We start from the raw sequence: 112,562 nt of genomic DNA on the forward strand, positions 1-112,562 counted from the left end.
GGGGCGGGCGGTCGCTCTGGGTGCCGGGGATGACGGCGGCCTCCATCGCCTTGTCGGTGGCGCGGGGGGCGATCTCACCGAGGGCGGCGATGCCCCGGCCCCCCCCGCCGACGAAGAGGTCGCGGGTGGGCGTCACCGCCGCGTGCAGGATCGCGCGGGCCACCGTCTCGGGCGCGTAGACCGGCGGGACGTGCTTGGGCTCGACCTCCAGATAGTTGCGCGCGTGCAGGGGAAAGGGCGTGTCGATGGGGCCCGGCTTGATCAGGGTGACGGAGACGGGCGCCTCCTCGTCCTCCAGCTCCATGCGCAGGGCGTCGGTGAAGCCCTTGACGGCGTGCTTGGAGGAGGCGTAGAGGCCCTGGAGCGGGAGGGAACGGTCGGAGACGACGCTGCCCACGTTGATGAGCGCCCCGCCGCGCGTCTTGAGGGTTTTCAGCGCCTCGCGCGAGCCGTACACCAGGCCCCAGAAGTTCACGTCGAAGAGGCGGCGCATGTCCTCCACGCTGAGCTGTTCGAGCCTCCCGTACATGCCGACGCCCGCGTTGTTCACCCAGGTGTCGAAGCCGCCGAAACGTTCGCGCGCGACCTCGGCGATGCGCGCCACGTCCTCCTCGCGGCTCACGTCCGCCACCACGTGGATGGCCTGCCCGCCGTCGTCGGTGATCTGCCAGACGAGCTGTCGCAACGCCTCCTCGCTGCGGGCCGCGAGGACGAGGCGGGCGCCTTCCTTCGCCGCCATCCGCGCCGTCGAGAGCCCGATGCCGCTCGACGCGCCCGTGATCACGATGACCTGCTCGTTAAGGGGCTTGAGGTTGATTTTCATGGGCAACTCCTTGGGGTGGGGCGAGAGGGTGCAGGCTCACTCCTCCCTGAGGAAGGGCGGGGGCCTGACGGGTCCGTCACCGCAGCAAAGCAGACCCGCCATGAGGGCACGGGCGGCCCGCCTAAAGACCGCCATCATGATCCGAGGGTAAAGGCGCTGGGGAGGCTCTCCGGGCGCGTGAACGGTCCTTTATGAGATGGGGGCGGGGGCTGAGGGCTCTCTAAAGCGGCTTCAGCGGCCGTTGAGCGAACCTCCAGAGGGTGAGGTGAGGGGGGTTTGCCAGGGAGCAAACCCAGCCAAATGCGTCCATGAGCGAAGAGAAGCAGAAGACGCTACCCGCCCAGCAGCAGAGCGACCGTCCCGGCCACGAGAGCGAGATGGACCCGCAACCCGTGTACATCAAGCCCGACTACAAGGCCGCCGGGAAGCTCCAGGGCAAGGCCGCCATCATCACGGGCGGGGACAGCGGCATCGGCCGGGCGGTCGCCGTCCACTTCGCAAGGGAGGGCGCCGACGTCGCTATCGTCTATCTCGACGAGTCGGAGGACGCGCAGAAGACGAAGCGGCTCGTCGAGGAGGCTGGGCAGAAGTGCCTGACCATCGCGGGCGACGTGGGCGACCCGCAGTTCTGCCAGCAGGCCGTGGGGCAGGCGGTGGACGCCTTCGGACGGCTCGACATCCTGGTGAACAACGCCGCCGAGCAGCACCCGCAGGAGAGCCTGACCGACATCAGCCCCGAGCAACTGGAGAAGACCTTCCGCACGAACATCTTCGGGTACTTCTACATGGCGCAGGCGGCGCTGGAGCACCTGAAGGAAGGCTCGACGATCATCAACACCTCCTCGGTCACCGACTACAAGGGCAGCCCGCAGCTCATCGACTACGCCTCGACGAAGGGCGCCATCGTGGCCTTCACGCGCTCCCTCTCGATGCAGCTCGTTGAGAAGGGCATCCGGGTGAACGGCGTGGCGCCGGGCCCGATCTGGACGCCGCTGATCCCCTCCACCTTCCCGCCCGAGAAGGTCGAGACCTTCGGTGCCGACGTGCCGATGGCGCGGCCCGGCCAGCCCGCCGAGGTGGCGACCTGCTTCGTCTTCCTGGCGTCCGACGATTCGAGCTACATCAGCGGCCAGATGCTCCACCCCAACGGCGGCGAGGTCGTCAACGGCTGAGGACGGGACTCGACCCCACGGGAGGGCGACGGGCAGAGGCCTGTCGCCCTCCTGCCCGTCGCCCGCGCCCCGACCGTTACTGATAGCTCGCGGTCCGGAGGCCGTTTGCCACGGTCATCTTCACGTACATCCCGTTTTGCGCGTGACGGCCCACCCGGCATAGAATCAGATACGTCCCGGGCCGGTTGGCGGTGAACTTCGCGCCCTCCGCCGCTCCGGTGGGCAGGACCACCTTCGTCGCGGCGTCGGGAAAGGCGAGCCGGGCCTGGCCGGTGTTGGCGGGCACCGCCGCGCCCGCGACCACCGCGAAGTCGTGCGGCATCCGTCCGGCGTTGCTCAGCCGGACCTCAATCGTCCACCCGAGCGGCACCGTCAGCGTCTTCTCGCCCTTGGCGTCTCCGTTGTAATTCAGCCCGTTGTTGTGGCCGCCCTCCCCCGCCACGAAGTTGACCTGCACCGTCTTCGTGTCGGCGTTCGTGGTCACGACGGGTCCCATCGTCGGCTGGGCGGTCGTGGTGCCCGAGGTCTGCGCGAGAGCGGCGGTGGCGAGGAGTGAGGCGGCGAGCGCGAGTCGTTTCATGGTCTTCTCCTGGGAGGGTGGGGGACGGGCAGGGCGACTGGCGAGGCGGGAAACGTCACCGCCGGGAGGGAGGGGGCCGGGTTCTCGGCACAACACGTCGGGGAATGGTGGCTCCAACCTACCCGCCGGGTCCTGCGGTGGGAATGGGAGAACCGGACGGCGGCATGTCTTTTTTTCCGGCGGGCGGGGGTAGGCCCGGCGGTCACCCACGCCCGGGCCGAGCCTCAGCGCGGGGGGGCGGGCCGGGCGCGCTCCCCCTCCCGCAGGTGCCGGGCCAGCCACTCGGCCGCGTCCTCGACCACCGCCTGCGGAACGCTGTGCCCGCCGTCCCACCAGCGCAACTCCTTGGGCTGACCCGCCGCGTTGAAGAGCCGCTCGGCCTGCTCGGGGCGGATCACCGGGTCGTGCCGCCCGTTCACCATCAGGAGGGGGCAACCCGCGAGCGAGCGCGCGGCGCGCGGGGGGTCCACGATGGCGCGGGCGACGGCGGTGAGCGGCGTTCCCAGCGGCAGGTCGCCCCCCGCCGCGAGGACGAGCGCCCGGACCTCACCCGACCGCGCGGCGAGGGTCACGCCCAGGAAGGAGCCCAGCGAGTAGCCCACCACCGCCACCCCGTCCGGGCGCACGGCGGGGTGCGCGCGCAGATACTCCACCCCGGCCTCTCCCTCGCGCAGGGCCAGCCGCCACAGCCGGGCGACCTCCAGGGGGTTGCGGAGGGACTGCAACTCCAGCGGATTGCCGCGCGTGCCGTGCAGCGGCAGGTCGGGGGCGAGCGAGGCCACCCCGCGCCGCAGCAGCGCCGTGCCCACCGAATCGGCCATCACGTCCCCGCGCGAGGAGTAACCGTGGAGCAGGAGAGCGGCGGGCACCCTCACCCCCGGTGACACGCTGGGCAGGTGCAAGACGGCGGGCACGGACACCCCGCCCACCTGCAAGTCGAGGCGCAGGCGCGTGCCGCCGGGAACCCGGGTTTCGTCGCGGAGGGTGGAGGTGGGCGGCATGGGGCAGAGGGTAGGGCGGGCGGGCACCGCCTTCCGTGACGGGGTTGCCGAAGGCGGGCGGGGGATACAGTTCGCCCATGGGGGCATGGGCGCGGCGCCCTGCTCCCTCTCCCCTCGTGGGAGAGGGTTGGGGTGAGGTGGCGTGTGACCCGCTCGCCCACTCAAAAGGTCCAAGGGCTTTTCGAGTGGCTCTCGACGCCGTGCCCGCTCACTCCCACCCAATCTCCCCCCTCAGAGGAGGAGTTTTGAGCGCTCAGTGGAGCGAGCTTTCGTCCATTGGGCATGGATCACAGCCTGTCCATGCCACCCTGAGACGAGATGCTCCAACCCGACGACAAGGCAGGACACCCCCCGGAAACCTGGCACGTCTACACCGACGGCAGCAGCAGGCACGAGCGGCGGCAGACCTTCAGCGGGTGGGCGGCGCGGGCGGTGCAGCCGCAGACGCGGCAGGTGCGCCAGGTCAGCGGGGCGGGTCCCGGCGGCGATTCCCTGGGAGCGGAGACGACGGCGATTCTGGAGGGGCTGCGGCTCGTTCCGGCGGGCGCATCGGTTCTGCTGCACAGCGACCTCGACCCGGCGCTCCTCCTGACCGTGCTGGAGAGCGGCCCCGGGGAGGCGGCCCGCGCCCACCTGCGGGGCGTGGACGTTCACCCCATCCTGCGGCACACGGCGGCCCACCACCGCGACATGCACGACGCCGCCCGAGCGGCGGAAAGGGAGGCCAGGGAGGGCGCCTCACTGGGGTCCGCTTCCCTCCCGAACGCTGTGCAGGACGCGCAGTTGCAGGCCCGCGCGGGCCGGACGGACGCGGTGGAGACGAGGGGACCTGTGCGGCGTCTGCCCGGCCTGACGGGGCCGCTGCGGCTGTGGGTCCGGGGCGTCACGTCCGGTCGCGCGGCGGGGAGCGGACGCACGCTCGTCACCCTGACACTGGACCTTCCAGACGTTCAGGGCACCGGGCCGACCGAGACGGCGGCGCTCGGGGACGCGCTGGAGGGGATGCTCCTTGCCCTCACGCGCGGCACCCTGATCCACCTTCAGGTGCCGGAGCGGTGGCGGGAGGCGGTGGCGGCGGCCATGGCAGGGCACGGGGCGGTGCGGGTCGTGCCGGAACCGGAAGAACCCACCCCTCCCGCAGAGGACGGCTGAGGCTGAGAATTCAGAAGGGCGAGTTGGGGAAGTAGAACCGGGCCGCGTTCTCCTTCGTCACGAGCACCGAGGGGATGATCGTGCTCGCCTTCATGGGCGTGCCCTTCATGCGGCTCTCGACGGTCAGGCGCATCGCGTCGGCGATCATGCTGGGCGGGTAGGTGACGTTGGCGGTGATGAGCTTGTCTCCCCCGTCCATCACCCGCTTGACCATCTCCTTCATGCCCGCGCCGCCGAGGACGAGGCGGATGTCGGTGCGCTTCGCCTGCCCGATGGCGCGCAGCACGCCGACCGCCATGTCGTCGTCGGAGGCCCACACCGCGTCAATCCTGGGGAAGCGGGTGAGGTAGTCCTGCATGACCTTGAAGGCGTCGTCGCGGTTCCAGTTGCCGTAGCGGGCGTCGAGAATCTTGACCTTGGGGTTCTTCGCCACGGCGGCGCGGAAGGCGTCGTTGCGCTGGTTGTCGATCACGGTAGGAATGCCGCGCAGGACGACCACGTTGCCCCCGTTCGGCCCGAGCTGCCGCGCGACGTACTCGCCTGCCACCCGCCCGAAGCCCGTGTTGTCTCCCGCTACATAGGCGTCCTGCGCCTTGGGATCGGTCAGGCCGCGGTCCACCACCGTCACGAACACGCCCCGGTTTTTCAGGTTGGCGACCGGGCGGGTCAGCGGCGCACTCTCCTGCGGCAGGATCACGAGCGCGTTGATCTTGTTGACCGTGTAGAGGTCCTGAATCTGATTCGCCTGTTCGTTGGCGTCCTTGGCCGTCTTCACGATGATCTGGGCACCCGGATACTGCTTTTCCAGTTGCGCCTTCGCCTGGTTGGCGTGGTACACGACGCCCGCCGTCCAGCCGTGGTCGGCGGCGGGGATGGACACGCCGATCACCTGCTTCGTCTGCGCGAGGGCCGAGGAGGCGACGAGGGCGGCGGAGAGGAGGGCCAGGCGGGTGAGGTGGGTCATGCGTGAACTCCTGTCGGGGCGAGAGGCGGAGGGCCGAGGAACGAGCGGGAATCGGACGGGGGGGCGCGTCATCTCCGCTCCCCGCGCTGGAAGAACGCGACGAGGATGATCACGACGCCCTGCACCGCCGCGTTGAGGTACACGCTGATGATGTTGGTGAGGTTGAGGGTGTTCTCGATGGTCACGAGGAGGATCGCGCCCACCACCGTTCCCCAGATACGCCCGTGCCCGCCCTTGAGGGCCGTTCCCCCGATGATCACGGCGGCGATGGCCTCCAGCTCCCACAGGAGCCCGGTGGACGGCGAGGCGCTGCCCAGGCGCGGCACGTAAAGGATCGTGGCGATGGCGACACAGACGCCCAGGAGCATGTAGGTGGCGACCTTCACCCCGGTCACGTTGATCGCGGCGTAGCGGGCCACCTGCTCGTTGCTGCCGATGGCCTGCACGTAGCGCCCGTAACGGGTACGGTTGAGGATCAGCCCGCCCAGCAGCGCGACGAGCGCGAAGACGAGAATGGGGATGGGGATGCCCAGCAGCGAGCCGTAGAAGACCGGGCTGTACCGCTCGCTCACGCCGAGGTCGAGCGAGATGGCGCCCCCCTGCGAGAGGTAGGTCAGGACGGCGCGGTAGATGCCCAGCGTCCCCAGCGTGACGATGAAGGGTTCGATCCTTCCTTTGGTGATCGTGACCCCGTGGAAGAGCCCGGCGAGCGCTCCCAGCGCAAGGGCGGTGAGCATCCCGACCCCGATGGTCGCCCACCCGGCGCCGAGCGAGGGCACGAGGTCGTTCATCACGAGGATCATCGAACCCGCAATCAGCGCGGCGAGCGAGCCGACGGAGAGGTCGATCCCGCCCGAGATGATCACGAAGGTCATCCCCACCGCGATGATGCCCGTGAAGGCCGCGCGCGTCAGGATGTTGGTGAGGTTGCTGACGCCCAGGAAGTCCGGGTTGAGGAGCGTGGCGACGAGCATCAGGGCGAGGAGGCCCAGGAGCGGCCCCAGCCGTCCCAGGCGACCGAGGAAGGACGGCCCCTCGGTGGGGCGCAGGGCCGGGCTAGGCGTGGACATGGGCGCTCCTGACCGGGCCCGTCTTGAGGCCTGTCGCGTACTGGATGACTTCGTGTTCGGTCATGTCCTCTCCCGTCAGCTCGCCGACGAGCCTTCCCGCGTGCATCACCAGCAGGCGGTGACACAGGCCGAGGAGTTCGGGCAGCTCGCTGCTGATCACGACCACGCCCTTGCCCGCCGCCGCGAGCGTGTGGACGAGGTGGTAGATCTCGCGCTTGGCGCCCACGTCCACCCCGCGCGTCGGCTCGTCGAGGACGATCGCGTCGGGGCTGGCCTCCAGAATCTTCGCCAGGGCGAGCTTCTGCTGGTTGCCGCCCGAGAGCGCGGAGGCGGTCACGTCGAGCCGTCCGGCCCGGATGTGGTACTCGCGGACCGCCTCCCCCATCCGCCGCCGCTCGGCCCCCACGTCGAGGAGGGGACGGGCGTAGTGCTCCAGCGTCATCAACGTCAGGTTGGGCGTGAGGGCGAAGTCCACCAGCAGGCCCTTCCCCTTGCGGTCCTCGCTGAGGTAGACGAGGCCAGCCCGGGCGGCGTCCCGAGCATTTCTCAGGCGAATGGGACGACCACGCAGGCGCACTTGAGAGACATTTCTAGGCCGCAGACCGAACAGCCCCTCGAAGCTCTCCGTGCGGCCCGAGCCCACCAGCCCCGCGAGGCCCAGGACCTCTCCCCTCCGCAGGGTAAACCCCACGTCCCGCGACCAGCCGGGCACGGTCAGGCCCTCCACGTGGAGCAATTCCTCGGAGCCCGGCGGCTGCCGCTCGGGGAACATGTCCTCCAACTCGCGCCCGACCATCAGGTTCGCCATCTGCGCCTGGGTCAGCTCGCGCGTCTCGTTGCTGGTCACGTACGCCCCGTCGCGCAGGACGGTCACCCGGTCGGCTACCCGCTCCACCTCGTCGAGCTTGTGGCTGATGTAGAGGATGGTGACGCCGGAGTCGCGCAGGCGGCGGATCAGAGTGAGCAGCGTGTCCGTCTCCCGCAGGGTGAGGGCGGCGGTGGGCTCGTCCATGATCAGGACGCGGGCGTCACGCGCGAGGGCCTTGGCAATCTCCACGAGCTGCTTCTGGGGCACGCTGAGGTCGCGCACCCGGCGGCGCGGATCGAGGGTGACGTTCAGGCGCTCCAGAGCCGCCCGCGCCCCCGCCTCCATCGCCCGGTCGTCGATCAGGACGCTCCCCGGCTCGTGTCCCAGGTAGATGTTCTGCGCGACGGTCAGGTCCTCGGCGAGGTTGAATTCCTGGTGGATCAGGACGATACCCCGTGCCTCGGCGTCGCGGCTGGAGGTGAAGTGAACGGGCTGGCCCTCCAGCAGCACGCTTCCTGCGCTGGGCGCGTGGTAGCCGCCCAGAATCTTGACGAGGGTGCTCTTCCCCGCCCCGTTCTCGCCGAGGAGGGCGTGAACCTCGCCCCGCCGCACGCCGAAGGAAACGTCGCGCAATACCTCGACCGGGCCGAAGCGTTTGGAGATGCCGTCGAACACGATGAAATCGGCATTCGTCACGGCGCGGTCCGGAAGGGCGGGGCCGGAAGGCTGGGAGCGGCGGACGGGTGGGCGGAACCGGGCAGGACAGCCATGACACCTCGGGGGAGTTGGCGCTCTGAACTTGAACGTTGAGGGAATCATAGGAGCCGCGCTGGGGCGAGTCAAACGCTGCCCTAGCTCCGGGCAGGCGTTGCAACCGGGTCCCCGAAGGGGTCCAATGTGAACATGGCCCACAACTCATCCCGAACGGTGAAGCCTCACGACAACGCCCCGCACGCCCGGTGGGCCGCATGACCCGCCGCCTGCGCATGGGCATGGTCGGCGGCGGCAAGGACGCCTTTATCGGGGCCGTCCACCGCCACGCCGCCGCCCTCGACGGGCAGATCGACTTCGTGGCGGGGGCGCTGTCGAGCACGCCGGAGAAGGCCCGCGCGTCGGGGCTCGCCCTGGGGCTGGCGGACGACCGCAACTACGGTTCGTGGGAGGAGATGCTCGAGCGGGAGTTGGGGCGCGAGGACCGGATCGACTTCGTTTCCGTCGTCACGCCCAACCACATGCACTACCCGGTGGCGAAGGCGTTCGCCCAGGCCGGGATCAACGTCGTCAGCGACAAGCCGATGGTCGTCAGCAGCGAGCAGGCCCAGGACCTGATCCGCGTGGTCGAGGCGTCGGGGGTCGTCTTCGCCGTCACCTACAACTACACCGGCTACCCGATGGTGCGACAGGCCCGCCAGATGGTGCGCTCGGGGCAACTGGGCGAGATCCGCAAGGTCATCGTGGAGTACCACCAGGGCTGGCTGGCCCAGGAGCAGGACGAGGAGGCGAACAAGCAGGCGGGCTGGCGCACCGACCCCGCCCGCAGCGGCATGGGCGGCGCCATCGGCGACATCGGCTCGCATGCGGAAAACCTCGTCTCCACCGTGACGGGGCTGGAGCTGGAGGCGATCTGCGCCGACCTCACCGCCTTCGTGCCGGGGCGACGGCTGGACGACGACGCGAACGTGCTGCTGCGTTTCCGGGGCGGGGCGAAGGGCCTCCTGACCGTCTCCCAGGTCGAGATCGGCCGCGAGAACGACCTGCGGCTGAGCGTCTTCGGCACGAAGGGCAGCCTGCACTGGCGACAGGAGGAGCCCAACCACCTGCTCTACGACACCCTCGACGGTCCGAGGCAGGTTCTCACGCGCGGGAGCCCGTATATCAGCGACGCGGCCAAACGGGCGACCCGCCTCCCCCCCGGGCACCCCGAGGCGTTCCTGGAAGCCTTCGCCAACATCTACCTCGGCGCCGCCGCCCATATCCGCGCCAGGATGGAGGGCCGGGAGCACGTGCCCGACTACCCCACGGTGGAGGACGGGGCACGCGGAGTCCACTTCATCGAGAAGACGGTGGAGAGTGCTCACGGTGAGGCGAAGTGGACGGACACGGCGTGGCGGGCAGCGCGGGCGAGCCGTTGAATCCAGGCGGCAGACCGAAAAAAGTTTGAAATCTATAACAAATCGGCCAATCTGACCGCCACTGCCGTTGTTATGCTCAGGGATAAATGAGCGTATCCGGAGGAGTTATGAACCGCAGACTGACCCTGACCGCCCTGATTCTGGCCGCGCCCGCCCTGGCCTCGACGGCGGAGGCCGCGCCCGGCTCCTGGCGGGGCACGATCTACATGAGCGCCGCGGATTACGCGCCCAACTTCCCGGGCGTGAAGAAAGAAAGCCAGCTCAAGGTCTTCCAGCAGATCGCCGACGAGTACGAGAAACTCTATCCCGGCATCAAGATCCGGTTCCACAACCAGCCCATCCCCGACACGAACACCATGATCCGGGTGAAGGCGGCGGCGGGCGAACTCTTCGACGTGTACTGGGCCCAGGCCTACAGCCTGAATTCCACCCTGCCCAAGGGGGTGGCGGTGGACCTCGCGCCCGCTTTCAAGCAGCCCAACGCCTATATCCCCGGCAACAAGGCGTGGCAGGATGTGATGGACAAGGCCCAGCTCGCCGAGGGCCGCAACCCCAGCGGCGCCGTGTACACCCTGAGCGGCGACAAGGTGGCGTACACGATCTTTTACAACAAAGACCTCCTCAAGAAGGTCGGGATCACCAAGGCGCCCGCGACCTGGCCCGAACTCATCGCCGCGTCGAAGAAGCTCCAGGCCGCCGGGATCTTTCCCATGCACGCCGTGCCCGCCTACCCGTGGTGGAGCCGCCACTTCCTGACCGACTTCTACAGCAAGGACTACGCCAAACTCACGGGCTACGACGGCCTGCCCGGCCAGTCGCCGCTCGACGAGGCGGTGGCGATTCATAAGGGCATCCTGACGCCCAAGGACGACCGCTTCATGTCGTGGTGGCCGGTGATGAAGCAGTTCACCGACACCTGGCCGAAGGACTACCTCACCGCCGACCCGGCCAAGAACTACGACGCCTTCCAGGACTTCGTGGGCCAGAAAGAGGCGATGCTCTACGAGGGCAGTTACAAGGTGCGCGAGATGCTCGACGCGGGCGTGAAGTTCCCGGTGGGGGCCTTCAACTTCCCGAAGCTCTCCAAAAACGAGAGCAAGTACACGACCGGCGTGAACACGGCGAACGCCTACTCGGGCACGGGCGGCTTCCAGTTCGCGATGAGCACGCCGCTCGCCAACAAGACCATGCGTGAGAAGGGCAAGCCCGAGGCGGTGCTCGACTGGATGCGCTTTTTCGGAACGCCGAAGAACCTCCAGCGCCTGACCACCGAGCAGGGCACCTACGCGCCCACCTGGCCCGGCACGAGCGTCAAGCTGGCGCTGAGCAACTTCGACTCCGGGGCGATCACGTCGCAGATCAAACTGCCCGAGCGGTCCATCGGGGCGCAGACCGCCTCGGCGAACCTGGGCTGGGTGGACATGCAGCGCATCTTCGGGCTGTACCTCAGCGGGAACATCACGCTCGACCAGGCCAAGGCGCAGGCGCAGACGGTGCTCGACCGAGCGGCGCAGGACTACGCCCGCAAGAACAAGGTCGACCTCTCCAAGTACTGAGGAGGCAGGCTCCCGCATGAGTGACCGTCCGTATCTGCTCACGACCCTGAGCCACACCTGGCCGATAAGCCGGGCCGCCTGACGGCAGGCCGGGAGGGACGCCCACGCGCGCCTCTCCCGGCCTGCCCCTTTTGCCCGAGAAGGAGACACCATGACCGCCGTGCCCGGTTTTCGCCCCGGCTCCTCCCCCCGGCGGGACACCCTCGCCCGGTTGCGCCGGGGCTGGCCCGCCTACCTCTTCCTGCTGCCGACCCTGCTGCTGGTCGGGTACTTCTCGTACTACCCCGCCTACATCGCGGTCACGCGGGCCTTCACCGACTGGGACGGCCTGAACGTCCCGAACTTCACCGGAGTAGAAAACTTCCAGCGGGCGGTCAGCGACCCCGTGATGGGGCAGGCCACCCTGAACATGGCGATCTGGGTGGTGCTGGGGCTGATCCTCGCCCTCTTGCCGCCGCTCCTGATCTCGGAGCTGATCTTCCACCTGCGCGGGCGGCGTCGGCAGTACGCCTACCGGACCCTCTTCGTCATCCCCATCGTGATCCCGTCGCTGGTGCTGCTGCTCGTGTGGGGCAGCTTCTACCGCAGCGACGGGTTGCTCAACACCCTGCTGGGCTCGGTCGGGCTGGGCGGGCTGCGGCACGACTGGCTCAGCGACCCCGGCACGGCGCTCTACAGCCTGATCTTCCTGGGCTTTCCGTACGTCGACGCCTTCAACTTTCTGCTGCTGTACGCGGGGCTCCAGGGCATCCCGCAGGACGTGTTCGACGCCGCGAAGATCGACGGTGCGACGGGGTGGCGGCGCGTCTTGAGGGTCGACCTGCCGCTGCTGCGCCCGCAACTGGGGCTGATCGCCGTGCTCGCCATCATCGGGAACGTCCAGTACTTCATCAGCCCGCTGGTGCTGACCTCGGGCGGGCCGGGCTTTGCGACGACCGTGCCCGCCCTGCTGATGTACTTCACGGCCACGCGGGACGGCGAGTACGGCTACGCGATGGCGATTGCCGTGCTGCTGATGATCCTCGTCGTCGCGCTGACGGGCCTCTCACGCTGGATCAGCCGGGGGTCGAGATGACGGCCGGGCCGCGCCGCGTGGGCCTCACGCCGGGCGAGATCGTCCGCCAGGCGGTGCTCATCCTCTTCGGGCTGCTCGCCCTCTTCCCGCTGTACTTCAGCCTCGTCAACTCCTTCAAGGACCGGGTGCAGTACGCGGAGAACCTGCTCAACGTCCCCTCCACGCTCCACCCGGAGAATTACGGGGTGGCCTGGACGCAGATTCAGGGTCCGCTGCTGAACTCGGTGATCGTCACGGTGACGAGCGTGCTGGCGACGCTGGTGCTCGCTTCCCTGAGCGCCTACGCCTTCGCGCTGATGGACTTCCCGGGGCGGCACCTGCTGTTCGGCGTCACCTTCGCCCTCCTGCTCGTGCCGGAGTTCCTGACGCTGATTCCGCTGTACGTGCAGATTCGCAACCTGACGCTGCCGAGCAACTACCTGGCGATCATCCTGCCCACCATCGCCGCCGGGCAACCGTTTGCCATCCTGGTGCTGCGGGCGGCCTTCGAGGCGATCCCGAAGGACATGCTGGAGGCCGCGCGGCTCGACGGGGCCGGGCACCTGCAACTGCTGCGCCGCATCGTGCTGCCGATCAGCCTGCCCATCCTCATCAGCGTGGCGATCATCCGGCTGATCCCGGTGTGGAACGAGTACCTGCTCCCATCGCTCGTCCTCGACGAGGCGCACCGCACCCTGCCCGTCGCCCTGGTGAGCTTCCAGGGGGGAGGGGCCGCCACCGCCGTCACCCCGAACTACGGGGCGCTGATGGCCTCGTACGTGCTCTCGGCGGTGCCGCTGCTCGTGCTCTTCGCCTTCCTGATGCGCTACTACATCCAGGGGGTGACGAGCGGCGGGGTGAAGGGGTAACACCGAGCACCACAGGAAAAGGGCCCGGCATTCCACCGGGCCCTTCCCGCTTCCTGTTTTGCCTGGACTCAGCTTCCGGGCAGCGCCTTGGCCTCTTCGAGGTGGCGGGCCACGGCGGGCTGGATCTTCGCCGCGTAGGCCAGAGCCTGCTGATCCTTGCCGACGCTGCGGTAGGTCTCGATCAGGTCGAGGGTCATCTGGTGGCCGCCCACCTGCACGTTCTTGTACGCCGCGTCGAAGGCCGCGCCCGAGAGCGTGGTCAGGCGGTTGTACTGGAGGCGCTGGTCGGCGCCCGGCTTGTCGGCGATCCGCACGCCCTTGGCGTTGGCGAGGGCCCGCAGCTCAGCCTGTGCGCGGGTGTGCTCGGTGATCATCTGCTGGGCGTAGGCGCGCACGTTCTGGTTCGTGCTCTTTTGCAGGGCGAGCTGCGAGGTCGTGATCTCGGTGAGGTTGCTCATGCTCGCCACTTCCATGAAGAGCACGTCGGTGTCGTTCGAGACCTGCGCGGTGGTCACCGGCCCGACGGGTTGCTGACCTTCGGCGCCCCCGGCGAGAGCGGCGGGAATCACGAGACTCAGGGCGGTGGCGGCCGTCAGAAAACGTTTTTGCATGGTGGTCCCTCCGTTGTTGAACTTCCTCCAGTTTGGCAGAAGGTAAGTCCCTGTAAACTCGTCCCCCTTCATACAGCCGTGAGCCCCTCCAAAGAGAATCTTGAATTCATCAGTGGACGTAGGAAAAGCTACGGTGGTAACCAGACCTTTGTTATGACACCACCCTTACGGAAGAGCTTTCCCCGGTTGATCACCGAAACTTTGTAAGAAGTCGTAGTTTTGCTACTGCCGTCTGAAGATGTCTTGGGCGAAAGGCCACACGAGGTCGGGCACGCTTGCCCATGCTAGGCGCATGAAACCCATTTCTCCGCGTCTGCACGGCATCATCGATTACGTGGCCTGCGGCACGATGGTCGCCGCGCCCTCGCTGCTGGGGCTCAACGGCGCCGCCCGCACTGCGTCGTACGCCTTCGCGGGCACGTACTTCGTGATCAGCGCGCTGACCGACTATCCCCCCGCCCTGAGCCGGATGATTCCCTTCCCGCTCCACGGCAAGATCGAGCTGCTGAGCGCACCCGCGCTGGCCGCCCTGCCCTTTGTGGTGGAATCGTTCAAGGGTTCCAAGGAACGCGCGTACTTCCTGGGGCTGGCGGGTGTCGTGCTCGGCGCCTACAGCCTGACCGACTGGGAGGCGGACCCGGACGCCTGACGGGAAGAGAATGAAGAAGCAGGAGGCCGCCTTCGCCGCAGCCTCCTGCTCGTATCGACTCCTCCCCGTCAGTCCTTGAGGCGATACACCCGCACGTAGTCGAAGCGGGTGGTGAAGCCCGCCCCGCCCATCGAGACGAGGCCAATCTTGGCCTGTCCGAGGGTGTGGGTCCAGGTGCCGCCGCGCGTCCAGTTCACGCCGTCGCGGCTGGAATAACCCGTGTAGGTCTCCTCGTTGCCGCTGGCCCGGCGCACGACTCGCAGCCAGGTGTCGCGGCCCGGCGAGGCGAGGACGGTGTTACCGTAGCGGGGATAGCCGGTCGGAACGACGTCGACCTCCTTGGCGAACTCGATCTGGCGGGTGTTGAAATTGGAGAAGACGGCGACCTTGAGGAAGCGGTTGTCGTCCCCGTACAGGATGAGGCCACCCTGCGAGTAGTTGAAACAGCACCCCTCGTCGGGCAGGTTGATGCTGAGCTTGACCTCGACGGCGTAGTTCCCCGCCGGGGCGTCCTGGGTCAGCACGGAGGCGGTGTTGCTGTCCACATACAGGTCGGCGGACTGGGTGTCGAAGCGGAAGGTGCCGTCCTCCAGTCCGGCGACGCCCGCAGCGGGCGGGCGCACCCACGTCCAGCGTGGGGCGAGGGTCGCCCCGGTGAACTCGTCGCTGTAGGCATCGAGCTTCTCGCCCACGGCGTCGTCCGCGAGCACGGGCGAGGCGGGAGCGGTCTTCTCGCCGGGCTGGGCGGCGGGGGCAGGCATCGGCTTGTCGGATGCCCAGGCGCCGCCCCGCACGGTGGGCCAGCCGTCCACCCAGTCCACGGGGTCGAGGAGCATCGGGCGCTTGTTGATGTTCCGGGTCACGTCGAGGTAGGGGTCGGAGCGGTCGATGGCGTGGTAGGCCGTCCAGTCGCGCCCGGCGGCGTCCTGGAAGACGACGTTGTGGCCGGGGCCGACCCAGCGGTTGCCGTTCATGCTGATCACGGGGGTGCCGCCCACCCGGGGGTCCAGCAGCGACACGCCGTCCCGGTCCACGAAGGGCCCCGTCGGGCTGGCCGAGCGGCCCACGAAGACGCTGTAGCCCGTCAGCGGCCCGCCGCAGCAGTTCGTGGCGGAGGCCATCAGGTAGTAGTAGCCCTCGTGCCGCACGACCTGGGCGCCTTCGTAACGGTTGTCGAGGGCGACCTCGCGTTGGGTGGCCGGGTCGGTCCGGAGCCCGTCCTCGCTGAGCTGCCGCACCGAGATGCCGCCGAAGTAGCTCCCGTAATACATCCAGCGGGTGCCGGAGGCGTCGGTCAGGACTTCGGGGTCGAACACCCAGCGCCGCCCGTTGGGGTCCGCGCCGGGTTGGGGGGCGGGCTGCGGCTCCACGACGGGCGCGCCGCTGTCTGTCCAGGGGCCGGTCGGCGTGGGCCCGGTCGCCACCCCGATGGCGCTGCCGCCCGCCTTGGTGTCGGAGGCCGTGTAGTAGAGCAGGTACCTGTCCCCCTGCCGCACCACCTCGGGGGCCCACAGGCCCGCGTCGTCCTTCACCCAGCTCGGCTTCGTCGTGAAGGCGTCGCCCACGTACGTCCAGTTCACGAGGTCGGTGGACTTCGCCATGCTGATGAGGTGGAAGACGAGGTTGCCCTGCGCGTCGCGGTCCTGCGCGTTGTGCGGGTCGGTGGTGCAGTAGAGGTACCAGTTCGAATCCGCCCCGCGCAGGATGTCGGGGTCGGCGCAGGACTCGACGCGGGTGCCGTCGGCCTTGGTGATGGCGGGCGGGTTGGAGTAGGTGCGCCCGGTCTGAGGAGGCTGGAAGCGGTCACAGCCCGAGAGGAGCAGGGCGCCGAGGACGGAGGGGGCGAGCAGGGCGGAGCGCAATCGGGCGGGACGCGTCATTCGGACCTCCGGGGGAATGGGAAGGCTCAGCTCAGGGGTGGACCGGCTCGGGCAGCGCGGACGGCACTCCGCCTTGCCACCGCAGCGGCGCGGCGTGAAGTTGCCGCTTCGTGCGTTCCTCGTTCCAGGCGTGGAAGATCAGGATGTCCTCGCCCCCGCCCTGGGTGACGCTCGCGTGGCCGGGGCCGCGCAGGTGTCCGGCGGTCCGCAGCACGTTCGCGCCGGGACTGGGCTCCGTCCACGGGCCGAGCGGGTGCTCCGCGACCGCGTGCCCCACCCCGTAGCTCTCGTTCGTCCACGCGCCGCCCGAATACAGCAGGTGATAGCCGCCGCCCCGGTAGAGCACGAAGGGGCCCTCGAGCGTGTGCCAGTCGTACACGGCGCCGTACATCGTGCGCGCCCGCTGGTAGATCTGCCAGTCCCCGGTCGCGCGCAGGATCGTCCGCGCCCCCTCCAGCCGCGTCATGTCTTGCAGCTCGGCGGCGGCGAGCACGGTGCCGGGGCGGTCGGTCGTCAGGTCGTCACGCGCGTAGAACAGCCACCACGAGCCGTCGGGCGCCCGAAAGGGGTGCGGGTCGATGGCGAAGGGTTCGTCCGGCGTCATGTTCACGCCGAGGTCGGTGAAGGGCCCGAGTGGATCTTGCGAGGTCGCCACCCGCAGGTGGTGTCCCTTGTCCCCCTGCCCCACCGAGTAGTACAGGTAAAAGGTATCGCCTTGCCGCGCGACTTCCGGCGCCCAGTAGTCCTGCTCCTCCGGGGTCAGCGGCTCCAGCGCCCCCCCGTGCGAGGTCCAGTGGACGAGATCGGTCGAGGACAGCACCTCGAAGGCCCGTTGCCCCTCCCGCCCGTTGAGGCCGGTGCCGTAGGCGTAGTACGTGCCGTCCACGAACAGCACGAAGGGGTCGGCGAAGTTGCCGGGGTAGAGGGGTTCTTGTGGGAGGGGCTCACGCATGGAGGGGCCTTTCGCGGGGGGAGACGGGGATGGTGCACACGGAAGAAGGCCGGGGTTGGATTGGAGACGGAGGGCGGTTGGAGGGCGCCTGCGGTGCCCCCCTCCCAGTCTCCCCCACGAGGGGGGACTCGTAGAGCTGCGCAGCAGAGGAGCAAGAACGCTGGAGCCTGGGCGCTTTTTCTCCCTCCCCGTGGGGGACTCGGAGAGCTTCTCGCAGGGGGCCGGGGAGGGAGCACGCCCAATGCATCCCAACCGAACAGGATGACAACCCGCTCCACCTCAAGGCGTCGGCCTCACCTGAGGCGTCACGGTCGGGCCACTCACCCGCACCTTGCCCCCGCCGAAGGTCACCCGGTCGAGATACAGGCTGCGGTAGCCCACCTCGTCCCCGATGCGCCCCGCCGTCCAGGCGTGGTAGGCGAGCCAGGTGCGCCCCGCCCCGTCGGTGACCACCGTCTGGTGCCCCGGCCCGGCGACCGTTCCCTTGCTCACGAGGATGGGGTTCTCGGGCGCCTTGCGGTAGGGCCCGGTGACCTTCGAGGCGGTCGCGTAGCCCACGGCGTACAGGTCGCTGTCGAACGGCCCCGCCGAGTAGAGCAGGTAATACACGCCGCCCTCGCGGTGGAGGGTGGGCGCCTCGATCACGTTGCCCTCCCAGAGCTGGAAGTTCTGGATGAGGGCCGTCTCCCTGCCGGTGAGCCGCAGCCCGGTCGCGTCGAGGGGCTGGAGGTAGATGTTCGTGGCCTGATTGCAGCAGTTGCCGTCGTTCTTCCACAGGAGGTAGAGCTTCCCGTCCGCGTCGCGGAAGGGGCTGGCGTCGATGCTGCCGCCCTCGCCGAGCTGACAGACGAGGGGACCGCCCGGCGCGGGCTGGAAGGGCCCGGCGGGGGCCGCCGAGGTCGCCGCGCCGATGCACTGGCGCCCGCTCTCCTCGTGCCAGGCAGTGAAGTACAGAACGTACCTGTTCCCCACCCGCGCCACCTCGGGCGCCCAGGTGCGGCCCAGCTTCGCCCAGCCCGGCAGCGTGGGCATGGCGTCGCCCCCCACCTCCCAGCGCACGAGGTCGCGGCTGACCGCGTGGGGCACGTTGGCGCTGGCGCTGTTCGTCGCGTAGGCGTGGTAGGTGTTCCCCACCTTCAGGATGGCGGGGTCGGGGAAATTCTGGTCGAGGACGGGGTTCTTGAAGATGCCCGTGGCGGTCGTGGCGGGCCGGGTCGCCGTGCCCCCACTCCCCCCCGCCAGGGAGGAGGCCGGGGCGAGGACGGCGCCGAGCGTCAGGGCGAGGGCGAGCCGGGCCGTCCTCACTCCTTCATCCCGGTGGTGGAGAGGCCCGCGATGAGGTAGCGCTGGGCGAGCAGGTAGGCGATCAGCACGGGGACGCTGGCGATGGCGGTCGAGGCCATCAGCTTGCCGTACTCGGTGACGTAGCGCTGCGAGAAGGTGTTCACGCCGACGGGCAGGGTGAGCTTGTCGAGGTCGGTGATCACGAAGGTGGGCCAGATGAAGTTGTTCCACGAGCCCATGAAGGCGAAGACCGCCAGCGTCACCAGGGAGGGGATGCTCAGCGGCAGGATCACGTGCCACAACACCTGAAGGGAGTTGGCTCCGTCGAGCCGCGCGGCCTCCTCCAGCTCCCTGGGCAGCCCCATGAAAAACTGCCGCAGCAGGAAGACGCCGAAGGCCCCCGCCAGCCCCGGCCAGATCAGCGAGTGGAAGGAATTGATCCAGTCGAAGCGGATCATCATCAGGTACGACGGGATCAGGGTGATCACGCCCGGAATCATCAGCGAGCCCAGGATGAACCAGAAGATCGCGTCGCGGCCCGGGAACCGCATCCGCGCGAGGGGATAGGCCGTCAGGGCGCACAGGGCGACGTGGAGCACCGTGTAGACGGTCGCCACGAAAAAGGAGTTCCACATCCACCGCAGGATGTTGCCGTCCGGCGAGGTCAGCACCTCGCGGTAGTTCTCCAGGGTGGGGCGGGCCGGGAACCACTGGGTCGGCGTGGAGATCACATCCGTCTCGGGCTTGATCGACGTGGTGATCATCCAGTACATCGGCGCGAGAAAGACCAGGGCGAGCAGGCACAGCAGCAGGAAGCGCGGCACGTCGCGCGGGCCCCGGCGGGGCGGGGCGCCCCGCGTGGTGGCGACCGCCGGAAGGTCACGGGCGGGGGCGGCCATCTCAGGTCCCCTCTCTGGCGTCGCGCGCCATGATGCGGAATTGCAAGACCGTGAAGATCAGCATGGCGAGCCCGAACATAAAGGACATCGCGGAGGCGCTGGCGAACTGGTTGTTGGTGAAGGCCTCCTCGGTGATGTACTGGATCGCGCTCTGGGTCGTGCGGTTGGGCCCGCCGTTGGTGATCACCAGCGTCTGCCCGAAAAGCTGGAAGCTCGCCAGCACCGTCGTCACGAACACGAAGAGGGTCACCGGCCCGAGCAGCGGCCAGGTGATGAAGCGGAACTTGGGCCACGCGGTCGCCCCGTCGATCTCGGCGGCCTCGTACAGGCTCTGGGAGATGTTGCCCAGCGCGGCGAGGTAGAGCGTCATGTTGAAGCCGATGGTCCACCACAGCGTCCCGACGACAATCGGAACCCAGGCGAGCCCCTCGGTGGAGAGGAAGGGCAGCGGCTGCATCCCCAGCAGATCGGTGCGCACCGCGTTCACGAGCCCGATCTGGTTGTCGAACATCCAGCGCCACAAGATGCCCATCACCGAGACGGTCAGGATGCCCGGCAGGAAAAACACCGCCCGGAAAAAGCTGCGCCCGAAGATGGGCCGGTAGAGCAGCAGCGCGAGCCCCAGCGACACGGCCACCAGCAGCGGCACGCTGACGACCGTGAAAAAGCCCGTGTTCAACATCGAGTTCCAGAAAAACTGCGCCTGCGGGGTGCTGAAGTCAAACAGGTTGCGGTAGTACTCCAGCCCCACGAAGGGCCGCGTCTCGGCCAGGAGGTCCCAGCGGTGCAGGCTGACGAAAAAGCCGTACCCGACCGGATACACCACGAACACCAGAAAGAGCAGCATGAAGGGCAGCAGGTACAGGTACGGCGTCAGCCCGCTGTTCTCGAAGCTGCGCCGCCGCCGGGGCGGAACGTTCTCACGCGGCAGGCTGAGGCTCATGCGCGCCCCCGCTGGGGGCCGGAGGCGAAGGGCGGCCGCGAATGCCGGGGAAGGGGACATTCGCGGCGGGGGGCGCGGCGCGGGGTCGGGGACGTCATCTCGGGCACCTTCTCTTTCTGCGGGGAGGGCGGCGGGCCTCGGGGCGGGGCGGCTCCTGGGGAGGTGAGGAGGTGAAGGGGCGCCGGTCACGGGCGCGTCCACTTCGGACGTGTGGGGCTCGTCCTCCGTTTGCATCCGTGACCGGCGCGGGTGGGTCTGTTCAGTCGGCCTGCCGCTCCGCCCTTACTGGAAGGACTTGCGGGCCTGCGTGATCTGCTTGTTGGCCTCGCTGACCCCGGCGTCCAGGGCGGCCTTCACGCCCTGCTTGCCGCTGTAGGCGTTCGCCCAGGCGTTGTCGAAGGGCGCGAGCACCTGCCCGCCCCAGGGAAAGCCGCTCGTGGCGTAGATGCTGCCGAGCTTTTCGAAGACGCCCGCGATGGGTCGGCCCTCGAACTTCTTGTCGCGCGCCACCACGGGCGACACGGGCAGGCTGCCCGCCTCGGTCCAGGTCAGGTTCTGGGCGGGGGCCGTCATCCAGTTCATGAATTCCAGCGAGGCGCGGCGCTTGTTGGCGTCGTACCCGGCGCGCTGGCGGGGCAGGGTGAGGTGGCTCGATCCCCCCCACGCGGCGTCTTTCTGGCTGCCGATGCGCGGCACAAAGGCCACGCCGAAGTTCATCTTCTGCTGCTCGAAGCGGTCGGTGTACCACTGCCCGCTGGGGAAAAAGCAGACCTTGCCCTGGCTGAAGGCGGCGAGTTCGGCCTCCTCCGTGCTGTTGGCGCGGGCCACGCCGTGCTTTTGTACGAGGTCCACGAGAAACTGCACCGCCTCGACCGCCTGCGGGGTGTTGAAGCTGGCGTTGAGGCTCTTGTCGACCAGCGAGCCGCCGTTTTGCAAGATGGCGGCGTAGGCGAGGCGCGAGCCCACCCAGTTGTTGTACAGGCTCATGCCCCAGGTGCTGAGGTTCGCCTTGTTGAAGCCCGCCTGACCGGCCTTCTTGCCGCTCGTGTCGGTCGTGCACTGCTGGGCGGCGCGCAGGAGTTCGGCGCGCGTGGTGGGCACCTTGGTCACGCCCGACTTCTGCATCAGGTCTTTGTTGTAGAACATCACGTACGCGACCGACGAAATCGGCACCCCGTAGGACTTGCCCTCGTAGTTGGCCGTCTGGAACAGCGGCCCGTAGTAGCGCGACTTGTCGATGCCCGCCGCGCGCATCTCCGCGTCGGTCAGCGGCGAGACGGCCCCGCGCGCGATGAAGTTGGTGATCTGGTCCTCGTTGATCACCACCACGTCGGGCGCCCGGCCCGAGGCGACGAGCGACGGGAGCTGCTGCCAGGTCGTGCCCCACGGCTGCGCCTGCCCGCGCACCTGGATGTTGGGGTGGGCGGCGTTGAACTGCTGGATCAGCCGCTCCATCACGGGCCGGTCGGCGCCGGTGAAGCCGTGCAGGAAGGTGAGCTGGACCTTGGGTCCGGTGTAGGCCGACGGGGTGGAGGACTGGGCCCCGGCCGAACCGAGGGCGAGCAGGGTCAGCAGGGCGAGGCGGCCTGAGGCTGGAATGCGTTTCATGAGACCTCCAGGGTCAGAGAAGCCGCCCCCGAGAGGGGCAGCACGGTGGCGCGGGCTAGACATCGGGCAGGCACGTGGACGCCTGAACGTTTATAGGGGTTTCCTTGCTGGCAGGGTACACCGCCCCCCGAAGGCCGTCAAATGTGCTCTCCCACGCGTTGACACCTGTTCAGGCCGTCTGAGACCGCGTTGCCGGAAGGGGTGGCCGGTCCCCGGCGCCGGGTCCCCCTACCCCGGCCGGGGCGCGCCATGACCTCCATTCCGGGAGAGCGTCCAGGCGCGGTTTTTCCGGGGCGGGTGGTCGGCGGGCGCAGCGGCCCGCGCCGCCTCGGTTCTCACGGCCGTGCCGGTGAGGCACCGGGGTCCATGAACAGTTGTTCAACCCCCTGCGGGCCCGGCCGGGACGAGCAGCCACTCAGGCGCCGGGTTGACTCCGCGTTCCCGGCGCCCTTACTCTCCCGGCTCAGGAAGGGGGAGACGTTATGGGCATGCTGGAGGGCAAGGTCGCCTTCATCACCGGGGGCGCGAGCGGGATCGGGGCGGGGACGGCGCGGCGGTTCGCGCAGGAGGGGGCGCGGGTGATGATCGCCGACGTGCAGGCGGAGGAGGGCGCGCGGGTGTGCGACGAGATCGCCCGCGCGGGTGGGGAGGCCGGGTACGTGGACTGCAACGTGAGCGACCCGGAGGCGGTGCGCGCGGCCGTCGCGGCGACCGTCTCGCGGTTCGGCGGGCTCGACATCGTGTTCGCCAACGCGGGCATCAACGGGGTGTGGGCGCCCATCGACGAACTCCAGCCGGGGGAGTGGGACCGCACCCTCGACATCAACCTGAGGGGCACGTACCTGACGGTGCATTTCGCGGTGCCGCACCTCAAGGCGCGGGGCGGCGGCAGCATCCTGATCACGAGCAGCGTGAACGGCACCCGCACCTTCTCCAGCCCGGGCGCGAGCGCGTACAGCACCTCCAAGGCGGGGCAGGTCGCCTTCATGAAGATGATCGCCCTGGAACTCGGGCGCCACCAGATCCGCTGCAACGCGGTGTGCCCGGGCCTGATCCACACCCACATCGGGGAGCGCACCGAGCAGCGCCACACCGAAGAGATCGGCATCGAGGTCGAGCTGCCGCAGGGGAGCCCGGCGCTGCGGGGGGGTGAGGGCGACCCCGTGGATGTGGCGGACACCTGCCTCTTCCTGGCCTCCGACCTCGGGCGGCACGTCTCGGGCGTGGAGGTCTACGTGGACGGCGGGGCGTCGCTGCTGCGCTGAGGGGCGCTCAGGGCGGGGGCCCGGGGTCCACCTCGGCCCGGTTGCGGCCCCCGTGCTTGGCCGCGTAGAGCAGCTCGTCGGCGCGGCGGAAGAGGGTCTGCGGGTCGTCTCCGGGGCGCCACACGGCGACCCCCAGGCTGAGGGTGACCCGGCCCACCCGGAAGTCGTGGGCCTCCACGGCGGCGCGCAGGCGTTCGGCGGCGCGGGCGGCGGCCACCCGGTCGGCGCCCGGCAGCAGCCAGACGAACTCCTCGCCGCCCCAGCGCGCGAGCACGTCCCCGGCCCGCCCCTCGCGCCGGGCGAGGACGGCGAGGTCGCGCAGCACGCGGTCGCCGACCGGGTGGCCGTGGGTGTCGTTGACCCGCTTGAAGGCGTCGAGGTCGAAGGTGATCAGGCTGAGCGGCCCGGGCTGACGGGAGACCTGCGCGGCGGCGATGTTCAGCGCGTGGTCAAAGGCGCGGCGGTTGAGCAGCCCCGTGAGGTCGTCGACGTGGGCGTGCCGTTCCAGCACGCTGCGCTCCTGCTCCAGCCGCGCCTGGCGCATGTACACCACGGTCAACACCTGGAGCAGCAGGTAAAACGACCCCACCACGAGGGTGTGGAGGACGAGCAGGTTCGTCACCCCGGCGGGAGTCGCCAGCCCCGAGAAGACCGCCTGGAAGCCCGCCGCCGCCTTGAGCCCCAGGCTGAGCACGCAGATCCCCAGGGCGAGCCGCTGCGACCACGGCGACGGGAACACCAGCCACGAGCACACCATCATCACCAGGGGCAGGTAGATGTGGCGGGCCGTCACGAGGTAGGCGGTGTCCTCCACGTTCAGGCCCGGCGGCAGGAGCTGGAAACCCAGCGCGTCGAACGCGAGGGCCATCCCCGTCGCCCCGAAGAACGTGAGGCGGATCACCAGCAGCCGCGAGCGCCGGAACACGAGCATCCCGAGAAAGCCCAGCAGGAATACCAGCCCGAACACCAGATTCAGCCCCGCGCTCAGGGGGTGCGTTCCCCATTCCAGCGCGGCGCGCATCAGCTCCGCCGATCCCACGACGGGCAGGATGCGGCCGATCACGCCTTCGAGCGCGCGGACGTACTCGCCGGTGAAGATGGAGGGGAGGGGGGCAGGGGGTCGCGTCATGGCGTCGGGGCGACGCGCAAGTACGGCGTCTACTTCCCCGTAGTATCATCCCCGCCGGTAACAACACTCTGACTCCGGGCGCCCACGTGGGCCTTCATCCGGACCGCCGCCGGGGGCCCTCCCCTCCCCCCACCCACTCGGCCTGCCCGGCCTCTTCCGGGGGCGGCCCGCCGCCCTCCCGCCGCAGCAGGACGTGCCGGGTGGGCCGCGCGGGGGTGATGCCCGCCTCCCGCAGCGCGGGCACGACGGCCTCCAGCACCTCGTCCTGGGCGAGGATCGCCTCACGGCGCACGGGGGGCTCGATCCAGAACCTCACCTCCAGGTTCACGCCGAGGTCGTCGTAGGTCCGCACGACGACCCGGGGGGCGGGGTCTTCCAGGACGTCCCTCAGCCCGGCGACGGCCTCCAGAATGATCCGCTTGACCGTGGCGAGGTCCTCGTCGAAGCCGACGGTAAGGCCCACGTCGAGCCGCCGCTGCTCGTAGGCGGTGTTCACGACCACCCGGTTGGTGAACAGTTCGCTGTTGGGAATCACGACCTGGCGGTTGTCGTAGGTGCGGATCAAGGTGGCGCGGACCTGAATGTCCTCCACCGTGCCCTCGTGGTCGCCGCTCACGATCTGGTCGCCGATGCGAAAAGGACGGGTGAGGAGAATCAGCAGCCCCGCGAGCAGGTTCTGGAAGATGTCCTTGAAGGCGAACCCGATGGCGATGCCGCTGACGCCCAGCGCCCCGAAAAGCGAGGCCGCGTTGAGTTCGGGGATGATCACCGTCAGGGCCACCAGCCCCCCGAGGGCGAGCACCCCCCACGAGGCGAGCCGCGAGAACACGAGCGCCGTGCCCGGCTGGTGGCCCGCCCGCTCGGTGAGCGAGTGGACGGCCCGGCGGGACAGCCCGGCGGCGAACACGAACAGCACGAAGATCCCGGCCCCGATCACGACATTCGGGATGGCGGTGATCAGGCTCTGGAGCATCCCCTGAAGCCGGGTCCAGGCGGCCTCGATGTTCAGGTTCATGGCTCCACCCTAAGGGTTTTCGGAAGACCGCGGGGGCCGCAGGCTGGAGGGGGGCGAGGCCGGGTATCCTGAGCCTCCCCTAGTTGCGGAGGTCCCCATGTCAGACAGCCCTCTCCCCTCCCCCGCCGACCTCCACCCACGGCGGCGCCTGCCCGTCCTCGACTCCGAGATCGCCTTCGTGGACACGGGCGGCGACGGTCCTCCGGTCGTCTTCTTGCACGGCAACCCGACCTCCTCGTATCTGTGGCGCAACGTGATCTCCGAGGTCGGGCCGCTCGGGCGCTGCCTCGCCCCCGACCTGATCGGGATGGGGGGGTCGGGGAGGGCGCCGGACGGGAGTTCTACGCTGGCCGACCACGCCCGGTACCTCGACGCGTGGTTCGGGGCGCTCGACCTGCGCGGGGTCACGCTCGTGCTCCACGACTGGGGCGGGGCGCTGGGCTTTCACTGGGCGCGGCGGCACCCGGAGCGGGTGGCCCGGCTCGCGTACATGGAGACCATCGTGATGCCCCTGGGCTGGGAGGACTGGGACCCGGGCGGGCGGGGCATCTTCCGGGCGATGCGCGGCCCCGGCGGGGAGGAGCTGATCCTCGGGAAAAACGTCTTCGTCGAGCGGATTCTGCCCGCGTCGGTGATCCGCCCGCTCGGCGAGGAGGAGATGGAGGCCTACCGCGCCCCCTTCCGTGAACCCGGCGAGGGGCGGCGGCCCATGCTCACCTTTCCCCGGCAACTGCCCATCGAGGGCGTGCCCGCGGACGTGGTGGCCCTCGTGGAGGAATACGGCGCGTGGTTGAGCGCGAGCCCGCTGCCCAAACTCTTCGTCAACGCCGAGCCCGGTTCCATCCTCGTCGGGCGCCAGCGCGAGTTCTGCCGCGCGTGGCCGAATCAGAGGGAAGTGACGGTGGCGGGGCGTCACTTCCTTCAGGAGGATTCCCCGCGTGAGATCGGACGGGCGGTGGCGGCGTTCATCCGGGAGACGCCGCCGGGGTGAGGGAGGAGAGGCGAGGTCTCCTCGCCCCCTTACCCGCCCAGCGCCCGCCCCGCCGCCTCCAACAGGGCCGCCGCGTGGGCCGTCCGTCCGGGTCTCCGCTTGACGGCGAGCCGGGCGGCCTTGCGTAGGCAGGCCAGCGCCTCGTAGAAGGGCAGGTTGCCTCCGGCGGCGGGGATGGCCTCCAGATAGCGGCGTGCGAAGGCCCGCGCCTCCTGCGACACCGTTCCGGCGAGGGCGGGCTCGCGGGCGGCGAGGTGTCGCAGGGACCCCAGGAAACGCCCGGCGTCCTGGGCGGGGTCCCCGACCCCCCAGGAGTCCCAGTCGATCACGGTAGCCCGGGTGGGCGTCAGGAAGACATGCGAGACGACGAAATCCCCGTGGATCAGGTGGGGAGTCGGCGGCCACCCGGGTCGCGCCGACTCCAGGCGAAGGAGGAGCCGCCTGCCCGTTTCCCCGAGGGGAGGGGCGGCCTCACCCAGCGTCCCGGCCCAGCGCCGCGCCTGGGGGAGGGGGTCGCGCATCCGGTAGACGGGGGGAAGGGGCAGCGCCGAGCCGTGGAGCGCCGCGAGCCACTCCGCCGCCCTCTCCCCCACCCCGGACTCGCCCCGGCGCAGGAGGTCGCGGGCGGGCGTGCCGGGGGCCTCCTCCGTGACCAGCAGGCGCCATCTGGGCACGTAGAGCAGGGGTGCCGGGACGCCCAGCGCCCCCTCCAGTCCGCCCCGGCGCAGGGCGGCGAGGGTGCGGGCCACGTCGGGACGCTCCCGGGCGTAGACCTTGGCGATCAGGGGCCGCGCCTCACCCCCCGCGCAGGCGGCGAGACGCAGGGTCCAGCGGCTCCCGGCATGCTCGCGCAGCGGGGTGACCTCCCGCACCCGCAGGGGATGGGGTCCGGGCAGCAGGGGCGCCAGCAGACCCGTGGCCCCCGCCGGGTGGGCGAGGCGGCGCACCAGGGGCGGGGCCGCCTCCCAGCCCGGGGACCACCCGGGCGGCAGGCTCACCCCCTCACCCGGCGGGGGCGGCGTTCAGGCGTCTCCGGAGCCAGAGGGCGGCTCCCCGGAAGGCTGGCCGCCCTGCCGACCGGAACCGCCCGGTCGGCCCCCGCGACCCTGGCTGCCCTGACCAGTCTGGCCGCCCGGGCTGGCCGCTTCTCCCTGACGGCCCTGGGTGCTCTGCCCTCCGCTCGTGGATTCCACGCCGGGGGTGATTTCCAGGCGCTCCTCGGGCTGGGGCGTCTCCCAGCGCAGGTCGAGTTTCAGAACGCTCTGGTCGCCCTCCTCCCCGGCCTCCAGCCTCAGCTCGGCGCGCTCCCCGACGCGCAGGGCGGCGAGTTCCTGGCCCCGGCGGATGGTGACGCCGCCCGCGTGCAGGGCCTGGGCCAGCGTCTCCAGGTAGGTGGCGGCCTCCCCGACCTCCAGGGTGGCGCGGGCACGGACCATCCGGCCTCCGCCTTCCTCGCGTTCGCTGCGTTCCTTGGGACTGCGGTGATGGGACATGATTTCACGCTCCTTGTGCAAAACGAGGGCTCAGCCCTCCCACGCCCGCGACCCTCCGCCCGCCCGGTGGCGGACGAGGAGGCCGAGCAGGTGGGCGTCGAGCGGCGCGGGCCGGTCGAGGTCCCGGAACCACGCCGCCAGCTCGCGCACGGCCCCGGGCCCGTCGCCTGGGGGGGCATGGCCCCGGGAGAGCCGCGCCACCCCGTCGGCGATCCCGCGCAACGCCGCCCGCTTGAGCCGCGCGCGGGTGTGGGGCGGGAGGGGCGGCGCCCCCAGGGTGAGGTCCGGCGGCTCGGGCGCACGCACCGCGACGACCCTCCCGCCCCGGCCCCCCTCCCGCAGGCCCGCCGCCGAGCCGCCCACGCCGTTCCAGAGGTCCTCGAGCACGTGAATCGAGCGCGGCCGCAGGAAACAGACTTCCCCGGCGCGCAGCGTTCCCCCCACCTCCCAGCCGGGGGGCGGGGGCCACGAGGGGGCGAGCCCCAGGGCCGCGGGCGGGGCCACGTCGAGTTCGGCGAGAAAACCGCGCTTGGCCGCCCCGTGGGGGTCGGCGTGCCGCCGCCGCAAGACGAGGTAGTGACCGCGCACGGACCGGCCCGGGTACAGGCGGTGCAGGCAGTCCTGAATGCTGCCGTGAATGCCCACGTCCACGAGCGTGAGGGGACGGTCCCCCCCCGCCCCGCGCCCGTGCAGGTAGCGGTCGAGGAGCCGGGCCTGGGCCGCGTCCGTGGCGGCGGCCTGCGCGAGCGGGCGGGAGACGTAGGCGAGGGCCACCCGGCGCGGGTGGAGGCCGGGGAAGCGCCGGGGCAAGGCCCGCAGCAGCGTCTGGGCCGCCACGAAGGGCGCGATCCCGTCCCGCCCCAGGCAGAGGACCACCCCGCGCGTCTCCCCGCCGAGGTCGTCCAGCCACCCGCTGGCGAAGGCGGCGAGCGCCGGGGCATAGCGGTCGCGGCTCACCTCGTAGAGCCGCCGCACACACCTCTCGCCGAGTTCCTGCATCCGCCACTCTCCCGAGGTCTCAACCTGACCGCAAGCTGACAGGACCAGCGTACCCCGTCCCGGAAGCGAGGAGGTCCACCTCCGATGGGAGGCGCCTCTAGCCGACGTGAAGCCCGTGTGAAGGAGCCGCGGGGAAAACCGCAACCGCTTCCGGGCAAACACTCCCTTCGGGGAAGAGCCACAAGGGCAGGCGGGCGAGCGGAGTCGGCAGATGGGAGCGGTGGCCCTGCCCGGACCGGACGGCGCGGGCCACGGCCACTCCGCACCTTTTCTTCGAGGGAGAGAGGGCGGTCACGGGCGAGGGCGAGTCGAAGCTCGACGTTCACGGTCGTCCTTCCTTCGGGCGGGGCCTCCCACCCCGTGGAGTGCGGCGCGGGGTCTCCCCCGCTCGGGAACCCCGCGCCGCAGTCCGGGGCTCACTCCTGAGCTCGGCCCTCCTCCCGGACGGGCAGCGCCACGTCGCAGAAGGGGTCACCCTCCCCCACCGCGCTCTGCGGCACGAAGTAGACCTCTCGCGGGGAGGCGGCCCCACACCAGCCCTGCGCCCGGGCGTGCTCGAACACCGCGTCGTACGCCTCCAGAATGCCGGGGAACTCGCACTGGGCCTTCGTGAGCGTGGTGTAGACCTCGCGGTGGGCGGGCTCCAGGCGGATGCGCAAGTCGCCCTGCGGCTCAAAGGGGCCCTCGAAGGGAACGCAGACCTCGACGGGGCCGTCGTTCTCCTCATCCACGCGGCCGTGGTAGAGGACAAGGGAGCGCTCGCCCGCCCACAGTCCGGAGGCGGCCAGCGCCCCAGACAGGTCGCGGCAGGCCGCGTCGAGAAAGGCGGGCAACTCGCCCACGAGGAGGGAGCGCTGACGGGTCAGGACCTTCTGCTCGGGGACTTCGCGGGTGTGGACCTCGTACATGGTGTCTCCCTTCCCGGAGAGAAACGTCTCCAGGTAATGAACGAGCCGCCGCCGGGTGGCCGCCTCGCGCTCCACCTCGCGCCAGTACGCCCCGATCACCCGCGCCGCCTCGGGGCCCGGTAGGTCGAGCACGCCCGCGACGCGCGTCAGCGGCATGTCGAGCTGGCGCAGCAGGGCGATCAACCGGGCGCGCGGAAGCTGGGCGGTCGCGTAGAAGCGGTAGCCGCTCGCGGGGTCGGTATGGTCGGGCGCAAGCAGCCCCAGCGCGTCGTACAGCCGCAGCGCCTTGAGGCTCAGGCGGGCCTCCCGGGCAAAGGCCCCGATGGAGAGCCGTCCGGTCGTCGGCACCTCGTTCATGGCCCAAGTGTCGGGTCTGCCCCTTGGGGAGAGTCAAGGCCGGGAGGGTCGGGCGGGGCGTACGTGGACCGCCTCTCGTTTCGGGCGGGGCCGGGGAGGCATGATGGGGGACGGACTCGCCCGCACGGGCAGCCCCAGACAGGACTCCATGACCCAGACCCAGGACCCATCCCAGCCCCGCCCCGCCGACCAGACCTCCGAATCCAGCTCCGAGTCGTCCCAGACCTCCCGCCGTCGCCGCCGTGGCGGGCGGGGGCGCGGCACCCCGGAGCAGGGCGGGGGGTCGGTCCCCGCCCCCGCCCGCCAGGACGGGGAGCACGCGCCCGACCGGGGCGACACCGAGCCCACCTGGCAGGCGCTGCTCGGCGGGCGAACCCCCACCCCCGTGCAGGCACAGGCGATCCCGGTGCTGCTCGGGGGACGGGACGTGATCACCACGGCGCGGACCGGCAGCGGTAAGACGCTGGCCTTTTTGATTCCCGCCGCCGCGCGGCACATCGGCACGTCCCCCACGCGCGGGTTGAGACCCGAGGTGCTGGTGATCACGCCCACCCGCGAACTCGCCGTGCAGATCCGGGACGTGGCGCGCGAACTCGGGATGCCCGCCGGGCGCATCACCGGGGGCATCACCCCGGCGGCGACCCGCGCCGAGGCGAGCGGCAAGGGGCTGATCGTGGGTACCCCGGGCCGCCTCAAGGACCTGATCACCCGGGGCGAACTCGCCCTTTCCGGGCTGCGGTACGTCGTGCTCGACGAGGCCGACGAGCTGCTGTCGCTGGGCTTTCTCAAGGACGTGGGCGACATCCTGAAAGCCGCGCAGTCGGCGGTGGGGGGGCGGACCCTCCAGCTCGCGATGGCCTCGGCGACCTTTCCGGCGGCGATCCGGGAGGTGGCCGAGCGCTTCATGCACGGGCCCGCCCACATCGACGTGGCGCCCGCGCGTCCGGCCGGGGACGTGCAGCGCAGCGGCGACGTGCTCGGCGGGGCGACCGGGGCCACCCACCTCCTGATCCACACGACGCGGGCCGACCTCCTCGAAGTCGCGGCGCGGCGCACCCGCGAGGCCCTGCGCGAGCCCGGCGGCTGCGTGGTGATCTTTTGCCGCACCAAGGCCCTCGTCAAACGCCGCGCCGAGCGGCTCTCGGACCTCCTGCCCGGCGAGATCGTCAGCCCCCTCCAGGGCAACATGGACCAGAAAAAGCGCGAGCACACCATGAAAGAGCTGCGGGAGGGCAAGTCGCGCGTCCTCGTCGCCACCGACATCGCCGGGCGCGGCATCGACCTCCCCGAGGTCCGGCTGGTCTTGCACCTCGACGTGGCCTCCACCTCGGAAGACCACGTTCACCGCTCGGGCCGCACCGCCCGCGCCGGGAGACCGGGGGTCAACCTCGTCATGCTCATCCCCGAGCAGCGCGGCCTGTGGCAGAGCGTCCGCCGGGGTCTGCCCTCCGCCCTCCAGCCTCCCCTCACCCCCGAGGAGGGCGTGATCGACCGCGACATTCAGGAAAAGCAGGGCCGCGGCTCGGGCAACGGGGTGGAGGACCGGGGTCAGGGGCGCGGCGGCGCCGGGCGGAACACGGCGGGCAATGGGCGGCAGGGCCAGGGCGGCACTCCTCCCCGGCAGGAGGGTCAGGCCCAACGTCAGCAGGACCGGCCACCCAGGACTCAGCGTGAGACCTCGCAACCCACCGGAGTCGGCGGGGGCCGTGTCGGGCCGCAGCGTCCCCGGGGGCGCGGCGGGCGGCGGTAGGACCGGGGACCGCCTTTACCCGATTCTCAGCCCCACGCGCGCCCACTTCCCGACACTTGGCCCATGTCCTACGTCGTGATGGTCACGCGCCCCGCCGAGACGCCGCAGAGCCCCCGCCACCGCTTCCGCATGACCGACGAGCACGGCCAGCCCCGCACCTTCGCCGGGCGCGCGGAGGCCGAGCGGGCGATGACCGAGCACCTCGCCCGCTTCCCCGCCGACGAGGCGACGGTGGTCCCCGCCGGGGAGGCGGGGGCACGCTGAGCCCGGCCCCGGTCGCAGGGAGACCCGGCGCACGTGGCGCCCACGCGGTGACGTGGCGGGCCCTGCGGGCGTCCGGGAGGGCCCGGCCGTCACCGGTGCCGGGCATCTTGTAGGAAAGTTGTGATCAGCTTTCCGTCACACTGCGCCGCATGACCGACCCCATCACCCAGGCCCAGGCGGACGCCGAGCAGGTCCGCCTCGTGCGGGAGGCGCTGGCCCTGCGCCGGGAAAGCCCCACCCGGGGGGGAGCGCCCCTGGTGCTGCGCTCCTTCCCCGGTGGACCCCGCCCCACCCTCGCGGAGGCGGGCGAGCGGCCCCAGTGGACCCCGCCGCCCGTCACCCACCCCACGCCCCCGGAACTCAGGGTTCTCTACCGCCGCCCCCGCCGGGCCGGGGGAGCCCGCGAGGACGCCAAACCGGCACTCCGCTGATTCCGGGCACAGACGGGCGCGGGAGGAGCCTCCGACCCGACCTGCCGCCCTTACCGAGTCGCCCCGGGAAGGGCGGCCGCACGCCTGGGAACGGGGTCACGCGACCTCCCAGGCCCTCACCGCCCCCGACCTGGGATGAGGCCCGGCCCGGCGGTTACGTCCCCTCCCCCTCCAGCAGGCGCAGGAAGGCGGCGACGACCTCCGGGTCGAACTGGCGCCCGGCCTGGGTCCGGAGTTCCTCCAGGGCCTCCCCGGGCGTCCAGGCCCGCTTGTAGGGCCGCTCGCTCGTCAGGGCGTCATACACGTCCACGACGGCGAAGATTCGCGCGAGGAGGGGAATCTCCCGGTGACCCAGCCCGTGCGGGTAGCCTGAGCCGTCCCAGCGTTCGTGGTGGGCGCGGATCAGGTCGAGGGCCGGGGCGGGGATGAATCCCAGCGCGGCGGCGAAGCGTTCGCCCTCCTGGGGATGCGCGCGCATCGCCTCCCACTCGGCCGCGTCGAGGGGACCGGGCTTGAGCAACACCGTGTCGGAGACCTTGAGCTTGCCCATGTCGTGGAGGTACGCCCCCAGCCGCAGCGCCTCCAGAGCCGGACGGTCCAGGCCCAGCGCCTCGCCGAGCCGGGCGGACCAGGCCGTCACCCGGTCGGTGTGGCCCTTGGTCTCGCGGTCGCGGGCCTCCAGCGCCAGGCCCAGGGCGCGCACCGCCGCCTCGCGCGCCCGGGCGGTGGCCTCCTCGGCGCGTTTCTGATCCTCGATGTCGGTGCAGGTGCCCACCCAGGCGACGTTGCGGCCCGCGTCGTCCGCCACACGCACCCCCCGCACCAGAAACCAGCGGTAGGTCCCGTCCAGGCGGCGCAGGCGGTACTCGATCTCGTAGTTCTGCGCGCGCTCGACGGCACTTTTCCAGACGGCCAGGGTCCTCGCCTCGTCGTCGGGGTGCAGCGCCTCCTCGAAGCCGAAGCCGCGCGTGCCCCCCACCACCCCGGTGTACTCGGCCCAGGCACGGTTCACGTGCTCCCAACTTCCCGCCGCGTTCGCCGTCCAGAGCATGACGGGCATGGCGTCGAGCAGGTGCCGGTACCCGTCTTCCGGCTGGAGCGGCAGGACATAGGCAGCGCGGCGGGCATCCGGACACATGAGCACCAGAGTAGAAGAAGCGCCGCCTGGCCCCCATCCCTTACCCCCGAAGGTTGTCGAGGCGTTAAGGAGGAGGTTGACTCCCCCTCAGCGCCCCCGGAGCCCGGCGCGCCGCCGCTTGTCCCCGTACATCCGCTCGTCGGCGAGGCGCAGGGCCGCCCCCGGGTCGCGCGCCTCCCCCGGCCAGAGGGCCACCCCGAAGGAGGCGCCCACCTCGCGGAAGCCCGCCGCCCGCGCCGCCGCCACCGCCGCGTCCACCCCCTCCAGCACGTCGGCGTGGGCACACCCGGCGTCCTCCACGCCCTCCAGCACGAGCACGAATTCGTCGCCGCCGAGGCGGTACAACGCCCCGCCGGGGGGCAGCGCCGCCGCCAGCGCCCCCGCGAACAGCCGCAGCAGCACGTCGCCCCGGGCGTGCCCCTCGCGGTCGTTGACCCCCTTGAAGCCGTCGAGGTCGAGCACCGCCAGGGCGCGCGGCGCGGCCCCCGTCTCCAGCGCGGCGTCGAGGGCGCGGCGGTTGCCCAGCCCGGTCAGGGGGTCGCGCCGGGCCTCCCGCAGCATCCGCCCCTCGCGCTCCTGACGCAGCAGCGCCCCGGCGACCGTGCGCGAGGCGACCCCGAAGAGGTCCCGGTCCGCCTGACTCCAGGGCCGCGCCGTCAGGCGGGCCGCCGCGAGCAGATAACGGGTCCCGCCCAGCGAGCCCAGGGGGGCGAGCACCGCCCCGCCGCCTCCCTCCAGCCCCGGCCCCCGGCGGGCGAGGGCCCCGTGTGGCGCCTGGGAGACCCGTGAACCCCCTTCGAGAAAGAGGGGGGCCTCCCAGGTCGCGGCGCGGCCGAGCAGGGTCCTCACGGCCGTCCTGAGGGCCTGCGGGAGGGGGGAGGGCTCCCCCTCGGCTCCGGGGGGCGGCCAGGCCGTCTCCACACCCAGGTCGCCGCCTTCGTCCCGCACCAGCCCCACCCAGTCGAGCGGACACACGCGGGCGAGGAGCGGGGCGGCGGAATTCACCAGGGCCCCCGGGTCGAGGTCGAGGTCGGCGAGGGCCGAGACGGCGGCCAGGGTCTCGGCGTGGTGGGTGGCGCGGCGCAACTCGTCCACGAGCCGCTGGCGGGTGACGGCCTCCCGTTCGGCCTCCAGGCGGGCGCGGCGCAGCTCCAGTTCGTCCACGGCGAGCGCGGCGAGGTTGACCAGGGCCTCGCGCTCGACGGCCGTGACCTCGGCGCGCGGCGCGTGGTCGAGGACGCACAGGGTCCCGACGTTGTGCCCGTCGGGCGTCCGGAGGGGGGCCCCGGCGTAGAAGCGGAAGCCGCCCGCCCCGGTCACGAGCGGATGATCCGCGAAGCGCGGGTCGCGCGTGAGGTCGAGCGAGACGAGGACCCCGCTTTGCTCGATGGTGCGGGTGCAAAAGGAGAGGTGGCGGTCCAGCCGCCGCAGGTCCACCCCGACGCACGCCTGGCTCCACGAGCTGTCCGCCGTCAGGATGTTCACGAGCGCGATGGGCACCCGGAAAAACTGCGCGGCGAGCTGAGCCAGCCGCCCGAAGGCGGTCTCAGGCAGGGAATCGAGGATGGCGTACCGCGCGACCGCCTCCAGACGCGCGAGTTCATCGACAGGCAGCGACGCGACCATGTGAAACCAGGGTAAGCCGTCCCTCGCCGCAGAACTCTTACAAGCGCGCCGGGTCAACCCGGCCTCTCCCCACCCCGGGGAAAGGATCACCGGCCGGCGCGGAGGGGCAAGCCCCTCAGGAACCGGAGCGGTCGGGCGTGGCCTTTCGGGGAGGGCGGCGGCGCTTCGTGGAGGTGTGCCTGGGGGCCGGGCGAAGTTCGTCGCGCCCTTGCACCGACATCCATAGCAGCGGTCCGCTTCCGGACGTGCCCGCCTGATAGCCCAGACGAACCGAGAGGTCCTCGCAGGCCCCGACCACCGCGTCCCGCCAGAGGGCCTCACGCTCCCGGAAGCGCGTCTCCGGAACGCTGAGGCTCATCGCCGCGATCACCTCGCCGTTGTGGTTGCGCACCGGGGCGGCGAGCGAGCCGACCCCCGCGCGACGCTCGCCCACTTCCGCGGCCCACCCGCGGGCCCGAATCTGGGCCAGTTCCTGCGCCAGGGCCCCGGGCGTGTGGAGGGTCTGCCCGGTGAACCGCTCCATCCCCGCCGCCCCGAGGACCGTTTCCACCACCTCCCAGGGGCGGTGCGCGAGCAACACCTTGCCGCTGGCGCTGGCATGGGCCGCGAGGACCGCCCCGACCCGGCCACCCCGGGCGCTGTCCGGGAGGCGCCCCTCGACCTGAGCGACCTTCACGATCTGCCCGCCGTCAAAGGCCGCGAGGTGGACCGTCTCACCGAACAGGGCGGCTAGCCGGGCCATCTCCTCGCGCGCGACCTCCCGCCAGGGGGTGTTCGCCAGCAGGATCTGGCTGAGGGCGAGCAGCTTGAAGCCCAGCCGGTAGCGGCCCGCCAGGGTGCGGTGCAGCAGGCCCATCCCCGCGAGCGAGGCCAGCAGGGTGTGGGCACTCGACGTGGGCATCCCCAGCCGCCGGGCGACCTCGCTGACCCCCCACTCCGGGTGTTCGGTGCTGTACAGGTCGAGCACTGCCCTGGCCTTCTCGAACGTTCCGAGCATCCCCGTCCTCCCGGGCCGCGCGCCACCCGCGTGGCTTCCACTATAGCGGGATGTACACCTTGCCGGCGTCGCCCCGATCCCGCAGATTGAAGTGACTTCACAAGGCCCGCTTTCGCCCTCACCACACGCCCCATCCCGGGATGGGGAAAGGAGACGCCATGCCCACCGAGCCCCACCGCACCCAGGTCGCCATCGTCGGCGCCGGTCCGGCCGGCCTGTTCCTCGCCCACCTGCTGCACCGCCACGGCATCGAGAGCGTCATCGTGGAAACCCGTTCCCGCGAGGAGGTCGAGGGCACCATCCGCGCCGGGGTGCTGGAGCAGTGGACGGTGGACCTGATGCACGACCTTGGCCTCGGCGAGCGGATGGCGCGCGAGGCCCACTTCCACCGGGGCATCACCCTGCGCTTTGCCGGAGAAAGCCACCACCTCGACTTCGAGGCCCTTACGGGCGGCAAGCGGGTCACCGTCTACCCCCAGCACGAGGTGCTCAAAGACCTGATCGCGGCGCGGCTCGCCGACGGGGGCACCATCCATTTCGGAGTGCGGGACGTGGAGATGCACGACCTCGGCTCGGACCGTCCGCGCGTCACCTACACGGACGGCGACGGCGAGCCCGGGGAACTGCGCTGCGATTTCGTCGCCGGGTGCGACGGCTCGCAGGGCTCGGCGCGCGGGCACATCGAGGGCCGCACGGAGGTTCAGCATCTTTACCCCTTCGGCTGGCTGGGCATCCTGGTGGAGGCGCCCCCCTCGCACCACGAGCTGATCTACGCCCGGCACGAACGCGGCTTCGCGCTCCTCAGCACCCGCTCGCCCGAGATTCAGCGTCTCTACCTCCAGTGCGGCCCGACCGACCGGGCGGCGGACTACCCGGACGCGCTGATCTGGTCGGAACTGCACCGGAGGCTGGAGACCGTGGACGGTTGGACGCTCACAGAAGGCCGCATCTTCCAGAAAGGTGTGATCGGGATGCGCTCCTTCGTCTGTGACCGGATGCAGCACGGGCGGCTCTTTCTCGCCGGGGACGCCGCGCACATCGTCCCGCCGACCGGGGCGAAGGGCCTGAACCTCGCGGTGGCGGACGCCGTGTACCTGTCACGCGGCCTGGAGTGTTTCTACCGGACACGGAGCCTGGAGGAGTTGGGGCGGTACACCGAGACGTGCCTGCGCCGCATCTGGCGGGCCGAACGCTTCTCGTGGTACATGACCAACCTCCTGCACACCAACCCTGCCGAGGGGCCCTTCGAGCACCGCATCCGCCTCGCGGACCTCGATTACGTCGTTCACTCCCCGGCGGCGGCCACGGCCCTCGCCGAGAACTACGTCGGCCTGCCCCTCGACTGAGGAGGGCGCGAGCCGGGTAAGGAGCGGGAATCTGGGCCGCCGTCGACCCCCCTTAAGCGACCGTGCGCCTCCCCGAGTGGCCGCCAAGGCCTCCGTGAAACGAGGCACGAAAAAAGACCCTGGGCGGAGCTCGACGTTCATGCCGGTATGAACATCTGCTAGGTCACGTCCTCGGGCTGCTCACGCAGCACCGGGGGCATCTTCGCCAGCCACCGCTCGACGGACCGGCGGTCCTCCGGGGTGAGACGGGCCATGAAGCGGCGGCTGGAGAGCCGACGAACCGCCTCCAGGGCCTGCGAGGGCTCCCCTGCCCCCTGAGCCCGGCCGAGCCGCTGGACCTCCTCGCGCAGCGCCGAGCGGGTGGCGCCCCCGGTGGCGAGTTCGATCAAGCGGGCCTGATGTTCTGCCGGGGCCCCGGCCACCACCGCCGCCAGCGTGTAGGGCAAGCCGCCGCGCAGCGCCTCCAGCAGGGGGGCGGGCCAGTTCAGCAGGCGCAACTTGTTCTTGGCAAAGGTCTCCCAGCCCTCGCCGAGGGGGGCGAACACAGTCTCCACCGTCTGGTGGTCGGGACCCGGCACCTCCCGCAGGAGCTGCATCAGGCGGGCGCGGGCGTCTTCCGGGGAGAGGCCCAGCGCGAGCGCGACCAGCCCGAGTTTGGCGTCCACCTCGTCGATGACGTTGAGGTCCTCGCGCTGCAAGTTCTCGATCAATGCGGCCACGCGCGCCTGCTCGTCGCTGAGCGTGCGGACCACCACCGGCACCTCGCTCAGCCCGGCGAGCCCCGCCGCCCGCCAGCGCCGTTCCCCCGCCACGATCTCATACCCGTCCCCGACCGGCCGGACGAGCAAGGGTTGAAGCACCCCGTGTTCGCGCATGCTCCGGGCGAGGTCCTGAAGGCCCGTCTCCGTGAAGGCCCGCCGGGGCTGCACAGGGCCGGGCCGCAGGCTGGCGACCGGGAGGCTTTGCTCGGCGCTCTGGGCGCGGGTGAGGTCGGTCGCCTCCCCGAGCAGACCGGCGAGGTCCCGTTTGCGTTCCGGGCGCCTGCGGGTCACGCGCGCACCTCGAAGGGCAGGCCCACCTCACGGGCGATGTCCCGGGTCACGGCGATGATGTCGCGGTGGACCGGGCTGCCGGGGGCGTAGACGCCCACCGGGGCGCCCTGGGCCGTCGAGTCGAGCCACACGGCCTCCCGCTGCGGCACCGGGGTCGCCAGCGGGGAGAGGTGGGCCTGGAGGTCGGCGAGGACCTCGCGGTCGTGCAGGCGGCGGGCGTCGTAGAAGGTCGGCACGTAGACGGCGACGGTGAGGTCGGGACGGACCTCGCGGTACTCGCCGAACGCCTCCTGCAATCCCGGCAGGGCGTCCAGGCCCTTTTGCCGGGTGGGGACCGGCACGATCATCCGGTCGGCGGCGAGCGCGCCCAGGATGGCGAGCTGGCCCAGGCTGGGCGGCGAGTCGATCAGGGCGACATCGTAGTGCTCGCGCACGTCCTGAAGCGCCCGGTGCAGGCGGCTCTGGGCCCCGACCCGGCCCATCATCTGTCCCTCGGCGAGCGCGAGGCTCACGTGCGCGGGAATGAGGTCCAGCCCGTGGACCCGCAAGGGCCCTGGGAGCGGCAGTCCCTCGACGGCCACCGGATACACCGTGCTGGGCCGGGTGACGCCCGTCACCCCCAGCCAGCCCGTGAGGTTGGCCTGTGGGTCGAGGTCGATCAGCAGCGTGCGCAGGCCGGAGCGGGCCAGCTCGTACCCCACGTCGCGGGTGAGCGAGGTCTTGCCCGCGCCTCCGGCGTGGTTGAAGACAGTCAGGGCGATCATCGAGAGTCACGATACCTCCGGAAGCATCAGCCTGCTGGGGTATAGAAGACGCCGGGCCCCCGACTGTCCTTCGACCACCCTGTGCGTCTGGCCCAGGAGAGCGACGAATGCTCAGGGTCGTCTATGGGGCGTAGGATTCGAAACTCGACCCCACCGTTTGCCTATTCTTCCCTCAGTAAACGACTGGCGCTCTCTGAGCTTGTCAAATTCTCACGCAGTCCATCAACAAAATGCAGGCCCATCCAAGTAACTCCGGTACCACGGCGTCACTTGGCGAGCGTTACGTCAGGTCACTCCGGATCAGCCTTCGAGCAACGCGCCCTGTCCCTGGCGGCGGCGGTCCCCGGCCTCCTTGACGAGTGCTTTCAGGAATGCCTCGGTGCGGCCCTCGAACACGGCGGCCATCATCTCACGTTCCACGAGGACGGCATCGAGAACACCCTCGGTGATGGCCTGATGCACGGCGCTCATCCGGGCCGCGCCGACCTTGACGACATGCACGCCGCACAGCAGCCGCAGCCGCGCGACGATGGCGTCGGCCTGCGCCTCACGCGGCTGCGAGCGCAACTCCTCCTCGCGGACACGGCGGACGACCTCCACGTCCTCCTCCACAGTGGGGGACGGGGGCGGGGCAGACACGGCGGTGGGGGAAACGAACCCCTCGGGGTCGGGATAACGCGAGCCGTCGTCCTTGAGGACCGTCACGACAAACCCGGCCACGTTCTGGATACGGTCCCGGTCGCGGCCCAGCAGGAACTCCGCTTTGGCAAGGCGGTGCAGCAAGTCCTCGCGGGAGACACTCTGCACGATGCCCTGCGCGACATACTGGCCGACGCCGTGTTTCATGATGCGGGAAATCAGGTCCAGCCCGAAGCAGGACCCGTCGCCGAAGCGGTAGACGATCTCCTGGCCGCTCCCGACACCCTCGTAATCGACATCCGAGAGGTATCCGCAGGCTTTGAGGTCGTCGTGGGCCTTTTCCAGAGTGCGCCTGATGCGGCTGGGCACGAGGTCCTTGAGCTTGCATTCCTGACCCCAGGCGACGAGCGCCATCCGCAGTTCCATCGTGATGACCTGGGGGTCGGTGGGGTCGTACCGCTTGGCGTCCAGCAGGCGGTAGACGCTGCGGGCGAGGGGCCGTTCGAGCAGCTCCAGCAACACCGGATCGAGCGGCTTGATGAATTTCGAGCGGACGCTTAGCACGAGCGGTTTGGGCAGCCGAATGTGAATGACGCTGCCCTTGCCGAGGGTCTGCTCGTCACTCTCGTAGGCCAGACCCTCGACGAGCGAGAAGGTCTGCGTCGTCCAGCGGCGCTGCCCGTGCGCGCGCCAGGCGTTCTGGGTGACGAATTTCGCGCTGTTGAGGCGGTGCAGGCTCGCCCGCAACACCTGATAGTACCGGCCCCCGGTATCGAGACCGGCCCGTTGCAGAATCTGGTGGGCGGTGGAGATGACCTCTCCGCCCTCGGGTGCGCCCTGCTCGACGAAGATGGCGAGGATACCGTTGAGGATGTCCCCGTCCAGGCCGTGCGGCACCCCGCCGAATTCGCTGGGGGCGACACAGGACAGCAGGGCCGGTTGACCGTCGACCTCGAAGGCGACCTCCCAGCTCGTGTACTTGTCGGGGATGCGCTCCTGCACGCAGATCAGCCCGAGGCGCCCGAGGTTGAGTTCATCAATCCGCTCCCGGCGCTCCGCCAGCACCTGGCCCCGCGCCCCAGAGGAGGGTCGTGCAGGTTGGCCGGTCGGCTTCGCGGTCACGGTGCAGCCACTATAAGCGCGCGGGCGTCTGATGTTGAAGACCTGTGACTGATAAAAGATCTTTGATGATTAAAAAAAAATGATCATCATCAGACGCCAGACCCGTTTCGCGTCTGGGCGGGCCTTCAAGGGCCCCCGACTGACCGAGATGTCCGAACAAAGGGGGGTCAAACTGGCCGAGATGTCCGAACAAAGAGGGGTCAGACTGGCCGAGATGTCCGAACGCCCCCCGGGAATCTGGCCGAGATGTCCGAACTCGACTGACCGAGATGTCCGAACTTATGCAGCTTGAGTGACCGAGATGTCCGAACGATTTTGGCGGCTGAAGTCGACTGACTGACCGAGATGTCCGAACTTTCGCCTCCTTTGCCGGCCTCCGGCGTTCGGACATCTCGGTTACCCGACTCACGAGTGTTTCGGCCGCCCAATGTCGAGCAGAACGCATTTTTTCCTCTTGAGCGAGAAAGACTGACCGAGATGTCCGAACTTGACTGACCGAGATGTCCGAATACCCGGCGATAGGTCGATTCCCGCCGCCTGTCTAGAGGAGAAGGGGGTCACAAGCACGGACATCTCGGTCAGTCGTGGGCTGAAGGCGGGTGAGACCCTCGGACATCTCGGTCAGTCTCGCCCGGGGGCGTGATTCTGGGAGCTGGTCTGGTGGTGGTTCGGACATCTGGGCTACCTTCCGTGGTGGCATCCGATGTTTGAAAGGACGCTTACAGGAGCGGTGGGGGAGAGGAGGCGGCACGCTCTCCAACGGTCGAGGCGACCCTTACGCCGAGCCGCCCTCAAGGACACCCAGGCGAGTCAGGACACCCACCTCAGAGAAACGGGCACGAGCAGCGGCCTGCCCTGTGCTGAGCGCGTGAGAGCGGGGCCGGTAGGGTGGGGCCATGCACGACCAGCGCGAGTGGGAGACGCTCCTTCACCCCGGCCGCACCATCGGGCCGCTTTTCCCCAGACTGGTGGCGCCCACCTGGGCCCTGCTCCTGCGCGAGGAGGTGGCGCGGGAACGCCTCAGCGTCTACGCCGTCACCGCTGGCGGCGGCACGATCTACCTGCCCGGCCCGCACCTCGGCGACCTCCCCCGCGGGCTGACGCTCCAGGCGGGCCGGATCAACCTGGAGGGCGTGGACGAGCGCGGTCAGCGGGTGCAGCTCGGCGGCCTCCCGGCCCAACTCGTCGATGTCTACCTGTACGTTTCCGACCCGCTGTAGCAACCCGAGGGGCTGACGGCGCGGCCGGGGCCTTCCCGAGCGGTGGGCGCCGGTCACAGCGAACGAACTCTCCCTTTCCTGTGGGTGTGATCCCGCGCTCCGCAGCTTGCGCGACAGCGCCGGACGCTCACCGGCCTTCCCCTCTCCCAGGTCCCGGCATGGCCGAACTCTTCTCGGGGCGGGTGCAGGGCAAGCTCCGTCCGCACTCCTTCGCCTCCAGGTGAGCGAGCGCCTGAGGAAAGCCAGCAGTCGGCGGTCTGAGCCTGACCCGGACGTGGACCGCCCGGCGGGTTCCCCGGAGATCACCGCCGCGTGGGTTCCGGCGCCGTCAACCACCCAGGTGGGGGAGGCCCCCCGAACCCCTCCCTTGACTGGAGGCTTGCCCAATGCGGCGGCGGATGGACTGGGCCTACTCTGGGGCATGTCTTCCGCGCGCGCTGTTCGGTCGTTCTTCCCCCGGTGGTTTCCCTGGAGGGCCTGTGCCGAGGTCACCCTGATGGTCGTCCTGGTGGGCGGTGGCCTGCTGCCGGGGGCCTGGCGAGCGGGTGCCGCCGTGTCCTCCACAGGAGCGTTCGAGGCGGAGCTGCGGGCGTGTGTCGGGCGGGTGTCGGACGGGTACGTCAGCTCGGGCATCCGCATCGGCCCTGACGACGCGCGCACTATCCGGGAGGCCTGCGAACGGGCCGTGCGCGAGCAGGGGAGAGGTTAGGTCGGAAGGGGGCCGCGTGCGGGTTCACCCCCCGTCCTCCACCTCCACCCCGGCCGGAAGGCGCCCGAGCAGGCTGCGCAAGGTGAGCCTTTCGGCCGGGCTCAGGGCGCTCAGGAGCTGTTCCTCGTGGGCCACGTGAGCCGCCAGCAGCCTATCGACCGCCCGCCGCCCCTCGGCCGTGAGCCCCGCCCTCACCGTGCGGCGGTCTTGTCCGTCCGCCTGCCTCGCCACCCAGCCGCGCCGCTCCAGCCCGTCCACCCGCTTGGTCACGGCGGGCGGCGTGATCGCCATGAGGCTCGCGAGTTCCCCCAGGGTCAGGCCCTCCGGGGGGGCCGAGCGCCGCAGGGTCGCCAGCACGTCGAAGGCCGAGGGCGTCAGGTCGTGCCGCGCGAAAAAACGCTCCAGGGCCGCCTGAAGCAGATGCGAGGTCCGCTGCACCGCGATGACCGTCAGCATCGGTCCAGGGTCTACGTCGGGCCGCGCGGCGTGCCAGTCGCGCTCGATGCGGTTCAGCAGGGCCGGAGTGTCCCCCGGCTGCGGGCCAGCCGTCCTCACGCCCCGCCCTGCTCGCGGTCCCGGGCCAGCAGCGCCACCGCGCCCAGCAGCAGGGCCGCGCTGAGCCACGCCGTCAGGGTAGGGCGCTGGGGGGCCTGACCCAGCCATCCCGCCGCCCCGATGAGCAGGGCGCCCAGCACCTGGCCCAGGGTGACGGCCACGGTGCTCAGCCCCACGCCCAGCCGCGCGGCCCCGATCAGGCTGAGCGTCACGTAGGTCGCGCCGAACAGGCCCCCCAGCAGCGTCCAGAGCGGCGGGAAGGCCGACGGGCGCGCGCCGTCGACGCCCAGCACCCACAGGCTCAACAGCAGGACGGCCCCCACCGCGAAGTTGACGAGGGTGGCCGCCAGCGGGGTGCCCAGCGCCCGGGCCAACCGCAGGTTGAAGGCCAGCCCAGCCGAGAGCCCCAATCCGGCGCCCAATGTTCCCAGCAGGACGGCGAGGCTCACCGCGCCCCCCACAGCCGCAGGACCAGCGCACCCAGCGCCAGCATCACGGCCAGCAGCCGGACCCGGTTGACCCGCCTGCGCGCCAGACCCAGCACGCCGAAGTGGTCGAGCAGGATGGCGGCCACGATCTGAGAGGCGATCACCAGCGTCGTGGCGAGGGCGGCGCCCAGGGTCCGCGTCAGCAGCACGCTCCCGACTACGTACGCACTGCCCACCACGCCGCCCAGCCAGGCCCAGCGTGGGGCGCGGCGGCCCGCCGCCCAGTTTGGGGTCAAACGCTGCGTTCCGAGCAGCAGGCCGAGAAACAGCGCGCCGACGAGGTAGGAGGTCGCCGCCGTGAGGGTCAGGGAGTGAACGTGCCCGGCCAGCGCCCCGTTCGTGGCGAACTGCGCGGGGAGGAGGACACCCGCCAGAACAGCAAGGGCCAGGGGGAGGGTTCGCCGGGGGGAGAGAGGGACAGACATGGCACTCCTTTGTTTCACCAGTAAACATTTTTCCAGTGAATAAATCAACCCAGTCCTTTCCTTCAGATACCAGAGTCCGCTGGCTCGACTCCCAGGGCACAGAGGCTGGAGCGGTGCAGGATTGGTCGATCCCCGGGCGAAGGGGACGGTGCTTCTGACTGTGACCCAGCAAAAGAAGATGGGGAGAGCTATCGAAGCTCTCCCCACCCTGGAAGTGCGGGTGACTGGACTCGAACCAGTCGGGGGCCGACACGGACCCGCTCGCACGCCCGTTTTTGAGAAGGTGGGCGTCTCCCTTCCAAGAGCGCCTGGGGCGACCCCATTCGCTGGGGGTACCCAGGCCGCTCGTCCGAGGGGCCAAGCCAGCCTCTGCGCGAGCGTCTCAAGATCCGATTCCGTTCGTCACGCGCCTGTCACAAGGTCGGCGTGAGCCGCCAACCGGGCGAAGGGCGGCCCACAGGCCGCCCTTGATTTCCCTAAGGTAGCGTCAAATACATGCGAAGTCAACCCTATGCGCTGGAATGCGGACAAACGTCTGCATCCTCATCGGCATCTTGGCGCGTCTGGGACGAGGCTCCTCCCTCCGTCCGAACCCCGCCGAAAAAAGTCCCTCGTTCCATCGCGCACCGACCGTCACCTGCCGATGCAACCCCGCCCCCGTTGTCCTGCCTCGGCGACCTCACCTGGCGGCGTCGTGGACGGGCGTTTCGGTTCACCTGAATGTTGTCCGCATTCCAGTATGGACGCCCGGCGCTGGACCCCACGCGCCGACGACCCCAGCCGGGGCGGCCTCTCCAGAAACGTCACGAGCACCCACACGGACAGGTCCGGCGCGGCGCGGCGGCGTCATCCGCCCGTGAGGGCGCCGTGTCAGGCCGGGGGGTGAGGACCTCCCACCCGCGGCGGCGCGGTCGATGCCCGCACGACGAGTTCGACGGGCAGGGTGATCGTCTGGGCAGGCAGGGCCTCTCCCCGCAACAGCTTCAGGATCAGTTCGCCCGCCAGCCGCCCCATCTCGGCCTTGGGGAAGCGGACGGTGGTGAGGGGCGGGTTGAGGTAGGCGGCGCTGGAGATGTCGTCGTAACCGACCACAGAAAGGTCGCCGGGCACGCCCAGGCCCGCGTGCTGCACTGCGCGGCAGGCCCCCAGGGCGAGCAGGTCGTTGTGCGCGAAGATCGCCGTGGGAGGCTCGGGGAGGGTCAGCAGCCCCCGCATCACCCGGTCGCCCTCCGCCTGGGTCGCGCCGCACTCGACCACCAGCGCGGGGTCGTAGGGGAGACCCGCCTGCGCGAGCGCCTCCCGGTAGCCGTCCACCCGCTCGCGGCTCAGGGCGCTCGTCGGCGTCTCCCGCAACAGGGCGACGCGGCGGTGACCCAGTTCCAGCAGGTGCCCGGTGCCGACCTGCCCGCCCCGGAACTCGTCGATGGCGATGCAGGGCACGCCCTGAACGTCGTGTTCGAGCACCACGACCGGAAGCCGCGCCTGGAGGATGGGCCGCAGCAGCGCGGTCGGCTCCGAGGAGGGGACGACCACCATCGCGTCCACCCGTCCCGCCCGCAACGCCTGGACGTACCTCGCCTCGCGCTCCGCCTCCCCACCGCTGTTGCACAGCATCACCAGAAAGCCCTGCGCGTGGCAGTACGCCTCGAGGGCCTGGGCGACCTCGGCGTAAAAGGGGTTGGTGATGTTGGGCAGCAGGAGGCCGACCGCCCGACTCTGCCTCAGCCGCAGGCCGCGCGCGAGTTCATTGGGGTAGTACTCCAGCTCGTCGATGACGGCCTGCACCCGCGCCCGCGTCTCCGGGGATACCGGGCGCGGGCCGCCGTTGAGCACGTAGGAGACGGTCGCCACCGACACGCCCGCCCGCTCGGCCACGTCCTTGTGGGTCACGCGGCGACCGCGCCCCTCCAAGCTGGGGTCTTCGGGAGAGCCGGACTTGCCCGATCTGGACCGGGGACGGGATGAGGTGTTTCTGGTCACGGTAAGATTCCTTGGGCGGCGGGGCCGGGGCGCGGTCTCACACGATCAGCCGCACGGCCGCCAGCCCCGAGAGCCCCAGCACCAGCACACGGAAGCCCCGCTCGGGAACGAACGGCAGGAGGTGTCGACCGGCGAGCGCCCCCAGCCCCAGGGCGGGCAAGAGCGTTCCAGTAAAGAGCAGGGTGCTGGCGGTGAAGAGTGGCTCGGCGGGATTGTCGGCGGTGAGCAGCAGCAGCAGGGGCACTTTCGCCACGTTGAAGATGAGGAAGGTCCAGGCGGTCGTGCCCAGCAGCCGCTCCTTGGGCAGCCCCGCCGCCGTCATGAAGACCGCCATGACGGGTCCCGCCGCGTTCGAGACCATCGTGGAAAAACCCGCCAGGATTCCGGTCAGGACCGTGCCCACGCGGGAGGTGGGCCGCAGTCGGTCGCCCAGCCTCTCCCGCAGCAGCGTCAGCGCGAGCATGGCGAGGATGAGCACGCCGATGACCGGGCCCAGCGGATCGGCCCGCAGGTGCAGGTCGCCGAGCACCTTGAGGGCCACCGCGCCGACGAGAAGCCCGCCCGTCACCCAGGGGGCGATCCGCCGCAGCCATCCCCAGTCCGCGTGCTGGCGGTAGAAGGCCACCGCGAAGCCGTCCCCGAGCAGCAGCAGCGGCAGCGTCGCCCCCACCGACAGCCGCGCGCCGAGCACCTGCGCCATCAGCGGCACGGCGAGGATACCCGCGCCCGGCACGCCCGTCTTGGAAAAGCCGATCAGAAAGGCGGCCAGGGCGCCCAGCGCGTACTGCCAGGGGTCGAATGACATGGCGGGACGGCCCCTATAAACCGATGCGCCCGAGGTACTCGCGGTTGCGCCGGGCACTCTCGGCCGGACTCCCCAGGCCGGGCAGCACGTCCTGCTCCACCACCACCCAGCCCCCGTAGCCGTTCTCCCCCAGTTGCCGCAGCACGGCGGGAAAGTCCACCTTCCCCTTCCCCAGCTCGCAGAAGACGCCGTGCCCGACCGCCGTCACCCCGTCCCACCCTTCCCGGCGCGACTGCTCGGCCACCCGCGGGTCCTGGTCCTTGAAGTGGACGTGCCAGATGCGGTCCCGGTGGCGCCGCAGCCCCTCCACCGCGTCCCCGCCCGCGAAGGTGTAGTGCCCGGTGTCGAAGCACAGCCCCATCACCTCGGGGTCGGTCATCGCCAGAAAACGCTCGATCTCGGCGGGCGTCTCCACCCAGGTCCCGATGTGGTGGTGGAAGACGGTCCGCAGCCCCGTTTCCCGCATCACCGCGCGGGCCACCCGGTTCGCCCCGGCGGCGAAGACCTCCCACCCCGCCTCCGTCATCCCCATCTCGGGCGTGATGCGGCCCGCGTTCAGCGTCCGCACGGGGTCGGTGTAGGGATCGTTCCCCAGCACCACGACGGCCCCCGGCCCCCCCACGGCGGCGAGGAGGCGGGCGGTGCGAACGGCCTCGGCCTCGCTCTGGGCGTGGCGTTCGGGGTCGTGGAGGTAGACGCTCACCCAGGAGCCGAGCAGCTTGAGGTGGCGGGCGGACAGCTCGCCGCGCAGGGTGTCCGGATCGGTGGGCATGAAGCCCCAGTCGCCCAGCTCGGTGCCGACGTAGCCGGTCTGGTGCATCTCGTCGAGGACGGTGGAATACCCGCCGCGCTCGCCCTCGATGTTCTCGATCACGCCCCACGAGCAGGGGGCGTTGGCAACTTGGATCATGTGGACTCCTTGTTTTTTCTCCTCCCCCCTTGTGGGGGAGGCCGGGTGGGGGGTGGCAAGCGCAGCTTGCCCTGCCGCAAGGCATTCCTGAGAGGGAAACAGGGCACTCGGAGTCCCCCGTCCTGCACAGCCCAGCGAGTCAAGGGGGAGGAGCCTCCGAGGCCGCCTGCGCCGGGTCCTCCTGCACAAGCGTCTCGTCTTGTCCCCCCAGCACAGGCCGGGCTTCTCCCCGCCGCGCCTCCCCGAAGGGCAGTTCCATCGCCCTTCCCCCCCAATCCTGGCGCATCCAGCCCCAGGCGGCCTCGTCCACGGGAGGGCGGCTGCGCTCCTCGCCCTGCGCCTCCCCGGCCATGTAATTCAGGTAATAGACGTTGCTGCCCGGCGCGGCGGCCACCGGGTGATACCCCCGCCGCGAGAGGATCAGGTCGCCGTCCCGCGCGAGGAGCAGTTCGTCCTCGCCGTCCTCCGGGCTGTAGTTGCGGTGGACCGCCCAGCCCTCGGGGGGCAAGACGCGGTAGTAGTACGTCTCCTCGATGTAGAGGGAGCCGAGTCTTCCGTCGTGGCGGTGGGGAGGCCAGCCGCTCCAGTTGCCGCTGGGCGTGTAGACCTCGTACAGCAGCAGCCGCTCGGCGGGAAGGTCCGGGCCGAGGATGTGGCTGACCTGCCGGGTGGCGTTCGCTCCGCCGCGCAACTCGACCCGAATCTCCTCCGGACGGATGAGGCGGACGGGCAAGCGGCCCTCGGCGGGGGCGCCGCCTATCGCGTAGGTGCTGTCCTGCGTGGCGGTCAGCGTGTAAGTCGTGCCCGGAGGCAGGTACAGCACGTGCGGAAGCCCGGTGAAGACGCTTTCCCGCCGCAGCGGGTATGTCTCCCCGTTCACCTCGGCGGCGAGGTCGCCCTCCTGCGGCACGAGGGCCATCTCCAGCCCGCCCGTCTCGCCCGCTCTGGCCTCGCCCGCCTTCAGGTGCTCGACCCGGAAGGTGAGGTACTGCCACCCGGCGCTCTCGGCGGTGATGCTGGGGCGCGCGTCGGGGGTCGTGGAGAAGTGGTTCGTCCCCGTCACGTCGTCACCTCGCCCACCCGGGCGCGTGGGTTGAGGAGTTCGAGGTACGGTGCGGCGGTCCGCTCCACGGCGGCGCGGATGACGGCGTATCCGGCGCGGTGGGAGGTCAGACCCGGCGTCTCCTCGCTCCACGCTTTCCTCACGGCACGGTAGAGGGCGCTCCCAATATTCACCTTCACTACGCCGCAGCCCAGGGCCGCCCGCACGTCGTCCGGGTGGATGCCGCTGCCACCGTGGAGGACGAGCGGGCCGTCAACTGCGTCCGCAACAGCTTTCAGCAACCCCAGGTCCAGCCGTGAACTTTGCCCGTGCTCGCTGCCCACCGCGCAGGCCACCATATCGGCCCCCGCCTCGCGCAGTTGGCGGGCGTGGTCGGGGTCGGTCGTCTCCAACTCGTTGTGCTGGCCGGGAATACCGAAGCTCTCGGCGCTCACCTCCAGCGAGGCCCCGGCGGCGTGCGCGATCTCGGCGAGGCGGGTGGTCAGGTTCAGCACCTCGGGGAAGGCGTAGTCCTGCCCGTCGAACATGACGCTGGAGTACCCGGTGCGCAGGCATTCCACCGCCATCTCCAGCCCTCGCCCGTGGTCGAGGTGCAGGGCGACGGGCACGCTCACCTCGTCGGCGAGGGCGCGGACGGTCTGGGCGAAGACGTGGGCGCTCGCCTGCTCGATGTCCGCCGGGTAGGTCTGGAGGATGACGGGCACCCCGGCCTTCTCCGCCGCCCGCACGCACCCCTTCGCCATCTCCAGCGAGCAGAAGTTGAAGGCGGGCAGCGCGTAGCCTTCCCGGTACGCCTCCGCGATCAGCGGGCGAGCGTCGGTGACGTAGGGCATTCCCAACCTCCCTTCTCCAGGGCGAAAGCGTCCACCTCGGCCTGGGTGGGCGTGAAGTCTGCACAGCCGATCCGGTTGACGACGATGGCCCCGCAGGCGTTCCCCAGCCGCGCGCTGCGGAACCAGTCCCAGCCCCGCAGCCGCCCCGTGATCAGCCCGGCGGCGAAGGCGTCCCCCGCCCCAAGGACGCTGACGACCTCGACGGGGAAGCCGGGGACGCTGAGCGCCTCCTCTCCCGCCCGGTGGACGGTGCAGCCGCGCTCGCCCTCCTTCACGACGACGGTGGGCACGCGGGACAGCAGGGCCGCCGTGTTCGCCGCCACGTCCCCGCGAATCTCGGGAGCCGTCATCTGGTTGTGGCGGATGGTGATGTCGGCGGGATCACGCAGCATCGCCGCGTTGATTTCTTCTTCCGTGCCGACCACCACGTCCACGTTGGGCAGCAGCGCCCGGATGGTCAGCCCGAAGGCGCGCGGGTCGTGCCACTGATTCGCCCGGAAGTCGAGGTCGAGGTACACCGGCACGCCCGCCGCGCGCGCCCGCTCGCACGCCGAGAGGACGGCGCTGCGGCTGGGCTCCTTGGACAGCGCTGTCCCGTTGACGACGAGCGCCCGCGCCCCCTCGATGGGGACACCCTGCATATCGTCAATGCTGATCTGGATGTCCGCCGCGTTGTCCCGGTAGAAGGTGATGGGAAAGCGGTCGGGCGGCTGCATGGCGAGGATGACGGCGCTTGTCCGCGTGCCCGCCTTGCGCGGGATGTAGTCGGTACTCACTCCCTCGCGCTCCAGCCCCGCGAGGATGAAGTCGCCCACCTGATCGTCCCCAACAGCGGTGACGAGGGCCGCGTCCACGCCCAGCCGCGAGGCTCCGACGGCGATGTTGAGGGGACTGCCGCCCAGGTAGGCGCCGATGGTGCGGACTTCGGGGAGGGGCTTGCCCACGTCCTGCGAGTACAGGTCGATGGAACTGCGCCCAATGGTGATGAGGGCAGGAGTTGGGGGTTGGGGGGGATCGGTCATGGTGGGTTCGCTTTCGTTGGGCGTGCGAGTCAGTGCCCGAGTCTTTGGTCTTTTCTCCTCCCCCTTGACTCGTAGAGCTGCTTGCAGAGGGGGAGGCCGGGAGGGGTGGACGGGCGGCGCGTCTGAGCCGGTGGGAAGGGGGAAGGCATCTTCTTTGCTTTGGAGCCGGTCACACGCCTCCTCACCCCAGCCCTCTCCCGCAAGGGGAGAGGGAGAAAACACCGCTTTACCCGCCCAACACCCTCAGAACGTCCGGCTCCACTCCCTCGGCCACCGCTCCACCACGACCTTCGTCTCGGTGTAGAACTCGACCCCGTGGCGTCCCTGCGCGTGCAGGTCCCCGAAGAAGGAGTCGCCCCAGCCCGAGAAGGGGAAGTAGGCGATGGGCGCGGCCACCCCGATGTTGATACCGATATTCCCCGCCCGCGCCTCATGCCGGAACTTGCGGGCCGCCGCGCCGCTGCTCGTAAATAAGCTCGCTTGGTTGCCGAAGGCCCGCTCGTTCACGAGCTTGACGGCCTCGTCCACCGTCGCGGCGTGCATCATGCTCAGCACCGGGCCGAAGATTTCCGTGCGGGCGATCTCGCCCTGCGGCGGCACGTCGTCGAGTAGGGTCGGCCCCACGAAGTAGCCCCCCTCGTAGCCGGGCACCTTCGCCCCGCGTCCGTCCACGATGGCGCGGGCGCCCTCCTGTTCTCCCTTGGCGATCAGACCCTCGATGCGCTCCTTGCTCCCCTCGTTGATCACCGGGCCCATCTGCACGCCGTCGTCGAAGCCGTACCCGACGCGGCGGCTCTGGGCAATGTCCACCATCAGGTCGGTGAAGTCCTTGCGGGCGTCACCGACCGTGATCGCCACGCTCGTCGCCAGGCACCGCTGGCCCGCACACCCGAAGGCGCTGTCGGCCAGGATGGTCGCCGTCATTTCCATGTCCGCGTCGGGGAGGATGACCGCCGGGTTCTTCGCGCCGCCCTGCGCCTGCACGCGCTTGCCGTTCTTCGCCCCGCGCTCGTAGATGTAGCGGGCGACGGGGGTGGAGCCCACGAAGCTGATCGCGCGCACCTGCGGGTGGTCGAGCAGGGCATTCACCACGTCCTTGCCGCCGTTCACGAGGGAGAGGACGCCCTTGGGAAAGCCCGCCTTCTCGATCAGCTCGAACAGCTTCGTACTCGTCAGCGGCACCCGCTCGCTCGGCTTGAGGATGAAGGCGTTGCCGGTCGCTACCGCGTACGGCAGGAACCACAGCGGGATCATCGCCGGGAAGTTGAAGGGCGTGATCGCCGCGACCACCCCGAGGGGTTGGCGGAACATGTGCTCGTCGATGCCGCGGGCGATGTTCTCGTTGTTCACCCCCTGCATCAGCATGGGGATGCCGCTCGCCACCTCAATGTTCTCGATGCCGCGCCGAATCTCGCCGATGCTCTCCGCGCGGGTCTTGCCGCACTCGTCGGTGATCGTGCGGGCGAGGTCCTCGATGTTCTCCTCGACCAGCGCCTTGAGCCGGAAGAGGGGCTGGATGCGGTCGCCGACGGGCACCTCGCTCCACTCGCGGAAGGCGGCCTGGGCGGCTTGAACCGCGCGGTCCACCTCCTGCGCGGTGGTCAGCGGCACGTCCGCGAGGGTCTGGGCGGTGGCGGGATTGATGACGGGTTGCGCCTCGCTGGAGCGCGAGGGTTCCCACTGGCCGCCCACGAAGTTCTGGAGCCGGGTCTGCGTCTGGGTCATGGTTCGCCGTCCTTTCGCCGCTGCGGGCGGGTCAAACTTCCTGTTTGCTGCGCGTCGGGGCGAAGTAGGCGCGTTGGGCCCCCACCTTCTCCTCGTAATGCTCGCGGGTCTGTCGGACCTGTTCCTGCTCCGAGACCTCCGCGATGGGCACGTCCCACCACGAGTCGAAGCCGGGCACGCGCTCGCGCAGGTTGACGGGCACGACAATGACCTGGACACCGCCCTGTTGACCCGCGTTTTCCAGCGCCGTCTGTAACTCCTCCAGCGTCTCGGCGCGCACCGCCTGGGCACCCATGCCCCGCGCGTGCATCACGAAGTCCACGTTCACGACCGGGCCGTCCGTCCGCCCCGTCTCCGGGTTGCGGTGCCTCAGCTCGTTGTTGAAGCTGGGGCTGCCGCACTCCATCTGGAGGCCGCGAATGCTCATGTACGCGCGGTTGTCCACCAGCACGACCGTCAAATTCAGATTCTCCGCGACCGCCGTGACGATCTCGGAGTTCATCATCAGGTACGAGCCGTCGCCGATCATCACGACCACGCGGCGGTCCGGCTGGGCGAGTGCGACGCCGATCCCGGCGGGAATCTCGTACCCCATGCAGGAGAAGCCGTACTCGACGTGGTAGGACTTGGAGTCGGTGGGCCGCCACAGGCGCAGCAGGTCGCCCGGCATACTTCCGGCGGCGCAGATGACGGTCGTGTTCTCCCCCGTGACGCTGTTCACCGTGCCGATCACCGCGCCCTGGGCGGGAGGTGTGCTGCCCGTGTCCGCGCGCTGGGCGTCCACGAGGCCGTGCCATTCGGTGATGAGGTCGCTGGCGGCGGTGCGGGTGGCCGAGGCCGTGCCCGCCCAACCTTCTAAGGCGGCCTGAAGCGCGTTCAGCCCTTCCCGAGCATCGGAGACCAAACTCAGCGCCCCCAGCTTCGCCGCGTCCATCGGCACCACGTTCAGGCCGATGAACTGGACCTCCGGGTTCTGGAAGGCCGTCTTGCTGGCGGTCACGAAGTCCCCGAGCCGCGTCCCGACCGCGAGCACCACGTCCGCCTCGCGCGCCAGCCGGTTCGCCGCGCTACCGCCGATGGAGCCGACCGGCCCGGCGTTCTGCGGGTGGTCCCACACCAGCGAGCCCTTGCCTGCCTGCGACTCGACGACGGGGATGCCGAAGGCCTCGGCGAACCCCGCGAGGTGCCTGTCCGCCCCGCTGTAGATCACGCCGCCGCCCGAGACGATCAGGGGACGCTGGGCGTTTCTCAACAACTCCGCCGCCTGCTGCACCACTTCCAACTCAGGCGGTGGACGGCGCACCCGCCACACCCGCTCGGCGAAGAAGCTCTCGGGCCAGTCGTAAGCCTCAGTTTGCACGTCCTCCGGCAACGAGACCACCACCGCGCCCGTCTCGGCGGGGTCGGTCAGCACGCGCACCGCTTCCGGCAGGGCGGAGAGGAGCTGCTCGGGCCGTGAAATCCGTGTGTAGAAGCGGCTGACCGGGCGGAAGCAGTCGTTCACGCTCAGGTCGTGCTCCAGTGGGTGTTCGAGCTGTTGCAGGACGGGATCGGGAATCCGGTTGGCGAAGATGTCGCTCGGCAGGAGCAGGACGGGCAGGCGGTTCACCGTCGCCAGCGCCGCACCCGTGAGCATGTTCAGGCTGCCGGGACCGATGCTCGCGGTGCAGGCGAAGGTCTGGAGGCGGTTTTTATGCCGGGCGAAGGCGGCGGCCACGTGGACCATCCCCTGCTCGTTCTGCGGGCGGTAGGTGGGGAGGTTCAGCTCGTCGCCGTACTCCTCCAGCGCCTGACCCAACCCGGCGACGTTGCCGTGCCCGAAGATGCCCCAGACGCCGGGGATCAGGCGCTGCCTTGCCCCGTCCCGCTCGCTGTATTGCGCGGCGAGGAACTTGAGCGCGGCCTGCGCGACCGTCAGACGAACCGTGTTCACGTGTCTCCTTGGGCTGCGGCGAGAGGCGCTGCCCTGTTCTAGTCGGTCAGGATGCGGGAGGGTGGGATGGGGAAGTCAAGTTCCCGGCCATTCAGGTGGGTCAGGAGGGGACCCCTGCCTCGGCCCGCACCTCGGCTACCCGGACGGTGCGTCGCTCGTTCAGGCTGCGGGTGCAGGCGAGCGCGAGGCGCAGGGACTCCACGGCGTCGCGCGGCCCGGGCTGCGGCGCCTCCCCGGCACGCAGGGAGGCCACGAAGGCGGCGATCTCGGCGCGGTAGGCGTCCTGAAAGCGGTCCATGAAGAAGTGGTAGTGGTCCATCGTGACGCCCTCGCCGTAGCGCAGGAGGGGCGTCTTGGGGGTGGCGTCCATGACCAGCTTGCCGCCCGAGCCGAAGACCTCGGTGCGGACGTCGTAGCCGTAGACGGCGCGGCGCGAGTTCTGGATCACGCCCTGGGCCCCGTTCACGAACTTCAGCAGCGCCGTGGTCGTGTCCACGTCCCCGATCTCGCCGATGGCCGGGTCCACCCGCGCGTCCCCGAGGACGGTGACCTCCTCCACCTCGCCCACCAGGAAGCGCGCGATGTCGAGGTCGTGGATCGCCTGATCGAGGAAGAGGCCGCCCGAGAGCCGCAGGTAGTCCAGGGAAGGCGGGGCGGGGTCACGTCCGGTCGCACCGAACTGCTCGACCGTGCCGATCTCGCCCGCCTGAACGCGCGCCCTGGCCTGCACGAACGCCGCGTCGAAGCGCCGCTGGAAGCCGATCTGGAAGGGCACGCCACGCTCTTCCACGACCCGCATGACGCGCTCGGTCTCGCCGAGGTCGGCGGCGACGGGCTTCTCGCAGAAGATCGCCTTCCCGGCGTTCGCGGCGGCCTCGATCAGGGCGGCGTGGGTGCTCGTGGGCGTCACGATGACCACGGCCTGCACCTCGGGGTCGTGGATGGCCTCCAGGGGGTCGCGGTACGTCCGCGCGGCGCGGGTGAGGCGGGCCACCCTCTGCGCGGCTTCCTCCACGGGGTCGGCGACGGCCACGACCCGCGCTTCCGGCAGGCCGACGAGCGCGCGGCCGTGTTCGGCGCCCATGCGGCCCGCGCCGAGGAGGGCAAAACGAAGGGGGGAGTCGCTGGACCTGGTCATGATGGACGCTCCTGAATTCGGGTCTGGGGTGCGGCCGCCCGGAGTCCTTCCGGGCATGGGCCCTGGGCGAGAGACCGCCGCGCGGCCTGTTCTAATCGATTAGAAGCCTAGCGAAGTTCGCGCGGGATTGTCAATGCGGTTGCCCTTCCGGTGGGAGGAGCCGGGTCAGGCGGCCGGGGCCCCGGGGGTTTTGCCGTCACGGCGTGAAGCGACGCAGGTGGACGCGGTAGACCCCGCGGGTGTCTTCCCGCCACGCGAGCACGACGTTCCCGGGGGCGTCCACCGCGACCGAGGGCGAGCGCGCGTCCCGGCCAGGGTCCCGGTTGACCGTCCCGAGGTCCTGCCACGCCGTGTCCGTCCAGCGGGCCAGCCGCACCTGACCCACGCCGCCGCGCTCCTCCACCCACGCCAGGACGGGCCGCCCCGCGCCGTCCAGCACGAGCGAGGGCGCCGACGCGAACCCCAGGCTGACCGCCCCGCCGAGGGCCGTCCAGCGCCCGCCGTCCCAGCGCGAGACGAAGAGGGTGTCGCGGCCGTCCACGTCCTCCAGCCAGGCGACCGTCGGGCGGCCCTGCCTGCCCAGCGCGAGGCGGGGCGCGGCGAGGTAGGTGGGGGCGCGTCCGCCCGGCGCCGCGCCCAGCCGGGTCCAGCGGTCGCCCGCCAGGCGGGCCACCACGACCCGGCTGGCGGTCACGTCGCCCTCCAGCCACGCGGCGGTGACCCCGCCCCGGCGGTCGAGGGCCAGCGAGGGCTGACGGCCGGAGGTGCCCGCCCCGTTCAGCGGCGTGCTCCTGACCCACGCGCCGCCTTGCCAGCGCCGCAGGGTCAGGACCGTTCCGGGACCCTGGCGCGGGTTCTCGCCCCAGACCAGCACGGGCTCGTCCTGCCAGGCGGCCAGCGCCCGCGTCTTGGCCGACTGCGGGGAGCTGATGCCCAGGTAGCGCGTTCGCCAGTCGGTCCAGGCGCCGCCCCGCCACGCGCGGAAGACCACCACGTCGTTGTCGCCGGAGTTCTCGTTCCAGGCCAGGAGGGGCGTGCCCCCGGCGCCCAGCGCGAGGTTGAGGTTGGCGGCGGGGCGCGGCCGGTCGTAGTTCAGGACCCCGCCGAGCGGCTGCCAGGCGCCGGAATTCCACCGCCACGCGCTCACCGTGCGGGCGGTGAAGGTGCCCCGCCCGCTCGTGGCCCGGCCCGCGTCGGTGATCAGCGCCAGCACGAGGCGGCCCTCCCGGTCGGCGGCGAGTTGCAGGTCGCGGACGGGCTGGAGAGCTTCCGGCGGTGGGGCGAGTGTCTGGACGCGCTCGGCGCCCCCCGCCAGGGCGAGGCCGAGTAGACAGAACGTGGGCAGGAACCTCAAGATGGGACCTTTCTGGGTTGGGGTGGGCGGGAACACCGGAGGGTTCCTATTGTGCGGCGTGGGCCGTCCGGGAGCAATGGGGCCGCGCGCGTAGGCCGTCTCGCCGAAGTCAGGCCCCCATCTCACGGCCCTGCGGCACGAGGGGACCCGGCCGGGACAGCACGGCGCGCGCGGCGGCGGCGGGAAGGGGGCGGGCGATGTAGTAGCCCTGGGCCATCGCGTAGCCCAGGTCGCGCACGCGGGCATACTCCTCGGCGGTCTCCACGCCCTCGGCAACGGTGTTCAGGCCCAGCGTGCGGCCGAGCGCGGCGATCACGCGGGCGAGTTCGGTGCCCACCCGGTCGCCCCCCAGCCCCGTGATAAAGGAGCGGTCCACCTTGAGGTCGTCGATGGGAAACTGCCGCAGGTAGCTCAGGCTGGAGTACCCGGTGCCGAAGTCGTCCACGGCGAGCCGGACGCCCAGGCTGCGCAGCGCCGCCAGGGTCCGCAGGTTCGCCTCCGCGTCGCTCATGACCACGTTCTCGGTGAGTTCGATCATCAGCCGCCCCGGCGCGAGGCCCGACTCCCGCAGCGCCGCCGCCACGTCCTCCACCACGCCGTCTTGCGCGAGGTGCGCCGCCGTGAGGTTGACGCCCACGCTGGGCGGTTTCTCGCCGGGGGGCGCCGCCCAGCCCGCGACCTCACGGCACGCCGCCCGCAGCACCCAGCGGCCCAGCGGGACGACCAGCCCGGTCTCCTCGGCCACCTCCAGAAAGGCTTCGGGCCCCAGGAGCCCGCGCGTGGGGTGGGGCCAGCGCACCAGCGCCTCCACGCCGCCCGCCCGCCCGGTCCGCAGGTCCACCAGGGGCTGGTAGTGCAGCTCGAACTCCCCGCGCGTGAGGGCCGCGCGCAACTCGGCCTCCACCTGCACGCCCTCCACGACCGCCGCGTGCATGGAGGCGTCGAAGAGCTGCGCCCGGCCCCGCCGCCCGGCCTTGGCGCGGTACAGGGCCACGTCGGCGTTGCGCAGCAGGGCCTCGCCGTCCTCGCCCCCCCCCCGCAGGGCGATGCCCACGCTCGCGCCCACGGTCAGGGTCAGGTCCCGCACGGCGACCGGCGGGTTGAGGGCCCCCAGAAACCGGGCGGCGACCTCGCTCGCCTCGTCCGGGCCGCCCACCCCGGGGAGCAGCACCGCGAACTCGTCCCCGCCGAGGCGGGCCACCGTGGCGGCGGGGGGCGCGCAGGCCGCGAGGCGCCCGCCCACCGCGCGCAGCACCTCGTCGCCCGTCCCGTGGCCCAGGCTGTCGTTGATCGCCTTGAAGTTGTCGAGGTCCATCAGGAGCACGGCGGGGGTGCTCGGGGCGGGGGAGGGTTCGTCCAGCGCCTGCGCCATCCGCTCGTGGAAGAGGCGGCGGTTGCCCAGGCCGGTCAGGGGGTCGTGCAGGGCGAGGAAGGCCAGCCGGTCGGTCAGGCGCCGCCGCTCGCGCAACACCGCGCCCAGCAGCAGCCCCGAGAGGGTGAGGGTGAGCAGCCCGAATTGCAGCGCGAGGCCGCCCGTGCGCCGCACCTCCTCGTTTCCCGTGAGCAGCGCGACCCCCACGTTCAGGCCGAGCACCGTCAGGACCGTGCGCTCGAAGCCGTGGCGGGTGGCCGTCCACAGCAGCGGCACGAACAGGGCGTAGCTGAAGTCGAGGGTGGAACTGCGCGGCCCCCCGTACCCCACCCACAGCGCCAGCGCCGCGAGGCCGGCCTCCGCCAGAAGGTCGAGCACACGCCACCACAGCGGCGGGGGCCGCGCCGGTCCTTGCGGCTCTGGCTCCGCCGGTCCCGACGCCGGGGCCGCCCACAGCCCCGGCCAGCGGCGCAGCAGCAGCAGCAGGGGCGGCGCGAGCAGCCCGACGCCGGTGGCGGTCCCCGCCCACAGTTGCAAGAGGCGCTCGCCGATCTCGGCCCCGGCGAGCCGCCCGGCCCCGGCGACGCTCGCCACCTGAAGGGCCGCCACCCCCAGCGGCGCCCCGACCATCGCCACCGCCGCGAAGAGCTGAACGTCACGCAGCCGGGGAAGCCGGGGGTCGAAGCGCAATCGCTCCAGCAGCAGGCAGGCCAGGACCGTCCCGCCCACCGTGACCGCCGTCGAGAGGAGCAGCGGCAGGGGAGGGGGCGGCGCGGGGACCACCAGCGCCTGATGGAGCAGGCCGGTCACCACCAGAAACGGCCAGAAGCGCCGCCCGAAGACGAGCAGCAGCACGTAGTCGAGCGCGGAGGGCGGATACCACACCGACACGCCCGGCGCCGCGTTGAAGCGCTGGGACACCACGTCCAGGGCCAGCCAGGCCAGGAGATAGAACACACCGAGCCGGGCGGGGTGAGGCGCGCGGGGCGGCATGAGCCTAGGGGCTCTTCCGGGAAAGGCGGGGGGTGGGCCGAACACGCACGCCTGAGGATAAGTGTCTTTCGTGTCACTTCATGAGGGGCGCCCGGACGGTGGGCCCGGACCGGCCCTCAAGCCTCCCAGACGACCCGCGTCCCCCCGCGTTCCGGGACGATTACGCTGGACGCCGGGTGCCGCCCGCTCCCGTCCGGCCTTCCCGCCGCCCCCGCCCCGTCCGAGTCCCCTCCCCGCCGTCCCTCAGGAGTGTGCCCATGTCCGACGCCTCTGCCCCCCGTCCCGCGGCCAGGTCCGGCCTCGACCGTTTCTTCGGCCTGAGCGCCTCCGGCTCGACCGTCCCCCGCGAGCTGCGCGCGGGCCTGACGACCTTCCTCACCATGAGCTACATCCTCTTCGTCAACCCGCAGGTCCTGTCCGCCGCGATCCAGGTGCCCAACGCCTTCGTGCAGCTCCTGATGACCACCGCCCTCGCTGCCGCCTTCGGTTCGCTGGTCATGGGGTTGATCGCCAAGTACCCCTTCGCCCAGGCACCCGGCATGGGCCTCAACGCCTTCTTCGCCTTCACCGTCGTGCAGGGCCTCGGCGTCCCGTGGCAGACGGCGCTGGGCGCCGTCTTCATCAGTGGCGTGCTCTTCGTCCTGCTCAGCGTCCTGGGTGCGCGCCAGGCCATCGTGCAGGCCATCCCCACCTCGCTCAAGTTCGCCATCACCGGCGGCATCGGCGCCTTTCTGGCCTTCCTGGGGCTGCGCAGCGCCGGGCTGGTCGTCAGCAACGACGCGACCCTGCTCGGCCTGGGTTCGCTGCGGGCCCCGACCGTGTGGCTGGCGCTGCTGGGGCTGCTCATCGCCGCCGTGTTGATGAGCCGCCGCGTGACCGGCGCCATCCTGTGGAGCATCCTCGCCACCACCGCCGTCGCCATCCTCACCGGCGCCGCCGTGTACGCGGGCGGGGAGAACGGGGCGCTGCGGGCCTTTCCCGGCTTCGGCGGCGCGTTCCTGGGCATCTTCGGCACGCCCGTCTGGCCCTCCTCCCTCGTGGGGCAACTCGACCTTGCGGGGGCGCTGGGGTTGGGGCTGCTGAGCGTGGTGTTCACCTTCTTCTTCGTGGACTTCTTCGACGCGACGGGGACGCTGACGGGGCTGTCGCAGCGGGCAGGCTTTCTGGACGAGCACGGCAACATGCCCCGCGCCCGGCGCCTGTTCGCCATGGACGGGCTGGCCGCGATGTTCGGTGCCTTCATGGGGACGAGCACGACCACCGCCTATGTCGAGAGTGCCTCGGGCATCGGGGAGGGGGGCCGCACGGGACTGACGGCGGTGACGGTCGGGGTCCTCTTCCTGCTGAGCATGTTCCTGTGGCCGCTCGCCGCCGCGATCCCGGGTGCGGCCACCGCACCCGCCCTGATCCTGGTGGGGGCGCTGATGATGGAGGGGGTGCGGCAGGTGGACTGGGACGACATCAGCGAGGGGCTGCCCGCGTTTCTGACCGTGATCGCGATGCCGCTGACCTTTTCGATTGCCAACGGGGTCTCCTTAGGCGTGATCAGCTACTGCGCGATCAAGCTCTTCAGCGGGCGCGCGCGGCAGGTCAGCCCCATCCTGTATGTGGTGGCCGCCCTGCTCCTCGCCCGCTATATCTGGCTGGTCGGCGAGTAGCGTCGCCCGGGCGGACCAGGGAAGGGAGACGGGCACGCGGCCTCGTCTCCTTTCTCTTCGGGCCTACTCCTCGACCCAGCGTACCTTGTCCTCGACGGGTCGCCGCGTGCCCAGGGGCCAGTCCGCGCGGGGGAAGCCGAGGTACACCACGCCCACCATGCTCGCCTCCCCGGGGAAACCCAGCAACCGGGCCGTGTTGGGGTGCAGGGACGGCGCGTTGGTGATCCACTTGCCCACGAGGCCGTGCGCCGTCGCGGCCAGCAGGAGGTTGTGCACGGCGCACACGGTCGCCCACTGCTCCTCGTGGAGGGGCATCCGGGGTCTGACGGACGGCTCGGCGGCCACGGCGATCCACACGGGCGCGAGGTTCTGGCGGTCGCGCTGGCCCTGGCGGGCCTCCTCGGTCAGCGCCGGGTTGAGGAGGCCCGCGCTGGCGTTGAGCGCCCCCGAGAGCCGCGCCCGCCCGGCCCCGGTGAACACAATGAGGCGCCAGGGCTCGGTGCGCCCGTGGCTGGGCGCCCAGTTCGCCGCCTCGAAAAGGGCGTGCAGGGTCGCGCGCGGCACCGGGGCGGGGGAGAGGTCCTTCAGGTCCGCCGTGCGGCGGTGCCGGATGGCGTGGAGGACGGCCTCGCGGTCGCGGGCGTCGTGACCGGGGGCGGGGGGAGGGGACGCCGGAGGGCTGGACATGCCCCCGAGTATGGGCGGTGGCAGAGCCCGGTGGATGGAGGTTCGTCCCGAAAACCCTTCCCCCTGTGGGAACAGGGTGCCGCCCGCGTCCTCAGGGGGCGCCGCGCTCGGTAAGCTGCGCCGCCGAACCGCCCGCCCGCCGCGCCCTACACTCACGCCGTGCCCGACCGACCCGTTCCCCTTGCCAGCTTCACCCTCACGCGCTACGCGGGGCGCGACGGCTGGCGGGGCTTCACGCGGATGGGCCTGGACCGGGGCGCCCTCGCCCGCACGCCCGGCCTGACCTTCTGGCGTCTGCTCGGCACGGGGCGGGGGCAGAACCTGGCGCTGGGGGCGGACGCCCTGCGCTGGGCGCGCTTCGGCGTGTGGTCCTCCCGGGAAGCCTTCGAGGCGTTCGAGGAAAGCCCCTTTCGCCGGGCGGAGCGGGAGCGCTCGCTCGAAACGTACACGCTGCTGCTGCGGCCCCTCCGGGCGCGGGGGTCGTGGGGCGGCGTTTCCCCCTTCGGCGAGCTGCCCCCGCCCGCCGAGTACGCGGGCCCCGTCGCGGTCCTCACCCGCGCCTCGATCCGCCCCTCGCGCCTGCTGGCCTTCTGGCGGGCGGTGCCGGACTCGCAGCGCGGCCTGCACGACAACCCCGCCCTGCTCGCCTCGGTGGGCGTCGGGGAGGTCCCCCTGCTGCATCAGGCCACCTTCAGCCTGTGGCAGGGTGCGGAGGGCGTGCGGGCCTTCGCGTACGGCGCGGGCGGCCACCGCGCGGCGATCCGGCAGACGAGGGCGCTCGACTGGTACGGCGAGGAACTCTTCGCCCGCTTCGCGCCCCTGCGGGCCGAGGGGACCTGGGGCGGCCGCGATCCGCTGGCCGGGCTGCTGCCGTCCCCCTGAGTCCCCCTACCGGGTCGCCCGCGCCGTCACCGCGAACAGGGGATCGTGGCCCCGCCCGCGCGGGCTGCGGTCGTGCGCCGTGACCTCCCCCCAGTTCCCCGCCTCGCGCAGGTACCCGGCCACGAGGTCCAGCCGCCCGGCATCGCCCAGCGTGTGCCAGACCGCCACCGCTTTGGTCGGGAAGCAGCGGTTCGAGAAGGTGATCACCACCGGACCGCCCGGGGTCAGCACCCGCCCCAGGTCGCGCAGGACCTCGACCGGCCGGGTCAGGTAGTCGACGGACACCGTGATGCCCGCCCCACCAAACTCCCCGTCCCCGAAGGGCAGGAGGGGGTCGCGGTTGAGGTTCTGCACCACGGAGCCCGTCAGGCGCGGGTTGCCCGCCAGTTCCTCGCGGTTGAGACCCAGGCCGACCACCCGGCGGTACTCCACCTCGGGCGGGAGGTGGCTCACCCACGAACTCATCAGGTCGAGGATGGCCCCACCCGGCGGCAGGTACTCGCGGTAAAGCTGCGTCACGGCGGCGATGGCCGCGTCGTCGATGTGGGTGACGAAGCGTGGCTGGCGGTAGAACAACTCGTCGGGCGTCTCGTCGAGGCGCCGGAAGGCCCCCCGGGGCAGCTTGCTCATGCGCCCCATTGTGGAAGGCGGCGGGGCGGGGGAGAGCGAGATCGCCCCCACTCGCGGGGCGAGGGCGGGTCAACCCCTCAGGCAGCTCCCCTCAAAGGGAGCCGGGAAGCCGGGCCACAGCAACGGCGTCTCTTGCCTCCATTCAAGGAGAGGTGGCCCAAAGGGCCAGAGGAGTACCCTGCCCCATGCGCCTCCTCTCCGTCAACGTCGCCCGGCCCCGCGAGCACCGGGTCGTCGGCAAGCCCGGCACGACGGGCATCCACAAGGAGCCGCAGCCCGGCGCGGTTCACGTCGGGCCCCTCGGCCTCGCGGACGACCACATTGCGGACGTGAACAACCACGGCGGGCCGGATCAGGCCGTCTCCCTCTACAGCGCGGAGGACTACGACGAGTGGGCGGAGCAGCTCGGCGGGGCCCTGGAACCCGGCACCCTGGGCGAGAACCTGACCCTCTCCTCGTTCGGGCCGGGGCCGGTGCGGATCGGCGACCGCTACCGGATCGGTGAGGTGGTGCTGGAGGTCACCTCCCCCCGGATTCCCTGCGCCACCCTCGCCGCGCGCATGGGCGACCCAGCCTTCGTGAAGAGGTTCCGGCAGGCCCGCCGCCCCGGCTTCTACGCGCGGGTGCTGGCGGAGGGGGAGGTCCGCGCGGGGGCTGAGGTCGAGCGCGTCCTGGCGCGGACCGACACCCCCACCCTCCTCGACCTCTTCGAGCTGTTCTACGCCCCATCGCCCTCCCCGGAGACGCTGCGCTGGGCGCTTTCCGCCCCGGTCGCCGTCCGCAACCGCGAGGAGTACGAGGCGCGGCTTCGGGACCTCACCCGGTAGCGCGCCCCCCTACCCTCTCAGCCCCCGCCGGGCCACGTCGCGGAAGTACACGAGTTCCTTGCTGCCCGGGAAGGCACGTAAGGTCTTTTGCGTCAGGTCGAGCGTCTTGCGGTGGTCGCCCACCCGGGTCCACGCCTCGAAGGCCTCCTGGCGGTAGAGGTAGTACAGGGTGGGCACCCCCAGGGCCACCGCGCGGTCGAAGTTGGCCGCCGCCTCGCGGGCGTTGCCCAGCCGCAGGTTCGCCTTGCCGAGCCCCCACCAGGTGTAGGGGTCGCCCGGCCGGGCCCGCACGTTCCGCTCGCCGATCTGCTTGAGCTTGCGCCAGTTGTTCGCCGCGCGGAAGTCGTCGCCCAGGACCGCCCGCACGTCGACCTCCTTGGAAGGCGGGTACGCGATCAGGTACTCGCCGTTGTAGAAGTGCCACAGGTCCGTCATCTGGGCGGTGCTCAGGCGCAGGGCGGGCCCGCGCAGGGGGTCGCTCGTCAGAAATTCCCCGCCCCGGTAACCGTACACCGTGCGGAAGTGGGCGACGTTGCTGCCGGGCCGCAGCCGCTGCTGGACCACGACCGGGAGCCCGCGCGCGAGCAGTTCGCGCAGCAGTTCCGGCGTCCCGGCGTAGCGGATCACGCTCCGCAGCCCGAAGCGCCCGAGGTACGCGGCGAGTTCGAGGCTGGTGACCTGCGGGTCGCGCGGGCTGTCCTTGAGGGCACCCACCGCCTGTGCCTGGGTCACCCGCGTGCCGTGGTAGCCCAGGATGGTCAGGGCGGTCACCGGCCCGCAGTTGTCGGGCCCCTGCCGCTCATAGCGGATGTTCTTCAGCGTCACGCTGGCGGGAAGGGCCGATCCCAGGCCGCCGAGGGCGAGCAGGGTCAGCGGAAGCCACTTGGCGAACATGCCCCAGTGTGGGGGCCCGGCCGGGGGACAACACGCGCCCCCGGTTGCGAATCCCTTCAGGGAGGGAGCCCGCCCCTCAGCCCTCCGGGTGCGTCTCGTCCCTGACCGTGACCGTCTCGGGCAGCGCGCACGCCGTCACGGCGCCGTGGGGGGAGACGGCGAGCACGCGCCTCTCCGCCAGCGTCCACAGGGCGCGGTGGACGCCCATCTCGGCCCCCGCGTCCCCGGACGGGGCCAGGCGGTCGAGGAGGGTGGTGTAGCGCAACTCCTCCCCGGTGCCGCCCGCCCAGGGGGTCGCCCCGGCGACGAGGAGCAGCACCCGGCGCTGCTCGGCGCTCTCGGCGAGGGCGAGGAGGGCCTGTTTCGCCCGCAGCCGCGCGGCCCGGTCCTCGCGCTCGCGGCGGCGGCGGTCCAGGAGGGCGGCCACCTCGTCCGGCAGGGGCTCGCCCCGCCCGGCGCGCGACTCGATCAGTCTCTCCAGGTGCCCGTCGGCGCGGGCGCGGGCCGCCTCCCGCAGCTCCCCGGTGCGGCCCCGCAGCTCGGCGGCGGCCTCCTGCACCCGGGGATTGTGGCTCACCGTCTCGGCGAGGCGGCGGGCGGCGTCCCGGAACCTCCCGCGCGCCCGGGTTTCCTCGTCGGTGGTCGTGTCGCTCTGGCCCTTGGGCCTCGTGTCGCGCAGTCTCATGTGCCCTCCTCGGGGTCGTCCGGTCATGCCCGCGCGCAAGGCGCCGGGGCCGGATGTGCCCCCCATTCTCGCACCCCGCCCGGTGAGTTCGGGATGGGATTCCGAAAGGCAAGGCCGCCGCGATCCGGGCGGCGGCGGTCCTGGGGTGCGTGGGCGAATGTCTTACCGGAACAGCTCGATCACCTTGATCAGCGTCTGCCAGATCGCCCACGTCATCGGAATCAGCACGACGAGCCAGGCGAGGATGACGGCGGCGGGGGAGGTGCTCTGTTCGCGCATGGGGTCTCCTGTTCTCAGTCGTCGGCGGCCGTCTGGTGGCCCAGGGTGCGGTCGGCGTAGTGGCGGGACGAGACGGGGCGCACGAGCAGGTTGGCGACGAAGCCCACCACGAGCAGCCCGGCCATGATCCACATGACGGTCGAGTACGCCTGCGCGGCGGGGACCCCGGCGGCGATCTGGCGGTCGCGGAAGCCGTTCACCAGCGAGGGCCCGGCGATGGCGGCGGCGCTCCAGGCGAGGAGCAGGCGGCCGTGGATGGCGCCCACGTTCAGCGTGCCGAACAGGTCACGCAGGTAGGCGGGCACCGTGGCGAACCCGCCGCCGTACATGCTCATGATGACGCCGAAGGCCAGCACGAACAGCGCCAGGCTCGCCGTCTGCCCGAAGACCGGAATCAGGAAGTACAGCACCGTGCCCAGCGCGAAAAAGACCATGTACGTCGGCTTGCGCCCGATCCGGTCGGAGGTCGAGCTCCAGAAGAGGCGCCCGCCCATGTTAAAGAGGCTCAGCAGCCCCACGAAGCCCGCCGCCGCCGTGGCGGTCACGCCGTTCCCGGCCCCCAGCACCCGGTCGCTGAACATCTCCTGGATCATCACCGAGGCCTGCCCCAGCACCCCGATCCCCGCCGTCACGTTGCAAAACAGCACCACGAACAGCAGCCAGAACTGCGGCGTCCGCATCGCCTGTTCGACGGTGACGTTGTGCGTGGAGATCATCCCGTGCGACGTGCTCGGCGCGGGCGGCGTCCACCCCTGCGGCCTCCAGCCCTCGCGCGGCACCCGCACCAGAAAGGCCCCGAACATCATCAGCGCGAAGTACAGCGCCGCCATCGTGACGAAGGTCGGCACGATCCCGAAGTTGGCCCCACCGAACGAGGCCATCAGGGAAGTCCCCAGCGGGCTGCCCAGCAGCGCCCCGCCGCCGAAGCCCATGATCGCCAGCCCGGTGGCGAGGCCGGGGCGGTCTGGGAACCACTTGATCAGCGTGCTGACCGGGCTGATGTATCCCAGCCCCAGCCCGATGCCGCCGAGCACCCCGTTTCCCAGGATCAGCAGCCACAGTTGGTGCGTCGCCACCCCGAGCGCGGCCACCACGAACCCGCTGCAAAACAGCAGGGCCGACGTGAACATCGTCCGCCGGGGCCCCACCCGCTCGACCCACTTGCCGAAGAGGGCCGAACTCGCCCCCAGGAAGAACAGCGCGACCGAGAAGATCAACCCGACCTGAAAGAGCGACCAGTCGCCCGGCGCTCCCGTCTCCGCCTTCAGGTCCCCGCTGATCAATCGGCTGAGCGGCTTGTTGAACACGCTGTAGCCGTAGATCTGACCGATGCTCAGGTGCACGGCCAGCGCGGCGGGCGGCACCAGCCAGCGGTTGAAGCCGGGCGGGGCGACGGTCCTCTCACGGTCCAGAAATGACGCCATCTGTTCTCCTTTCACGGCTGGGGTTGCCAGCGCAAGCGGGGGGGGTTCAGGAGGATTGGAGACGGGACGCGCCCGCATACACGTTGAAACGCTCACCGCGCGCGAAGCCGACGAGGGTGAGACCCAGGCCCGCCGCCGTCTCCACCGCGAGGCTGCTCGGCGCCCCCACCGTCACGACGACGGGGACGCCCGCCAGCGCCGCCTTCTGCACGATCTCGAAGCCCGCGCGGCTGGAGGTGACGAGGATGTGGTCGGCGAGGGGGAGGAGCTTTTGTTCTATGGCCCACCCCACGAGTTTGTCCACGGCGTTGTGCCGCCCCACGTCCTCGAAAACCGCGAGGAGTTCGCCGTCCGGGGTGAAGAGACCCGCCGCGTGCAGCCCGCCCGTCGCGTCGAAGGCGGGTTGCGCGGCCCGCAACCGTTCGGGCAACCCGGCGAGCAGGGGGGGGGAGAGGAGAGGGGCCGTCCATACGGGTTCCCGCACCCGCACCGCCAGCCGCTCCACGCTGCCGCTCCCGCAGACGCCGCAGGCACTCGTGGTGACATTGGCGCGGGCGGAGGCGAGCAGCCACATCGGATCGGAGGTGTGGAGGGTGACGACGTTCGGAGCGTCCGGATCCTGGGTCGGCGACACGTGGAGGTCTCCCCGCAGCAGCCCCTCCGCGTGCAGCCACCCCAGCACGAGTTTGCGGTCGTGGCCGGGTGTCCGCATGGTGACGGCCAGGGTGACGCTCTCCCCGCCGCCCTGCACGCGGATGTCGAGAGGTTCCTCGACCGCCACGGCGTCGTCCCGCTCGGTCGCAAGGCCCTCCCGGTAGGCCAGCACACGTGCGTGCGTCACGGCGGGGGCCGTGCTCTCGGCAAACGCGGGCCGGGCCCCGGGCAGGCTCACGCGAGGCGTTCCCCGCTGGTCCGGCGTTCCTCCACCGGCTCGTGCATCTGGGCGTCCGCCTGCCGCAGGGCGTGGCCGAAGCCCTTCAGGGTGCCGAAGAGGGCCGTCAGCGCCACCTGAATGTCCGGGTCGCGCATCAGCCCGACGAGTTCGCCCAGGCCCACCCGCTCCCCGCGGGCCACCCGCTTGGCCCCCTCGTTCACTCCCTCGTTGAGCGCTCGCCCCAGGGTGCCGACGCTCTGGGGGTCGAGTTCGGTGAGCACCCGCACGACCTCCAGCAGGTTGCGGATGACGTGCGTCGAGCTGCCCCGCTCCAGGATGTGCAGGCCCTCGCCCGCGAGCCCGCCGCCGCCCCGCACGACCTTGTTCAGCACGTCGAGCACGCCGTGGTCGTGCAGGACGCTCAGGAGTTTCAGGCCCTCCACCAGCGCCTCGGCGTTCTGGGCGCTCGCCTCGGCCAGTTCCTCCTGTGGCGTCCTGGGGCGGGGCGTGTATTGCAGTGATTTCGCCATCTTGACCTCGCTTTGGCTGTGTGGAGGCTTCGGTGCGCTGGGATGGCGTTTGCGGTTGCCCCCTCCCGGCCTCCCCCACGAGGGGGGAGGAGCAAAAAACCTCGTTCGCGGAGCTTTTCTCTTCTCTCCTCTCTCTTGAGGGGAGGCCGAGAGGGGGTGAACGTGCAGAGCGTCCAAAGAAACCTCCCCTCCAACTCCCCTATCCTTCACCCGAAGAAGGGACCGGAACCCCTCGCCCCGGCCCCCCTTCCCCTCAGTCGTCCGCCCCGCCCACGTAGTCCGAGCGCGCGTTCAGGCTGCCGCCCTCCATCATCGTCAGGCTGGAGCCGGGGAACACGTAGTCGGGCCGCCGCCACTTGCGCTCGACCTCCACGCCCCGCTGCGGGGTGGGGTGGCCGAAACGGTGGTTGGTGCGCGGCAGGGGCGGCGTGCCGTCCACGCTCAGGATCTCCATCCGCACCGCCGTGTCCTTGTAGGCGGGCGTATGGGTCACGTGGTCGGCGTGGCTGCCCGTCAGGCGGTTGACGGCCTGCGCGGCGTCCTGCGTATTCATCGGCATGTAGAGCTGCTTGCCGATCACCCGGTTCGTCACGAGGACGGGCAGGCGCACCGCCCCGTGCCGCGAGACGAGGCGCACGAGGGACCCACTCTTGAGTCCCCGCTGTTGGGCCAGCTCCGGCGACACCTCCACGAACGTGCCGGGCACCTTTGCCACGATGCCGGGCGCTTTGAAGGTCATGTTCCCCTCGTGGAAGTGCTCCAGCATCCGACCGTTGTTGAAGTGCAGGTCGTACTCCTCGGTCGGCGGCTCGACCGGCGCGACGAACTCGGCGGGGTAGAGCCGCGCCTTCTTGTCTGGGAAGGGAAAGCCGTCCACGAACAGCAAGGGTGTGTCCGTGCCGTCGGGGTGAACCGGCCATTGCAGCGACTTGAAGCCCTCCAGCCGCGCGTAATTCACACCCGCGTACAGGGGCGTCAGGCTGGCGATCTCGTCCATGATCTGCGAGGGGTGCGTGTAGGTCCACCCGGCCCCGAGGCGGTTGGCGACGAGCTGGATGATTTCCCAGTCGGGCTTGCTGCCGCCCATCGGCTCCATCGCCTTGTAGAGCCGCTGGATGCGCCGCTCGGTGTTCGTGAAGGTGCCGTCCTTCTCCAGGCTGGGGCTCGCGGGGAGCACCACGTCGGCAAAGCTCGCCGTGTGGCTGAAGAACACGTCCTGCACGACGAAGAAGTCGAGCTTCTCCAGCGCCGCGTCCACGTAGTTGGCGTTGGAGTCCACGATGCTCATCTCCTCGCCCTTGAGGTACATCGCGCGGAGCTTGCCCTCGTGGATGGCGTGGACCATCTCGTGGTTGTCGAGGCCCTTGTTGACGGGGAGTTCGGTGCCCCAGATCGCCGCGTACTTGGCGCGCACGGCGGGGTCATCGACCCGCTGGTATCCCGTGACGAAACCGGGCATCGCGCCCATGTCGGAGGCGCCCTGCACGTTGTTGTGCCCGCGCAGGGGGTACGAGCCTGCGCCGGGCCGCATGTAGTTCCCGCTGACGAGCAACATGTTGGAAATCGCCGTGCTCGTCTCGCTGCCGCCCATCTGCTGGGTCACGCCCATCGCCCACATGACGCAGGTGCCGTCCGCCGTGGCGACTTCCTCGGCGATCTGGCGAATCTTGTCCTGGGAGATGCCCGTCACCTGCTCGGCGTACTCCAGGGTGTAGCCCTCCAGGCTGGCCCGGAACTCCTCCATGCCGTTGACCCACTGCGCCAGAAAGTCCTTTTTCTCCAGCCCGTGGTCGAGGATGTAGCGGCTCACCGCGTTCAGCCACACGAAGTCGGTGCCGGGGTTGGGCTGCACGAAGAGGTCGGCCCGCCGCGCCATCTCGTGTTCGCGCAGGTCGGCGACGATCAGCTTCTGGCCGCGCAGCTTGTGCGCCCGCTTGACCCGCGTGGCGAGGACGGGGTGGCTCTCCGCCGTGTTCGTCCCGATGCCGATGACGAGCCCGGCTTTCTCCAGATCAATGATGCCGCCCGAGTCGCCGCCGTAGCCCACCGTGCGCCACAGGCCCATCGTGGCGGGGCTCTGGCAGTAGCGCGAGCAGTTGTCCATGTTGTTCGTGCCGACCACCGACCGGGCGAGCTTCTGCATCAGGAAGCCCTCCTCGTTCGTCGTCTTGGACGAGGCGATAAAGGCCAGCGCGTCCGGCCCGCTCTCCCGCCTGATCTCGGTGATCCGCCGCGCGATCAGGCCCAGCGCCTCGTCCCACGTCGCCTCCCGGAAGCCGTTCCCTTCACGGATCAGGGGCGTGGTCAGCCGCTCGGTGCTGTTCACGTAGTCCCAGCCGAACTTGCCCTTGATGCAGGTGCTCACGCCGTTGGCGGGCCCGTCGAAGGGCTCGATCTTGAGGATGTGTCGGTCCTTCGTCCACACCTCGAAGGAGCAGCCAACGCCGCAGTAGGTGCAGACCGTCTTCGTCCGCTCGATGTACCCCTCGCGCCCGGCCGCCTCGATCTCGGAGACGTTCAGGATCGGCACGTACCCGACCGACGGCTCGACGTTCTTCACGATGGCGACGGCGGAGTTGAAGACCGGCAGCTCCATCCCCGTGAAGTAGCCCGCCTCGCCCAGCATCGACTTCTCCATCAGCGCGTTGCACGGGCAGACGGTGACGCAGTGCCCGCAGCTCACGCAGCTCGACTCGTCGATGGGCTTGCCGCCGTCCCACAGCACGCGGGGATTGGGGTCCTCCCAGTTGATCGTCAGGGTCTCGTTGACCTGGAGGTTCTGGCACGCCTCCACGCAGCGCCCGCAGAGGATGCACTGGTCGGGGTCGTAGCGGTAGAAGGGGTTGGTCTCGTCCTTGGCGTACGGCTTGGGCTGGAAGGGGCGGTTCTGGTGCTGCACCCCCATCAGCTTGGTCGTGTTGTGGACCGTGCAGTTGCCGTTGTTGTTATCGCAGACGGTGCAGTACAGCAGGTGGTTGGCGAGGATGCGGTCGAAGGCCTCCTCGCGGGCCGTTTGGGCGGCCTGGACGGCGGTGCGGACCTGCATTCCCTCGCTCACGGGGGTGGCACAGGCGCGGACGAGCCCCCCGTTCACCTCGACGATGCAGGTGTCGCAGGTCTGGATCGGGCCGAGCTGCGGGTGGTAGCACACCTGGGGCAGCTCGACCCGGGCACGGTTGAGGGCGTCGACCAGGTGTTCGCCTGGCCGCGCGGCGTACGAGCCGCCGTCAATCGAAATCTGGATTTCGGGTCCAGCCACGGGCATCCCTCCTCTTTTCGGGTGCGCGGAGTATATAGGTTGCGCGCAAAGGAAAAGCCGGTGCCCGTCCGGGTGAAGGAGACGTTAAGTGGATGAGGGGAAAGCGCCCCAACCCGGGCGACCCCGACCAGAAGGTCCGAACAGAAAAAAGGCCGGTTGCCCGGCCCTGGAAGGATGTGGTGTAGTCGCTGGCCCTCAGTCCGTGTCCGCCTTCTGGTGGCGGTACTCCTGAATGTGGTCGTACACGTGCTGCGGGAAGTCGAGGTCGCGGTACACGTTGCCCTCGTCGGGGTCGTCCTTGTCGGGCAGGATCGGGAAGTCCTGCTTTTCCATGTACTCCATGATCTTGGCGCGGCCGGGCGGGCTGTAGTCCGCCTCCTGCACCTGCCGCACGAGGTCGCGTGCCCCCTCCTCGCTGAAGTCCTTGTCCTGCGCGAGCAGTGAGACGAGTTCGTCCTCCTCCACGAAATGCCGCCCGACGATGGTGTACACGAGGCGCCCGTAGTGCCCGATATCCTGCCCTTCGTTCAGCGCGTCCGTCAGGTGGGCCATCATGTGGTTCTTCGTCATATCTTCCAGCGACATATTCACCTCGTGCTGGTTAGGCTAGGGCGTAATCAGGGGCCGATCATGATCCGGGTCCCAAGGCGTCTTCACGGTCGCCCACGCCAGATAAAGGGACCGGGGACATCTGGCTCGCGCCCCCCGGCCCCCGCGGCCCGTCAGTCCTGGCCGCTCGTCTCGCCGCCATCCTCGTACAGGACGGGATCGTTCGCCCCGTAGTGCGAGGCTCTCGTGCCGTCCACGGCGGCGTCGGCGAGATCGGTCTCCTCGGCGCCCGAGGGGGGCTGGTAGACCGGGCTGTCCTCGTTCGTCATCTCGGGATTGGGGGCGTTGTTGGCGTCGGCCTCTGCGTTTCCGGTCATGGACTGAGCGTGCCACGGACCGCCCCCGCCGCTCTGACCGGCGAGCTTAAGGCGACTTCACGCTCGGCGGCGAGCTGCCGGGCGCCGGGACCGGGCGGGAGCGGTGTGCCCGGGGAGGTTCGCCATCCCGTTCAGGCTCCCGCCAGGTGGGGCCGGGCGAAGTGCACCCCGGGTTCCAGGACGGCACGGTTAAGGTTCACAGAAGGTCTGCCCGTCAGGCTTCTCACCTCGTTCCCAGGAATGCTGATGGGGCCAGAGCGGGCGCGCCCTGTGGCCGAGGAGCACTCCATGCCAGACCACACCCCACCTCCGCTGGGCTGGGACCTGACCGAGCCACACACCGCCCTCTCCTCTTTTCTGGGCACCCTGCCCGCCCCACCGCGACTGCTCGCCCTGGGGGAGCCCACCCACGGTCTCGACGCCTTCCCCGCCTGGCGCAACCGCGTCTTTCGCACGCTGGTCGAACGCCACGGATTCCGGTCCATCGCCATCGAGAGTGACAGCATCGCTGGGCTGCGGGTGAATGCCCACGTCACGTCGGGCCACGGCTCCCTGGATGAGGTCATGCGGACGGGCTTCAGCCACGGCTTCGGCGCGGTGAGGGCCAATCGGGAACTGGTCGAGTGGATGCGGGACTTCAATACGGGCCGTGAGCCCGGAGACCACCTGCGTTTCTACGGTTTCGACCCTCCCCTGGAGTTCTGGGCCCCCAGCCCCCGGGCCAGCCTGCACGCCTTCCTGAGCGCGCATCTGGATGGCGTTCCCGTGGACGCGGCCACCCTCGAACGCCTCTGCGGGGAAGACGCCCGCTGGGCCAACCCGGCGGCCGTCATGGACCCGGCGCAGTCCATCGGCGACAACGACGAAGCGCGGCAGCTCCGGCGGCTGGCCGACGACCTCTCCACCCTGCTGCGAACCGCGGCGCCGGGGCTGGCCGCACAGCCCGGCCTCTGGGAGGCGCAGTTGCACGCTCGGACGGCGACGGGCCTCCTGCGCTACCACGCGCGGCTGGCGGACCGGGCGCCGAACCGGGACCGCCTGGAGCGAGCGTCGGCGTTGCGGGACCTGATGATGGCGGACAACCTGAGCGCCGTCGCCGGGCGAGAAGAGGAGCGCGGGCCGACCCTCGTGTTTGCCCACAACGCCCACCTGCAACGCCACATCAGCGCGATGAGACTGGGCGACCTCAGGGTGGAGTGGTGGAGCGCCGGGGCACATGTCGGCACCCGCCTCGGCCGCCGGTACGCCTTCATTGCGAGTGACCTGGGAAGGGCGCCGGAAAAGGGCGTCGGGGAACCGGCCCCGGACACGCTGGCGGGCGCCCTGATGGACCGGGCCGGTCCGGCCACCCTGTTCGCCTCCCGGCGGCTGAGCGCCGCGCTCCCACAGCCCCTGGTCAGGAGGACGGACGTTCCTGTCCAGGCCGGGTACTTTCCCCTGGAGGCGCGACACCTGCTCCTCGCGGACGGCGTGCTCTTCGTGAGGGACGCGACGAGCTGAGCGGATCGGGGCCGCGGGGCCCGTCGGGGTTCTCGAGGACGGCCACGTTCAACGGCCGAGGCGGCTCATTCGGTCCCCGTCACGGGGCCGACCCCCCCGCGCCCGCCTCCACGATGCCGAATTCCTGCACCCGGCCCCGGGAGTCGAGCCCGAAGATCAGCGTCCAGCCCCCACGCGGGCCGCGCTCGAAGGTGGCCGTGCGGGTGTAGTAGGTCAGGCCGCCGCCCCGCGTCACCCGCTCGCCGAGCACCCGCGTCTCCGCCCCGTAGGCTTCCAGGCCGCTGCGGCGGTAAGCCCGGAAGTCGGCGAGGTCCCGCCAGTCCGCGCGCACGGCGGGCAGGAACGCCGCCCACACCTCCTCCAGCCGCTCGCTGTACAGCAGCCCGGTCAGCTCCCGGCCCCGGGCGATGGGATCGAGCGTGGACGTGGGTGCGGGGCTGGGCGTGGGGGCTGGAGGAGGCGTCGCCGGAACCGCAGGAGAGACGGGCCGCGCGGGAATGGCGGGCGTCTCGGCGGGCACCGGCGCCGGGGTGGCCTGGACGGGGGCCGGGGGAGGGGAGGGCGCCACAACCGGGGGGGTGGAGGCGGGACTGGTCGGCGCGTCCGGCACCCTCTGCACCGGAACGGGTGCCGGGGTCGCCGCGACCACCGGGTTGGGGGAGACCTCGGCGGCGGAGGCGGGCCGCACGAGCAGGCTCTGGACTCCGTACAAGACGGCGAGCGTCAGCACGACCAGCGCCGCGCCGACGAACAGGCCCTCCTCCGTGCGATTCATCCCCACCTCCGTGATGGGCCCCGTTATAGGTCAGGCCGGGAGAGGAAAATGCGACGGGCGCCGCTCAGCCCTACAGCTCCACCGGCAGGCCGCTGCGCGCACTCTCGTAGCCGCCGAGCACCAGCCGCACGCTCTCGCGGCCGTCCTCCCCGGTGCAGATCACGGGCCTGCCCTCCCGCACCGACGCGACGAAGTGCGCCACGCTGCGCACATGCGCGTTCCCCGGGTTCGCCGCGTCGTACCACGTCTCGTCGCCCTCGCCCCAGCCCCCGAAGTCGAAGGTGCGGTGAAGGTGGCGCAGCCGGGGCTTGCCCAGCCGGTTGCTGCACTCCAGCGCCCCCGCCGTGCCGTACACCGCGAAGCTCTCCTCCCACCCGGTCGCCGTCCAGGCCGTCTCCACGCTCGCCAGCGCCCCGCTCTCGAACTCCAGGTTGGCGACGGCTGTGTCCTCGACCTCGATGTCGAACTTCAGCGTGTTCATGCGGGCATAGATGCTGCGGACTTCCCCCCCCAGGTAGCGCGCGAGGTCCATCAGGTGGCAGCCGTTGTCGAGCAGGGTGCCGCCCCCGCTCGCCGCGAGGCTGCCGAAGGCCCCCCGCACCTCGGGCGCCCCGCCCCAGTCGTGCGCCTGCCGCAGCCGCATGAAGGTCACCCGCCCGATTCGCCCCTCGTCGATCAGCCGTCGGGCCGTCTCCACCAGCGGATTCGAGCGCAGGTGGTGGTTCGTCTGGAGCACCACCCCCGCCTCCCGCGCCGCCGCGATCATCGCGTCGCAGGCGGCGAGGTCGAGCGAGAGCGGCTTCTCGCACAGGACGTGAATGCCCCGCCCCAGGGCGGCGAGCGCGGCGGGCGCGTGGAAGGCGTTCGGCGTGCAGATGCTCACCGCCTGGATGGCCTCGCGCTCCAACATCGCCTCGAAGTCCGCATAGCCCCGCGCCTGCCACTCCCCCTCACGCCCGGTGCGCGTCACCTCGCTGGGATCGGCGAAGGCCACCACGTTCGCCCCTGCCAGCCGGTAGCCCTCGTAGTGCCGCGACGAGATCGCCCCCGCCCCGATGATGCCGACGTTCAGAACCTGGGTCATGCGCCCTCTCCCGCCCGCTCGGGCAGGGGCTCCAGGGGCTGGCGGTTCCCGAACGCGCGGGGAGCGCTCGCCGTCGGCGCGGCCCAGCGCGACCCGTTGGCGATCACCCGCAGCACGCCCTCGTGGTGGTAGGTCGGATACGTCTCGTGCCCGGGCCGGAAGTAGAAGATCTTCCCGCTCCCGCGCGTGAAGGTGCAGCCCGACCGGAAGACCTCGCCCCCGGTGAACCAGCTCACGAAGATCAGTTCGTCGGGCGCGGGGATGTCGAAGTGCTCGCCGTACATCTCCTCGGCGGGCAGCTCCAGATACTCGCCGACCCCGTGCGCGATGGGGTGGGCGGGGTTGACCACCCACAGCCGCTCCTTGTCGGTCGCCTCGCGCCACTTCAGGTCGCAGCTCGTGCCCATCAGCCGCTTGAAGGGCTTGCTGAAGTGCCCCGAGTGCAGCACGATCAGCCCCATGCCGTCCCACACGCGGGCGACCACCCGGTCCACCACCTCGTCCGAGACGGCCCCGTGCGCCTTGTGCCCCCACCAGACGAGCACGTCGGTCGAGTCCAGGACCTCCTGCGTCAGCCCGTGTTCCGGCTCGTCGAGGGTGGCGGTGCGGACCTCCGTCAGCCCCTGGGCGCGCAGCCCGTCGGCGATGGCCTGGTGGATGCCCTGCGGGTAGATCGCCCGGACGGCGGGGTTCTCGTGCTCGTGGCGGAACTCGTTCCAGATGGTGACGCGGGGCTGGGTCATGGGAGTCGTCCTTGCGGGGAGTGGGGCGGGGGGGAAGGACAGGGTAGAGAAAAGCCGCCTGCGAGTTTAAACGACGGCGAGAGCCTGGGTAACCCCTCAGTCAGCTTCGCTGACAGCTCCCCCCAAAGGGAGCCAGGAAGCCAAGCCAGAGCAACGGCATCTCTTGCCTCCCTTTGAGGGGCGGTGGTCCGGAGGGCCGGACTCGTGGAGCTGCTTGCAGAGAGGTCAACCTCAGCGAAACCGCGCGCAGTCGCAGCAGACCGTTTCAAAGGGTAAAAACGCCCCCCCAGCACACCCGAACACCACCCCCCGTCCGAGCGTCAGCGCATCGGCAGAGGGGTGGTGTTCGCTTCCGGGTCAGTTGTGGCGCCGTGGCCCGAGCCCTCAGCTCCCCCGGTAGGTGGAGTACGACCAGGGCGTCATCACCAGCGGCACGTGGTAGTGCCCGGAGGTGTCGCCGACGGTAAAGCGCAGCGTCACGAGGTCGAGAAAGGGGGGCTGAGAGGCGGCCCCGAACCCCTCGAAGTAGGGGGCGACGTGGAAGGTCAGCTCGAAGGTGCCGGGAGAGAGGCTCCCGCGCTCGATCAGCGGCGCGTCGGTGCGCCCGTCCCCGTTCGTCACCGCCTCCGTCACCCTGCGGCGCTCCGTGCCCTCCACCCGGAAGAGTTCCACCCGCACCCCGGCGGCGGGGCGGCCCCTCGCCGTGTCGAGGACGTGCGTGGTGAGGCCCGAGTGTCCGCTCACTCGGCCCGCTCCACCCACGCCTCCATCAGGCCGTAGGGCTCGGGGTCCACGTGGAAGATCTCGTTGTCGTTCGCCAGCCCGAAGCGCTCCAGGTTGTACTTCAGGTGGTGCTTGTTCGGCATCTGGAACCAGATGCGCGAGACCTCCGGGCACGCCGTCAGCACCGCCTGCCCCATCAGGAACAGGGTGTTCTGGAGGCTCGGCGAGTAGTGGTCGGTGAAGGTCTCCTGAATCTGGCGGTAGACCCGGTTCCACACGTCGTCGTAGTCCACCTCGTCCGTGTTGTACTCCCACTTCGCCGTGACGAAGGTCGCCATGATGCGGTCGGTCGTCTCCGGCAGGGTGGTGAAGCGCTCGTTCAGCAGATACCCGGCCCAGCCGCTCTGCGTCGTCTTGAGGACGTAGAGGTTCTCCAGCCCCGAGGTCACCTTGAAACTCTGCCCGTCCCCCTCTACCCGCGCGGTGCGCTGGGGCATCTGGCGCACGAAGGCGTGGTCGTGGCCCTCGCCGCCCACGGAAAGGCGCTCCCACAGGAACTCGGTGAACTCGGCGAAGCCCCCCGTGACCCTCGGCCCGGCCTTCACGAAGTGGGTGATCAGCTCCTTGCCGAAGGCCTCGGGGCTGCCCGTGAAGCCCTCCCTGGCGAGGCCGTAGACCGTGTTCCGCACGGTGTCGGTCGCCACGAGGTCGGTGTTGTCGCCCTCGGCGTGCGCGGCGTCGAAGTCGCCGGTCATGGCGACGCGCACGGTCAGCTCGCGGATGGCGTGGCGCGCCGTGTCCCGCCAGACCTTCATCAGCTTGACTTCCGCCTTGCCGTAGTTGTTCTCGCCGAGACGAACCTGCACCTTGGCCGGGGCATTCCGGGTCTGCGTCATCTTTCCACTCCCTGTGAATCCTGGCGCACCAGGTCGAGGACCCGTAACCGGGCGATCCTGCCGATTTCCCTCAGGGCGGTCTCCCGCTCCTGCTCCGGGGTGTGTTCGAGGCGCGCGGCGGCCCCCGCGAGGATGCTGGCCTTGGTGTTCTCCCGCACGCACACGATGTAGGGCATGTCGAACTTCGCGTGGTAGGCCTGGTTGACCCGGTGGAACTCGGCGTACTCGTCGGGGCTCAGGCGGTCGAGCCCGGCGGAGGCCTGCTCGGAGGCGGATTCGGCGGTGACCTCCCCCGCCAGCGCCGCCTTCCCGGCGAGGTCGGGGTGCGCCCGGATCAGGGCGAGCTGCTGCTCCGGCGAGTCGGCGAGCACGGCGGCGGTGAAGGCGGCGGCGAGGTCCTCCACCCCGGCGAAGGGGCGTTCGCGGGCCACCCGCTCGGCGTAGCGCGGGCTGTGTTCCAGCACTCCGCCGAAGGTCCGCACGAAGTCGGGCAGCGGGAGGACGTTCACGTCGGCGAGGGTCAGGGAAGGGTTCAATGGACGTCTCCCACTTCGGGCGCGTGTGCCGTGGCGTCGGCGGTGTAGGACCGCTCGGCGCGGGGCTGCCCGACGATGTTGAAGAGGATGTTGAGCAGGATCGCGGCGAGCGCCCCGGCGGTGATGCCGCTCTCCAGGAAAAGGCCCGCCCAGTCCGGCAGCTTCTCGTAGAGGGTGGGCACGGTGGAGGGGATCACGCCCACCGCGATACTGACCGCCACGATGGTGAGGTTGCGGGTGTCGGCCATGTTCACCCGCGAGAGGGTCTGGATGCCCGCCGCCGCCACGGTGCCGAACAGCACCAGCCCGGCCCCGCCCAGCACCGGCAGCGGGATCGAGGCGACCAGCGCGCCGAGCTTGGGGAAAAAGCCCAGCAGGATCAGGATCACGCCCGCCGCCGCGACCACGAAGCGGCTCTTGATCCCGGTGAAGCGCACCAGGCCGACATTCTGCGCGAAGGCGGTGAAGGGGAAGACGTTGAACACCCCGCCGAGCGCCGTCGAGAGGCCGTCGGCGCGCAGGCCGTCCGCCACCACCCGGGCATCCACCGGCTTGTCCGTAATTTCCCCGATGGCGAGGAGGTCGGCGGTCGTTTCCACCATCACGACGAGCATCACCAGGATCATGGACAGGATCGGCACCAGGGCGAAGGTCGGCACCCCGAAGAAGAAGGGCGGCGTGAAGCCGACGGCGGCGGCCGTGCCCACGGTGGCGAAGGACGCCTGACCGAAGATCGCCGCGACCACCGTGCCGAAGACCAGCCCCAGCAGCACGGCGATCCGGCCCCAGAAGCCCCGGGCGAAGCGCGTCACCAGCAGCACGAACACCAGGGTCAGCGCGGCGAGCCCCAGGTTGGCGGGAGCGCCGAAGGTCTCGGCGGCCGGGTTGCCGCCCCCCGCCCAGCGGATCGCCACGGGCAGCAGCGCCACCCCGATGATGGTGATGACGGTACCCGCGACCACCGGAGGAAAGAAGCGCAGCAGGCGCGAGAAGTACGGCGCGAGCAGCACCGTGAAAAGCCCCGCCACGATCACCGCCCCGTAGATGCCCGGCAGCCCGTAGTCCCGCCCAATGGCGATCATGCTCGCCAGCGCCGCGAAAGTCGTGCCCTGCACGATAGGGAGCTTGGCCCCGAAACCCGGGAATCCAATCGTCTGGATCAGGGTGGCGACCCCGCACATGAAAAAGCTCGCGTTCACGATCCGCACGATCTGGTCGGGATTCAGGCCGATGGCCGTGGCGAGCACCAGCGGCACCGCGATGATCCCGGCGTACATGCTCAGCACGTGTTGCAGCCCGAAGGCCACCATGCGTCCGGCCGGCGGAACCTCGTCGACGGGGTGGACGGAGCGGGTGGGCACGGTTCCTGGGGTCATGCGGACCTCCCTGCGGTTGGGCGTAGCCTCGGCACACGCCCGGAGAGACGACCGGGCCAGGGCCGCCGGCGGGCCAAACTCCTTAGCCATCTATGTATCGAGTAGGGCCATCGTAGGCGGTCGCCGTCTCCCTTGTCAATAGGTGGAAGGTTTTGCCACCCAGTAGAAATTGAGGGGCGATTGGCCCCGTCCCGCTCCCGGCAGGCCCCCCGCCCCATGCTAGGCTCGTTCCCCGGCGAGAGCCCCACCCATGACCTCCTCCCCGACCTCCGACTTTCTCACGCGCATCCGGGACGACTGGGAACGGGTCCGGCCCGGGCTCGACTCGGGCCCGATGTTGACGGTGGTGTTGCTGGGCCGCCTCCACGCCGCCCTGGGCCGGGGGACCGAGCCTACGTACCTGCCCGACGGGATCAACGCGGCGGGCTGGGACCTGCTGCTGACGCTGTACCGTTCCGCGCCCCCGGAAGGCCTGACGCCCACCGGGCTCAGCACCCTCGCCGCCATCAGCGGGCCGTCGATGACGAACCGGATTCAGCGTTTGCTGGAAAAGCAGTTGGTGGAGCGGCGCGGCGGGGAAGAGGACCGCCGCTCGGTCCGGATTCACCTCAGCCCGCAGGGACGCGCCCTGGTGGAACGCCTCTTGCCCGACCATCTCGCCCGCACGGCCCGGGTCCTGTCCGCGCTCGACCCGGCGGAGACCGAACAACTCCGCTACCTCGCCGCCCGGTTGCTCGGGGGGCTGGAGGCCCAGGACGAGGCGTCCGCGCAGGCGCCAGACTGAGGACTGGGTGGGCGTGACTCGCAGGCCCATGGCGAACACGACCTCATGCAGGCGACCAGGAACCACAGGGGCACACCCCCGCCCGCCGTCCGGTTGTGTAGGGCCCTGAAGTTGAAGTCGGGGGAGACCTGGCTATGCCCCGGATAGGCTGTACGGCAGATGTTTCGCCGAGCGACGCCAACTATTCTCGGAAAGTGATCCATGCTCACTGGCCGCTCTACGGCCTGACTTTACGTACTCCTCGCCTTGAGCTGCGTTACCCTCGCGAACCCGAATTGGGACAATTTGCAGAGATCGCGGCCAATGGCGTAAGTAGGCCGGGCCAACGGACCTTCCTGACTCCCTGGACAGAGCTTCTACCTGAACAACGTGGCTTATGTGTCATCCAGAATCATTGGGGAAGCAAAGCCGAGTGGGGAATTCATAGTCGGGTCCTCAATTTGGGCGTTTTTGCAGAAGGACAGCCTATAGGAATGGTGTCGCTCAGAGGCAAGGAGTTTTCGGTTCTTCGTGAGGTCACGACAGGCTCCTGGTTGGGGCTGGATTTTCAGGGGCAAGGCTATGGGACGGGAGCCCGTATCGCGCTCCTGCATTTCGCCTTTGAGAATCTTGGAGCAGTCGCCGCACGGACCGAGGTCTTCCAAGAAAATGCAGCCTCTCAGGGAGTGTCCAGAAAGCTGGGATATCGGCCTGATGGGCTCTCCAGAGATGTTCTTGACGGGCAGGTGATCGTATCCGACAGGCTACGTCTCACGCGAGAACGTTGGCGGCGTCCCCCCCATGTGTCTGTGACTGTTACAGGATTTGATCAGTGCCAGCATTTTTTCTCAGGGAAGTAGATACCTCCGTTGGGTGTTGATGTGCAGCCGTGACGACGGTTGCGTTAGCAGCGGCTGGCAGGGAATAGAAGATAGCCCTACTCCCTCTTCAAGGCATCTACGCCAGTTAGGACAGCGCTCGTCTCAACGGGTGCGTTCGGGCGAATATGGTTACGACCCGAAGAGGAGTTCTCCAGCACGGTTTTCTCGGACATGGCACCCTCCTCTCTCCACACGGGTGAAGGCGAACGGCCTGCCCAGGTGTTCTTGGCAGGCCATCAAAGGTGGGAGGAACGTCTCGCCGAGTTCAGCCCCAGCCCAGGCGGACCGACACCTGCTCGGCGGCCTGGGTCATCCGCCCGGCGACCTCCGCGATCTGGTCCCGGCCGAAGCGTGAGGTGGGCGCGGAGACGCTCAGGGACGCCACGACCTGCCGGGTGTGGTCGCGGACGGGCACGGCCACGCAGCGCACGCCCAGTTCGCGCTCCTCGTCGTCCACGCTGTAGCCCTGCGCGCGCACCTGCCCCAGTTCGCGCACCAGCGCCGCGAGGGTGGTGATCGAGTGCGTCGTATAGGCCGGGAAGGGCCCGTCGCCGAGCTTTTGCCGGACATCCGTCTCGGGGCGCCAGGCGAGCAGGATTTTGCCCACCCCGGAAGCGTGCAGCGGCGCATTGTCGCCGAGGTGCGCGAACATCCGCATGAGCTGGCGGCCCTCCACCTGATGCACGTACACCGCCTCCGAGCCGTACAGCACGGCGAGGTTGACGGTTTCGTTCAGGTCCCGCACCAGCCCCTCCATCTCGGGGTGGGCGGACTGGATCAGGTTGCTGCGCTCGGTGAAGGCGAGCCCCACCTGATAGGCCCGCAGCCCCACGCTGTAGACACCGCTGGGTTCGTCCCACTCCACGAAGCCGTGCTGGCGCAGGGTCTCCAGCAGCCGGTAGGTCGTGCTCGCCGACAGGCCCACGTGCCGGGCGAGCACGCTCAGCGGCGCGCGGCGCAACTCCTTGAGGGCCAGCAGGACGGTCAGCCCCCTCTCCAGGGTGCGGACGCTGCTCGTCTCGCCGCTGCGGGTGCGGCCCGGTTTCTGCCGTGCGGTCGTCGTCATAGGGTTCGCCGAACAGGGTAGGGCGTCCGCCGCGCCGGGATTGTTCGGGCGGCAGGCGTCACGCGAGCTGCTCGTAAGCCGGAAGGGTCAGGAAGTCGGCAAGGGGGTCGCGGGTCGCCACATCCTTGAAGAGCCGCCCCGCCTCGGCGAGGTCCGGGCCGAGCTTGCCCAGTTCCTCCCCGAAGAGGGCGTCCAGCAATTCCGGGGTGAGGGTGCGGCCATCGTCCAGCCGCACGCCTTGGTGCAGCCATTGCCACAGTTGCGCGCGGCTGATCTCGGCGGTGGCGGCGTCCTCCATCAGGTTGTGGATGGGCACCGCGCCGCGTCCCTGGAGCCACGCGGCGAGGTACTGGATGCCGACGCTGATGTTCGTCCGCACGCCGCTTTCCGTGACGGTGCCCTCCGGCGGGGTGAGGAGGTCCTCGGCGGTGACTGCGAGGTCCATCTGCTTGCCCGAGTCGATCTGGTTGGGCGTGGGCATCAGGCGGTCGAACACCTCGGTGGCGAGCCCAACCATGCCGGGGTGCGCGACCCAGGTGCCGTCGTGGCCGTTCGTCGCCTCGCGTTCCTTGTCGGCGCGGACCTGCTCGAAGGCGCGCTCGTTGGCCGCCGGGTCGTTCTTGACCGGGATGAACGCACTCATGCCGCCGATGGCCGGGGCGCCCCGTTTGTGACACGTCTGGATGGCGAGCTTGGAGTAGTTCGCCATCATCGGGACCGCCATCGTGACCTGGGCGCGGTCGGGGAGGATGCGGTCGCCCCGGTTCCGGAACTTCTTGATGTAGGAAAAGATGTAGTCCCAGCGCCCGGCGTTCAGCCCCGCCGAGTGCTCGCGCAGCTCATACAGAATCTCGTCCATCTCGAAGGCGGCCAGGATCGTCTCGATCAGGACGGTCGCCCGGATGGTTCCGCGCGGAACGCCGAGGGTGTCCTCCGTGAAGGTGAATACGTCGTTCCACCACCGCGCTTCGAGGTGGCTTTCGAGCTTGGGGATGTAGAAATACGTGCCCGTGCCGCGGTTCAGCCGCTCCTGCGCGTTGTGGAAGGCATATAGCCCGAAGTCGAACAGCGATCCGCCCAGGGTCTCGCCGTCCACGGTGACGTGTTTTTCGGGGAGGTGCAGGCCGCGCGGGCGGACGAGCAGCATGGCGGGCTTGTCGCCCAGGCGGTAGCTCTTGCCCCCCTGGTCGAGCGAGATGGTGCCGCGCACGGCGTCGCGCAGGTTGAGCTGGCCGTCGAGCATGTTCTCCCAGACCGGGCTGCTGGCGTCCTCGAAGTCGGCCATGAACATGCGGGCGCCGCTGTTCAGGGCGTTGATGATCATTTTGCGGTCCACCGGACCCGTGATCTCCACCCGGCGGTCTTGCAGGTCGGCGGGCAGGGGGCTGATCTTCCAGTCGCCCGCGCGCACGCCCTCGGTCTCGGGCAGGAAATCGGGCAGCTCACCCGCGTCCAGCCGGGCCTGCCGCTCCTCGCGCCGGGCCAGCAACTCGCGGCGCCGGGCGTCGAAGCGGCGGTGCAGCTCGGCCACGAAGGCGAGGGCCTCCGGGGTCAGAACCTCGGCGTGGGTTTCCTGAACGGGAGCGGTCAGGGCCAGACCGGCGGGCGTGTGCGGGATCGTCGTCACGGGAACCTCCTGAAGGGGTGAGAAACGCACAAGAAATTTTATCTGGTGAAGATCGTTTCCAGTTTATCCATTCAGGAGACCGGGGCAAGGTCAGTGGGCGTCTCCGGACGGGTAACGCCGCCGTGCCGACGCCTGGTGGGGGCCCGGGAGAGCTACTCCACGAGGATGGCGCGGTAGTCGTTGAGGTTGTGCCCGCTCGGCCCGGTGACGAGGGCGTCCCCCAGCGCCGCGAAGAAGGTCCCCGAGTCGTTGCGGGCCAGGAAGTCGCGCGGGTCGAGGCCCAATGAGCGAGCGCGGGCGAGGGAATCGGGCGTCAGGAACGCCCCCGCCGCGTCGCTGTGGCCGTCGATGCCGTCCGAACCGGCGGAGAGGGCGTAGACTCCGCGCTCGCCGAGCTCCTGCAACAGCCACAGCGCGAATTCCTGATTGCGCCCGCCGCGACCGTCCCCGCGCACCGTGACCGTCGCCTCGCCGCCGGAGAGCAGCACCAGCGGTCCCCGGAAGGGCGTGCCGTACGTGCGAATGCTGCGGACCAGCGAGGCATGGAAGCCCGCCAGGTCGCGCGCCTCCCCCGCAAAGGTGTCCCCGAGGATCACGGCGTCCACCCCCTGCCCCCGCAGAAATCCCTGCGCCGCCTCCAGCAGCACGCGGTTGGAACCGATGATGGTGTTCTCGACGTGAAGGAGTTCGCCGGGCTTCGGTGTCTCGGGCACGTCGCCCCTGACCCCCGCCGTCAGGTGCGCGCGGCCTTCCTCCGCCTGGAGGCCGTAACGGTCGAGCACCGCCAGGGCGTCCGCGAAGGTGGTGGCGTCCGGCACGGTGGGGCCGCTGGCGATCACCGAGGGGTCGTCGCCGATGACATCGGAGATCAGGAGGGCGCGGACCTGGGCGCGGGTGGCCTGGGCGAGCCTCCCACCCTTGACCTGCGAGAGGTGCTTGCGGACGGCGTTGATCTCCTCGATGGCCGCCCCGGCGCGCAGGAGATCGCGGGTCAGGGCCTGTTTCTGCGCGAGGGTGACGCCCCACGGCGCGCTCAGCAGGGCGCTTCCCCCGCCTGAGACGAGGACGAGCAGACGCGCTCCCTCGGGCAACGGCCGCACCCGGGCCAAGGCCCGTTCGGCGGCAAGGGTGCTGTGCCCGTCGGGAACGGGATGGCTGCCGGGGAGCACTTCGGCCCCCTCCGGTGCGCTCAGGTCAGGGGTTCCACGGGGGGGCACGGCCAGGCCAGGAACACCCGGATACGCCTCCAGCGCCGCTCGCAGCATCGGCAACGCCGCCTTCCCGAAGGCGAGCACGAAATCAGGACGTTCTCCCGTCAGGTGCGGGGCCAGCAACCGGGCGGGGGCCACCGCCTCCAGCGCCGAGCGGTAGCTCTGTTCCAGCAGCGCCCGCCGGTCCGTCGGCGAGGCGGTGGGGGGCGTGGCCGTCGGGTCTGGGGCGGTCATGGTCAGTCCAGCCCGGCGAGTTGCCCGTACAGCGCCGCGAGGCCCGAGTGGTCGAGGTCGCCCATCCCCTGCGCGATCATGCTGTTCATCAGTTCGGCGACGCCCGCGGTGGCGAAGAGCGGCACGGCCTGCTCGCGGCCCGCCTCCAATGCGAGGCGCAGGTCCTTGCGGTGCAGGTTGATGCGAAAGCCCGGCTTGAAGTTGCCGTCCAGAATGCGCTGCCCGTGCAGGTCGAGGATGCGGCTTTGGGCGAAGCCGCCCAGCAGCGCCTCCCGCACACGCGCCGCATCCACGCCGCTCTTGCGGGCGAGGGTCAGCGCCTCGGCGACCGCCTGGATGGTCAGGGCCACGACGATCTGGTTGCAGATTTTGGTGACTTGACCGGCCCCGGGACCGCCGATGTGGACGATGTTCTTGCCGACCGCCTGGAACACGGGGCGGGCCCGCTCGAAGCCCTCCTCGCTGCCGCCCACCATGATGCTCAGCGTGGCCTGTTCGGCGCCGACCTGACCGCCGGACACGGGCGCGTCGAGCGAATCGGCCCCCTTCGCCTTCAGCGCCTCGGCCACCTTGCGGGCGGTGCTGGGGGCGATGCTGCTCATGTCGATGTAGAGGCCACCGGAGGCGAGCCCTTCCGCCACCCCGTTTTCCCCCAGCACGACCTCTTCCACCTGGGGGCTGTCTGGCAGCATGGTGATCACGATGTCACTCTGCTCGGCAACCTCGCGGGCAGTGCGGGCGACCTGGGCACCCTCGGCGGCGAGCTGCTGCTCCGGCTCGGGGCTTCGGTTGTTCACCGTCAGCGTGTAACCCGCCTTCATGAGGTTGCGGGCCATCGGGAGGCCCATGATGCCCAGGCCGATGAAGCCGATGCGTTCCTTGCCGTCCGTCATGCCGTCACTCCTTCCCTGAGCGTGTCCATCCAGGCCAGCGAACTCACCGTGTCCCCCTCGGGGATGTACTCCAGTCCCACGTAGCCGTCGTACCCGTCCCGGTCCAGCGCGGCGAGCAAGAAAGGGTAGTTGATCTCCCCGGTGCCCGGCTGGTGGCGGCCCGGCACGTCCGCGAGCTGCACATGACCAATCTTGTCTTGCAGGCGGCGGAAGGTGTCGAGCAATTGCCCCTCGGTGCGCTGTTGGTGGTAGAGGTCGTACTGGATGCGCAGGTTGTCCGCGCCAACCTCGGCGATCAGCCCCGCCGCCTGGTCGGGCGTGCGCAGGAAGAAGCCGGGGATGTCGTGCGGGTTGATGGGCTCGATCAGCAGGGTGACGCCCACCTTCTTCAGCTCGGCGGCGGCGTAACGCAGGTTCTCGACCAGAACGCGACGGGCTTCATCGGCATGGGCACCTTCCGGCAGTTTCCCGACTAGGCAGTTCACAAGGGGCGGCTGTGCTCCCCGCAGCGCCTCCACGTAGGTCAGCGCCCGGGCCACGCCGTCGCGGAACTCTTCCTGACGGTCGGGCAGGACGGCGATCCCGCGTTCCCCCGCCGCCCAGTCCCCGGCGGGCAGGTTGAACAGCACCTGGGTCAGCCCGTGCTGCCGGAGTTGATCCCGCAGCTCCTCGGGCGCGTAGGGGTAGGGGAACATGTACTCCACGGCGGTAAAGCCTGCCTGACGGGCGGCGCCGAAGCGTTCCAGAAAGGGCAGCTCCTGAAACAGCGTGGTGAGGTTGGCGGCGAATCGGGTCATAGGCACCTCTAGGAGTTAGGAGTTAGGGATTAGGGGTTGGTTTTTTTCCTAATACCTAACCCCTAACTCCTCAATCCAGCATGGCGATGGCCGTTGGCGCGTCCTGCCGGGCGTCTTCCGCCAGTTCCTCGAACTCGGTGACGGCGTTGATCTCGGTGCCCATGCTGATGTTCGTGACGCGCTCCAGAATCACCTCGACCACGACCGGCACCCGGAACTCGCGCATCAGGTCGCGGGCCTTCTCGAAGGCGGGCAGAATCTCGTCCGGCTGGGTTACACGCAGCGCCTTGCAGCCCAGGCCCTCGGCGACCTTGAGGTGGTCCACCCCGTAGCCCTGGGTCTCGGGCGAATTGATGTTGTCGAAGGCGAGCTGGACCTGATAGTCCATCTCGAAGCCGCGCTGCGACTGGCGGATCAGCCCCAGGTACGAGTTGTTCACGAGCACCTGAAGGTAGGGCAGGTTGAACTGCGCGCCCACCGCCAGCTCCTCGATCATGAATTGGAAGTCGTAGTCGCCGGAGAGGGCGACGACCTCCGCGTCGGGGCGGGCGGCGACCACACCCAGCGCGGCGGGCACCGTCCAGCCCAGCGGCCCGGCCTGCCCGGCGTTGATCCAGTGGCGGGGCTTGTAGACGTGCAGGAACTGCCCGCCCGCAATCTGCGAGAGCCCGATGGTGGTCACGTACACGCTGTCGCGGTCGAACGCCTTGTTCATCTCCTCGTAGACGCGCTGGGGCTTGATCGGCACGTTGTCGTAGTGCGTCTTGCGCAGCATCGTCCGCTTGCGCTCGCGGCACTCCTCGGCCCACTCGCCGCGGTCCTTGAGTTTCCCCGCCGCCCGCCACTCGCGCGCCACCTCGACGAACAGTTCGAGGGCGGCCTTCGCGTCGCTGACGATTCCGTAGTCGGGGCCGAAGACGCGCCCGATCTGGGTGGGCTCGATGTCCACGTGGACGAACTTGCGCCCCTGGGTGTACACGTCCAGCCCGCCGGTGTGCCGGTTCGCCCAGCGGTTGCCGATGCCGAGCACGAAGTCGGAGGCGAGCATCGTCGCGTTGCCGTACCGCTGCGAGGTCTGGAGGCCCACCATCCCCGCCATCAGCGGGTGGTCGTCGGGGATGGTGCCCCAGCCCATCAGGGTGGGAATGACGGGCACGCCGGTCAGCTCCGCGAAGGTCTGGAGGAGGTCCGAAGCGTCCGCGTTGATGATCCCGCCGCCCGCCACGATCAGGGGACGCTCGGCAGCCTGGAGCAGCTCCATCGCCTTTTCCACCTGCGCGCGGGTGGCGGCGGGCTTGTAGACAGGCAGGGGCGAGTATGTTTCCGGGTCGAACTCGATCTCGGCCATCTGCACGTCGAAGGGCAGGTCGATCAGGACCGGGCCGGGCCGCCCCGAGCGCATCAGGTGGAAGGCCTGCTGGAAGACCCGGGGAACGAGGGCGGGCTCACGCACCGTGACGGCCATCTTCGTCACCGGCTTGGCGATGCTCTCGATGTCCACCGCCTGGAAGTCCTCCTTGTACAGCCGGGCGCGCGGGGCCTGCCCGGTGATGCACAGGATGGGCACCGAGTCGGCGCTCGCCGCATACAGGCCGGTGATCATGTCCGTCCCGGCGGGGCCGCTCGTGCCGATGCAGACGCCGATGTTCCCGGCCTTCGCGCGGGTGTACCCGTCGGCCATGTGGGAGGCGCCCTCGACGTGCCGGGCGAGGACGTGGTTGATCCCGCCGAGCTTGCGCAGCGCGGCGTACAGGGGGTTGATGGCCGCTCCCGGCACCCCGAAGGCGGTCTCCACACCCTCCAGGCGCAACACGTGAACGGCCGCCTCGACTGCGGTCATCTTGGGCATCTGCATTTCCTCCTTCACGGCAGCGTAAGGGGCAGGTCAGTCTTTGTCAACCTATAGAAGTGTTTTTTATCTGATAAAATAAATTGGGTGGTCTGGGGACGCGCTGGGACGTTGGAGAGTGCGAGGCTAGTCTCTTGGCCTCTCTCCGTACAGGAGGGTCTGGAGCGTTTATTTCAAGAGATAAAAAACCTATCCAGACTTTGACAATCCTCGATGTGGCATGTTACACCGTAGACACCACGACAGCTCCCCCGGCCCACGTCGCCTCCCATCGACCACCTCCGACCTTCCCCAGCCCGGGCTGGCCCTTCTGGAGACCCTGTGACGACACCTGAGACCACCACCCACCGCACGTTGCAGGGGCTGTTCGCCCGGCGCTGGCAGGAGTTGCTCGCCCCGGTCCCCTGGACGCCCGGCTTCGCTTCGCATAGCACCGCCCTCCGCCAGTCCGAGTGGCAGGTGGCCTCCCCACCGGGCGAACTCCGGGCCCGTCAGGTGGAGCAGTTGGTGGAGGCGAGCGACGCCGGGGCCCTTGGGCAGGCCCTGGCCGCGGGTCCCGACGCGCTGATCTTCGACTTCGACGACACCTTCTCGCCCACCTCGGCCAACGTCCGCGCTGGGCACGCCAACCTGGGGCGGCTGCGGGGCCACACCCGGCCCCTCGTCATGATGCGGCCCCGCCCGCTGTACATGCGTGAGCCCGGGAGCACGGACAGCGCGACCGTGGGCGACCTCGCCGCGTTCGTGGAGGCGTTTCGTGAACGCGAGTATCTGTACGTCTACATCCCCAAGCTGGAGTTTCCCCACGAGGCCGAATTCTGGCGCGACCTGCTGGACGAAACCGAGCGGCAATATGGGCGGGCACCGAACAGCATCCGCGTCTGCCTCCAGATCGAGACGCTGCCCGGGGCCTTCCACGCGGAGGAACTGCTCTACGTGCTGCGTGAGCGGGCTTTTGGGCTGAACGCGGGGCGCTGGGACTATGTGTTCAGCGCCGTGAAGTGGCTGGGGCGGGAGGAGGGGTTCTGCCTGCCGGAACGCGCGCAGCTCCACATGGGGCAGCCGTCCATGCGGGCGTACGAGGAACACCTCGCGCGGGTGTGTGCCCGCCGTGGGGCACAAGCCATCGGGGGCACTGCCGCCCTGGCCCCCGATCCCGCCGACCCCGAACCCGCCCTCGCCGTCGTCCGCGCCGACAAGGAACGCGAGGCCGCGCGCGGGTACGTCGCCGCCTGGGCCGGGCTGCCGGGCCTGATTCCCACCGTCCGGGCCGCGTTCCAGGCCGCGCCTCCCGCCGCCCCACCCCCACCCCTGCCCGAGGAGGAGGTCGCGGCGGGACTGCTTGCCTTTCCCCGGGCGGAGGAAGTGCCCCTCGCCGCCGTGCGCGAGGTCGTCGGCGTGGCGACCAGCTACTTCCGGGCGTGGCTCGGCGGGCGGGGCGTCATCGTGCGGCAGGGGAGGGTGGAGGACACGGCCACCGCCGAACTCGCCCGCGCGCAGCTCTGGGGGTGGGTGCATCACCGTCTGCCGCTGGACACGGGAGAGGCGCTGACCCCCGAGCGCTTCGAGGAACTGCTCGCCGAGGGGGCGGACCCGCAGGAACCCGCCGCGCGGCTGCTGCGGGCGCTCGTCCTCACCGATACCTGTCCCGCCTTCTTCCCGCAGGTGGCCCGGACCCCGGCTGAGGTGGAATCCTGATGACCATGACCTCCGAGTGGACGGAACTCGCCGGGCGCACCCTCGCCTGCTGTGCCGACATCGCCGCGTGCAGCGAGGTCCCCGGCCAGATCACCCGCACCTTCCTCTGCGCGCCCATGCACGACGCGCACGCGCGGCTGGACGCCTGGGCCGCCTCGCTGGGCCTCCAGGCCCGCGAGGACGCGGCCGGAAACTGGCGCGCGACCCGCCGCAGCACGAATCCCACCGCCCGCACCCTGGTCATCGGCTCGCACCTCGACAGCGTGCCCAACGCCGGGGCCTATGACGGCGTGCTCGGCGTGGTGCTGGGGCTCGCCCTGCTGGACGCGCTGGGGGACACCCCCCTTCCCTACCACGTCGAGCTGGTCGGCTTCAGCGAGGAGGAGGGCGTGCGCTTCGGCGTGCCCTTTATCGGCAGCCGGGCGCTCGTCGGTACGGCGGGCGAGCTGCTGGACGTGGCCGATGCGGGGGGCCGGACCGTCGCCCAGGCCATTGCCGACTACGGGCTGGATGTGGGCCGCCTGGACGAGGCGCGGCTCACGGGAGACGTGCTGGGCTACCTGGAAATGCACATCGAGCAGGGGCCGGTGCTGGAGGCCGAGGGGAGATCGCTCGGGCTGGTCGAGGCCATCGCCGGGCAGTCGCGGCTGAACCTGACTTTCGCGGGCAAGGCCAACCACGCGGGCACCACGCCGATGCATCTGCGCCGCGACGCGCTGACGGGGGCCAGCGCCCTCGTCCTCGCCGCCGAAACCCTCGCCCGGAACACGCCCGGGCTGGTCGCCACTGTCGGCTCGCTGACCCCGCTGCCGGGCGCGAGCAACGTCATTCCCGGCGAGGTCCACCTCACCCTCGACCTCCGCCACGCCCGGGACGAGGTGCGTCTGGGCGCGCTGGATCAGCTTCTGACCGTGGGCGACGGGATCGCGCGGGAACGCGGGCTCACCTTCACCCACGAGCTGCGGATGGAGGAGCACGCGACCCCGATGGACCCCGCCCTCACCGCCCTGCTGGGCGAGGCGATGCGCGCCGAGGGCCACCCCGCCTCCCCGATGGTCAGCGGCGCCGGGCACGACGCGATGCTGGTGGGGCAGGTGTGGCCCGCCGCGATGCTCTTTCTGCGCAGCCCCGGTGGCCTGAGCCACCACCCCGATGAGTCGGTATTGGAAGAGGACGTGGAGGCCGCCCTGCGCACCTCGGCCCGATTCCTGCGCCTGCTGGCCGAGCGCGAGGAGGCCCGCTGATGTACGACCTGCTGATCCGCGGCGGTCACGTCGTCGGCGAGGATGGCGTCACCGTTGCCGACCTCGGCGTGGAGGGTGGGCGCATCGTCGAGGTCGCCCCGGAACTGGCGGGGGAAGCCCGCGAGGAGCTGGACGCGCGCGGCCTGCACGTCTTCCCCGGCGTCGTGGACGTGCACGTCCATTTCAACGAGCCGGGCCGCACCGACTGGGAGGGCCTCGCCACCGGCAGCCGCGCCCTGGTGGCCGGGGGCGGAACGACCTTTGCAGACATGCCGCTCAACAGCTCTCCGCCCGTGCTCGACCGCGCGACCTTCGACGCCAAGCGGCAGGCGGCGGAACGCGAGTCGTACGCGGACTTCGCCCTCTGGGGCGGGCTCACCCCCCGCAATCTGGACCGGCTGCCCGACCTCGCCGAGGCTGGAGTCGTCGGCTTCAAGGCCTTCATGAGCCACAGCGGCCTGGAGGAGTTCGAGTCGCCCGACGACTACACCCTCTACGAGGGCATGAGGCGGGCGCGCGACCTGGACCGCCTCATCGCCCTGCACGCGGAGAGCGACTCGATCACGCAGGGCCTCTCGGCGCACATCCGGGCAGCAGGAGGTCGGGACGTGCGCGACTACCTCCGCAGCCGCCCCGCCATCGCGGAGGTCGAGGCCGTCGGGCGGGCCCTGCTGCTCGCCGAGGAGACGGGCGCGCGGCTGCACCTTGTCCATCTCTCCACCGGGCGGGCGGTCGCGCTGGCCGCCGAGGCGAGATCGCGCGGCGTGGACGTGAGCGTGGAGACCTGCCCGCACTACCTCTGCTTCACCGGCGAGGACATGGAGCGTCTGGGTGCGGTGCTGAAATGTGCGCCACCGCTGCGGGACCGGGCCGAGGTGGACGCGCTGTGGACCGCCATCCGCGAGGGCCGTATCGACACCATCGGCTCCGACCACTCACCCAGCACGCTCGACCTCAAGGAGCGAGACGACTTCTTCGAGGTCTGGGGTGGCGTCGGCGGCGTGCAGTCCACGCTGAGCGCCGTGCTCACCGAGGGGCGGTCAAGGGGGCTTACCCTGCCCCACATCGCCCGCCTGCTCGCCCGTACTCCCGCCGAACGTTTCGGTCTGGCGGGGAAGGGCCGCCTGGAACCCGGTGCCGACGCCGACCTCGTGCTCGTGGACCTCGACGCCGAGTGGGTTCACACGCAAGGCGACCTGCACACCCGCTGGAAGTACAGCCCTTACCTGGGGCGCGCCTTCCGGGGCCGGGTGCGCCGCACGCTGCTGCGCGGACAGACCGTGTACCTGGAGGGCCAGTTCCCGACTTCCCCCCAGGGCCGCTTCCTCCGTCCCGCCGCCCCCATTCCCCAGGAGGAACCCGCTTGACCCTCAAACAGCTTGGACAGACCCGCAGCGTCGTCGCGCCCGAGTTCGCGCTGCTCACGCCCGAGACGTTCATCCGCACGACCGTCGCCGAGTGGAAGAACACCGCCTGCATGGTCCACATCGCCCCCGTGATCGGCCAAGGCGCCCGCTTCACCCAGTTCACGGCGGAGATGGGACCGGGCGCGGAGGCGGTCTCCCCGCCGAAGGACATCCAGCGCTTCGTCTTCGTCCTGAACGGCGAGGTCGAACTCTCGGTGAACGGCGAGACCCACCGCCTGACCGAGTACGGCTACGCCTACCTCCCCGCCGGGACCGACCACACCCTGCGCGCCGAGAACGCGGCCCGCGTGAGCGTGTTCGAGAAGCGCTTTCACCCGCAACTGGAAGGCTTGCCCGCCCCCGCAGTCTTCCTCGGCAACGAGCGTCAGGTGCCCGGCACCGAGTTCGAGGGCGATCCCGGCCTGATCGCCCGCAAGCTGCTCCCCGACGAGCCCAGCTTCGACTTCATCGTGACCACCATGAGCTACGCGCCGGGCGCCACCCTGCCCTACGTCGAGATTCACTACATGGAACACGGACTGCTGATGCTGGAGGGCGAGGGCATCTACCGCCTCGGCGAACGCTTCCTGCCCGTGACGCGGGGCGACGTGATCTGGATGGGGGCGCACTGCCCGCAGTGGTACGGCGCCCTCGGGAAGACGTGGAGCAAATACCTCCTCTACAAGGACATGAACCGCCACCCGCTCGACATCCGGTAAGCCCGGGGGGTCGCCGTCTCACGGGTACAACGGCGCCTCCTGACTGAAAAATCTTTTCAACCCTCGAAATCCGGAACATTCCCACCCGAGAGGAGCCGCCATGACCACCACCGAGGACCGCTTGCCCCTCACCACCCACTACGACGTGCGCCGCGACGCTGCCGGGCACCGCTATCTGGAACCCTTCGTCCAGGGCTTCGACCTGACCCGCATCCCGCTCCTGAACAAGGGGACGGCCTTCACCGAGGAGGAGCGGGAGGCGCTGGGGCTCGACGGCCTGATCGCGCCGCAGGTGGACGCCCTGGAGACGCTGGTGGGCCGTCTGTACCGCGATTACGTGCGTGTTCAGGAGCCGCTCGACAAACACGTCTTCCTGCGCAACCTGCAAGACCGCAACGAGGTGCTGTTCTACGCCCTGCTCGCCGCGCACGTCGAGGAGATGCTGCCCATCGTGTACACGCCGACGGTGGGCCTGGCCGTGCAGAACTTCAGCCAGATCTACCGGGTGCCGCGCGGCCTCACGCTCTCGACGCGCACGGTCGAGCGGGCGGAGGGGGCGCTGGCGAACGTGCCCCTCAACGACGTGCGGATCATCGTGGCGACCGACTCCAGCGCCATTCTCGGCATCGGGGACCAGGGCTTCGGGGGCATGGGGATCAGCATCGGCAAGCTGAGCCTGTACGTCGTCGCGGGGGGCGTGGGGCCCGACAGGACCCTGCCCGTCGAACTCGACGTGGGGACGAACCGGCAGGACCTGATCGACGACCCCGATTACCTCGGCGTCCACCACCGCCGCCTGACCGGGGACGAGTACCTGGCCTTCGTGGACCGCTTCGTGGAGGCGACCCGGAAGCGGTATCCCAAGGCGATCATCCAGTGGGAGGACTTCTCGCGCGACGCGGCTTTCACCGTGCTGGAGCGGTACCGCAAGGTGGTGCCGAGCTTCAACGACGACATCCAGGGAACCGGCGCGGTCGTTCTCGCGGGTGTGCTGAACGCCTGCCGCCTGAAGGGCGAACGCCTGCGCGACCAGCGCCTCGTGATTCACGGGGCCGGGGCGGGCGGGATCGGCGTGACGGACGCGCTGCGGCGGGGCCTGGTGCGCGACGGCCTGACCGACGAGGAGGCCCGCGCCCGCCTGTTCGTCCTCGACCAGACCGGCCTGCTGCTCACCGACCGCGAGCTGGACGGCTACAAGCGGCCCTACGCGCACGATCCGGCGAGCCTCGGCTTCGCGTACCCGGGCCGCGCGCCGGGACTGCTGGAAACGGTGCGCGGGGCAAGGGCGACGGTCCTGGTTGGCCTGTCGGGCGTCGCCGGAGCCTTCGGCGAGGACGTGGTGCGGGCCGTCCAGGCAAACACGTCGCGGCCCATCGTCTTTCCCCTGTCCAACCCGACCGCCCACTGCGAGGCCCTGCCGGAGGACGTGCTGCGCTGGACGGACGGCGCGGCGCTCGTGGCGACCGGCAGCCCCTTCGCCCCGGTGGAATTGGGGGGCCAGGCGTACCCGGTCGGCCAGGGCAACAACGCCTTCATCTTCCCCGGACTGGGCTTCGGATCGGTCCTGGCGGGCGTGCGCGAGATCACGGACGAGATGGTGCTGGAATCCGCCTACGCGCTCGCCGACTACACCGCCCGGGTGCATCCCGACCGCCTCTACCCGCCCGTCGCGGAACTGCCCGCCGCCAGCGTGGAGGTCGCCGTACGTGTGACCCGGCAGGCGTTGCGGGACGGCGTGGCCCAGGAGACCGGGTTGAACGAGCTCGACGAGCAAGCGCTGATCGAGTTCGTCCGCACCCGGTTCTGGAAACCGAAGTATCTGCCCTTCCGGGTACCCTAGGGAATCCTGTGACCGGTGCCATGGACACCCGTTTTCGACGGGGCAGGTGTCCATATTTAATTAATACAAATTGACATATCTCTCCGCCACCTCCCTTGTGGCAGCCGTCGGACGAGTTGAGGGCCTTGTCCTCCAAGTCATTCTGTCCAAGTGGATTGGCTGGAACCGGCCCGAACCTGTGGGGCTCCGGCGATCAGTCTCACCGGAAACGATCTGACGCACTCCACCCCTATGGGCGGGAGTTCGGCGAGCTGTCGCGGTTACTTTCGCCTTTTGCAAAAGGGTGGGTGCCATCTTGCAGGGGACTGTTAGCGGGTGCTCAGGCGCTGGCGTGAAAGCGTGATCTGTGGGACCGTAGTTGTTTCCCACATGTTGAAAACAATCTTGCCTTCCTTCCTTTCAACCCTCTTGTATTAATTAAGTCGATCTGGTGAGGCTCGTCCTCTTTGGAGGGTTCGGTAAAAACGGCGCATGGGTTTTTCTCTAGAACGGGGGAGGCTGTCCCCACCACGCTGGGCGATCTCCCTCCCGCTTCCCCGGGCCGCCCACCGGGCCTGAGAGCGATGGGGGCGTGTGAGTGCTACGCGCTGACCGTCTCGCAGGAGACCGAGCCGAGCAGGCTGGCGCTGTATGCCGTGTCCCGTCACGTGGGGCGCAAGCTGGCGTTGCTCCTCTGAACGCGCTGCCCCGGGGACGGGCCATCGAGAACGCCGTGCCGACGTGGCGCGAGCGGACGCCGCAGGGCTAACGGCGGGCCGGGACGAGCCGCCTGAGCCGCGCCGAATCGTCGCGCACGCTTCCCGGCCCGTGACCGAAGGGGCAGGGTGGCCCAATTCCACGCCGCCCCCTGCCCTTTCGGTTGTCCCCCGGGCTCTGCCTCGTCTCAGTCCTCGGAGGCCTCGCCCGTGACCAGGCCGCCGGGATCAAGGGGGGCCACCTCCTCGCCCGCGACGAGGGCGCTGTACTGGCGGTTGAGCCAGCGCGGCGAGTTGCCGAAGGGGTTCATCAGGGGGTCGATGGTCATCTCGCGGGCGGTGCGGCGGCCCTGGGTGCTCTTGGCGAGTTTGAGGAGGTCGGCCTTGGGGGTACGGTCCTCGTACAGCAGGCCGTTTTTCTCCTGAAAGGTGTCGGTGAGCTGGGTGTAGCAAAAGCCCGACAGCCCGTGGCACTCGTGGATCGCCGCCAGGAGGGTCGTGTAGTCCTCCACGAAGTCCACCTCGCTCTGCGACTCGCTGTAGCCCCAGCCGTTCGACTGGTCCGGGATGTAGGCGATCCCGCCGAACTCGGAGAGGACGACGGGCTGCTCGGCCGCCTGGAAGCCGCTCAGGGTGATCACCCGGTCGGCAGGCTGCTGCTGCTGGAGGGAGATCCGGGTGGACTCCAGGGTGCCGTAACGCCGCCGCAGGTCCTCGGGGTCGTCGGCGTAGTCGTGGATGGTGATGATATCGGTCGCCACATGCTCCCAGCCGTCGTTGCCGATCACGGGCCGGGTGGGGTCGAAGGTCTTGGTGAGGTGGTAGAGCGTGCGCACATAGTCGCGGTGGGCCGGGTTGGTGGGGAGGTCGGGCACCCCCCACGACTCGTTGAAGGGCACCCACGCCACGATGCAGGGGTGCGAGATGTCGCGCTCGACGACCTCGGTCCACTCGCGCACGAGGCGCTGCACCGCCACCTGGGTAAAGCGGTAGGGGCTGGGCATCTCCTCCCACACGAGGAGGCCCAGGCGGTCGCACCAGTACAGCCAGCGCGGGCTCTCGATCTTCTGGTGTTTTCTGGCCCCGTTGAAGCCGAGCTGACGGGTGAGCTCCACGTCGCGGCGCAGCTCGTCGTCGCTGGCGCTCATGATCCCGTCCGGCCAGTAGCCCTGGTCGAGCACCATCTTGAGGTAGTAGGGCCGCCCGTTGAGCAGGAAGCGGTTGCCCTTGACCTGCACCGATCTGAGCGCCGTGTACGAGTACACCCGGTCGATCACGGTGTCGCCCTGCATCAGGTCCACCCGCGCGTCGAGGAGCTGGGGGTGACCCGGGCTCCACAGCAAATCGTTGCGGAAGTCGTCGATGCCGGGGTCGGAGAGCGCGATCCGGCGGCTGACCTCGGGGTGGCGCACGGCGTAGCGGTCGTCGGCGAGGAGGTCATGGTCGCGGTAGAGCCGCACGCGCACGCTCAGATCGGCGGGGAGGGGGCCGGAGACTTGCAGGTTGACCCCGATCTCCCAGCTCTCCATGTCGGCGGACCAGCGCAGCCTCCGCAGGTGCGTCTCGGGCACCCACTCCAGCCAGACGGTCTGCCAGATGCCGGTCGTGCGGGGGTACCAGATCGAGTGCGGTTCGCGCTGCCAGTCCTGCTTGCCGCGCGGCTTGGCGAGGTCGTGGGGATTGTCCTGCGCGCGCACCACGATCTCGACCGGCTCGCCCGCGCGCGCGTGCTCGGTGATCTCGGCCGTGAAGGGCGTGTGCCCGCCCTCGTGCAGGGCGACGACGTGCCCGTTCGCCCACACGGTCGCCCGGTAGTCCACTGCCCCGAAGTGCAGCAGCACCCGGCCCGCGCACTCCTCGGCAGTGAGGTGCAGGGTCGTGCCGTACCACACGGTCGGGTGAAAGCCCTCGTCGTGAATCCCGCTGCGGCGGCTTTCCGGCGCGTAGGGCACCACGATCTCCCGGTCGAACACAACCTCGTCGGGGCGGAACCAGCGGCCCTCGTCGTCGAAGGCAAAGCGCCAGGTGCCGTTCAGGTCGCGCCAGTGGTCGCGCTCCAGCAGCGGTTCGGGGTGGGTGGAGTGGCGCAAGCGGGGACTCTCCTTGGAGGGGGAAAGGGGCGGAGGGACGGGGACCACGGGCGCGGGGCTGCCAGCAAAGTGTGCCGGGGATAGGCCAAGTCTTCCGTCAGCGTTCTCCCCGTCCGGCAGGGGTGCCCCCGCACGCAGGCCCGCAGAATACCGTCAGGCCCGGCCTCCGGCGGAGGCAGACTTCACACCCGGGCCCCCCCGGGGGCGGGTGGACGGCGTTCGAGGCACGAAGACGGCTGTCCCCGGGGAGAGGGTGAAGCCCGGCACCACGTGGCGGGGCACGGGCCGACGGCGCGGCGCACCCACCCTCCCCCCCCCGGCGAGGATCAGGCAACCCGGAGGCCCGGAGAACCCCGCGACGAGGTGAGGGGAAGCGACGGGCCGCTCACCGACACCGGCGGGCGGGGCGGGGCCCAACGCCGGGAGGCTGACCCGGACTCCCACGTCCAGGCCAGCCTCCCGTTCTTGAAGGGGAAAGGAGCCGGAGGCCGTGGAATCGCCTGGGTCAGCCCCACCTGCTCCCGGCCTCCGGTCTTCCAGCTACTCCTCGCCCGGCTGCTTGCTTCCTCCCCCCGAGGAGGCGCCGGGGCTGCCCTCCTCGACCTCGTAGCCCTCCTCGCTGCCGTAGCCGTAGCGGTCGTCGTCGGGGGTGCGGCGGTCGTCGGCCTCGGGGGGGCGGGTGTCGGCGGGGCTGCCGTAGCCCACGTCCGCCTCCGGGTCCGGCTGGCCGGAGGGCTGCGGGGTGGCCGTGTCTTGGTCCGTCATAGGGGTACCTCCCGCGCTCAGGATGCACGCTCGGCCCGCTCCCACCCGCCTGGGCCAAGAAAGCTTCAACGCCGCCCCGGGATGGCCCCCGCCCTCAGGGCTGGCGCAGAAGGTGTGCCATGTACCGCTCGGAGAGAAACTGCACCAGGTCTTCTGCGACCCCCGCGGGGTCCGGCGTCACGGGCTGGGTGAAGGGCTCGGGCAGGCAGAAGCGGTTGATCCGGGCGCCCTCGACGACGAAGCGCTCGGAGTAGGTGACGACCATCGGGAGGAGGGCCTTGAGCACGGGGGAGCGCAGGCCCTCCACCGGCAGCCGGGCGACGGCGACGAGGGTGAGGTCGGCGGCCACGTTCTCCCGGGGCGGCACGTCGAGGGCGTGCCTGACGTGCACCTCCTCGAAGCCCCGCCGCTCCAGGGCCGCCCCGACCGCGCCCTGCACCCCCGCGAGGTAGGGCCCGGCCCGCGCCTCCAGCTCCGCGCGGGCGCGCAGGAGCCGGGCAAAGTCGAGGGCATTCGGGGAGGGAAGGGTCATGGGCGCAAACCTCCACGTGGGGGCGGGCCAGCGGGGCCCCGGCGTCGTAGAGAGCAGGAGGGCGACGAGTCGCAGGATGACGCCGGGCACGGGCGGGTCATCCCGCCCAGCATAGGAGGCGGGGGCGCCCCCCGGATGGAGGGACGGTGGGGACACGATCAGACTTTTCACCCCCTTCGCCTCACCTGACGCCGCAGGGCCTCATCGGAGGGCCCCGCCGGGGCGTGGCAGGAGACCACCGCCTCTCTTCAACCTGTGGGCACGGGGCCACCCGCCAGGGCGGGGGGAGGGGCACGCCCACAGACCCGGGAGGAGTGCGGCCCGCTCCGTCCCCTCTGCCGATCTCCCCACACGAGCGGGGGGCGGGGTTGGTGTCCGGGGCGGCAACGTGAAGCAAACCTATGGCCCGGCACAGGGGGAGCTTCTTGTGCTCACGCCTCCGGGAGGGCAACGATAGGAGCCTCGCCAGCAGAAATCTCCCACCTTGGGGAAGGGCTGCGGCACCCTGGAAGGGAGGGCACAGATGACAGCAGAGCAGGTGGCGCGCGGGCTGGGCTGGTTCAGCATCGGGCTGGGCGCCGTGGAGGTGATCGCCCCCGGGAGGTTGCTCCGGTTCCTGGGCGTGGAAGACGAGCGGGCCCCCCTCGTGCGGGCGTACGGCCTGCGCGAGATCGTGGCGGGGCTGGGCCTCCTCACCCAGCCGGGGGCGCGGGCGACCTGGGTTTGGTCGCGGGTGGCGGGCGACGTGCTCGACCTCGCGACCCTGGGGGCGGCGCAGACGGACGAGCACCCCGCCGCGCGCAAACGGGCGGGCAACGCGCTTGCCATGATCACCGCGATCACGGTCGTGGACGTGCTGGTGGCCCGGGCGCTGACCCTGGAGCAGGCCGAACCCCCGACCCTGTGGGAACGGATCACCGGAAGGGGGGACCGCTGATGGCGCAGACAACGGCGAGCGGGTCGCAGGTCAGCCCGCAGAACTCCAGCCCCGCCGAGCGGCTGCTCTTCGGCGGCCTGGGCGTGGGGTTGATTCTCCTGAGCCTGCGGCAGAAGGGAAATTCGGGCGTCTTCCTGGGCACGAGCGGCGCCCTGCTCCTCTCGGGCGCGGCGATGGGGCGCAGCGTCGGCAGCGCCGTCACCCAGGTCCGCCGCACGGAGGACGACCAGATCGCCGTGGCGCGGGCCGTCACCATCGGCAAGCCGGTGGACGAGCTGTACGCCTTCTGGCGCGACTTCGAGAACCTGCCGCGCTTCATGGACCACCTCGAATCCGTCAAGGTGCAGGATGGCGACGGCCGACGCTCGCACTGGGTCGCCAAGGCCCCGGCGGGCACGACCGTGGAGTGGGACGCGGAGATCACCGGGGACGAGCCCGGGCGCCGGATCGCGTGGCGCTCGCTGGAGGGGGCGACCGTTCCCAACGAGGGACACGTGGAGTTCCGGCCCGCGCCGGGGGACTGGGGCACCGAGATCCACGTGTCGCTGACCTACCGCCCGCCGGGAGGCACCCTGGGCGCGGTGGTCGCGCGGCTGCTCGGCGAGGACCCGGGCGTGCAGGTGGGAGAGGACCTGCGGCGGCTCAAGCGGCTGCTGGAGGTCGGGCAGGAACCCACGACCGAGGGGCAGCCCAGCGCCCGCAAGGGCGTGATGAAGGCGGAGGCGAAGATGTACGACAACCGGAGAAGCTCGTGAAGGCCGTCGTCTGGCAGGGCATCAACCGGGTGCAGGTGGAGACGGTGCCCGACCCCGAGCTGCTGCAACCCACCGACGCCATCGTGCGGGTGACGGCGACCGCGATCTGCGGCTCGGACCTGCACCTCGTGGACGGCTACGTGCCCAGCATGGTCCACGGCGACATCCTGGGCCACGAGTTTATGGGTGAGGTCGTGGAGGTGGGCAGCGAGGTCCGCGACGTGAAGGTGGGCGACCGGGTGGTCGTGCCCTTCCCGATCTCGTGCGGCAAGTGCTGGTACTGCCACCACGGCCTGACTTCCCTTTGCGACAACACCAACCCGAACCCCAAGCTTGCCGAGGCGCTGTGGGGCTACGCGGGAGCGGGTCTGTACGGCTACTCGCACATCACGGGCGGCTACGCGGGCGGGCAGGCGCAGTTCGCGCGCACCGTCTACGCCGACCAGAACCTCTACAAAGTGCCGGAGGGGCTGACCGACGAGCAGGTCCTCTTCCTCACCGACATCCTGCCGACCGGGTACATGGGGGCCGAGAACTGCAACATCCACCCCGGCGACGTGGTGGCCGTGTTCGGCTGTGGGCCGGTGGGGCTGTTCGGCATCATGAGTGCCTTTGTCCTCGGAGCTGGGCGCGTCATCGCCATCGACCGCTTCCCCGAGCGTCTGGACATGGCCCGGCAACTGGGCGCGGAGACGCTGAACTACGAAGAGGATGCCGTCTTCGAGCGCCTCAAGGAGATGACCGGCGGGCGCGGCCCCGACTCCGTGATGGACGCCGTGGGCCTCGAATCCCACGCGGGCGGCCCCGGCGGCGTGGCCGACGCGGTGAAGCAGACCACCCGCGTGCTCGAAAGCGACCGCCCCCACGCCCTGCGCGCGGCGATCATGGCCTGTCGCAAGGGCGGGACCGTCAGCGTCCCCGGCGTATACGGCGGGCTGGCGGACAAGATTCCGGTGGGCGCCTTCATGAACAAGGGCCTCACCATGCGGACCGGGCAGACGCACGTCCACCGCTACCTCGACACCCTGACCGGCTATATCGAGCGCGGCGAGATCGATCCCACCCGGATCATCACCCACCGCCTGAGCCTCGAAGAGGCGCCCCACGCCTACGAGATCTTCAAGCACAAGCACGACGGCTGCATCAAGTGCGTCCTCGACCCCTGGGCCGACCCCAAGGATCACGAGCCGACGAAGGCGCCGTAAGGCAGGCAAGAAAAGGGGCCCTCCAGTGCGGGGGCCCCGCTTTTTTCTCCCTCTCCCCTCGAGGGAGAGGGCCGGGGTGAGGGGGCGTGTGACCAATTCAACCGCCAGCAAGATGCCTTCGCCCTTCTCACCGTCCTCGGACGCCCCGCCCGTTCACCCCCTCCCCTCGAGGGGGAGGAGCTTTTGATGCCTTCGCCGAAAGCTTTGGCGGCGGCGGCAGAGGAGTTTTACCGTCCCCCCAGGTAACTCGCCGTCAACTCCGGGTTGCGGGCGAGTTCGGCGGCGGGGCCCTGCATCTTCACCTGCCCCGTCTCCAGCACGTACGCCTCGTCGCTGATGGCGAGGCTGGCCCGCGCGTTCTGCTCGACGAGGAGGATGGTGACGCCCCCGTCCCGGAGCCCCTGCACGATCCGCAGGATGTCGCGCACGATCAGGGGCGCGAGGCCGAGGGAAGGCTCGTCCAGCAGCAGGAGCCTCGGCTTGCCCATCAGCGCCCGGCCGATGGCCAGCATCTGCTGCTCACCGCCCGATAAGGTCCCCGCGAGCTGGGTGCGGCGCTCGCGCAACCGGGGAAAGCGGGTGTACACGTCTTCGAGGTCCGCACGCCAGTTCTCGCGGCGGCGGCTGTAGGCTCCGAGTTGCAGGTTGTCCGCCACCGTCATGGAGGCGAAGAGGTCACGGCGCTCGGGGACGAGGCTGATGCCCCGGGAGACCCGGCCCTCGAGGGGCACGCCGCGCAGGGACTCGCCCGCGTAGCTGACCTCGCCCTGCGACGGCAACACGCCCATGACCGAGTTCAGCAGGGTGGTCTTGCCCGCCCCGTTGGCGCCGATCACGCTGACGATGTGCCCGGCGGGGACCTGCACGCTCACGCCGCCGAGCGCCTCCACGCGCCCGTAACGGGTGTGCAGCCCCCGCACGTCGAGGAGCGGCACCGTCACGCGGCGCCCTCTTCCAGCTCCACGCCGAGGTACGCCTCGCGCACGGCGGCGTCCGTCCGGATCTGGGCGGGGGGGCCCTCCGCGAGCTTCTCCCCGGAGTTCATCACGACCACCCGGTCCACGAGGTTCATCACGAGGTCCATGTCGTGTTCGACGAGCAGGAGGGTGACCCCCTCGTCCCGCAGGCGACGCAGCAGGGCCGCGAGTTCCATCTTCTCGCCGTAGCGCAATCCGGCGGCAGGCTCGTCGAGGAGGAGCAGGGTGGGATCGGCGACGAGCGCGCGGGCGACCTCCAGCAGGCGCTGTTGCCCCAGCGGCAGGTTCCCGGCGAGGGTGAAGGCCTGCTCGCCCAGCCCCACCCGCCGCAGTTGCCGCAGCGCCTCGTGTTGCAGGGCGGCCTCCTCGGCGCGCTCGAGGTGCAGGAGGCTGGCGAGCATCCCGGCGCGGCCCCGCGCGTACCCGCCCATCATCGTGTTCGCCAGCAGGGTGAGGTCGGGGAGCAGGTGGACGTGCTGGAAGGTGCGCGCGAGGCCCAGGCGGTGAATCTGCCCCGCGTCCAGCCGCGTCACGTCCCGCCCGGCGAAGACGATCCGCCCGCCCGTCGCCGGACTCACCCCCGTGATCAGGTTGAACATGGTGCTCTTGCCCGCCCCGTTCGGGCCGATCAGCCCCAGGATTTCCCCGGCGCGCAGCTCGAAGGACACGCCCTGCACGGCCCTCAGCCCGCCGAAGGTCTTCGCCGCGTGCTCGACGGAGAGCAGGGGCGTGCCCGGCGTCGGCTTCGGCCGGATAGGGAGGGGCCGCGTCTCGGGGAGCAGCCGGAAGGGCGACTGGGGCAGCGCCCGCTCGACGAGGGGCCACAGCCCGCGCCGCGCGAATTGCAGGGTCAGGATGACGAGGACACCGAAGACGATCACCTCGAAGTTGCCCTGCGCGCCGACGAGGGCGGGGAGGAGGTCACGCAACCACTCGCGCAGCATCGTAATCAGCCCCGAGCCCAGCAGGGCGCCCCAGACGTGCTGCGAGCCGCCGACCACCGCCATGAACAGGTATTCGATGCCCGCGTTCAGGCTGAAGGGGGTGGGATTCACGAAGCGCTGGCTGTGCGCGTAGAGCCACCCCGCGAGCGAGGCCATCAGCGCCGCGAGCACGAAGACCTGCACCCGCAGCCAAAAGACGTTCACCCCGAAGGCCTCCGCGACGAGGGACCCGCCCCGCAGCGCCCGCATCGCCCGCCCGGTGCGGCTGGAGAGCAGGAACTGTGCGCCCAAGGCACACAGCCCCAGAGCGGCGAGCGCGAGGTACGCGAAGGCACGGGGCGAGGTGAGCCTCAGCCCGGCCAATCCGACCGGGGGAATCTCCGTCAGGCCCGTGAAGCCGCCGAGCGCCGGGGTATTGCCGAACACGTAAAACAGGCTGATCCCCCACGCGATGGTGGCGAGCGGGAGGTAATGCCCCTGCATCCGTAGCGTGGCGAGCCCCAGCAGCAGGGCGAGCAGGGCGGTGACGCCGAAGCCCACCAGCAGGGTCAGCCACGGGCTCCATCCCGCCTGAGTGGTGAGGACCGCCGTCGTGTACGCCCCCACCCCCATAAAGGCCGCCTGCCCGAAGCTCGTCAGGCCCACGATGCCGGTGAGGAGCACGAGCCCCGTGACCACGAGCGCGAAGATCAGGATGTTCACGAGCAGGGTGACCTGAAAGAGCGGCAGCGCGAGCGGCAAGGCGAGGGCCACCAGAACGGCGAGGGCCGTCAGCACCGGGCGGGCGGGAAAGCGGGTCATTCCTCGTCCTCCGGGACGTGCCGGGTGGTCAGCGAGCGCCACAGCAACACGGGCAGGATCAGGGTAAAGACGATCACTTCCTTCCAGGCCGAGAGGCTGAACGAGGCGAAACTCTCGATCAGGCCGACGAGCACCGCCCCCACCGCCGCCAGCGGGTAACTCACCAGCCCGCCGATGATCGCCCCCACGAAGCCCTTGAGCCCGATCAGGAAGCCCGAGTCGTAGGTCATGGCGACGCTGGGGCCGATCAGCATGCCGCCCAGCGCCCCGATCAGGGCCGCCAGCGCGAAGGTCAACGTCCCCGCCGAGGACGGGCTGATCCCGACCAGCCGCGCGCCGAGGCGGTTGACGGCGGTGGCCCGCAGCGCCTTGCCGGGCATGGTGCGCTCGAAAAAGAGGTACAGCCCCAGCATCAACCCCGCGGAGACCAGGATGACGAGCAGGCTCTGGCGACTCAGCGTGACCTGCCCGAGGGTGACGTTGCCGGGGGCGAAGGGAGGCGTGCGCGAGCCCTCCGGCCCGAAGAAGACGAGCGCCAGCCCGGTCAGGGCGAGGTGCAGGGCGACCGACGCGATCAGGAGGACGAGGACGGTCGCGTTTTGCAGCGGCTGGTACACGGTGCGGTAGATCAGCGGCCCGAGCGGCGCCACGAGCGCGAGCGTCAGGAGGACCTGACTCCACAGCGGGGGCCTGAGGGGCACGAGCCACCCCGCCAGCACGGACAGGGCCGCCCCGAGCAGGGCCGCTCCCCCCACGGTCAGGACGGCCCGCCGCGCCTGCCCCCGCCGCACCTGGCTGAACGCCTCCATGACGGCGGCGAGCGCCAGCAAAACGAGCAGCAGCGACAGGGTGCCCGGCACCCGGCCAAGCTGGAAAGACGCCAGCGTCAGGGTGCCGAAGACCACGAACTCGCCCAGCGCCACGAAGATCACGCGCGTGACCGCGAAGACGAGCACCGTCGCCAGGGCCAGCAGGGCGTACACGGCGCCGTTCGTCAGGCCGTCCGCCGCCAGCACGGGAAAGATCGTCGGGTCGAAGATTTGCATGGGCCTCCAGGTCGGGAAAAGGGCGAGGGCAACGTCGGAACGCTCCCTGGGGACGGGCCGCGCCAGTACGGGGGAACAAGGGTGCTTTGCCCACAATACGTGCTTTGGCACACGGCCGTCACCGCCGGCGGAGGCGGTGCAGAAACGCCCGGCGCGCGGGAGTGGGCGTGAGCGTCCTTCCCCGGGCAGCGCCGGGGCCCACCCGTCTACAGCCCGCCGGAGAACCGAGGCCGCCCACCCCACGAGGACCCGGGGGAGGGTGGGGCGAGAGCACCCGCCAGATCCGGAACCTGCCACGGGAAGCCCCCAGGTGATCGATGGCGGCGGAACCTCCGGACGATCCCTCGCACTTGTCCCGGTGTGATTCGCTGACGACGCGGCAAGGCCAGGTGCGCCCCTCTTCCGGACTTTTTCTTGCCTAAGCAACCTTAGGCAAGAAATCCACCCTTGCCGAGCCGTCCGGCGTGACGGGATCGGGGAGAGGGTCTGTAAGATTTCTGTGAGGAATGCTGGCTATCCTTGAAGAATGAGGGGCTTTTCCAGCAGCCTGCGTCTGCCGCCGAGCCGCTCGCGCCGGGCCGTCTGGTTTTCGCTGCGGCTCAAGGTGCTGCTCTCGTTGGCGCTGGCGGGGCTGTGTCTGATGGGATCGTTGGGGGCCCTGCTGCCCACGCTCGTCGTGACGCGCTTCGACCGTCAGGAGGAGCGGCGAATGCACGCGGATACGCTGCGGGTGGCCCGGGCGCTGGAGACCGAGCTAGAGAGCCTGAGTACCTACGTCCTGAACTGGTCGGCGTGGGACGACACGCACGCGTACGTGCAGCGGCCCAGCCGTGCCTACGAGGCTTCCAATCTGATTCCGGGCAGCTTCGAGGCGGGGCGGCTGAACCTGATCGTCTTTTTGAACCGGCGGGGCGACCTCGTGACGACCCAGGCCTACGATCTCGCCGGGCACCGGCTGGTCCCGTCGGAGGAGCTCACCGGCGAGCTGTTGCGGCGGTCGGGCTCCCTGCTGCGGCCCCAGGGGGAAGAGGACATGCGGCGGGGGATCGTGACGCTGGCCTCGGGGTCCTGGCTGCTCGCCGCTCGGCCGATCCTGACGAGCGCGGGCCGGGGGCCGTCGGCGGGAACCCTGGTGATGGGCCGCGAACTGACCCCCACCCTGCTGAGGGAACTCAAACGCGACGCCGGGCTCGCCCTGACGGTCATGCCCACGCCGGAACGCCTGGTGGAGCGGGTGGCGCGGGCGCCGGGGGGGGTGCTCGTTCAGGCGCGCGACGAGGGGCGGCTGGAGGGCTTCACGGTCGTGCGGGACCTGGCGGGCCGCCCCAGCCTGACGCTGATGGTGGGGGCCGACCGCGAGGACCACGCCAACGGCGTCGTGACGGCCAGGACGATCCTGATCGCCGTGTTCGCCGTCGTCTTGCTCTTCACGGTCCTGACGATGACGCTGGTCGAGCGGCTGGTCCTGCGGCGGCTGGGGCGCTACCGCAGGCAGGTGCGCAAGATCATGCGGGGGGGCCAGCTCACCAGCCGCTTTCCGGTGGGAGGGCGCGACGAACTCAGCGACCTGGGGCACGCCTTGAACGCGCTGCTGGACCAGACCGAGCACAGCCAGCGGCGCCTGGAGCACCAGGCCGCCCACGACGAGCTCACGGGGCTGCCCAACCGCTTCGCCTTCAAGCAGACCCTGGGGGCCTTGATGGGCCGGGGGGAGCCCTTCGCGGTGGTCTTGATCGACCTCGACAACTTCAAGGGCATCAACGACACCCTCGGCCACGAGGTCGGCGACGAGGTGCTGCGCCTGGGGGCCGCGCGTCTGGCGCAGGCCCTGCCCCCGGGTGCCCTGCTCGCGCGTCTGGGCGGCGACGAGTTCGCCCTGCTCCTGCCGGGTGTCGCGGACGGGGAGACGGCCGGGCGCCGCGCCCGCGCCCTGCTGGGCACCCTGGCCCCCCCCCTGCCCACGAGCGCCGCCGAGCTGCGGGTCCAGGCCAGCGCGGGCCTCAGTCTGTGGCCCGCCGACGGCGCCGACGAGTCGGCCCTGCTCCAGTACGCCGACCTCGCCATGTACCGGGCCAAGGCCACCGGGGGCGGCGTGCAGCGGTACCACGCGGGCCTCTCGCAAGAAGCCCAGCGCCGCAACGAACTGGAGCGCAGCCTTCAGGACGTGCTGGGACGGGGCGAACTGTGGCTCGCCTATCAACCGGTGGTGGCCCTCGCCTCGGGCCAGACGGTGGGCTGCGAGGCGTTGCTGCGCTGGCAAAGCCCCGTGCACGGGGCGGTGTCCCCCGCCGACTTCATCCCCCTGGCCGAGGAGCGGGGACTGATCCGCGAGATCGGGGCCTGGGTGCTGCGCGAGGCCTGCACGCTCGCCGCGCGCTGGCAGCGCGAGGGGCGGGGGGTCAAGGTCGCGGTGAACGTGAGTGCCGTGCAACTGCGTGACCCCCACTTCGCGCGTGAGGTGGCGGCCACGCTGCGCTCGGCGGGACTGTGCCCGTCGGGGCTGGAACTGGAGGTGACCGAGACGGCGGTGATGGCAGACCTGGGGGCGGCGACGCGGCAACTGGCGGAGGTGCGCGCCCTGGGGGTGTCGGTGGCACTCGACGACTTCGGGACCGGGTACGCCAGCCTGGAACTGGTGCGGGAATTGCCGCTGGACAAGCTCAAGCTCGACCGCTCGTTCGTGACGGGGGCCGAGCGCGACACGCGGCGGCAGGTGATCGTGGCGTCGGTGATCCACCTGGCCGGGGACCTGGGGCTGACGGTGGTGGCCGAGGGGCTCGAGACCGCGGCGCAGCGCGACATGCTGCTGGCGCTGGGCTGCCCCCTGGCCCAGGGCTACCTCTACGCCCGGCCCCTCCCCCCGGAGGAGTTGCGCCGCCACCTCACCGGGGAGACCGTCCCCCTGGGGGCGTAGGGCGGCGGGGGCACGGCCCGCGTCCGCCGGGTGCCCCCTGGCCCACGCGGCGCCGCCGAAGCCTTATCCTCGGCCCCGTCGTGATGGACGAGCGTGCCCAGACCCTTCCGCTCGGCGCCCTGGCGCTGGGGGCGCTCGCCGTGGCCCTGTGGAGCAGCTCGACGGTGGTGGAAAAGGTGCTGCTGGAGAGCCTTCCGCCGATTACCCTGCTCGCCTGGCAGCTCGGGATCAGCGTGACCGTGCTGTGGGGTGCCCTGCTCCTGGGCCGCCGGGGCGTGGCGCACGGCACGTGGCACCTGGGGTGGCCGGGGCTGGTGCAGCCGGGACTCGCCAACCTGCTGCTCCTGCTCGGGCTTTCCCTGACGAGCGCGAACACCTTCTCGCTGCTCAACTCGTGTGAGACGGTTTTCGGTTTGATCTTCGCGCGGGCGCTGCTGGGGGAACGGGTGGGCCGGGCCACGGCGGTCCTCGCCGGGTTCGCCACCCTGGGCGTGATACTCGTGGCCCTGGGAGCCCCGCAGGAGGACGGGGCGAGCACCTGGGCCGGGGTGGGGCTGGTGCTCGGCGGCACGGTCTTCGCCTCGCTGTACGGGGTGGTGAGCCGTCCCGCCGCCGCCGCGCCGGACACCCACCCGCTCTTGCTGACGGCGCTGCACCAGACGTTCGGCCTCGGGGTCGTGCTCGCCGCGTGGGCGCTGGCGCTGGAGCGCGGGGAGGGCGCGACCCTGGGCGGGGTGGCGCCCGCCACCTGGGCGTGGGCGGCCCTGGCGGGCCTCTTTCAATACGCCGTGCCCTTCTGGCTCTTCCTGACCGCGCTGCGGCGGCTGAGCGCCAGCGCCGTGTCGCTGCTCTTCACGCTGGGGCCGGTCTTTGTGATCGTCCTCGCCTTCCTGGTCCTGGGGGAATGGCTCACCCCCCTCCAGTGGGGCGGGGCCGTGCTCACGCTGGTCTCCCTCACGCTGATCGCGGCGTGGCCGGGGCGCGGCGCACCCCCCTGAGGGCCACGCGGAAGGTCACGCCGAGGTGGGGCGGAAGGTGGACGGAACCGAACGCCCCGGGGCTGCGCCGACCGTCTTCGGGAAAGCCGTTGCCCCACCGCACAAACGCCGGTGGGGCAACGGGCACGGACGGTGACCGGATCAGGCGGGGCCGCCTGCCTGGATGGTCGGCACCCCGTCGGGCCGCTCGGGGCGGGCCAGTTCGAGGACAGGCCGCACGGGCAGGGGCAGATGCTGCGCCCCGGTGTCCTCCAACGCGCCGAAGCGCACGTGCCGCTGGCTGATGAACCAGAGCTCGTCGCGGTCGTTGGGCAGGATGAAGTAGGCCTCGGAGGTCTCGGACGGCGAGTAGATGCCCAGCACCCGGTACAGGCGGTTTCTGGAAAACCCGCTCTCTAGCGGCCGGGGCATGGGCGCGCGCGGCCCACCGAACTCCTCGATGCGGACGAACATATCCTTGTTGTAGGCGAGCATAGGCCAGAATTGACAAAACGGTCCGGCTTCGTCAAGGCAAAAATTAACATTTCATCAGGAACGGGTGAGCGCCACACCATCTGGGGAACCCGGGCGCAGAAGCGGGTGGCCGCCACGTGGCGCTCACCCTGACAGGAATTCTCACACCTTCTTCAGTCTCTTCCAATTCCCCCGTCAGGGGGTCTTCCTGTGGCA

The 112,562-nt window shown here is 70.4% G+C and carries 101 protein-coding genes; 31 read left to right on the forward strand and 70 right to left on the reverse strand.

Annotation, left to right across the window (positions count from 1 at the left end):
- Positions 1-823 (reverse strand): SDR family oxidoreductase (locus IC605_RS12210; protein WP_216324128.1); only part of this gene is annotated, 823 nt, incomplete at its 3' end.
- Positions 824-1,131: 308 nt separating this feature from the next.
- On the opposite strand from IC605_RS12210, the gene IC605_RS12215 reads away from it, so the two are divergent.
- Positions 1,132-1,995: an SDR family oxidoreductase gene (locus IC605_RS12215; protein ID WP_216324131.1), complete on the forward strand. Its 864-nt coding sequence runs from the start codon at positions 1,132-1,134 to the stop codon at positions 1,993-1,995.
- Positions 1,996-2,071: 76 nt separating this feature from the next.
- Here the strand turns inward: IC605_RS12215 and IC605_RS12220 are convergent, their stop codons facing one another.
- Both IC605_RS12220 and IC605_RS12225 read right to left on the reverse strand, forming a co-directional pair.
- Positions 2,072-2,575, reverse strand: coding sequence for a sulfocyanin-like copper-binding protein (locus IC605_RS12220; RefSeq protein ID WP_216324133.1), 504 nt, complete (start codon positions 2,573-2,575; stop codon positions 2,072-2,074).
- A gap of 224 nt (positions 2,576-2,799) precedes the next feature.
- On the reverse strand, positions 2,800-3,576 hold the full coding sequence (locus tag IC605_RS12225) for an alpha/beta hydrolase family protein (protein WP_216324135.1): 777 nt from the start codon (positions 3,574-3,576) through the stop codon (positions 2,800-2,802).
- A gap of 318 nt (positions 3,577-3,894) precedes the next feature.
- On the opposite strand from IC605_RS12225, the gene IC605_RS12230 reads away from it, so the two are divergent.
- Entirely contained in the window at positions 3,895-4,728 is an 834-nt protein-coding gene (locus IC605_RS12230) for a ribonuclease H family protein (protein WP_216324137.1), read from the forward strand.
- 10 nt (positions 4,729-4,738) lie between these two features.
- Here IC605_RS12230 and IC605_RS12235 read toward each other — a convergent pair whose 3' ends face one another.
- From IC605_RS12235 to IC605_RS12245, 3 genes are all read right to left on the reverse strand, one after another.
- Positions 4,739-5,692 (reverse strand): substrate-binding domain-containing protein, encoded by a 954-nt coding sequence (locus IC605_RS12235; RefSeq protein ID WP_216324140.1) that lies wholly within the window; start codon positions 5,690-5,692, stop codon positions 4,739-4,741.
- 68 nt (positions 5,693-5,760) lie between these two features.
- Entirely contained in the window at positions 5,761-6,762 is a 1,002-nt protein-coding gene (locus IC605_RS12240; protein WP_216324144.1) for an ABC transporter permease, read from the reverse strand.
- Positions 6,749-8,266, reverse strand: a complete 1,518-nt coding sequence (locus tag IC605_RS12245) for a sugar ABC transporter ATP-binding protein (RefSeq protein WP_343216601.1) — start codon at positions 8,264-8,266, stop codon at positions 6,749-6,751. The genes IC605_RS12240 and IC605_RS12245 overlap by 14 nt, the downstream gene beginning before the upstream one ends.
- A 272-nt stretch (positions 8,267-8,538) precedes the next feature.
- Here IC605_RS12245 and IC605_RS12250 point away from each other — a divergent pair, with 272 nt between their 5' ends.
- From IC605_RS12250 to IC605_RS12265, 4 genes are all read left to right on the forward strand, one after another.
- Positions 8,539-9,702: a Gfo/Idh/MocA family protein gene (locus IC605_RS12250; protein ID WP_216324149.1), complete on the forward strand. Its 1,164-nt coding sequence runs from the start codon at positions 8,539-8,541 to the stop codon at positions 9,700-9,702.
- 107 nt (positions 9,703-9,809) lie between these two features.
- On the forward strand, positions 9,810-11,258 hold the full coding sequence (locus IC605_RS12255) for an ABC transporter substrate-binding protein (protein ID WP_216324153.1): 1,449 nt from the start codon (positions 9,810-9,812) through the stop codon (positions 11,256-11,258).
- 151 nt (positions 11,259-11,409) lie between these two features.
- Positions 11,410-12,333 (forward strand): carbohydrate ABC transporter permease, encoded by a 924-nt coding sequence (locus tag IC605_RS12260; protein ID WP_216324156.1) that lies wholly within the window; start codon positions 11,410-11,412, stop codon positions 12,331-12,333.
- The gene (locus IC605_RS12265) at positions 12,330-13,181 is read left to right on the forward strand and encodes a carbohydrate ABC transporter permease (RefSeq protein ID WP_216324159.1); all 852 of its coding nucleotides are present in this window, start codon (positions 12,330-12,332) and stop codon (positions 13,179-13,181) included. Before IC605_RS12260 ends, IC605_RS12265 begins: the two co-directional genes overlap by 4 nt.
- 68 nt (positions 13,182-13,249) lie before the next feature.
- Here the strand turns inward: IC605_RS12265 and IC605_RS12270 are convergent, their stop codons facing one another.
- Positions 13,250-13,792: a DUF4142 domain-containing protein gene (locus tag IC605_RS12270; protein ID WP_216324175.1), complete on the reverse strand. Its 543-nt coding sequence runs from the start codon at positions 13,790-13,792 to the stop codon at positions 13,250-13,252.
- A gap of 292 nt (positions 13,793-14,084) precedes the next feature.
- On the opposite strand from IC605_RS12270, the gene IC605_RS12275 reads away from it, so the two are divergent.
- Positions 14,085-14,441 (forward strand): hypothetical protein, encoded by a 357-nt coding sequence (locus IC605_RS12275; RefSeq protein WP_216324179.1) that lies wholly within the window; start codon positions 14,085-14,087, stop codon positions 14,439-14,441.
- A gap of 68 nt (positions 14,442-14,509) precedes the next feature.
- Here IC605_RS12275 and IC605_RS12280 read toward each other — a convergent pair whose 3' ends face one another.
- The 6 genes from IC605_RS12280 to IC605_RS12305 form a co-directional block, all read right to left on the reverse strand.
- Positions 14,510-16,321 (reverse strand): glycoside hydrolase family 43 protein, encoded by a 1,812-nt coding sequence (locus IC605_RS12280; protein ID WP_216324182.1) that lies wholly within the window; start codon positions 16,319-16,321, stop codon positions 14,510-14,512.
- Positions 16,322-16,352: 31 nt separating this feature from the next.
- The gene (locus tag IC605_RS12285; protein ID WP_216324184.1) at positions 16,353-17,273 is read right to left on the reverse strand and encodes a glycoside hydrolase family 43 protein; all 921 of its coding nucleotides are present in this window, start codon (positions 17,271-17,273) and stop codon (positions 16,353-16,355) included.
- A gap of 279 nt (positions 17,274-17,552) precedes the next feature.
- Entirely contained in the window at positions 17,553-18,578 is a 1,026-nt protein-coding gene (locus IC605_RS12290; RefSeq protein ID WP_216324199.1) for a glycoside hydrolase family 43 protein, read from the reverse strand.
- Positions 18,575-19,456 carry a carbohydrate ABC transporter permease gene (locus IC605_RS12295; RefSeq protein WP_216324202.1) on the reverse strand — a complete coding sequence of 294 codons (882 nt, stop codon included), beginning with the start codon at positions 19,454-19,456 and terminating at the stop codon, positions 18,575-18,577. The genes IC605_RS12290 and IC605_RS12295 overlap by 4 nt, the downstream gene beginning before the upstream one ends.
- 1 nt (position 19,457) lies before the next feature.
- A complete protein-coding gene (locus IC605_RS12300; protein ID WP_216324205.1) occupies positions 19,458-20,399 on the reverse strand; it encodes a carbohydrate ABC transporter permease in 942 nt (313 codons plus the stop codon).
- Between the two features lie 282 nt (positions 20,400-20,681).
- Entirely contained in the window at positions 20,682-22,007 is a 1,326-nt protein-coding gene (locus IC605_RS12305; protein ID WP_216324208.1) for an ABC transporter substrate-binding protein, read from the reverse strand.
- A gap of 482 nt (positions 22,008-22,489) precedes the next feature.
- On the opposite strand from IC605_RS12305, the gene IC605_RS12310 reads away from it, so the two are divergent.
- Positions 22,490-23,272: an SDR family oxidoreductase gene (locus tag IC605_RS12310; protein ID WP_216324211.1), complete on the forward strand. Its 783-nt coding sequence runs from the start codon at positions 22,490-22,492 to the stop codon at positions 23,270-23,272.
- Positions 23,273-23,279: 7 nt separating this feature from the next.
- Here the strand turns inward: IC605_RS12310 and IC605_RS12315 are convergent, their stop codons facing one another.
- A complete protein-coding gene (locus IC605_RS12315; protein WP_216324214.1) occupies positions 23,280-24,401 on the reverse strand; it encodes a GGDEF domain-containing protein in 1,122 nt (373 codons plus the stop codon).
- Between the two features lie 94 nt (positions 24,402-24,495).
- Positions 24,496-25,416, reverse strand: coding sequence for a mechanosensitive ion channel family protein (locus tag IC605_RS12320; protein ID WP_216324217.1), 921 nt, complete (start codon positions 25,414-25,416; stop codon positions 24,496-24,498).
- A gap of 97 nt (positions 25,417-25,513) precedes the next feature.
- Here IC605_RS12320 and IC605_RS12325 point away from each other — a divergent pair, with 97 nt between their 5' ends.
- Entirely contained in the window at positions 25,514-26,407 is an 894-nt protein-coding gene (locus IC605_RS12325; RefSeq protein ID WP_216324220.1) for a haloalkane dehalogenase, read from the forward strand.
- Positions 26,408-26,436: 29 nt separating this feature from the next.
- Here the strand turns inward: IC605_RS12325 and IC605_RS12330 are convergent, their stop codons facing one another.
- The 4 genes from IC605_RS12330 to IC605_RS12345 form a co-directional block, all read right to left on the reverse strand.
- Entirely contained in the window at positions 26,437-27,405 is a 969-nt protein-coding gene (locus IC605_RS12330) for a phosphotransferase family protein (protein WP_216324223.1), read from the reverse strand.
- A 24-nt stretch (positions 27,406-27,429) separates the two neighbouring features.
- Positions 27,430-27,900, reverse strand: coding sequence for an amphi-Trp domain-containing protein (locus IC605_RS12335; RefSeq protein ID WP_216324226.1), 471 nt, complete (start codon positions 27,898-27,900; stop codon positions 27,430-27,432).
- Between the two features lie 30 nt (positions 27,901-27,930).
- Entirely contained in the window at positions 27,931-28,899 is a 969-nt protein-coding gene (locus tag IC605_RS12340) for a hypothetical protein (RefSeq protein ID WP_216324229.1), read from the reverse strand.
- 416 nt (positions 28,900-29,315) lie between these two features.
- On the reverse strand, positions 29,316-30,164 hold the full coding sequence (locus tag IC605_RS12345) for a MerR family transcriptional regulator (protein ID WP_216324233.1): 849 nt from the start codon (positions 30,162-30,164) through the stop codon (positions 29,316-29,318).
- Between the two features lie 100 nt (positions 30,165-30,264).
- Here IC605_RS12345 and IC605_RS12350 point away from each other — a divergent pair, with 100 nt between their 5' ends.
- From IC605_RS12350 to IC605_RS12360, 3 genes are all read left to right on the forward strand, one after another.
- Positions 30,265-31,914 (forward strand): DEAD/DEAH box helicase, encoded by a 1,650-nt coding sequence (locus IC605_RS12350; protein WP_246580776.1) that lies wholly within the window; start codon positions 30,265-30,267, stop codon positions 31,912-31,914.
- 63 nt (positions 31,915-31,977) lie between these two features.
- Entirely contained in the window at positions 31,978-32,178 is a 201-nt protein-coding gene (locus IC605_RS12355) for a hypothetical protein (RefSeq protein ID WP_216324236.1), read from the forward strand.
- Positions 32,179-32,327: 149 nt separating this feature from the next.
- Entirely contained in the window at positions 32,328-32,609 is a 282-nt protein-coding gene (locus IC605_RS12360; protein WP_216324240.1) for a hypothetical protein, read from the forward strand.
- Positions 32,610-32,763: 154 nt separating this feature from the next.
- Here the strand turns inward: IC605_RS12360 and IC605_RS12365 are convergent, their stop codons facing one another.
- The 3 genes from IC605_RS12365 to IC605_RS12375 all read right to left on the reverse strand — a co-directional run bounded on the left by IC605_RS12365 (position 32,764) and on the right by IC605_RS12375 (position 36,370).
- Positions 32,764-33,747, reverse strand: coding sequence for an HD domain-containing phosphohydrolase (locus IC605_RS12365; protein WP_216324243.1), 984 nt, complete (start codon positions 33,745-33,747; stop codon positions 32,764-32,766).
- A gap of 87 nt (positions 33,748-33,834) precedes the next feature.
- On the reverse strand, positions 33,835-35,373 hold the full coding sequence (locus tag IC605_RS25120) for a sensor domain-containing diguanylate cyclase (protein WP_216324248.1): 1,539 nt from the start codon (positions 35,371-35,373) through the stop codon (positions 33,835-33,837).
- A gap of 115 nt (positions 35,374-35,488) precedes the next feature.
- Positions 35,489-36,370 carry an IclR family transcriptional regulator gene (locus IC605_RS12375; RefSeq protein WP_216324251.1) on the reverse strand — a complete coding sequence of 294 codons (882 nt, stop codon included), beginning with the start codon at positions 36,368-36,370 and terminating at the stop codon, positions 35,489-35,491.
- A 158-nt stretch (positions 36,371-36,528) separates the two neighbouring features.
- Between IC605_RS12375 and IC605_RS12380 the strand changes: the two genes are divergently transcribed.
- Positions 36,529-37,716 carry a 4-hydroxybenzoate 3-monooxygenase gene (locus IC605_RS12380; RefSeq protein ID WP_216324254.1) on the forward strand — a complete coding sequence of 396 codons (1,188 nt, stop codon included), beginning with the start codon at positions 36,529-36,531 and terminating at the stop codon, positions 37,714-37,716.
- A gap of 158 nt (positions 37,717-37,874) precedes the next feature.
- Here IC605_RS12380 and IC605_RS12385 read toward each other — a convergent pair whose 3' ends face one another.
- The 3 genes from IC605_RS12385 to IC605_RS12395 form a co-directional block, all read right to left on the reverse strand.
- A complete protein-coding gene (locus tag IC605_RS12385; protein ID WP_216324257.1) occupies positions 37,875-38,768 on the reverse strand; it encodes a ParB/RepB/Spo0J family partition protein in 894 nt (297 codons plus the stop codon).
- On the reverse strand, positions 38,765-39,532 hold the full coding sequence (locus tag IC605_RS12390; protein WP_216324260.1) for a ParA family protein: 768 nt from the start codon (positions 39,530-39,532) through the stop codon (positions 38,765-38,767). The genes IC605_RS12385 and IC605_RS12390 overlap by 4 nt, the downstream gene beginning before the upstream one ends.
- 300 nt (positions 39,533-39,832) lie before the next feature.
- Complete coding sequence (locus IC605_RS12395; RefSeq protein ID WP_216324263.1) at positions 39,833-41,293, reverse strand: replication initiator protein A; 1,461 nt, start codon at positions 41,291-41,293, stop codon at positions 39,833-39,835.
- An 896-nt stretch (positions 41,294-42,189) separates the two neighbouring features.
- Here IC605_RS12395 and IC605_RS12400 point away from each other — a divergent pair.
- Both IC605_RS12400 and IC605_RS12405 read left to right on the forward strand, forming a co-directional pair.
- The gene (locus IC605_RS12400; protein ID WP_216324266.1) at positions 42,190-42,513 is read left to right on the forward strand and encodes a hypothetical protein; all 324 of its coding nucleotides are present in this window, start codon (positions 42,190-42,192) and stop codon (positions 42,511-42,513) included.
- Positions 42,514-42,934: 421 nt separating this feature from the next.
- A complete protein-coding gene (locus tag IC605_RS12405) occupies positions 42,935-43,222 on the forward strand; it encodes a hypothetical protein (protein WP_216324269.1) in 288 nt (95 codons plus the stop codon).
- Between the two features lie 24 nt (positions 43,223-43,246).
- On the opposite strand, the gene IC605_RS12410 is transcribed toward IC605_RS12405, so the two are convergent.
- The 14 genes from IC605_RS12410 to IC605_RS12475 form a co-directional block, all read right to left on the reverse strand.
- Entirely contained in the window at positions 43,247-43,777 is a 531-nt protein-coding gene (locus IC605_RS12410) for a MarR family winged helix-turn-helix transcriptional regulator (protein ID WP_343216602.1), read from the reverse strand.
- Positions 43,774-44,226, reverse strand: a complete 453-nt coding sequence (locus IC605_RS12415) for a DMT family transporter (protein WP_343216603.1) — start codon at positions 44,224-44,226, stop codon at positions 43,774-43,776. The genes IC605_RS12410 and IC605_RS12415 overlap by 4 nt, the downstream gene beginning before the upstream one ends.
- Positions 44,223-44,690, reverse strand: a complete 468-nt coding sequence (locus IC605_RS12420) for a DMT family transporter (RefSeq protein WP_216324278.1) — start codon at positions 44,688-44,690, stop codon at positions 44,223-44,225. Before IC605_RS12420 ends, IC605_RS12415 begins: the two co-directional genes overlap by 4 nt.
- An 870-nt stretch (positions 44,691-45,560) precedes the next feature.
- Complete coding sequence (locus IC605_RS12425; protein WP_216324280.1) at positions 45,561-46,580, reverse strand: LacI family DNA-binding transcriptional regulator; 1,020 nt, start codon at positions 46,578-46,580, stop codon at positions 45,561-45,563.
- A gap of 127 nt (positions 46,581-46,707) precedes the next feature.
- Positions 46,708-47,475 carry a sulfite exporter TauE/SafE family protein gene (locus tag IC605_RS12430; RefSeq protein WP_216324283.1) on the reverse strand — a complete coding sequence of 256 codons (768 nt, stop codon included), beginning with the start codon at positions 47,473-47,475 and terminating at the stop codon, positions 46,708-46,710.
- A gap of 13 nt (positions 47,476-47,488) precedes the next feature.
- The gene (locus IC605_RS12435) at positions 47,489-48,385 is read right to left on the reverse strand and encodes a TIM barrel protein (RefSeq protein ID WP_216324286.1); all 897 of its coding nucleotides are present in this window, start codon (positions 48,383-48,385) and stop codon (positions 47,489-47,491) included.
- A gap of 139 nt (positions 48,386-48,524) precedes the next feature.
- A complete protein-coding gene (gene iolB, locus IC605_RS12440) occupies positions 48,525-49,448 on the reverse strand; it encodes a 5-deoxy-glucuronate isomerase (protein ID WP_216324289.1) in 924 nt (307 codons plus the stop codon).
- Positions 49,445-50,281: a class II fructose-bisphosphate aldolase gene (locus tag IC605_RS12445; protein WP_216324292.1), complete on the reverse strand. Its 837-nt coding sequence runs from the start codon at positions 50,279-50,281 to the stop codon at positions 49,445-49,447. Before IC605_RS12445 ends, iolB begins: the two co-directional genes overlap by 4 nt.
- Positions 50,251-51,303, reverse strand: a complete 1,053-nt coding sequence (iolC, locus tag IC605_RS12450) for a 5-dehydro-2-deoxygluconokinase (protein WP_216324295.1) — start codon at positions 51,301-51,303, stop codon at positions 50,251-50,253. Before iolC ends, IC605_RS12445 begins: the two co-directional genes overlap by 31 nt.
- A 243-nt stretch (positions 51,304-51,546) precedes the next feature.
- Positions 51,547-53,028 carry a CoA-acylating methylmalonate-semialdehyde dehydrogenase gene (locus IC605_RS12455; RefSeq protein WP_216324298.1) on the reverse strand — a complete coding sequence of 494 codons (1,482 nt, stop codon included), beginning with the start codon at positions 53,026-53,028 and terminating at the stop codon, positions 51,547-51,549.
- A 31-nt stretch (positions 53,029-53,059) separates the two neighbouring features.
- A complete protein-coding gene (iolD, locus tag IC605_RS12460) occupies positions 53,060-54,961 on the reverse strand; it encodes a 3D-(3,5/4)-trihydroxycyclohexane-1,2-dione acylhydrolase (decyclizing) (protein ID WP_216324302.1) in 1,902 nt (633 codons plus the stop codon).
- Positions 54,962-55,061: 100 nt separating this feature from the next.
- Positions 55,062-56,099 carry an inositol 2-dehydrogenase gene (iolG, locus tag IC605_RS12465; protein WP_216324317.1) on the reverse strand — a complete coding sequence of 346 codons (1,038 nt, stop codon included), beginning with the start codon at positions 56,097-56,099 and terminating at the stop codon, positions 55,062-55,064.
- A gap of 196 nt (positions 56,100-56,295) precedes the next feature.
- Positions 56,296-57,453 carry a hypothetical protein gene (locus IC605_RS12470; RefSeq protein ID WP_216324320.1) on the reverse strand — a complete coding sequence of 386 codons (1,158 nt, stop codon included), beginning with the start codon at positions 57,451-57,453 and terminating at the stop codon, positions 56,296-56,298.
- A 109-nt stretch (positions 57,454-57,562) separates the two neighbouring features.
- Positions 57,563-59,818: a putative bifunctional diguanylate cyclase/phosphodiesterase gene (locus IC605_RS12475; RefSeq protein WP_216324323.1), complete on the reverse strand. Its 2,256-nt coding sequence runs from the start codon at positions 59,816-59,818 to the stop codon at positions 57,563-57,565.
- A gap of 257 nt (positions 59,819-60,075) precedes the next feature.
- Between IC605_RS12475 and IC605_RS12480 the strand changes: the two genes are divergently transcribed.
- Complete coding sequence (locus IC605_RS12480; protein ID WP_216324326.1) at positions 60,076-61,476, forward strand: NCS2 family permease; 1,401 nt, start codon at positions 60,076-60,078, stop codon at positions 61,474-61,476.
- A 63-nt stretch (positions 61,477-61,539) separates the two neighbouring features.
- On the opposite strand, the gene IC605_RS12485 is transcribed toward IC605_RS12480, so the two are convergent.
- Positions 61,540-62,163, reverse strand: coding sequence for a nitroreductase family protein (locus tag IC605_RS12485; RefSeq protein WP_216324329.1), 624 nt, complete (start codon positions 62,161-62,163; stop codon positions 61,540-61,542).
- A 159-nt stretch (positions 62,164-62,322) separates the two neighbouring features.
- Between IC605_RS12485 and IC605_RS12490 the strand changes: the two genes are divergently transcribed.
- A complete protein-coding gene (locus IC605_RS12490; RefSeq protein WP_216324332.1) occupies positions 62,323-63,045 on the forward strand; it encodes a hypothetical protein in 723 nt (240 codons plus the stop codon).
- A 6-nt stretch (positions 63,046-63,051) separates the two neighbouring features.
- Here the strand turns inward: IC605_RS12490 and IC605_RS12495 are convergent, their stop codons facing one another.
- Positions 63,052-63,675 carry a class I SAM-dependent methyltransferase gene (locus IC605_RS12495; protein WP_246580777.1) on the reverse strand — a complete coding sequence of 208 codons (624 nt, stop codon included), beginning with the start codon at positions 63,673-63,675 and terminating at the stop codon, positions 63,052-63,054.
- Between the two features lie 185 nt (positions 63,676-63,860).
- Here IC605_RS12495 and IC605_RS12500 point away from each other — a divergent pair, with 185 nt between their 5' ends.
- The gene (locus tag IC605_RS12500) at positions 63,861-64,502 is read left to right on the forward strand and encodes an MOSC domain-containing protein (protein ID WP_216324338.1); all 642 of its coding nucleotides are present in this window, start codon (positions 63,861-63,863) and stop codon (positions 64,500-64,502) included.
- Between the two features lie 9 nt (positions 64,503-64,511).
- Here IC605_RS12500 and IC605_RS12505 read toward each other — a convergent pair whose 3' ends face one another.
- From IC605_RS12505 to IC605_RS12540, 9 genes are all read right to left on the reverse strand, one after another.
- Positions 64,512-65,396 carry a C39 family peptidase gene (locus IC605_RS12505; RefSeq protein ID WP_216324341.1) on the reverse strand — a complete coding sequence of 295 codons (885 nt, stop codon included), beginning with the start codon at positions 65,394-65,396 and terminating at the stop codon, positions 64,512-64,514.
- 76 nt (positions 65,397-65,472) lie between these two features.
- Complete coding sequence (locus IC605_RS12510; protein ID WP_216324342.1) at positions 65,473-66,081, reverse strand: hypothetical protein; 609 nt, start codon at positions 66,079-66,081, stop codon at positions 65,473-65,475.
- 162 nt (positions 66,082-66,243) lie between these two features.
- Entirely contained in the window at positions 66,244-66,360 is a 117-nt protein-coding gene (locus IC605_RS25570; RefSeq protein WP_425514223.1) for an MFS transporter small subunit, read from the reverse strand.
- 14 nt (positions 66,361-66,374) lie between these two features.
- Positions 66,375-67,784: an L-lactate MFS transporter gene (locus IC605_RS12515; RefSeq protein ID WP_216324344.1), complete on the reverse strand. Its 1,410-nt coding sequence runs from the start codon at positions 67,782-67,784 to the stop codon at positions 66,375-66,377.
- 46 nt (positions 67,785-67,830) lie between these two features.
- Positions 67,831-68,676 carry a formate dehydrogenase accessory sulfurtransferase FdhD gene (gene fdhD, locus IC605_RS12520; RefSeq protein WP_343216604.1) on the reverse strand — a complete coding sequence of 282 codons (846 nt, stop codon included), beginning with the start codon at positions 68,674-68,676 and terminating at the stop codon, positions 67,831-67,833.
- Entirely contained in the window at positions 68,673-69,188 is a 516-nt protein-coding gene (locus IC605_RS12525) for a helical membrane plugin domain-containing protein (protein WP_216324346.1), read from the reverse strand. The genes fdhD and IC605_RS12525 overlap by 4 nt, the downstream gene beginning before the upstream one ends.
- Positions 69,189-69,441: 253 nt before the next feature.
- Entirely contained in the window at positions 69,442-72,453 is a 3,012-nt protein-coding gene (gene fdhF, locus IC605_RS12530) for a formate dehydrogenase subunit alpha (RefSeq protein WP_216324348.1), read from the reverse strand.
- Between the two features lie 189 nt (positions 72,454-72,642).
- Positions 72,643-73,017, reverse strand: coding sequence for a hypothetical protein (locus IC605_RS12535; protein WP_246580778.1), 375 nt, complete (start codon positions 73,015-73,017; stop codon positions 72,643-72,645).
- Between the two features lie 152 nt (positions 73,018-73,169).
- On the reverse strand, positions 73,170-73,373 hold the full coding sequence (locus IC605_RS12540; protein WP_216324544.1) for a hypothetical protein: 204 nt from the start codon (positions 73,371-73,373) through the stop codon (positions 73,170-73,172).
- 288 nt (positions 73,374-73,661) lie between these two features.
- Here IC605_RS12540 and IC605_RS12545 point away from each other — a divergent pair, with 288 nt between their 5' ends.
- Positions 73,662-74,873: an erythromycin esterase family protein gene (locus tag IC605_RS12545; protein ID WP_216324350.1), complete on the forward strand. Its 1,212-nt coding sequence runs from the start codon at positions 73,662-73,664 to the stop codon at positions 74,871-74,873.
- A gap of 79 nt (positions 74,874-74,952) precedes the next feature.
- Here the strand turns inward: IC605_RS12545 and IC605_RS12550 are convergent, their stop codons facing one another.
- The 7 genes from IC605_RS12550 to IC605_RS12580 form a co-directional block, all read right to left on the reverse strand.
- Positions 74,953-75,648, reverse strand: a complete 696-nt coding sequence (locus IC605_RS12550) for a hypothetical protein (protein ID WP_216324352.1) — start codon at positions 75,646-75,648, stop codon at positions 74,953-74,955.
- A gap of 70 nt (positions 75,649-75,718) precedes the next feature.
- Positions 75,719-76,732: a Gfo/Idh/MocA family protein gene (locus IC605_RS12555; RefSeq protein ID WP_216324355.1), complete on the reverse strand. Its 1,014-nt coding sequence runs from the start codon at positions 76,730-76,732 to the stop codon at positions 75,719-75,721.
- On the reverse strand, positions 76,729-77,475 hold the full coding sequence (locus IC605_RS12560; protein WP_216324358.1) for a ThuA domain-containing protein: 747 nt from the start codon (positions 77,473-77,475) through the stop codon (positions 76,729-76,731). The genes IC605_RS12555 and IC605_RS12560 overlap by 4 nt, the downstream gene beginning before the upstream one ends.
- Positions 77,476-77,859: 384 nt before the next feature.
- Positions 77,860-78,219, reverse strand: a complete 360-nt coding sequence (gene uraH, locus IC605_RS12565) for a hydroxyisourate hydrolase (protein ID WP_216324360.1) — start codon at positions 78,217-78,219, stop codon at positions 77,860-77,862.
- Positions 78,216-79,094, reverse strand: coding sequence for a factor-independent urate hydroxylase (gene pucL, locus IC605_RS12570; RefSeq protein ID WP_216324364.1), 879 nt, complete (start codon positions 79,092-79,094; stop codon positions 78,216-78,218). The genes uraH and pucL overlap by 4 nt, the downstream gene beginning before the upstream one ends.
- Positions 79,091-79,630 carry a 2-oxo-4-hydroxy-4-carboxy-5-ureidoimidazoline decarboxylase gene (uraD, locus tag IC605_RS12575; RefSeq protein WP_216324367.1) on the reverse strand — a complete coding sequence of 180 codons (540 nt, stop codon included), beginning with the start codon at positions 79,628-79,630 and terminating at the stop codon, positions 79,091-79,093. Before uraD ends, pucL begins: the two co-directional genes overlap by 4 nt.
- Positions 79,627-81,006 carry a nucleobase:cation symporter-2 family protein gene (locus IC605_RS12580; protein WP_216324370.1) on the reverse strand — a complete coding sequence of 460 codons (1,380 nt, stop codon included), beginning with the start codon at positions 81,004-81,006 and terminating at the stop codon, positions 79,627-79,629. Before IC605_RS12580 ends, uraD begins: the two co-directional genes overlap by 4 nt.
- Positions 81,007-81,256: 250 nt before the next feature.
- Between IC605_RS12580 and IC605_RS12585 the strand changes: the two genes are divergently transcribed.
- Positions 81,257-81,790 (forward strand): MarR family winged helix-turn-helix transcriptional regulator, encoded by a 534-nt coding sequence (locus IC605_RS12585; protein WP_216324373.1) that lies wholly within the window; start codon positions 81,257-81,259, stop codon positions 81,788-81,790.
- A gap of 134 nt (positions 81,791-81,924) precedes the next feature.
- Positions 81,925-82,629: a GNAT family N-acetyltransferase gene (locus IC605_RS25575; protein ID WP_425514224.1), complete on the forward strand. Its 705-nt coding sequence runs from the start codon at positions 81,925-81,927 to the stop codon at positions 82,627-82,629.
- A gap of 286 nt (positions 82,630-82,915) precedes the next feature.
- Here the strand turns inward: IC605_RS25575 and IC605_RS12595 are convergent, their stop codons facing one another.
- From IC605_RS12595 to gcl, 6 genes are all read right to left on the reverse strand, one after another.
- On the reverse strand, positions 82,916-83,716 hold the full coding sequence (locus tag IC605_RS12595) for an IclR family transcriptional regulator (RefSeq protein ID WP_216324379.1): 801 nt from the start codon (positions 83,714-83,716) through the stop codon (positions 82,916-82,918).
- A gap of 58 nt (positions 83,717-83,774) precedes the next feature.
- Positions 83,775-85,343: a malate synthase A gene (gene aceB, locus IC605_RS12600; protein WP_216324382.1), complete on the reverse strand. Its 1,569-nt coding sequence runs from the start codon at positions 85,341-85,343 to the stop codon at positions 83,775-83,777.
- A gap of 152 nt (positions 85,344-85,495) precedes the next feature.
- Positions 85,496-86,788, reverse strand: coding sequence for a glycerate kinase type-2 family protein (locus IC605_RS12605; RefSeq protein WP_216324385.1), 1,293 nt, complete (start codon positions 86,786-86,788; stop codon positions 85,496-85,498).
- A gap of 2 nt (positions 86,789-86,790) precedes the next feature.
- Positions 86,791-87,681, reverse strand: a complete 891-nt coding sequence (locus IC605_RS12610; protein ID WP_216324388.1) for a 2-hydroxy-3-oxopropionate reductase — start codon at positions 87,679-87,681, stop codon at positions 86,791-86,793.
- Positions 87,678-88,478, reverse strand: coding sequence for a hydroxypyruvate isomerase (gene hyi / locus IC605_RS12615; RefSeq protein WP_216324392.1), 801 nt, complete (start codon positions 88,476-88,478; stop codon positions 87,678-87,680). Before hyi ends, IC605_RS12610 begins: the two co-directional genes overlap by 4 nt.
- Before the next feature lie 70 nt (positions 88,479-88,548).
- Complete coding sequence (gene gcl / locus IC605_RS12620) at positions 88,549-90,327, reverse strand: glyoxylate carboligase (protein ID WP_216324395.1); 1,779 nt, start codon at positions 90,325-90,327, stop codon at positions 88,549-88,551.
- Between the two features lie 321 nt (positions 90,328-90,648).
- On the opposite strand from gcl, the gene IC605_RS12625 reads away from it, so the two are divergent.
- From IC605_RS12625 to IC605_RS12645, 5 genes are all read left to right on the forward strand, one after another.
- Complete coding sequence (locus IC605_RS12625) at positions 90,649-92,025, forward strand: aldolase/citrate lyase/malate synthase family protein (RefSeq protein ID WP_216324398.1); 1,377 nt, start codon at positions 90,649-90,651, stop codon at positions 92,023-92,025.
- Positions 92,025-93,269 (forward strand): allantoate amidohydrolase, encoded by a 1,245-nt coding sequence (locus IC605_RS12630; protein WP_216324413.1) that lies wholly within the window; start codon positions 92,025-92,027, stop codon positions 93,267-93,269. The genes IC605_RS12625 and IC605_RS12630 overlap by 1 nt, the downstream gene beginning before the upstream one ends.
- Entirely contained in the window at positions 93,269-94,636 is a 1,368-nt protein-coding gene (locus tag IC605_RS12635) for an allantoinase (RefSeq protein WP_216324415.1), read from the forward strand. Before IC605_RS12630 ends, IC605_RS12635 begins: the two co-directional genes overlap by 1 nt.
- A complete protein-coding gene (gene allE / locus IC605_RS12640; RefSeq protein WP_216324418.1) occupies positions 94,633-95,394 on the forward strand; it encodes a (S)-ureidoglycine aminohydrolase in 762 nt (253 codons plus the stop codon). The genes IC605_RS12635 and allE overlap by 4 nt, the downstream gene beginning before the upstream one ends.
- A 100-nt stretch (positions 95,395-95,494) precedes the next feature.
- The gene (locus IC605_RS12645) at positions 95,495-97,234 is read left to right on the forward strand and encodes an NAD-dependent malic enzyme (protein ID WP_216324421.1); all 1,740 of its coding nucleotides are present in this window, start codon (positions 95,495-95,497) and stop codon (positions 97,232-97,234) included.
- Between the two features lie 883 nt (positions 97,235-98,117).
- Here IC605_RS12645 and IC605_RS12650 read toward each other — a convergent pair.
- The 3 genes from IC605_RS12650 to IC605_RS12660 form a co-directional block, all read right to left on the reverse strand.
- Positions 98,118-100,019: a glycoside hydrolase family 2 TIM barrel-domain containing protein gene (locus IC605_RS12650; protein ID WP_216324424.1), complete on the reverse strand. Its 1,902-nt coding sequence runs from the start codon at positions 100,017-100,019 to the stop codon at positions 98,118-98,120.
- Positions 100,020-100,559: 540 nt separating this feature from the next.
- Positions 100,560-100,784 (reverse strand): hypothetical protein, encoded by a 225-nt coding sequence (locus IC605_RS12655; protein ID WP_216324427.1) that lies wholly within the window; start codon positions 100,782-100,784, stop codon positions 100,560-100,562.
- Positions 100,785-100,878: 94 nt separating this feature from the next.
- On the reverse strand, positions 100,879-101,316 hold the full coding sequence (locus IC605_RS12660) for a hypothetical protein (protein ID WP_216324430.1): 438 nt from the start codon (positions 101,314-101,316) through the stop codon (positions 100,879-100,881).
- Positions 101,317-101,839: 523 nt separating this feature from the next.
- Here IC605_RS12660 and IC605_RS12665 point away from each other — a divergent pair.
- From IC605_RS12665 to IC605_RS12675, 3 genes are read left to right on the forward strand one after another with little or no spacing between them, the layout of a single operon-like run.
- Positions 101,840-102,253, forward strand: a complete 414-nt coding sequence (locus IC605_RS12665) for a hypothetical protein (protein WP_216324433.1) — start codon at positions 101,840-101,842, stop codon at positions 102,251-102,253.
- Positions 102,253-103,008 carry an SRPBCC family protein gene (locus IC605_RS12670; protein ID WP_216324435.1) on the forward strand — a complete coding sequence of 252 codons (756 nt, stop codon included), beginning with the start codon at positions 102,253-102,255 and terminating at the stop codon, positions 103,006-103,008. The genes IC605_RS12665 and IC605_RS12670 overlap by 1 nt, the downstream gene beginning before the upstream one ends.
- A complete protein-coding gene (locus IC605_RS12675) occupies positions 103,005-104,213 on the forward strand; it encodes a zinc-dependent alcohol dehydrogenase (RefSeq protein WP_216324438.1) in 1,209 nt (402 codons plus the stop codon). The genes IC605_RS12670 and IC605_RS12675 overlap by 4 nt, the downstream gene beginning before the upstream one ends.
- A gap of 227 nt (positions 104,214-104,440) precedes the next feature.
- Here IC605_RS12675 and IC605_RS12680 read toward each other — a convergent pair whose 3' ends face one another.
- Genes IC605_RS12680 through IC605_RS12690 form a run of 3 tightly spaced genes read right to left on the reverse strand, consistent with a single transcriptional unit; the run spans position 104,441 to position 107,981 of the window.
- Positions 104,441-105,154, reverse strand: a complete 714-nt coding sequence (locus IC605_RS12680) for an ABC transporter ATP-binding protein (RefSeq protein WP_216324441.1) — start codon at positions 105,152-105,154, stop codon at positions 104,441-104,443.
- On the reverse strand, positions 105,151-106,935 hold the full coding sequence (locus tag IC605_RS12685) for a branched-chain amino acid ABC transporter ATP-binding protein/permease (RefSeq protein WP_216324443.1): 1,785 nt from the start codon (positions 106,933-106,935) through the stop codon (positions 105,151-105,153). The genes IC605_RS12680 and IC605_RS12685 overlap by 4 nt, the downstream gene beginning before the upstream one ends.
- Positions 106,932-107,981, reverse strand: coding sequence for a branched-chain amino acid ABC transporter permease (locus tag IC605_RS12690; RefSeq protein WP_216324446.1), 1,050 nt, complete (start codon positions 107,979-107,981; stop codon positions 106,932-106,934). The genes IC605_RS12685 and IC605_RS12690 overlap by 4 nt, the downstream gene beginning before the upstream one ends.
- Positions 107,982-108,507: 526 nt before the next feature.
- On the opposite strand from IC605_RS12690, the gene IC605_RS12695 reads away from it, so the two are divergent.
- Complete coding sequence (locus tag IC605_RS12695; protein WP_216324449.1) at positions 108,508-110,895, forward strand: putative bifunctional diguanylate cyclase/phosphodiesterase; 2,388 nt, start codon at positions 108,508-108,510, stop codon at positions 110,893-110,895.
- Positions 110,896-110,978: 83 nt separating this feature from the next.
- Complete coding sequence (locus IC605_RS12700) at positions 110,979-111,893, forward strand: DMT family transporter (protein ID WP_216324452.1); 915 nt, start codon at positions 110,979-110,981, stop codon at positions 111,891-111,893.
- A 141-nt stretch (positions 111,894-112,034) separates the two neighbouring features.
- Here the strand turns inward: IC605_RS12700 and IC605_RS12705 are convergent, their stop codons facing one another.
- A complete protein-coding gene (locus tag IC605_RS12705; RefSeq protein ID WP_246580779.1) occupies positions 112,035-112,367 on the reverse strand; it encodes a hypothetical protein in 333 nt (110 codons plus the stop codon).
- Between the last annotated feature and the right edge of the window lie 195 nt (positions 112,368-112,562).

This window comes from Deinococcus aestuarii (genome assembly GCF_018863415.1).
GTDB lineage: Bacteria > Deinococcota > Deinococci > Deinococcales > Deinococcaceae > Deinococcus > Deinococcus aestuarii.

Excerpts from the sequence above, each read along its gene's own strand:
- IC605_RS12215 (WP_216324131.1), top strand. The coding sequence starts at position 1,132 with ATGAGCGAAGAGAAGCAGAAGACGCTACCCGCCCAGCAGCAGAGCGAC.
- IC605_RS12220 (WP_216324133.1), bottom strand. The coding sequence starts at position 2,575 with ATGAAACGACTCGCGCTCGCCGCCTCACTCCTCGCCACCGCCGCTCTC.
- IC605_RS12225 (WP_216324135.1), bottom strand. The coding sequence starts at position 3,576 with ATGCCGCCCACCTCCACCCTCCGCGACGAAACCCGGGTTCCCGGCGGC.
- IC605_RS12230 (WP_216324137.1), top strand. The coding sequence starts at position 3,895 with ATGCTCCAACCCGACGACAAGGCAGGACACCCCCCGGAAACCTGGCAC.
- IC605_RS12235 (WP_216324140.1), bottom strand. The coding sequence starts at position 5,692 with ATGACCCACCTCACCCGCCTGGCCCTCCTCTCCGCCGCCCTCGTCGCC.
- IC605_RS12240 (WP_216324144.1), bottom strand. The coding sequence starts at position 6,762 with ATGTCCACGCCTAGCCCGGCCCTGCGCCCCACCGAGGGGCCGTCCTTC.
- IC605_RS12250 (WP_216324149.1), top strand. The coding sequence starts at position 8,539 with ATGACCCGCCGCCTGCGCATGGGCATGGTCGGCGGCGGCAAGGACGCC.
- IC605_RS12255 (WP_216324153.1), top strand. The coding sequence starts at position 9,810 with ATGAACCGCAGACTGACCCTGACCGCCCTGATTCTGGCCGCGCCCGCC.
- IC605_RS12260 (WP_216324156.1), top strand. The coding sequence starts at position 11,410 with ATGACCGCCGTGCCCGGTTTTCGCCCCGGCTCCTCCCCCCGGCGGGAC.
- IC605_RS12265 (WP_216324159.1), top strand. The coding sequence starts at position 12,330 with ATGACGGCCGGGCCGCGCCGCGTGGGCCTCACGCCGGGCGAGATCGTC.
- IC605_RS12270 (WP_216324175.1), bottom strand. The coding sequence starts at position 13,792 with ATGCAAAAACGTTTTCTGACGGCCGCCACCGCCCTGAGTCTCGTGATT.
- IC605_RS12275 (WP_216324179.1), top strand. The coding sequence starts at position 14,085 with ATGAAACCCATTTCTCCGCGTCTGCACGGCATCATCGATTACGTGGCC.
- IC605_RS12280 (WP_216324182.1), bottom strand. The coding sequence starts at position 16,321 with ATGACGCGTCCCGCCCGATTGCGCTCCGCCCTGCTCGCCCCCTCCGTC.
- IC605_RS12285 (WP_216324184.1), bottom strand. The coding sequence starts at position 17,273 with ATGCGTGAGCCCCTCCCACAAGAACCCCTCTACCCCGGCAACTTCGCC.
- IC605_RS12295 (WP_216324202.1), bottom strand. The coding sequence starts at position 19,456 with ATGGCCGCCCCCGCCCGTGACCTTCCGGCGGTCGCCACCACGCGGGGC.
- IC605_RS12300 (WP_216324205.1), bottom strand. The coding sequence starts at position 20,399 with ATGAGCCTCAGCCTGCCGCGTGAGAACGTTCCGCCCCGGCGGCGGCGC.
- IC605_RS12305 (WP_216324208.1), bottom strand. The coding sequence starts at position 22,007 with ATGAAACGCATTCCAGCCTCAGGCCGCCTCGCCCTGCTGACCCTGCTC.
- IC605_RS12310 (WP_216324211.1), top strand. The coding sequence starts at position 22,490 with ATGGGCATGCTGGAGGGCAAGGTCGCCTTCATCACCGGGGGCGCGAGC.
- IC605_RS12315 (WP_216324214.1), bottom strand. The coding sequence starts at position 24,401 with ATGACGCGACCCCCTGCCCCCCTCCCCTCCATCTTCACCGGCGAGTAC.
- IC605_RS12320 (WP_216324217.1), bottom strand. The coding sequence starts at position 25,416 with ATGAACCTGAACATCGAGGCCGCCTGGACCCGGCTTCAGGGGATGCTC.
- IC605_RS12325 (WP_216324220.1), top strand. The coding sequence starts at position 25,514 with ATGTCAGACAGCCCTCTCCCCTCCCCCGCCGACCTCCACCCACGGCGG.
- IC605_RS12335 (WP_216324226.1), bottom strand. The coding sequence starts at position 27,900 with ATGTCCCATCACCGCAGTCCCAAGGAACGCAGCGAACGCGAGGAAGGC.
- IC605_RS12340 (WP_216324229.1), bottom strand. The coding sequence starts at position 28,899 with ATGCAGGAACTCGGCGAGAGGTGTGTGCGGCGGCTCTACGAGGTGAGC.
- IC605_RS12345 (WP_216324233.1), bottom strand. The coding sequence starts at position 30,164 with ATGAACGAGGTGCCGACGACCGGACGGCTCTCCATCGGGGCCTTTGCC.
- IC605_RS12350 (WP_246580776.1), top strand. The coding sequence starts at position 30,265 with ATGATGGGGGACGGACTCGCCCGCACGGGCAGCCCCAGACAGGACTCC.
- IC605_RS12355 (WP_216324236.1), top strand. The coding sequence starts at position 31,978 with ATGTCCTACGTCGTGATGGTCACGCGCCCCGCCGAGACGCCGCAGAGC.
- IC605_RS12360 (WP_216324240.1), top strand. The coding sequence starts at position 32,328 with ATGACCGACCCCATCACCCAGGCCCAGGCGGACGCCGAGCAGGTCCGC.
- IC605_RS12365 (WP_216324243.1), bottom strand. The coding sequence starts at position 33,747 with ATGTGTCCGGATGCCCGCCGCGCTGCCTATGTCCTGCCGCTCCAGCCG.
- IC605_RS25120 (WP_216324248.1), bottom strand. The coding sequence starts at position 35,373 with ATGGTCGCGTCGCTGCCTGTCGATGAACTCGCGCGTCTGGAGGCGGTC.
- IC605_RS12375 (WP_216324251.1), bottom strand. The coding sequence starts at position 36,370 with ATGCTCGGAACGTTCGAGAAGGCCAGGGCAGTGCTCGACCTGTACAGC.
- IC605_RS12380 (WP_216324254.1), top strand. The coding sequence starts at position 36,529 with ATGCCCACCGAGCCCCACCGCACCCAGGTCGCCATCGTCGGCGCCGGT.
- IC605_RS12390 (WP_216324260.1), bottom strand. The coding sequence starts at position 39,532 with ATGATCGCCCTGACTGTCTTCAACCACGCCGGAGGCGCGGGCAAGACC.
- IC605_RS12400 (WP_216324266.1), top strand. The coding sequence starts at position 42,190 with ATGCACGACCAGCGCGAGTGGGAGACGCTCCTTCACCCCGGCCGCACC.
- IC605_RS12405 (WP_216324269.1), top strand. The coding sequence starts at position 42,935 with ATGTCTTCCGCGCGCGCTGTTCGGTCGTTCTTCCCCCGGTGGTTTCCC.
- IC605_RS12420 (WP_216324278.1), bottom strand. The coding sequence starts at position 44,690 with ATGTCTGTCCCTCTCTCCCCCCGGCGAACCCTCCCCCTGGCCCTTGCT.
- IC605_RS12430 (WP_216324283.1), bottom strand. The coding sequence starts at position 47,475 with ATGTCATTCGACCCCTGGCAGTACGCGCTGGGCGCCCTGGCCGCCTTT.
- IC605_RS12435 (WP_216324286.1), bottom strand. The coding sequence starts at position 48,385 with ATGATCCAAGTTGCCAACGCCCCCTGCTCGTGGGGCGTGATCGAGAAC.
- IC605_RS12445 (WP_216324292.1), bottom strand. The coding sequence starts at position 50,281 with ATGCCCTACGTCACCGACGCTCGCCCGCTGATCGCGGAGGCGTACCGG.
- iolC (WP_216324295.1), bottom strand. The coding sequence starts at position 51,303 with ATGACCGATCCCCCCCAACCCCCAACTCCTGCCCTCATCACCATTGGG.
- IC605_RS12455 (WP_216324298.1), bottom strand. The coding sequence starts at position 53,028 with ATGACCCAGACGCAGACCCGGCTCCAGAACTTCGTGGGCGGCCAGTGG.
- iolG (WP_216324317.1), bottom strand. The coding sequence starts at position 56,099 with ATGACCAGGTCCAGCGACTCCCCCCTTCGTTTTGCCCTCCTCGGCGCG.
- IC605_RS12475 (WP_216324323.1), bottom strand. The coding sequence starts at position 59,818 with ATGCCGCCCCGCGCGCCTCACCCCGCCCGGCTCGGTGTGTTCTATCTC.
- IC605_RS12480 (WP_216324326.1), top strand. The coding sequence starts at position 60,076 with ATGTCCGACGCCTCTGCCCCCCGTCCCGCGGCCAGGTCCGGCCTCGAC.
- IC605_RS12485 (WP_216324329.1), bottom strand. The coding sequence starts at position 62,163 with ATGTCCAGCCCTCCGGCGTCCCCTCCCCCCGCCCCCGGTCACGACGCC.
- IC605_RS12495 (WP_246580777.1), bottom strand. The coding sequence starts at position 63,675 with ATGAGCAAGCTGCCCCGGGGGGCCTTCCGGCGCCTCGACGAGACGCCC.
- IC605_RS12500 (WP_216324338.1), top strand. The coding sequence starts at position 63,861 with ATGCGCCTCCTCTCCGTCAACGTCGCCCGGCCCCGCGAGCACCGGGTC.
- IC605_RS12505 (WP_216324341.1), bottom strand. The coding sequence starts at position 65,396 with ATGTTCGCCAAGTGGCTTCCGCTGACCCTGCTCGCCCTCGGCGGCCTG.
- IC605_RS12510 (WP_216324342.1), bottom strand. The coding sequence starts at position 66,081 with ATGAGACTGCGCGACACGAGGCCCAAGGGCCAGAGCGACACGACCACC.
- IC605_RS25570 (WP_425514223.1), bottom strand. The coding sequence starts at position 66,360 with ATGCGCGAACAGAGCACCTCCCCCGCCGCCGTCATCCTCGCCTGGCTC.
- IC605_RS12515 (WP_216324344.1), bottom strand. The coding sequence starts at position 67,784 with ATGGCGTCATTTCTGGACCGTGAGAGGACCGTCGCCCCGCCCGGCTTC.
- IC605_RS12525 (WP_216324346.1), bottom strand. The coding sequence starts at position 69,188 with ATGGCGAAATCACTGCAATACACGCCCCGCCCCAGGACGCCACAGGAG.
- fdhF (WP_216324348.1), bottom strand. The coding sequence starts at position 72,453 with ATGCCCGTGGCTGGACCCGAAATCCAGATTTCGATTGACGGCGGCTCG.
- IC605_RS12535 (WP_246580778.1), bottom strand. The coding sequence starts at position 73,017 with ATGACGAAGAACCACATGATGGCCCACCTGACGGACGCGCTGAACGAA.
- IC605_RS12540 (WP_216324544.1), bottom strand. The coding sequence starts at position 73,373 with ATGACCGGAAACGCAGAGGCCGACGCCAACAACGCCCCCAATCCCGAG.
- IC605_RS12545 (WP_216324350.1), top strand. The coding sequence starts at position 73,662 with ATGCCAGACCACACCCCACCTCCGCTGGGCTGGGACCTGACCGAGCCA.
- IC605_RS12550 (WP_216324352.1), bottom strand. The coding sequence starts at position 75,648 with ATGAATCGCACGGAGGAGGGCCTGTTCGTCGGCGCGGCGCTGGTCGTG.
- IC605_RS12555 (WP_216324355.1), bottom strand. The coding sequence starts at position 76,732 with ATGACCCAGGTTCTGAACGTCGGCATCATCGGGGCGGGGGCGATCTCG.
- IC605_RS12560 (WP_216324358.1), bottom strand. The coding sequence starts at position 77,475 with ATGACCCAGCCCCGCGTCACCATCTGGAACGAGTTCCGCCACGAGCAC.
- pucL (WP_216324364.1), bottom strand. The coding sequence starts at position 79,094 with ATGACGCAGACCCGGAATGCCCCGGCCAAGGTGCAGGTTCGTCTCGGC.
- IC605_RS12580 (WP_216324370.1), bottom strand. The coding sequence starts at position 81,006 with ATGACCCCAGGAACCGTGCCCACCCGCTCCGTCCACCCCGTCGACGAG.
- IC605_RS12585 (WP_216324373.1), top strand. The coding sequence starts at position 81,257 with ATGACCTCCTCCCCGACCTCCGACTTTCTCACGCGCATCCGGGACGAC.
- IC605_RS25575 (WP_425514224.1), top strand. The coding sequence starts at position 81,925 with ATGCCCCGGATAGGCTGTACGGCAGATGTTTCGCCGAGCGACGCCAAC.
- IC605_RS12595 (WP_216324379.1), bottom strand. The coding sequence starts at position 83,716 with ATGACGACGACCGCACGGCAGAAACCGGGCCGCACCCGCAGCGGCGAG.
- IC605_RS12605 (WP_216324385.1), bottom strand. The coding sequence starts at position 86,788 with ATGACCGCCCCAGACCCGACGGCCACGCCCCCCACCGCCTCGCCGACG.
- IC605_RS12610 (WP_216324388.1), bottom strand. The coding sequence starts at position 87,681 with ATGACGGACGGCAAGGAACGCATCGGCTTCATCGGCCTGGGCATCATG.
- hyi (WP_216324392.1), bottom strand. The coding sequence starts at position 88,478 with ATGACCCGATTCGCCGCCAACCTCACCACGCTGTTTCAGGAGCTGCCC.
- gcl (WP_216324395.1), bottom strand. The coding sequence starts at position 90,327 with ATGCCCAAGATGACCGCAGTCGAGGCGGCCGTTCACGTGTTGCGCCTG.
- IC605_RS12630 (WP_216324413.1), top strand. The coding sequence starts at position 92,025 with ATGACCATGACCTCCGAGTGGACGGAACTCGCCGGGCGCACCCTCGCC.
- IC605_RS12635 (WP_216324415.1), top strand. The coding sequence starts at position 93,269 with ATGTACGACCTGCTGATCCGCGGCGGTCACGTCGTCGGCGAGGATGGC.
- IC605_RS12645 (WP_216324421.1), top strand. The coding sequence starts at position 95,495 with ATGACCACCACCGAGGACCGCTTGCCCCTCACCACCCACTACGACGTG.
- IC605_RS12655 (WP_216324427.1), bottom strand. The coding sequence starts at position 100,784 with ATGACGGACCAAGACACGGCCACCCCGCAGCCCTCCGGCCAGCCGGAC.
- IC605_RS12660 (WP_216324430.1), bottom strand. The coding sequence starts at position 101,316 with ATGACCCTTCCCTCCCCGAATGCCCTCGACTTTGCCCGGCTCCTGCGC.
- IC605_RS12665 (WP_216324433.1), top strand. The coding sequence starts at position 101,840 with ATGACAGCAGAGCAGGTGGCGCGCGGGCTGGGCTGGTTCAGCATCGGG.
- IC605_RS12670 (WP_216324435.1), top strand. The coding sequence starts at position 102,253 with ATGGCGCAGACAACGGCGAGCGGGTCGCAGGTCAGCCCGCAGAACTCC.
- IC605_RS12685 (WP_216324443.1), bottom strand. The coding sequence starts at position 106,935 with ATGACCCGCTTTCCCGCCCGCCCGGTGCTGACGGCCCTCGCCGTTCTG.
- IC605_RS12690 (WP_216324446.1), bottom strand. The coding sequence starts at position 107,981 with ATGCAAATCTTCGACCCGACGATCTTTCCCGTGCTGGCGGCGGACGGC.
- IC605_RS12695 (WP_216324449.1), top strand. The coding sequence starts at position 108,508 with ATGAGGGGCTTTTCCAGCAGCCTGCGTCTGCCGCCGAGCCGCTCGCGC.
- IC605_RS12700 (WP_216324452.1), top strand. The coding sequence starts at position 110,979 with ATGGACGAGCGTGCCCAGACCCTTCCGCTCGGCGCCCTGGCGCTGGGG.
- IC605_RS12705 (WP_246580779.1), bottom strand. The coding sequence starts at position 112,367 with ATGCTCGCCTACAACAAGGATATGTTCGTCCGCATCGAGGAGTTCGGT.